Below are 115,343 nucleotides of genomic sequence, written 5' to 3'. Positions count from 1 at the left end.
GGGAGGAATTTCGCCTGTTCGACAAACTTTTGGTCGTCTGTCTGATGACCCTGATTATCCATGCTTCGGAAACGGCATCTTACGCAATACGGTATGCCGGGGTAAGGACCGGCAAGCTGGCCGTTTCCTTGTCGCTGGCCGGCATGGTGCTGCTCGTGTCCAGAACCTCGAATCTGATTCAGGCGCCTATGATGGGCAAAATCATCGATTATGCGAAGATGAACAGCGATTACAATCTGGAATTGCCGCTGCGGTATATCATCGGAGCGTCCTCCGTCGGCACGTTCGTCGCCATCGCCGCTTTTCCTTCGCTTGTATTCGTGTTCGCGCGAATGATCGTCCATTTTGACATTCAAGGCTCCATCGCCAAAGTCATTTCCAGCGTCACCGTCGAAAAGCTGAGAAACGTCAGGAGCCACCTTCGCAGGCCGAGCTTCGGTATGCTCGTTTCGCTTCGAATCATGGGCATCCCGAAAAGGCTGCTGCTGCTGAACTGCATCGTGACGGCCATCTACACGGTGGGGGTGCTGGCTTCTTTATACGCCTCGTATTTGGCACCCGAACTCAGCACGACGGCATCGCAGTCGTCCGGGCTCATCAACGGCATCGCGACGATCATTTTAACGATTTTTATCGACCCGCAGATGGCGCTGCTCACGGACAAAGCGCTCGGATTCCCGCGGGAAAGCGCGCGGCTCGGCCGGGTGTTCGCGCTGCTGATGTTTTCCAGGTTGGCCGGGACGCTGCTCGCGCAAGCGATGCTGGTGCCGGCGACGAAATGGCTCATTTGGGTCATTCAGTACATATGAACGGCATTGCCCGGAGGTGAACGGCTTGGCCGTCAAAATATGCAAAGGCTGCGGGGAATCGAACCCGGAAAACGCTCATCTTTGCGTCGTTTGCAGCAGTTCCCTGAAGGAGGCGCCGACCTTCGGGACCCCCGATGCGGATAAGCAGTTAACCGGCGTTTTAACCGGCTCCAGGCACACATGCTGGTATTGCAGCGAAAAAACCGACGAAGGCGCGCTGAAGTGCAAATTTTGCGGAAGTACCTTAATGCGGCCAAGCCGCCCTGCGGGAAGCGGGTACACGTATTACGGATCATCCGGGTCTTCGCCCGGCGGATGTGCGGTCGTACTGCTGTTTGTCGCGACGCTCCTTGTTCCGATCGTAGGACTCATCGTCGGCGGCATATTCGCCTTCAGCGACGACCCGGGCAAGCAGGATATCGGCAAGGCTTTGCTTGTATTCGGTTTGATCGTATTGCTGCTCGGAATCGTTGTCGGCGCCTTCTTTTTGTAGGCAGAAGCGGCGGCAGTCGTAGTAGCGATATCGGCGGAAAGCGAGGGGAATAGAATGGACGATATGTTTGTGCAAAAAAGAGGGCAAGAGATCGCGGAAAAGGTCGAGCAGGTTTACCGGAAGCACACGGAGCCGCGGTACATAGGTCTCGTTGTACACGGTTCGGCTGTAAAGGGCGGCTTCATCGAAGGCTGCAGCGATATCGATTTTCAGCTGTACGTGGAAGACGATATGTTGGACGGGCGGGGGAATTTGCCGCTGGAGCTTTGTTTTCGCATACATCGGGATTTGGCTCAAATCGATCCTTACCCGTTTCGTTATATCCAGACTGAGGTATTTTCCCGGCAGCATTCCAAGCATGGAGATTTGGCCCCGGGCACATACCGGCTGATCAGCGGCCGGATGCTTTTCCCGGAAGCTTCGGGGCAGCAGCTGTACGAGCGGTCGGTGCAAGCGCTCGCCAAGCTAAGGCCGGAGCCGTTCGACAGCGGGAAGCTGCTCGATCACGGAGAAGGGCGCCTGGAAAGGGCGGTCCGTGGGCTGTGCACCGTCGTTTGGCCAACCTTGTATCAGGTGCTTACGGTGATGCGCAAGGACGGGGCCACGGTATGGGCGCTGCCGAAAACCACCGCTTTGACCTTGCTGCCCGAAGAGGATGAGCTGGGGGACTCCATTCGCTCGTTTTACCGTGCCGTTCGCGAATATTATCCGAGCGAAAGTTCGGTCGAGGCCGGGCTTAACGTGATTCGTCAAGGGACGGAATTTTTGGCGAAGGCGCGGAGCCGGGCCGGCCTCCACTTAGCGGACAATTGACGTATGGAAAGGCGAATAATATTGCGGGGAAGAGGGACTCTATGGCGATCGATCGGCAAAGGGTGCATAAGGAAGACGTCAAAAAGCTGAATAAGACGATTTACTCGATCAAGGATCTCGAAGCCACTGTTTACGACATCCCGGAAATGAATTACATTTTCGCTCACGGCAATGGCGCCCGCAACATCTATCGGATGTATGATTACAAGGAAATATGGACGATGGGGCGTTTTATCAACCGCTCCAAATATTACACGGTTGGGGAGCTCGGCAAAAACTACAGCCGCATGCCGCTGGAAATGGAATGGGGCGAAGCCGCCGAACAAGCCGAACCCGGAACGGAAGTTCCATTCACCGCGATGATGTGGATTCCCGAATATGTGAGCGAATTTATTTTTGATCGGACGTTGTCTGATCTTAGGGGCCGTTTGGGGGAGCTGGGTGCAACGCTCCAACTTGGCAAGGTTTCGCAGGGGACGTGCGCCCAGTTGATGCATTTCGGGCATTACAGCGGCATCGGCGAAACGGTCCGGCAAATGCGGAGCTCCTTGGAGGAGCAAGGCTACGTGCCGAAAGGGCGGCACCGTGAGATCTTTATGAACCACCCTCACTGCAATCCCCCGGAAAAATTGCAAATCCTGATTCGGCAGCCCCTCGAACCTTTGCAGGTTTAGTCGGGCCGGCCCTAAAACGCAGCTCCACCCGTATCGCAGACGGGTGGAGCTTTTTTTGCAACCGGGCGGTTAATCGGCACTGCCGCAGTCAGGCGATGCTGTCGCTATTGCTGCTGCAGTTAACGGGAAAAGATGCAGTTAATTGGAGCAGAAGCGTTTGCACGGGCAGAGTAAATGGATTTCCTCTATCTAATTCCGGCATATTGCGTTAAATCTGTCCGAAACCGCTGTATTAGCTGTAGTTTTTCCATTTATATGAGTAGAACAGGATGCAAGCGGCAAATTAGCTGCGTATTATCCACTTGTCGGATAAGACCGCCATTTGGCAAAAGAGCAGGCAGTATGAGGCCCGCTTCGTCTCAAGTAAAGCATGTCCGTGGCACGCACTCGCTCCCCCGGCATCGCGCCAAAAGTAAAGCGGGCCTGGCATAGGATTTTTGCATGAGCAAAAATCCATGCAAGGGCAACCGCGAGCCCGAGGCACGCACTCGCTCCCTCGGCATCGCGCCAAAAGTAAAGCGTGTCGGGGCGTAGGCTTTTTACCCGAAGGTAAAAAGCGACGCCTCGACAAACGCGAATTAGAAGCGAGCAGTCGCGCACTACAGGCGGGTCCAGGGCGCCCGAGCGCCTGGGGTCCCCCCGTTGGGGGGACTTAGGGGGGCGAACACGATTTAGGGGGGGGATTTTAAATTCACACCATCTTCACAACGAATGTTTTACAATGAGGGTAATTAGGGTATCTGTAAAAAATTAGGATGATGGCGGAGGCGAACATATGGCCAGAATTTTAATGAATCACATCTATAAGCGGTACGGCAAAGATAAGCAGGCGGTCGTGAAAGATTTTCACCTGGAGATCAAGGATAAGGAGTTTCTCGTATTCGTCGGACCGTCCGGGTGCGGCAAGTCGACGACGCTGCGGATGATTGCCGGACTCGAGGACATCTCGGAGGGCGAAATTTACATCGGCGATACGCTGGTGAACGATTTGCCGCCGAAGGACCGCGATATCGCGATGGTTTTCCAAAACTACGCGCTGTACCCGAACATGAGCGTGTACGAAAACATCGCCTTCGGGCTCAGGCTGCGCAAGCTGCCGAAGCACGAGATCGACATCGCCGTCAAGCGGGCGGCACGGGTGCTCGAGATCGAGCAGTACCTCAGCCGCAAGCCGAGGCAGCTTTCGGGCGGCCAGCGGCAGCGCGTGGCTTTGGGACGCGCGATCGTGCGCAATCCGCAGGTATTCCTGATGGACGAACCGCTGTCCAACCTCGATGCGAAGCTGCGCGTGCAAATGCGCACCGAGATCATCAAGCTGCACAAGACGCTCGGGGTGACAATGATTTACGTGACGCACGATCAGATCGAGGCGATGACGATGGGCGACAGAATCGTTGTGATGAAGGACGGCATCATACAGCAGGTCGATACGCCGGAGTTGATTTACACGTATCCGAAAAACACGTTTGTCGCCAGTTTTATCGGGTCCCCGCCGATGAACTTTATCGAAGGGCGCATACACGAAAACGAGACGGGCAAGCTGGAGTTCCATACGCAGCGGTTTTCGCTGGAAATCCCGGAAGGCAAGGCCCACGTGCTCGTGCAAAACAAGCAGGTGAACCGGACGGTTACGCTTGGCATTCGCCCGGAAAACGTCAGCTTGGAGGAGATTGTGTTCCATGCATATCCGAAGGCGGTCATTCCCGGGGTGCATAAAATCAGCGAGCTGATGGGAGCGGACCGGTTTCTGCATCTGGATATCGGGCAGGAGCGGATGCTGGTCGTGCGGGCTAACCCGCGTTACCACTACGATGAAGATGATAAAATCCAAGTGGCTGTCGACATGTCGAAGGCGTTGTTTTTCCACGTTGAAACGGGTGAGAGGTTCTCGGATGTGTAAGCAGCGCACGGAAGTACGGAAAGGAGTTGAAGCTTTTGCAACCGACGAAAAAAGCATCGCGACACCCTATATTCGTCCGCGGCTGTAAACGCTTCCTTTTGATAGCGCTTACCACAACTCTCGCCGCGGCATGCCTGCAAGTGCCGTGGCCGGAGCCGTCCCGCGCTGCAGCGGCGGATGAACCGAAGGCGCAAAGCTCAGGCGCCGCGGCGGGGCAGCAGGCCCCGGCCTCACAGAATGCAGCCGCGCGGCAAGAAACGCCGACGGTCAAAACCGAGCCGCAAGCCGGGGCCCCTGCCCAAGCGAGCAACCAAACGCGTCAGGCGGTCAAGCTCGGCGAGTTTGAGCCGTATTACGCGGAGGTGCTGAAGGATTGGCAGAGCAAAGGCCGGAAGGCCGGCTCGCAAACGATCACCATAGACGCTTCGAAGCCGTCGAACAAGTCGGCGACGGCCAATGCATCTGCGCAATCGTATGAAGGCAAATCGAACGTGCTCGTGTGGGATACGTCGAAGGACAACTGGATCGAATTCACCGTGGACGTACCCGCAGACGGACTTTACGAAATGCACGTATCGTACCGCCCGTTCACCGGCAAAGGGTACCGCAAGCCGATTACCTGGGACGTGCTGCTGGACGGCAAGCATCCGTTCCGCGAGGCGTCCTCGGTTACGCTGTACCGGCAGTGGAAGGATGCCAGGCCGATCAAGAAGGACGTGGACGGCAACGATATCCGGCCGAAGTCCGAGGATATCAGCAGCTGGATGGCAGCGCCGATGCGCGATGCCGCCGGAGCTTATGCAGACCCGCTGCAGTGGCTGTTTACGAAAGGAAAACATACGATCCGGCTGGAAGGGTACGAGCCGGTAGCGCTCGAGTCGATCAAACTCATGCCGAAAGCCGAGCTGAAATCTTACGCCGACGTGGCGAAATCGTATCCGCCATCGGGCAAGCTGACGGCAGAAGCGATTACGCTTCAAGCCGAGGAAATGTCTGCGAAAAACGATTCCGCCATCCAAATGGTATCGGACACCGACCAGCGTTCCGTTCCTTTGGCAAAAGGACGTATTACGTTCAACACGGTCGGAGGCATGAAGTGGTACAACCAAAACCAGGAGATCTCCTGGACGTTCACCGTAACGGAATCGGGCAAATACCGGATCGGCGTGCGGGCGCTGCAAAATGTCATCTCGCAAAAGTCGACGTTCCGCCGCATCGCGATCGACGGCAAGGTGCCGTTTCAGGAAATGCTCGGCTACCGTTTCCCGTATTCGATGGGCTGGCAAGGGGTCATTTTGCAGGACAACGACGGCAAACCGTACGATTTTTATTTGGAAAAAGGCACCCACACGTTATCGATGGCGGTGACGCATTATCCGTTCAAGCCGATCATTATCGGCATCGAAGAGCTGACGGATATTTTGCGCGAGGTCGATCAGGATCTGAAGTCGCTCACCGGCGGTGTCAGCGATAAAAACCGCACGTGGAAAATCGCCCAGGACCTGCCGGACCTGCCGCCGCGTCTTGAAAAAGCGGCAAAGCTGATGACATCGCTTTCCGAGCAGCTTGTGCAGGTGAACGGGCGCAAGGACAACATCAGTCAAAGCTTGCTGACGTCGGCGAGCGACATTCAGTCGCTGCTGAATAAAGTGGACGATATCCCTTACCATGCCGACCAGATCACCTCCATGCAAGAGAAGGTAAGCAAGTTCATCGAGCAGCTCGTACAGCAGCCTTTGCAGCTGGATGAACTGTACATCGTGCCGGCGGATAAAAGCTTCCCGGAAATGGAAGCCGGCTTTTTTACGAGAGTGGTCGGCATGGTCAAAAATTTCTTCTATTCGTTCGATTCGAAGTCCCGTCTGAGCGATATGGACGACAACGAGCTGAACGTATGGGTGCACCGCGGGCGCGACTACGTCAACCTGCTGCAGGAGCTGGCGGACGAAATGTTTACGCCGGAAACCGGCATCCGGGTGAAGGTGAACCTGCTGCCGAACCCGCAGCTGCTCATTTTGTCCAATGCCGCAGGCATTCAGCCGGACATTGCGCTCGGGCTGTCGCAGGACTTGCCGGTCGATTACGCGATCCGGGGCAGCATCTACGATTTGTCGCAGTTCAAAGATTTCGACGCGATTTACAAGCGCTACAGTCCCGGATCGTGGCTCGCATTTTATTATGACAAAGGCTACTACGCGCTGCCGGAAACGCAGTCGTTCCAGGTGCTTTTTTACCGCAAGGACATAATGGCGAAGCTCGGCCTAGCGCTGCCGGACACGTGGGAGGACGTTTACGACATGCTGCCGACGCTGCAGCAAAATTACATGAACTTTTACGTACCGCCGAAGGAATTTATCCCGTATTTTTATCAGAGCAACGCCGAGTTTTTTGAAAAAACGGGCTTGAAAACCGCGCTGGAGACGCCCGAGTCGTTCAAGGCGTTCAAAATGTGGACCGACATGTTCAACATTTACGCCATCGACCGGGAAGTGCCGAGCTTCTACCAGCACTTCCGCAAAGGCGACATACCAATCGGCGTCGCCGATTACAACATGTACGTGCAGCTGTCGGCGGCCGCGCCGGAGCTGAACGGTTCGTGGGGGATCGCCCCGCTGCCGGGCACGAAGCAGCCGGACGGCAGCGTCACCCGCTGGGCGGGCGGCGGCCAGACGACGGCGGTCATTTTCAAAAAATCGAACAAAAAAGACCGGGCGTGGGAGTTTTTGAAATGGTGGACGTCGGCCGACGTTCAGGAACGTTACGGCTCCGACCTCGAGGCGTTCAACGGCGTGTCGTTCCGCTGGAACACCGCCAACATCGAAGCTTTCGCCAAGCTGCCGTGGAAGCGGGAAGACGCCAACGTCATTTTGCAGCAGTGGAAATGGTATAAGGAAATGCCGAATCTGCCGGGCAGCTACTTTATCGGCCGGGAGATGACGAACGCGTGGAACCGCACCGTCGTCGACGGCTTGAATTACCGCACTTCGCTGGAGCAGGCGGTTATGGACATCGAGCGGGAGCTGCGGCGCAAGCAGCAGGAGTTCGGCTTCGTCGATGCGGACGGCAATCCGCTGCGCACGATGGACCTGCCGGTCGTTAGCAAGCCGTGGGAAGGGGTGGACGACTATGTTAAATAACCGGGCGGAGCTGGCCCGGCCGAAAGCCGCGGTCAAAGTAAACGTTACGGAAAAATGGAGACGGCTGCTGAGTGAAATTTGGCAGTACCGGCTGTCCTATTTGTTCATCGCTCCGTTTATGCTTTGTTTTGTCGCGTTTATTTTGATCCCGGTGCTTGCCGCTTTCGGCCTTAGCTTTACGTATTTCAACGCGATCGAGCAGCCCCGGTTCATCGGGTGGCAAAACTTTCAATACCTGATTTCGCAGGATCTGCTGTTTCTGAAATATGCGCTGCCGAACACGTTCAAGTTTGCCGTCATCGTAGGTCCCGGCGGCTACGTCGCCGCTTTCCTGCTAGCCTGGCTTATTACGCAGCTGCCCGCGGTTTTGCGCAAATGGTTTGCGCTCGCGATGTACACCCCGTCGCTTACGGCAGGGATCGCGATGTCGATCGTCTGGCTGCCGCTGCTGACCGGCGATCGGATCGGCTACCTGAACAGCATTTTGCTCAATTTGGGCGCGATCGACGAGCCTTTGCTCTGGGTAACGGACAAAAAGTATTTGATGAACTCGATGATCGTCGTGACGCTGTGGTCGAGCATGGGCGTAGGGTTCCTCGCCATGCTGGCGGGCATCCTGAACGTCAACCAGGAGCTGTACGAGGCCGGACGGATCGACGGGATGAGCAGCCGGCTGCAGGAGATCTGGTACGTGACGATCCCTTCCATGAAGCCGCAAATGCTGTTCGGCGCCGTCATGGCGATCGTCTCCACGTTCAAAGCAGGTGCAATCGGCGTTGAGCTGTCGGGCACGAACCCGACGCCGCAATACGCCGGCCATCTGATCATCAACCATATCGACGATTACGGCTTCATCCGCTTCGAGATGGGGTACGCGGCGGCCGTATCGGTGTTTTTGCTTATTTTGATGTACGTTTCGAACAAATTGTGCTGGGGTTTGTTCGGTACCAAGGAGGGTGAATAATGCGAATTCCGCTCCCTTTTAAAAAGAAGTCGAAGCTGAACGCGATGGACGGCTTTCAGAAGGTTCTTGTCGTCCTGCTCGTCTTGTTCGCGATCTTTATGCTGCTGCCGCTCATTTATATATTCAATCACGCGTTCAAACCGTACAACGAGCTGTTCGTCTATCCGCCGAACATTTTCGTGCGCGAGCCTACGGTACAAAATTTCATGGAGCTGTTTCTCGTAGCGACGTCCTCGACGGTGCCGGTGACGCGGTATTTGTTCAACAGCATCGTCATTTCCGCATCCGCGGTCGTGCTGGTGACGGTCGTCAGCGCGCTGTGCGCGTATCCGATTTCGAAGCATAAATTTCCGGGGCACAAAATCGTATTCGCGACGATCATCCTGACGCTTATGTTTGCACCCGAAGCGGTGCAAATTCCGCGATATCTCGTCGTAAGCCACCTCGGTATCATGAATACGTATTTCGGCCACATTCTGCCGCTGCTCGCGATGCCGGTCGGCGTGTTTCTGATGAAGCAGTTCATCGATCAGGTGCCGGGCGAGCTGCTGGAAGCTGCGCGCATCGACGGCGCTCCCGAATTTATGGTGTTCTTGCGCATCGTCATGCCGGTTTGCTTGCCGGCCGTAGCGACCGTCGCGATTTTGACGTTCCAAAACTCGTGGAGCAATGTGGAAACGTCGACGTTGTTCATGCAGGATGACGAGATGAAAAATTTCCCGTTTTTCCTGCAGACGCTTACGAACAACCTGGCCAACACCGTCGCCCGCCAAGGCGCCGCCGCGGCCGCCGCGGTCGTCATGTTTTTGCCGAATTTGATCATCTTCTTGACGTTCCAAAGCAAAGTGATCGCCACTATGGCTCATTCGGGCATTAAATAATCGCGGGCTGCCGATAGACGGTTCGGTTTCGAGCGGATTTGCCATAAGGCAGGGAGCCAGTCGCTCAAAAGGGTGGACGCTGCGGCGAAGGGAGTACCTCCGATCGTCCTTGAAATCGTAAATATTTTGAATCAATTTTAAGGTTAATTTACGATTTCAAAGGCGAACGCTTCGCTTCTCTGGTACTTCCCTTACTCCTTCGCTATCTTTTTTTCGCTCCTTCGGAGCTCTTTCAAAACCTTATGGCAAATCCATCTTCAAAAACCTCGGCCGACAATCGGCAGTCTCCCCAGGAAAGGAGGAAGAAATATTGTCAGCCTTCAAGCATAAACGGCTGTGGCTCATACAAGCCGCTGCGGTACTGATCGCCGCTCTGCTGCTTCCGGGAATCGGCGCCGCCTACGTGCCGTACGCGACCAACTACAAGGACAGCTACGACCGGCTTGTATGGACGCAATCCGCCTATTATCCGGTTGACGTGCTCGGCAAAGAAATTTATATCCCCGATCCGAAAAATCCGGGTAAAATGGCGTATTCGCCGATGCAGCAGCCGAAAGACCTGTTCATCGACGACAAGGACCAAATTTACGTCGCGGATGCCGGAAACAACCGGATCGTGCAGCTTAACGAGAAAGGCGAGCTCGTCCGCATTATCGAAGTCAAGGAAAGCCCGCTGAAGAAGCCGGAAGGCGTGTTCGTCGATAAAAACGGCATCATCTACGTGGCCGACACGGGCAACAAACGGGTCGTCAAGCTGGATTCGAGCGGCAAGCTGCTCAAGGAGTACGGCCGGCCGAAATCGAAATTTTTGCCGGAATCGTTCAAATACGACCCGATCAAGCTGGTCGTCGACAAACGCGGCTTCCTGTATATCGCCACGCTGGGAGGTTACCAAGGCTTGCTGCAGCTTGACCCTGACGGCAATTTTCAAAGCTTTTTCGGCGCCAATAAAACGGAGTTTTCCGTCATGGACGCGATCAAGCGGCTGCTGTATACAAGAGAAATGTATTTGCGGGAAATCAGCAAGCTGCCGGGCTCCGTAGCAAGCGTTACGATCGACCAGAACGGCTTTATTTATACGGTCACCAAGGACATCGAGAAGGCGCAGGTAAAGAAGCTGAACGTGGCGGGCAAAGATTTGCTGACCCAGAAAGACGAAGACAACGTCGATAACGAAACGCAGAAAGTGTACGGCGAAGTCCGCTTTCCGGGCAGAGAAAAGCTGAAGCCGCAGCTGAGCGACATCGCCGTCGACAAGGACGGCAACATCACGGTCATCGACTCGTCGATGAAATATTTGAACCAATACGACGCAAACGGGAATTTGCTCTTTTTCTGGTCGGGCGATGCAAGCCCGGCGGCTTCCAAGCTGGGCGTTATCAAAAGCCCGTCCGCCGTCGCCAACAATTCGAAAAACGAGCTGTTCATTCTCGACGAGGAAAACGGCTCGATTCAGATGTACCGGCTGTCCGAATTCGGCGCGCTCGTGCATAAAGCGAATATGCTGACCCAGGAAGGGCGCTACGAGGAAAGCGAAAAGCCGTGGCGCGAAGTACTTCGCCTGAACGCTTATTATACGCCGGCGATGCTTGGTCTCGCCAAAGCGGCTTACAAGAAGGGGCAATACGAGGAGGCGAGGCAGCTGTTCCTGGATGCCGGGATGCAGCAGGGATATTCCGATTCGTATTGGCAAATCCGTCTGAAATGGTTTCAGAAAAATTTCGGCACGATGATGAACATTGCCATTGCGGCGGTTATCATCATTTGGCTGGCCAAGAGGATCGCGCGAAAGCTCGGATTCCGCGGGATACGGAAGGATAGAGCCGCTTCCATACCTCTGCTCCGGCAGCTGAAGCATGCGCTTTATATCATCAGGCATCCGCTCGACGGATTCAGCTCGATCCGTTATGAAGGAAAAGGCAGCCTGTGGAGCAGTTTGATTCTGCTGATCGTCGCCGTCATCTCTTACGGCATCATCCAGGCGTTCACCAGCTTTTCGTTCAACAAGAAGGCGGCGCTTGAAATCAACATGGTTTCGGTCTTTATGCAGTTTATCGTGCTGTGGGTGGGCTGGGTCGTTTCCAACTACTTGATCAGCACGATTTACCGGGGCGAAGGACGGTTTCGCGATGTCGCTTACGGCAGCGCTTATGCGATGGTTCCGTTCATCCTGGTCGGCCTGCCGCTCACGGTCATCTCCAACGTCATGACGCTTAGCGAGTCGGCGATCTTCAGCTTCTTTCACCTCGCCATGCTCGTTTGGGTAGGGCTCCTGCTGTTCTGGAAGGTGCAGGCGACGCAAAACTACAGCGTCGGCGAAACCGCGATGAACATCGTCTTGTCGCTCCTCACCATGACCATGCTCGGCGTGCTCATCTTCATCACGTTCGGCCTTAGCAGCGAGATGAAAGATTTCTTCTATTCCGTGTACCAGGAGGTGACCATCCGATGAATGGAAAAACGATACGTTATTTGACGACGATCGGTTTGGTCGCCGCAATCAGCCTCAGTGCCGCCATCTGGCAGTCCGGCGCCGCAATCAATGCGGCGGACCCGCAGGCGGCCCAGCCGGAGAAGCCGGCCGCCGAAAGCGCCGCTCCCGCTGCGCAGAATGCCGCCCCGGCCGCCGGCAATGCGGCCCGGCCGGCGGCAGGCACGCAGGCGGCCCCCGCGGCTGCGGCCCAAGCGGCGGCGACCGCGGGCAGCGCCGCGAACGATCTGCCAAGCAGCGCCGCGTTCAAGCCGGCCGCCGAATCGGCCCAGCTGAAGCTGCTCGCGGACAGCGTTTCCGGGCATTTTATCGTGGAGGATAAACGGAACGGCAACGTATGGCGGTCGTATCCGGATCCGGAATATTGGTCCAAGGAGACGATTACCGGAACGTGGCGCAACAATCTGCGCTCTCCGGCGATGGTGGAACTGATCGACATGGCCAACTTCAAGTCGCAGCCGAAAATCGTCAGCCTGATCGAGGACAAAGGGGCTGTCGAAGGATTTCAGACGACGTCAAACGGCTTCAAGCTGACGTTCAACTTCAAGACGAGCGGGTTCAAAATCCCGGTCGAGGTGACGCTGAACGGCGATGCGGTCGAAATAAAGGTCGTCGACAGCGGCATCCAGGAAGGCAAGCTGAGCCTGCTTAACCTGAAGGTGTATCCGCTGTTCGGCGCCGAGCCGTCGGCCGGCCAGGAAGGGTATATCGTCATTCCGGACGGCTCCGGGGCGCTGATCGATTTTAAGGAAAACCGCACCGGAGACAAATCCGTATACCGGGAAACCATCTACGGCAACGACGCGGCCTTTTTCTCGGAACGGACGAACCGGTTGAACGCGCGGATGCCCGTGTTCGGCATGAAATCCGGCGATAAGGCGTTTTTGGCCGTCATGGAAGGAGGGGAGGAGTATGCCAGGCTGTTCGCCTCCCCGTCAGGCGCTTACGGAACGTACAACTGGGTCACTCCGGAGCTGCAGTACCGCATCAAGTTTTTCCAAAACACGAGCAAAAAAGCGAAAAGCGGATTTTACACCTACAGCAAAAAGCCGTTCTCCGCAAGCCAGCGGGTGACGAAATATTTCCTGCTCGACTCGGGTGCGAGCGATTACGTCGGCATGGCTTCCCGTTACCGCGAATATTTGATGAAGGAGAAAGGACTTAAGCGTCTGCAGACGACCGGCAGCAAGCTGCCGATGTTCGTCGATATCATCGGGGCGGACCTGAAGAAAGGTCTGCTCTGGGACAACTACATCAAGGCGACGACGACCTCCGAAGCGATGGAGATGATCAAGCGCCTTTACGGTCTTGGCATCGAAAAGATGAACATCGGTTATCTCGGCTGGCAGACGAATGGCTACAGCTCGTTTGGCGGACTGTTCCCGGTCGACAAGCGGCTCGGCGGCAACGAGGGGATGAAGCAGTTCATCCAGTTCGCCCATTCGCTGCAGTTCCCGGTTTATTTGGGGGCGAACTACACGCTGAACAACAACGACGGCGACGGCTTCAACGAAAGATATGACGGCCTCCGCAATTTGGCCGGTCAGGTGCTCGATTTCCCCTCGTATTCGAATGGGGACATGGTGACGCTGGTTAGCCCGAAGTTTACCGAAAAAGTCATTGAGAAGGACTTGGCGGAGTACAAATCGCTCGGCGCGGACGGCATTTATTACGAGGACGGCATCGGCCGCTTCCTGAACAGCGACTTCAACGACGATTATTTGTCCACGCGCACCGAAACGATGAATACGTACCGCAATATTTTGAAAAAAACGGCGAAGACGCTCGGCGGCGTCAGGGCGGAGCGGCCTAATTTTTACCAGATCGGCGAGCTGCAGCATATGCACCGGATGGAGGACGACTATTCGTACGATCTGTTTGTCGACCGGCCGATCCCTTTCGCGCAGATCGCACTGCACGGGCTCATCACGTATACGTCTGAATGGGCGAATATGCGAGACCAGTACCGCGGCGAATTTTTACGCAGCATCGAATACGGCTCGCATCCGTCGTTTATTTTCACCAGCGCGGAGTCCCGCGAAATGAAGGGGGCTTACTGGATCTGGTATTACAGCCTGAACTACCGCGATTGGGAGACGACGGCGGTCGAGGAATACCAGCGCTATAACCAGGCGCTCGGCGACGTGCAAAGCAAGTTTATCGTCGGCCACCGCACCCTCGCGCCCAAGGTCAACGAAACGACGTACGAAGGCGGCAAAAAAATTATCGTCAACTATGACACGGTGCCGTATTCGGCAGGCGGCATCACGGTGCCCGCCCAAGATTTCATCGTCATTCCGGGAGGTGCAGGCAAATGAGCCGCAGACGGCTTTTGAGCGCCGTTGCCATACGCAAGCTGGAGGGCTCGATTTTCATCGCGCCGTGGGCTTTCGGATTTCTCGCCTTCGTGCTGTTCCCGCTCGGCTACTCGCTGTATATGAGCTTCAACCGGGTCAAAATTACGGCCAGCGGGGTCGAATACGCCCCCGTCGGCTTCCAATATTACCGCGAAATATTGCTTGCCGACGGCGGTCTGCTGTATAACGATCTGATCCCGTTTTTGCGGCAGGCGATCATGATGATCCCGGTCATCGTCGTGTTTTCGATGCTTGTCGCGATATTGCTGAACCAGCGGTTTTTGGGAAGGGGGCTGTTCCGGGCGATTTTCTTTTTGCCGGTCATTTTTTCCACCGGACAAATCATTCAGGAATTCATTACGCAGGGCGAAGGCGCACTCGCTTTCGTCGAGCAGTTTCAAATCGCCGCTTATGCGGAAAGCTACCTGCCCAAATCTTGGGCGGCTCCGGTCATTAACGTGCTGAACTCGTTTGTGCTTGTGCTTTGGTATTCCGGCGTGCAAATTTTGATTTTCCTCGCCGGCCGGCAAACGATATCGAATTCGGTGTACGAGGCGGCCCGCATCGACGGAGCCGACCCGTGGGAGACATTTTGGAAAATAACGCTGCCCGGTCTCACGCCGTTTATTTTGCTCAATCTGATTTACACGGTGGTCGATTTGTTTACGTTCCCGTCCAACCCGATCATCTCCAAGGTCAATACGACCAACTACGGGCTGTCGAGCGCCTTGGCCTGGATTTATCTCATGATCGTGCTGCTGTTTCTCGGCATCATCTTTTATTTCTTCTCCCGGGCGAACCGGGCGTCGCAAAGAATACGTTAAGAAAGGAGAGGACGTATGCAAAAAGTCATTAAGGAAATCCGCAACATGCGGTGGGAAACGATCGATTGGCAGCGCTGGTTGGTGCTGGCGAGAAACTTTTTCCTTGGCAAAGAAGCCAATAAAGGTTTCATTTTCCGCCTGTTCATGTATTTGATTTTGATCGACACCGCGTTTATTTACGTCAAGCCGATTTTGTACATGATGACGACGATGGTGAAGGACATGACGAACCTGCTGGACCCTTCCGTCATCTGGGTGCCGCGGTCGCTTTATTTCGGACACCTTTCGGAGGCGCTGCGGCTGCTCAAATACGGCACGGCGTTTTCGATCAGCATAACCGTTTCCCTAAGCGTGGCGCTGCTGCAAATCGTATCGTGCGCGATTGCGGGGTACGCGTTTGCCAGGCTCGAATTCCCGTTCAAAAGGACGCTGTTCGTCTGCCTGATCTTTACGTTTCTGATGCCTCCGCAGGTGACGATTTTGCCGATGATCATCATGTTCAAAAACTTCGGCTGGATCAACACGTATTACCCGCTGATCATTCCGGCGATTTTCGGACACGGGCTTAAAGGCGCGCTGTTCGTCATCATCTTCCGGCAGTTTTTCAGCACGCTGCCGAAGGAGCTGGAGGAAGCCGCGAAAATCGACGGCGCCAGCGTATTCCGCGTCTTCTTCCGCGTGATGCTGCCGATTTCGTCGTCGGCGATCATCGTGGTGTTTCTGTTCTCGTTCGTCTGGAACTGGAACGATTTTTACTACCCGTCGATGTTCATGTTCAGTTCCAAGGAAGTGCCGCTGTCGATCAGCCTGTCGCGGCTTGCGGCGTCTTTGTCTGCGGAAGCAGAGCAGTCGGGGCCGAGCATTTTCGCCGAGCCGATCAAAATGGCCGCCTCGTTCCTCATCATCATGCCGCCGCTGATCATCTATTCGTTCACGCAGCGATGGTTCGTCGAAGGAGTCGAGCGGACGGGGCTTGTCGAGTAACGAAACGTTGAAGTAATATGAAGGTAGTCGTGTTGCCTGACAGCGATGTCAGGCATTTTCTCTTGCATGGATCATCGGGTTCCCTTGCTAGGGGCAGGAGGACAGCGAAAACTTATTTCGCTTCCGGGAACGGATTCGGAGGAAGACGATGCGTATTTTACTTGTGGAAGACGAACCCAAGATTCGGGAAGTCATTATCGCTTATTTGAAAAACGAAGGCTGGGACGTCGATTATACGTCGGACGGGCACGAGGCGCTGCGGCTGTTTCAGGAGCGGCCGCACGATCTCGTGCTGCTCGACCTGATGATCGAAGGGCTGCCCGGCGAAGAGGTATGCCGCGAAATCCGGCGTCACTCCGTCGTGCCGATCATCATGATCACTTCCAAATCGCGGGAGAGCGATACGATAGCCGGTCTCGGTCTGGGTGCCGACGATTATATCGTCAAGCCGTTCCGCGTCAAGGAGGTCGTCGCGCGCATACATGCGCTGCTCAGGCGCGTCAGCCATTACAAGCCGGATAAAGCGGAGAGCAGCGTGCTGACGTTCGACCGGGGCCGGCTCGTCGTTAATCTGGAGGCCGGCTCGGCGCTTGTGGATGGCCGAAATGCGAATTTGACGACGACGGAGTTCAAGCTGCTGTCGGTGCTCGCGCAGAAGCCAGGGAAGCTGTTCAGCCGCAGCGATTTGACGTATCAGGTGCTCGGGTACCGCTTTCAAGGGGACAGCCGCTCCATCGATACGCACCTGAAAAACCTGCGCAAAAAAATCGAGTCCGACCCGCGCGAGCCGCGGTACATTTTGACGATGGTCGGCTCCGGCTATAAATTTGCCGCGGAACCGGAGCGAAAGGAACAGGACATGACATGAGCCGGTTTTTCCGCAAAACGAACGTCCTCCTTTTTTTGACGCTTGAAGGCGCTTTCCTGGTGATTTTGTGCGTGATCGCTTTCGTTTACAATTTCAACTGGGAAACGATGTTCGAAAGATACCAGAGGGAGCAGCTCACCGTAAACGCCTATAAAATGATGGATGACATGCGGAATGAGCAGCTGACATCCGGCCCTTTCACCGAGGATCAGACGATGTGGCTCAGCCGCCGCGCGACGCTGTACGGCATATTGATACGATACAGCGAGAAGAAGGGCGGCCCGCCCTGGTTCGATATGTTTGTTCGCGTGCCGGACCAGAAGCAGATGGTCGTTCAGGAATTCGCCGTCGTGGCCAAAGGCGAGACGGCCGGGCTGTTGGAGGCGGGTTACCTGAGGTCGCTCAGCGAGCTTGACCCGAACGTCGTGGCATATCGGCGGACGATGCGCTCGCGTTCGGAGTGGCTGTTCGGCATCGTCGCCGCCGTCTCGGTGTTTTTCAGCTATTTTGCGGCGAAGCTGCTGTCCCGCCATTTGCTTAAGCTGCAGGAGACAGCGGTGAAAATCCGCTTCGGCAACCGCAGCGTGTTCGCGCCGGTGAAGGGGCCGGAGGAGGTGCGGCAGCTGGCGCTCACGCTGAACGATTTGTCCCGCGAGCTGAAACGGCAGGAAGACTGGCGGCACCAGCTGATGGAGGATCTCACTCACGAGCTGCGCACGCCGCTCACATCGATTTTGTCGCAGCTCGAGGCGATGATCGACGGCATTTACGAGATGAATCAGGAGTATTTGGAGCAAATCTACGAGGAATTGATCCGGCTTAGCCGGCTGATGAACGACATGGAGCGGCTGTCCGAGGCGGAAGCGGCCCGCTTTACGATCAATCCGCGGCGCAGCAACATCGTCCGGCTTGTGGAGCGGGTGTTTCGCAATTTTCAATCGATGGCTAAAGGCAAGGGGGTTAAACTTGAATTTTATAACCCGAACGTGCCCTGTTACGCCGAGGTGGACCGCGACAAGTTCGTGCAGGTTGTGGCGAACATCGTATCCAACGCGGTCAAATATACGCATGAAGGCGGGCGTATCGTTCTCGGTGTAAACTACAGCGAGGACGCGACGATCGTCTTCTGCTCCGACACGGGCATCGGCATCGGCCCCGAGGATTTGCCGTACGTGTTCAACCGGCTGTACCGGGCTGACAAATCGCGCTCCCGCTTCAGCGGCGGCGTCGGGCTCGGCCTCAGCATCGCCAAGGCGCTCGTCGAAGCGCACGACGGCAGGATCGAGGTGGAAAGCGAGCTTGGCCAAGGCTCGGTGTTCCGCGTCATCATCCCGAACCGTTACAAGAAGGACGAGCGTGGGGAAGCGAGCTGAAGCGGGCGGCGGCTAAGCGGCAGCTGAGAGCGAGCCGAGAGCGCGAAAAACCGGCTCTCGGGAGGCGCTGTGGGCGTACAAGCGGGGGGGTCCGGGAGCCGAGAGCGTGAAAAGCCGCCTCTCGGCGAGCGCTGACCGGGCGAAGGCGAACCGAGAGCGCGAAAAACCGGCTCTCGGGGGGCGCTGTGGGCGTACAAGCGGCGGTCCGGGAGCCGAGAGCGTGAAAAGTCGCCTCTCAGCGAGGAACACCCGGGCGAAGTCGATCCGAGAGCGCGAAAAACTGCCTCTCAGGAGGCACTGTGGACGTACAAGCAGGGGTCCGCTCGCCGAGAGCGTGAAAAGCCGCCTCTCAGAGCGTGATGACCGGGTGAAAGTGATCCGAGAGCGCGAAAAACCGGCTCTCGGGAGGCGCTGTGGACGAACAAGCGGGGTCCGCTCGCCGAGAGCGTGAAAAGTCGCCTCTCAGAGCGTGATGACCGGGCGAAAGCGATCCGAGAGCGGGAAAATCCGCCTCTCGGGAGGCGCTGTGGGCGTACAAGCGGGGGTCCGGGAGCCGAGAGCGTGAAAAGTCGCCTCTCGGCGCGCGACGACCGGGTGAAAGCGAGCCGAGAGCGCGAAAAACCAGCTCTCGGGAGGCGCTGTGGGCGTACAAGCGACAGAACGAGAGGCAAGTGCAAGCTTAAAGGAACTGACGTTCGCTAATTCCGGGTATATGAGCATATCCCAAAAAAATAGAGGAATTGAAATTCGTTAAATCAAGGAAAAACTGGCTTAAGGATGGGTAAACTTACCAATAGAGCACCGTAGTTCCTCTATTTTTGGCGAATCACAAGAAAAGACCATTTTAGCGCACTTCAGTTCCTTTATGCGTGGGCAAACAAGTGGAGTGAACCTTGTTGCTCTTAACCGGGCAACAAAGGCCTAAAGCATCATGAACCCGGTTGTTTTTCATTTGCCGTACAGTTAATGTATACTGGTGATATCGCATTTCAACTTTTTGCAGGGGAGATTGAACAATGAGTCAATATGGAGACATCGGCGGGCTGGGCCGCCAATATTTGCAGCAGGAATCTTACGGTGCGGCGGCCTTTTGCTTTTACCGCGCGATACTGGAGGATCGTCAGAACGGCAACGCATGGAACGGCCTGGTGCTCTCCTTGAGCTTGATGAGAAAAGAGGAGGATTCCCAGACGGCACTTGCTCGCTTCGGCTTGCAGGAAGGGGTCGAATTCGACCGCGATATGCTTACGTTTGCGATGATGATATGGCAGAACAACCCGCGCGCGCTGTCGGAGTGGCTGCGTGCGGTGCTGGAAAAGAACGGTGTCAGCGCCTCCGACAAAGCGACGTTTACGGAAATGGCGGAGGAGCTCGAGAGTGCATACAATGGGTTGGTCGCCGAGCATGGAGAAGAGGCGCTCAGGCAGCAGGGGATGATCGGCCTTGCCGATTATGCGGGACGTCCTATTAAGCTGGACTGGCTGCTGGAGGAATCGTTCGACGAGATACTGGAGAAAGTAAAGGGCTGGATCGATCAGCCGGAAAGAGTGCTTGCCGCCGTACGAACGCTTTGCATGCTGCCCGACGTGCGCAGCGAGAAGCTGCTGCGCCGCATCTGCCGCAACGAAGAAATGGATGCAAAGGTGCGGACGCATGCGTTGCTTGCGCTCCGTTGGCTCGGGGTACGGGGGAACGTACGCCTCAGCAAATTCGGCGAATCGTTCGTCATCAGCCTGGACGAGCCGAACCCGGAGCTTACCGTGACGGTGCCTGCCTCCTTCCGCCCGGCGCTGGATCGGATGAAGCTGTGGTTTGCCTTGAAGCAGGGACTGGTTACTTCTGAAGAGTATGAAAAATGGGCATCCACCGACGACAAGGAGCTGCCGGAAAACATCACCGAAAAGCTGAATGAAGCGAACGTTCCGGGGATTTATCAGGAAGTCGCTCATATGCTGATCCGCGCGGCTTACGACCAGTATTACCCGCTCGTTCCGACCGTAACCGGCACGCGCCAATGGGCCGCCGCGATGATCTGGCTCATGAAAGACTACGTCGAGGAAATCGGCGAAACGTGGCCGTACGGCAATCCGGAGCAGGACGAAATGGTGCAGCGCCACCGCAACTGGCTGCTCAGCGGCAGCCCGGAATTTTACGACAATATCGCCGCTGCAAGGCAGCTTCGGGAGCAAACCTCCTCGGTGCGCGCGGGCGAATAAGCCCGGCTGTAGATGAGATTATCTTCCCGGCATTGGGCGGGATATGAGGAACGATAGCAAAAGGACGCAACCGCGAATCGGGCGAGTTTGCGTCCTTTTTTTCCTTAAAACCCACCGGACTAACCCAAAATTAACGATTGACGGAAAAAACAGGATATTTTATAATCCATATGTAATCGTTTACGTAAACGATTACATATGGATATCTGCGTAAAAACCATGATTTGTTTGGCGCAGGTCGCCTAGCAATGCAGGCTATCATCTGCGTCACACGGAGGATTTTTCATGCGTAAAGCGACGATCAAGGAAGTGGCCGCCGAAGCCGGAGTTTCCACGGCGACGGTTTCGAGAGTGCTCAACGAAAGCGGTTTCGTGAGCGATGAAATCAAGGAGCGCATCCATCGTGCCGTCGAGAAGCTGAACTACCGGCCTAACGCCGTTGCCCGCAGCCTGAAGCAGGATAAGTCGTATACGATCGGCATCGTCGTTCCGGATATCACGAATCCTTTTTTCAGCAAATTGTCGCGGGGGATTGAAGATGCCGTTGCCGGGCACGGCTATCAGTTGATCTTTTGCTCGACGGACGAGGACGCGGAGAAGGAGCGGAGGCTGGGCCGGATGCTGTCCGAGAAAAGGGTGGACGCTCTCGTGCTGGCTTCCTCGGACGATCGCCCCGACATGGCGGAAAGCCTGGAGAAGGCGGGGACACCCGTTATTTTGGTCGATCGGAGATTCGAGCCGCCGTCGAACCGTCTCGATCTGATCGCCGAAGATAATCGGCTCGGAGCGTATTCGCTCGCCAAAGCGCTTCTGCAAAAAGGCCACCGCCGCATCGGGGTGATCAACGGGTCGCTTACCGCAAGCACGGGCCGCGACCGTTTTGACGGATACGAATCGGCGATGCGCGAACACGGGATACAGCCGGACGATCGTCTTGTATTCGAAGGCCGTTTTACAGAGGAGGGCGGCATTGAAGCTGTCCGTTATTTTATGGATCTCCCGGACAAACCGACGGCGATGTTGTCTTTTAACAACCAAATGACGTTCGGGGTATTGCTGGAATTGACGAGAAGAGGCTGCCGGGTCCCCGGCGATTTTGCCGTGGCGTCCTACGGTTGGGTGGAAGCGGCGCTTTTGCTGAACCGTCCCGGACTGCTGTATGTGGAGCAAGCGCCTTACGACATGGGGAAAAAAGCGGGAGAGCGGCTGCTGCAAAGATTAGGCGGCGGAAAAGACAGCATGCAAGAACCGCTTACGGAAATTTTCGAACCGAAGATTTGCGAGATCTGATCCGTCTGATATGTGAATAAGGATTCGTGGGAGGAATGGATAATGAGCAAAGTGATTTTGAAAAACCGCCTGCAGGGGGAAATGCCGAAAATCGGCATACGACCGGTAATTGACGGGCGAAGAGGCGGCATTCGCGAGTCGCTGGAGGAGCCGACTATGAAAATGGCGCGGGCTTGTGCGGCGTTCCTGAGCGAAAACCTGCGGCATTCGAACGGTTTGCCGGTCGAATGCGTCGTTGCCGACACGACGATCGGTGGCGTAGGGGAAGCGGCAAAAACGGCGGAAAAGTTCAGGAAGGAAGGCGTCGGTGTGACCATTACGGTTACTCCTTCCTGGTGTTATCCGACCGAGACGATGGATGACGATCCATGGATGCCGAAGGCGATATGGGGCTTCAACGGCACCGAGCGGCCCGGCGCCGTCTATTTGGCCGCGGCGCTGGCGGCGCATAACCAGAAGGGGCTGCCTGCGTTCAGCATTTACGGCAAGGATGTGCAGGATATCGGCGACACCGCGATACCGGAGGACGTGAAGGCCAAGCTGCTGCAGTTCGCCAAGGCGGGACTTGCTGTGGCGACGATGCGGGGCAAATCATATTTGGCGCTGGGCTCGGTCTCGATGGGGATCGCCGGCTGCATCGTGGACGAAAGCTTTTTCCGGGACTATCTCGGCATGCGGAACGAATACGTCGATATGACGGAGTTCATCCGCCGCATGGAACGGGGAATTTACGATCCGGAAGAGTATCTGCGCGCCCTCGAATGGACGAAGAAGAACTGCGCCGCCGGTGCAGACGTCAACCCGCCGCATTTACAAAGATCGGCCAAGCAAAAGGAGCAGGACTGGGAAACGGTCGTGAAGATGACTTTGATCGCCCGCGATTTGATGGTGGGCAATCCGAAGCTGGCGGAGATGGGCTATGAGGAGGAAGCGCTCGGACATAACGCGATCGCCGCGGGTTTCCAGGGGCAGCGGGCGTGGACGGACCATTTTCCGAACGGCGATTTTATGGAAGCGATATTGACGAGCTCGTTCGATTGGAAAGGCATCCGCGAACCGTACATGATGTCGACGGAAAACGATAATCTGAACGCGGTATCGATGCTGCTTGGCCATCTGCTGACGGACGGCGCGCAAATTTTCGCCGATGTGCGCACTTACTGGAGCCCCGAAGCGGTGAGGCGGGTGACCGGCAAAGAGCTGACCGGCCCGGCTGCAAACGGCATCATTCATTTGACCAACTCCGGTCCGGCCGCTCTGGACGGCACCGGAATGCAATCCGCCTTCGGGAAGCCGGCCATGAAGCCGTTTTGGGAGATCACGGAGGACGAGGTGCAGCAATGCCTGGAGGCGACGCGCTGGTGTCCGGCGGTCGACTTTTTCCGCGGCGGCGGCTACTCGACCGATTTTACGACGCGCGGCGGCATGCCGATGACGATGGCACGGGTCAATCTGGTCAAAGGTCTCGGTCCGGTGCTGCAAATCGCCGAAGGTTACTCCGTCGAGCTGCCGGACGACATTCACGACGTTTTGGATCAGCGGACCAACCCGACTTGGCCGACGACCTGGTTCGTCCCGAGGCTGACCGGCGATGGCGCCTTTAAGGACGTTTACACCGTCATGAACAACTGGGGCTCCAATCATTGTGCGGTCAGCTTCGGTCACGTCGGCGGTGCGCTGATTACGCTGGCGTCGATGCTGCGCATCCCCGTATGCATGCACAATGTGGAGGACGACCGGCTATTCAGGCCGAGCGCCTGGAGCGCTTTCGGGGCAAGCGATCCGACCGGGGCGGACTATCGTGCCTGCGCGGCATTCGGCCCGTTATACCGTTAACAGTATGTCAGGTGACGGCCGCGAGGCTCCATTGCCCGAAAAGGCAATGGAGCCTTCGTATATTTGAAAAGCAAAGAACCCTCGGCTGTCAATGGAAACGTCCGATTAATACAAATACAGCCAGTGCTAGAAAAGCAATATTAGGGATTGCATCTTTCATCTCGTTTCTTTTCATATGAAGCGCGACGGCCAGAGTCAAAATCACGGAAGCCCCCAGCGCCGCTAACGGCGTAAGCCAAGGCAACACCCCCGTTAACTGAGGCAAGATTAAACCGAAACCCGCCAAAAGATCCATATAACCGACAAACGTTACGAACGCTTTCGGATAATCTCTTACCCACGGCCACATCCCATATGTCTTGTCATATAAGAAGATTTTCATAACGCCTCCCATCAGAAAAAGCAATGTCAATACGATCTGAACTACCCACAAAGCCGCATTCATTCAAGTTCGCCCTCTTTCGTTTTGTTTTCTTCCTTGAAGCAAGTTAGTTACAGACGTATAATAAGCCCTAAAGTTCACTGCATGTAAGTAGGCACTTTAAATAAACATAGTATATTAAAAGAAACCATAAGGGAGATGCCGAATGTCTCTTAACTGCAAGTATGAAAAGGTGCTGGAGATTCTGTTTGGGAAATGGAAAACCGTCATTTTGTTCCATTTGTTTTCAAATCGTACGATGAGATTTAGCGAACTTCAAAGAGCGATTCCGGATATCACCAAAAAAATGCTTACCCAGCAATTAAGGGAATTGGAATATCACGATATCATTCATCGGGAGGTATACCACCAAATCCCGCCGAAAGTCGAATATTCCATCTCAGCTTACGGGCAAAGTTTGCTGCCTGTATTGCTTGCAATGAACGATTGGGGGACGGCGCACATCAAGCATTTGAACGAATTATACGGGGAAGAAAGCTCGGCGGAAGCATTCGTAAGCAATGAAATTGCAGGCAAATAAGGCCTACCATATGGCCGGAATTTACGTTCAATGTGATCGATGATGGAGCAAGGGGAGACGTATTCAATGTTGGAAAAATGGAGGCTTCAAGCGGACGACCGCGCGGTCATCATCAATGCCGACGATTTCGGGGCGTCCGGCGGGGTCAATCGGGCGGTGGAGCGGCTGCTGCGGCAAGGCTCCGTCACGTCCGCCTCGATCATGATGCCGTGCCCTGCCGCCGGCGAAGCGGCGGCTTTTTGCCGGAGTTACGGGGCGGCCGGCGTCGGCGTTCATCTTACGCTGACCAGTTCTCCACAGGTAGGATATAAGCCGGTTACCGGGATAAGCCGCTGCGGACGCTCATCTGCGAGAACGGCTTTTTCCCGGTCGATGCCGCCGATGTCGAACGGTATGCCGATCCCGAGGAGGTGCGGCTCGAGCTGAAGGCGCAAATCGACGCGGCGATTGCCGGGGGGGTAGCACCCCGCGCCGGATGCGGGCGAGTCGGCTCCGCTGCCGCCGCATTTTAGGAAAAGGGGGCTTGAGTAACGGCTGTACGGCGACCCGGACATCAGGCAACTGTGGGAGCGGGAAAACATCAAGCTGATTTCCTGGAAGCAGCTTCGCAATCAGCAACGATCGTAAGCGAAAAGCGGTTCACTCCAGCTCGATAGCCGTACCGGTTCGTGCCAAGCGGACGCATTCCGGCAGCGGATACGCCCGGCGCAGGTCGACGTCGTGGGACATGTGCGTGAAGATGACTGCCTGCGGCCGCACCTCCTCCATGAGCGCCGAAGCTTCGACCATGTCATAAACGGAACGGGTCGAAGCTTCCGCTTTTTCATGGTAAAAGCTCGTTCCGAGCACAAGCAGATTCAGCCCGTGCAAAGGAGCTTTCTCCTCTTCGTTCAGGCGAATCGAGTCTGAGCAGTATGCCCACGAATAACCGTCTTTTTCGAAGCGATAAGCGTAGGAAAAGCCGTTTCTTCCGTGGCATACTTTCCAGGGAACGACGGACCACCCCGCAAACGTCATCCCCTCGTCATCCAACGGATGAAGGACGAGCTGGCGCCCGATCCACGGAAACTGCCGGCATATCGTCTCCAGCACCTCGGCCGGGCCGTACAGATGTCCCGGCTGCATCAGTCTGCGGCAGGCATCCGCCCACTCCGGCAATCCGCCGATATGGTCAAAATGGGCATGAGTCACGAGCACCTGCCCGATCGCCCTTAGCCCGGCGCGTTCCATCTGCCCCGTCCAATCGGGACCGCAATCGATGAGCAGCAGCTCGTCCGCCGCCTGAAGCAGGACCGAGGAGCGGTAGCGCCGGTTCGCCCCGGTGCTCCGGGCTTCTTCGCATACCTCACAGCCGCAATATACCCTCGGCACGCCCATCGCATCTCCGGTTCCCCAAAATACCAATCGATCTGCCATGACGATTTCTCCTTTTAGAGCGTGTTCAAAAAGGTAAGTCGCTTCGGAGTAGGGGAAATTTCCCGGTCGCTCTTTGAACGTAAATTTTTGAATCATATAAATGCGGATTATTTACGATCTCAAAGGCGAACGCTATCGCTCTAAGAGTTTTCCGAAGGAAAACTTACATCGGAAGGATTCGCTCAGCATACCCCTAAACTCCTTCGCTCGCTTTCTGAACAAACTTTTTTTAAAAAAGTGATCCCGCCGTCATATTGACGATGTTCGGAGGCTGTTATACAATGGCCTCAAGTAAAATAATACCAAACAATACGAAACAATACAAAAGAATAATCGGAGCGTTTCCAAAGGGGCGGATAAAAACTGCCGATCTCTAGGCGAACGCGCTCTGCCGGTGAAAAGGGGTTTGCATGACGAAAGGGCTGTTTATCGAAGAACGCCGCAAACGAATTATCGAGCTGCTCCAGCAAGAGGGGCGCGTGCAGGTCAAGGAGCTGGCCGAGCTGTTTTCCGTGACCGAAGATGCGATCCGCAAAGACCTGCGTTTTCTCGAAGGGCGGCAGCAGCTGAAAAAAACGTACGGCGGCGCCGTGCTTCCGTCCAAGCTGGCCGGCTTCGTCCCGTATAAGGAACGCGGCGAGCCGGAGAAAAAGCTGCCGCTTGCGCGAATCGCCGCCACGCTGATCGAACCCGGAGAGACGGTGTTCATCGAATCGTCGAGTTATACGAACCTGATGTTTCGCGAGCTTGCGCCGATCCCCGGGGTGACGGTCGTGACGAACAGCATACACGGGCTGGCGGAGCTGGCCGGCAAAGTCCGGGTCGTCCAGACGGGCGGCGACGTGCATGCGCAGGACGAGTCCAGCTACGGTTTTTTTACGCTGTCGCTCATTCGGACGTTTAATTTTGATAAAATATTTCTCCGCACCTCGGGGATATCGTCGGAGTGGCAGGTGACGACCAGCCTGCGGGAGAGCATGGAGCTCAAAAAAACGGCGATCGCCCAGGCGAAAACGTCCGTTTTGCTCGTGGAGGAGGAAGGATGGCACCGCAAGGACGCGTTTAACGTGTGTGATCTGGAGGATATCGACATCGTCGTAACCGATATGCAGGACGCGGCGATTCATAAAAAGCTGCGGCAAAAAGGCGTCCGCACCGAAATCGCCTTGGCGCCGCAAATGAAGCGGGGAGGATAAACCAATGGATTTACGCTGGCTGACATGGGCTCAAAAAATACAGGCAACCGCACAAAGCGGTCTGGCCTACTCGAAAGATCCTTACGATATCGAACGGTTCGAGGAGCTGCGCGCACTGAGCGTCGAGATCATGTCGGCTTATACGGGCATGCCGGTGCAGCAGGTGGCCGGATTGTTCGCGGGCGACCGCGGTTACGCGACGCCGAAGGTCGATATTCGCGCCGTCGTCATCAAGGAAGGGAACATTTTGCTCGTTAAGGAAAATTCGGACGGCTGCTGGTCGCTGCCCGGCGGCTGGGCCGATATCGGCCTCGCTCCCGGCGAAATCGCCGTCAAGGAAGTGAAGGAGGAATCCGGTTACGACGTGGAGGCGCGGCGTCTGCTCGCCGTGCTGGACCGCAGCCGCCATCCGCACCCTCCGCATGCGCAGTATATTTACAAAATTTTCATCCTATGCGAGCTTATCGGGGGAGAAGCGGCAACGAGCATCGAGACAAGCGGCGTCGGCTTTTTCGATCCCGGGCGTTTGCCCGAGCTGTCGACCGACCGGATCACGCACTCCCAGATCGAGCTGCTGCTTAAGCTTGCGGCCGACCCGTCGCTGCCGGCGGCCTTCGACTGACGCCAAAGGGAGGGGCCCATATGCAGCCTTATCTCGCAAAACTTCAAGGCACGCTGCTCGGCATGAGTCTGCAGAGAAAGCTGCTGATCCTGTTTTTGCCGCTCGCCATCGTCCCTCTGGCCGTACTCGGCGCTTTTTCCTATTACAAATCGTCCCAGGTCGTACAGGACCAGGTATGCCGGACGATTCTCGAAAATTTGTCCCAGGTCAACTACAGCCTGAACTATTTCGTCAAGGACATCGAGCAGCTGACGATGTACATCTACAGCAGCCGGGACGTGCAGGAAGTGCTGTCGAAGGATCCGAACCGGCCGCTTGCCGAGAAAAATCAGGACCGCAGGCGGATCGGCGACATTTTGCAATCGTTTCTCGGCTTCAAAAGCTGGGACATCGAGATTTACCTGCTCGGGGAAAACGGCGACCGGTATTTTTCCGGCGACCTGCTGCCAGGGGCCTACGACGATTACAACCCGAACTGGGGGTTGTTCCGCAAGGCGCGGCTTGCCGGGGGAAACGTCGTGTGGGACACTCATTACAGCATGAAAAAAACGGACGATTTCGGCATCGTGCTGAGCAGCGGACGGCTGCTGAAAAAAATCGGCACGAACCAGCCGCTCGGCTACGTCGTCGTCGACATCATGGAAAGCGGCCTTGCCGATAAATACAACAAGGCGCGCCTGCAGCCGGGCGGGCAAATTTTCCTGCTCGACAAGAGCGGCTACATCATTTCCAGCACCCCTTCGAAGCATAAGGTCGGCACCAAGCTGGAAGCGCCCTATGTGGAGCAGGTGCTGTCGGGAACGAAAGGTTTCTTCCGGCAGAAGGCGGATGGAAACGAAGAGACGCCGGCGATGGTGATTTACGACACGTCGGAGCAGACCGGCTTCAAGCTCGTCAGCGTCGTGCCGACGGCGGTGTTGACGAGCGAAAGCACGAGCATCCGCGATTTGACGCTATGGGTTATGGCGATCGGCGGGGCTGTCGCCTGCTGGCTGGCATTCGTGCTGTCGGTGACGATCACCAGCCCGCTGCGCAAGCTGAAATCGCTGATGTACCAGGTCGAAAGCGGCAATTTGGACGTGTCCTTCCCCTCGAAATACAAGGACGAGGTCGGACAGCTCGGCCGCAGCTTCAACGCGATGCTGCAGAGGATCAAGCAGCTGATCGACGAGGTGTACCGCAAGCAGCTGATGGTGCAGGAAGCGGAAATCAAGGCGATCCAGGCGCAATTTAACCCGCATTTTCTGTACAATGCGCTCGATTCGATCAACTGGATGGCGCGCATCCACAAGCTGGAGGACATCAGCCGGACGGCGATTTCGCTCGGCGAGCTGCTCCGCTTCAGCATCCGCAAGGGCGATCCGCTGCTGCCGGTCCGCGAGGACATGCAGCAGATCCGCAATTTTCTGTTCATTCAAAAAATGCGCTACGGCGACAAATTCGAGGCGATCATCGATATCGATCCGCAGATCGAAGCGCTTTATACGCTGAAGCTGCTGCTGCAGCCGGTCGTGGAAAACGCGATCACCCACGGGCTGGAAATGAAGCAGGGCAAAGGGCAGCTGCACATTTCCGGCGCGCTTGCGGGCGACAAGGTCGTATTCGAAGTCCGGGACGACGGAGTCGGCATGCCCCCCGGCATGCCGGAGCTGATCGAACGCGGAGCCTTCAGCCCGACCAGCCGGCAAAAAACCGGCATCGGCCTGGAAAATTTGCAAAAGCGGCTTCAGCTATATTTTGGCGGGGAAGGGCGGCTGCGCATTCGCAGCAAGCCGCAGCACGGCACCTCCGTCATGATCGAAATACCGGTTTTACGGACAGCGGAGGCGAAGCAGCATGTATAAGATCATGATTGTCGAAGACGAATGGCTCGTGCGGGAAGGGCTAAAGATGACGATCCCGTGGGAGCAAATGGGGTTCGAGCTGGCCGGGGAGGCCTCCGACGGTCTCGCGGCGCTGGACCTGCTCGGCGAGCTGTCCCCCGACGTTGTGCTGACCGACATCCGCATGCCGGCGCTCGACGGAATCGGGCTCGCCGAGAAGGTGGCGGAGCGGCTGCCTTTTACGAAAATCGTATTTCTGACCGGGTTTGACGACTTTGCTTACGCGCAAAAGGCGGTGAAGCTCGGAGCGGCCGATTTCGTGCTGAAGCCGACGAACCCGGACGAGCTGCAGCACGTGTTCGGACGCGTGAGGGCCAAGCTGGACCGGGAGCGGCCATACCGCGCGCAGGCGGAGCGGGACTTGCGGGAGCAAGGCCGGGAAAGCGGCGGCTTCCACAGCATCGAGGCGTACATCCGCGAGCATTACGGCGAGGAGATTACGCTGCAGGAAATGGCGGACCGCCACTACATGAGCGAAAGCCATTTCAGCCGGCTGTTCAAGCAGCAGGTCGGGACGAGCTTCCTCGAATATTTGACGACGGTGCGGGTGGAGAAAGCGAAGGAGCTGCTGATGAACCCGAAGCTGAAAATTTACGAGGTCTCCGTGCGGGTCGGCTACCAGGATTCCCGTTATTTCAGCCAAATTTACCGCAAATATACAGGCGAGACGCCGACGGAATTCCGCAAGCGGCTCGGCATCGAATATCTCCCGCTGTAACGGGCTCTCCCGCTGTCAGGCGGGAGTTTTTTTCGCGCAAAAATTTAAACAATTAAGAAATTTTGCCGCATTGAGAGCGGTTACTCTTACAGGTATAGTAAAACTATCAGCGGCAAACATCGTCAATAACCGACATAAAACGACAACAATACGCCGCAAAGCTTACATCTCGACTACCTATGGGAGGGTCAACGAACATGAAAAAAGCGGTATCCGGCATTTTGGCTTCGCTTCTGCTCGCCGTTTCCATTACAGGATGCGGTTCGCAGCAGGCGGGGGGCGAAAACAAATCGGAAGGGACGGGCGGACAGCAGCCGGCGGCGCCACAGCAGGCGGCCCCGCAAAAAGGCGGCAAGCTGACGCTGTACTCGCCGAATGCGGCGGAAGTGAACAACCCGATCATCAAGGAGTTTCAGGAGCGCACCGGCATCGAAGTGCAGCTGATCTCCGGAGGCACCGGCGAATTGCTGAAGCGCGTTCAGGCTGAGGCGCAAAATCCGCTCGGGGACGTATTTTGGGCCGGCGGGGCGGATTCGCTCGAGGCGTACAAAAAATACTTCGAGCCGTACAAAACGAAAGAGTACGATAACCTGTCACCGCAATATGTGGACAAAAATAACGTATGGACGCCGTTTGCCGCACTGCCGATGATCATCATGTACAACAAGGAGCTCGTCAAGCCGGGTGAAGAGCCGAAAAGCTGGAACGACCTGCTCGACGCCAAGTGGAAAGGAAAAATCGCTTTCGCCGATCCGGCCAAATCCGGCTCCTCGTACACGCAGCTCGTAACGATGCTCGCCGCTAACGGCAAGGACGAAGTGGGCTGGGATTTTGTCAAGAAATTCGTGAAAAATCTTGACGGCAAGGTGCTTTCCGGCTCCGGCCTCGTCTACAAAGGCGTAGCGGACAAGGAATTCGCGCTCGGCGTCACGCTTGAGGAGGCGGCGCAGCGTTATGTGGAGGGCGGCGCGAAGGTCGGGATCATTTACCCGTCCGAAGGCACATCGGCCGTACCCGACGGCGCGGCCGTCATCAAAGGCGCCAAAAATATGGAGCAAGCGAAGCAGTTCATCGATTTCCTCGTCGGCAAAGACGTGCAGACGCTCATCCAGAAGGAATTCAAGCGCCGTTCCGTGCGCAAGGATGCGGAGACGATGCAGGGGCTGCCGCAGACGAAGGACATCAAGCTGGTGGAATACGATTTCGATTTTGCAGCGAGCCGCAAAGACGAGAACATCAAACGTTTCGGTAAAATCGTAACCGGACAAGAGTAAGCTGCAGCCGTTTCGGCGCCTTAATCCGACGTTAAGGCGCCTTTTTTTCGCACAGGATTAGGAGGAGGCACCCCATGCAAAGCATCGTATTTGATCATGTCACCAAATATTTCGGAACGAACAAAGCGGTTAACGACGCGCATTTTACGATCGAAGCCGGCGAATTTTTCACGCTGCTCGGTCCGAGCGGCTGCGGCAAAACGACGCTGCTCCGCACGATCGCCGGCTTTTACCGGCAGGAGGAGGGCAGCATTTTCTTCGGCGGCAAAAAGATGGACGACGTGCCGACGCATCAGCGCAACATCGGAATGGTGTTCCAAAACTACGCGATTTTCCCGCATATGACCGTGTTCGAAAATGTCGCTTACGGCCTCAAGGCGCGCAGCGTCGCGAAGCAGGATATTGAAAAACGCGTGATGGAAGCGCTGGAGATGGTCGAGCTGTCGCACCTCAAGGACCGCGTCCCTTCCGACATGAGCGGCGGGCAGCAGCAGCGGATCGCGCTGGCGCGCGCCGTCGTCATCCGGCCGGGGCTGCTGCTCATGGACGAACCGCTGTCCAACCTCGACGCCAAGCTGCGGGTGAAAATGCGCTCGGACATCCGCCGGCTGCAAAAGGAGCTGAACATTACGACGATTTACGTGACGCACGATCAGGAAGAGGCTCTCGCCGTATCCGACCGGATCGCCGTCATGAGCGAAGGCCGCGTGCAGCAGATCGCTTCGCCCGAGGACATTTACGCGTATCCGGCCAACCGGTTCGTCGCCAACTTTATCGGCACCTCGAACTTTTTAACCGGAAGCTGCGGCGCATACCGGAAGGACACCGGTGAAGCCGAGATCAGGCTGTCCGGAGCGGCCTTCAAGCTGCCGCTGGCGAAAGCGTACGAGGGCGGCGTGCTGTTTGCGATCCGTCCGGAGCGGATTCGCCTTCAGACGGAGCCGTCCGGGGAAGGACTCATCCCGGGCGTTGTGGAAACGGTCACTTTTCTCGGGGAAAAAGTGAGCTATCTCGTCAGACTGGACGACGGCTCGCTGCTCGATGTGCAGGAGCATGCCGTCCAGCCGCATCATTTGCGTCAGGAGAAGCAGCGCGTGTTTGTCAACCTGCAGCCGGGCAAAACGACGATGTTCGACGAAAGCGGCAAGGAGGTGCTTTACCGTGCAGCCTTCTAACGCAAGCGCAGTTTCCGGCGGCCCCGCCGTTCGCGGGAAAGCCGGATGGATGAGTGCGCTGAACGTGAAGCGGTGGGACTTTTGGGCGTGGGTGACGTTCGCGGTGTATCTGTTTTTGCTCGCGTTTATCGTTTATCCGCTCTTCTCGCTGCTGTGGAGCAGTTTTTTCAACGATAAAGGCGATTTCTCCATGGAGAATTACGCCAATTTCCTCAAGCTGAAATATTACTACAGCGCGCTGTGGAACAGCTTCAAGGTGTCGGCGCTGACGACCGTGTTTTCGATTCTGGTCGGCGTGCCGCTCGCTTACGTCATGACCCGCTACAACATCAGGTGCAAAGCTCTCATCCAGATCATGGTGATCATGTCGCTGTTGTCGCCGCCGTTTATCGGAGCTTATTCGTGGATTTTGATGCTCGGCAATAACGGCTTTTTGACCCGCTTCCTGCACGAGATCGGCATCCCGTTCTCGTCCGTATACGGCTGGAAGGGCATCGTGTTCGTATTCACGCTGCAGTTTTACCCGCACATCTTCCTGTACGTGTCCGGTGCGCTGCGCACGATCGACACGTCGCTTGAGGAAGCGGCGGAAAGCCTCGGGCGCAATGCGTTTCAGCGGCTGATGACGGTGACGCTGCCGCTTATTTTCCCGACGTTGTCCGCCGGGGCGCTGATGGTGTTCATGGCGTCGTTCGCCGACTTCGGTACGCCGATGCTGCTCGGCCAAGGCTTCAAGGTGCTGCCGATCCTCGCTTACGAGCAGTTTATCAGCGAGATGGGCGGCAATCCGGCGATGGCGAGCACGCTAAGCGTCGTCCTGATTTTGTGCTCGACGAGCATTCTTTTTATCCAAAGATATTTCGTCTCGCGAAAAAATTACACGATGACCGGCATGCGGACGCCGAAGGTGGAATCGCTGCGTCCTTTGCCGAAGACACTGCTGACGGCGGGAGCGCTGCTTGTCGCCTGCATTTCGATGATTCCGCAGGCAACGGTGATCGTCACCTCGTTCATCAAGACGAAGGGACCGGTATTTCACCCCGGCTTCAGCCTGAACAGCTATAAGGAAATTTTGTTCCGCGTGCCGAAGGCGATCGCCAACACGTACAGCTTTTCGGCCGTATCGATCGTCATCATGGTTGTTATGGGAATGTTAGTCGCTTACGTCCTCGTCCGCCGCAAATCGAAGCTGACGGCCGCGCTCGACAGCCTGCTCATGGTTCCTTACGTCATGCCCGGCACGGTGCTCGGAATCAGCCTGATCATCGCGTTCAACAAACCTCCGGTCGTTTTGACGGGAACCTGGATCATTCTGATCATCGCTTATGTCGTGCGCAAGCTGCCGTACACGATCCGCTCCAGCACGGCGATTTTGCACCAGCTCGACCGCAGCGTCGAGGAAGCGTCGATCAGCCTTGGCGTTCCGCCGATGAAGACGTTTTTCAAAACGACGGGCCGGCTGATGGCTCCGGGCGTTTTGTCCGGCGCGATCCTCAGCTGGATCACGACGATCAACGAGCTCAGCTCGACGATCGTGCTTTATTACGGAGCGACGGCGACGATTTCCGTGACGATTTACAGCGAGGTGTTCACGTCGAACTACGGCACGGGAGCCGCGCTGGCCTCAATCTTGTCGATCTCGACGCTCGTCTCGCTGCTCATCGCCAATAAGCTGAGCAAAAAAGGGCTTCAGCTGTAAGCTGTTAGGGCGGATTCTTTTTTGGACGAACGCTCTGCTGATGCTTGTCATTTTGCCGCCGGCGCCGGTTATCGCTCGCTGTTTATATAGCTGCTGAGTGCTGCCGCCCTTGGACATGCCGTGTTACAATGAAATCAAAGCCGCGGACACATCAAGGAGGGCAGCTATGAATCGGCGCATCTGGTTATACGTTTTGCTGGCGATCGTTGTTTTGGCGGCATCCGCCGCGTGGACGAAGGAGGGCCGTCCCTTGCCCGGCAAATCTGCGGAGGGGGAAAAGGCGGCCACCTTATCGATATGGGTTTATCATAAAGGCTGGGACGTCGTGCTGGCCGAGTTTCAGAAAAAATATCCGCAGGTCAATTTCGACTTGCGCACCTTCCGTTCGGCCGACCAGCTGTACAAAGAGCTGATGGCGTCGGTATCGGCGGGAGCCGCCCCGCAGCTTGCGGAGGTGCAAAGCTTTTACGGTGTGGCGGCGCTGGCGTCATCCGGTGCTGCCGTGCCGCAGCAGGGCGAGGCGGATCCGCGCAGTGGTTCCGCGCCGCTTGCCGCTTTTGCCGAGCCTTTCCGTTACGACGGCAAGCTGTGGGCAGCGCCGGTCGGCGGCAGCATTCCGGTGCTGTATTACCGGGATGATGCGATGCGAAGGGCGGGGCTGGAGCCCGTCGTTTCGCTCGACTGGAGCGATGTGGAAAAAGCCGCATCGCTTCCGGCCAAGGAAGGGGCGGAGCAGGCCAGGGGGCACTGGGGTCTCGCTATCGACACCGAGCTGCCGTGGTATTTGCAGCAAATCGGACCGTCCGAGGAGGAGTCCGTCGCGCTGTGGGAACGATGGGCGAAGACGCTCCGCATCATGCCGCCGCTGAGCCATCCGATGGCCGCGAGCGATTTTATCAACGGCAAGATCGGTTTGTTTGTCAGTTCCTCCGACCGGCTTCCGATGATCGAGCGGTATATCGGCGGAAAATTTCAATTTGATCTGAAGCGGCTCCCCGGAGCGGATTCGGCGGGTACGGTACCGGCGGCAACGGGGATCGCCATGATGCATTCGACGGCTGACAAGGAACAGGCGGCCCGCCGCTTGCTCGCCTTTTTGGACGAAGAGGCGTCGCAGACGATGATTTGGAGAAACATAGGCCTCATTCCCGCACGGGAAAGCGCAGTGCTGCGGGCCGGAGAGGAAGCGGGCGGCTCGCCGCGGGCACAGACGATCCTGGAATCGGTTAGCTCCTTGAAGCCGACCAGGCCGGCGGCGGACGACGAAGAACGGTGGCTGCGGCTCACGGAACGGCTGGAGCGGATCGAGCTTGAGGCAGGAGACGAAGCGACTGCAGAGCTTGCGGGGGATGCAGGCCGGGCGGGCGATTAGATTCGGATAGACGCACTCATGAAATATGGAGGAGAGCCGAAATGAACATAGAAACGATCTCGGTGCAAGGAACCGGGGAATGGAACGAGGACGCGCTCGTCGTTAACGAGCGGCTGAAGCTGTATGGGGTGCTGGACGGAGCCACTTCGCTCCAGCCATACCGCGGCCCGGGCGGGGAAACGGGAGGTTACCTGGCGTCGCGCACGATCAAGGAATACCTCGAATCGCTGAGCGAAGGGGACGTCGCGGAAACGAGCCTGAAGCAGCTCGCCGTGCAGGCGAACATCCGCCTCCGGCAAAAAATGGCCGACGCCGGCATCGATTTGACGGACAAAGCGGCGTTATGGACGAGCGGGCTTGCGCTCATTCGCGTGCGGGAGCATGCGATCGATTTCGCCCAAACCGGAGACTGCATGATCGCGGCCAAATACGAAGACGGCTCGGTCCGGACGATTTCACGCGATCATGTCGAGCATATCGACCTGCAGTCGAAGAAAATATGGCTGGAAGGCATCCGCAGCGGCATTACTTCGCGGGAGCAGCTGTGGAACATGGTGAAGCCCGTCATTTTGCAAAACAAATCGAAGATGAACACGCTCGAGGGTTACTCCGTCATCAGCGGAGAGCCGGAAGCGGCCGAGCTGGTCGAGTACGGCACGATCAACCGCATCCGGCTGGAGGCGCTGCTGCTCGTGACGGATGGACTGTTTTTGCCGAAGGAGACTGATCTTGCGCCGGCCGGAATGGACAGCCTCGTGGAGCAAATCGAAAGCCGGACGTTATCCGGCTACGCCGACTGGCTGATCAATCTGGAGCAGGACGATAAGGAATGCCAGCGGTATCCGCGGTTTAAAATATCCGACGACAAGACCGGCATTTGGCTCAAATTCGCCTAAGCGAAGCATCGTTTCCCCGATGGGGCAGCGATGCTTTTTGCTTTTCCGGGGAGGGGGACGAGGGCCTGGCGGAGTTTCCGGAATAAGTGTGCCTGCTTCTAGAGGCTGATGTGGGCGAACCTGCGGGTAAGCCGGCTCGGTCTGCCGATTCCCGGTTTAGCGGACATCGACCCGCGGACCTTATTTTGAAAAATCCGGCGATTCCGCTCGTCGCGCCGCAAGTAAAGCGTCTCCGGCATAAGTTTTGCGCGAGCAAAACGATGGCAGACGAACGCGAGCCCGCGGCATGCAGCCTCTCCCTGCGTCATCGCGCCGCAAGTAAAGCGTGTCCGGCATAAGATTTATTGCCTAACAGCAATAAATCGATGCCGGACAAACGCGAACTAGAAGCGAGCATGAACTCTGGCTGGCGGGTCCAGGGCGCTTGGGGCCAATGCTGTCAAGTTAAGCGCGACGATAACGGAACTGTAGTGCGCTAAATCGGTACATTTCAGGCATTTTTGGAAATTAGCGGAACTCAGGTGCTCTATTTGCCTGTTCGTCCGATATAAATACCGTTTTCCATCGATTTAGCGCATCTCAGTTCCTCTATTTTTCCGATGCAGCTATTTTTCCGGGAATAGCGAACGTGTATTCCGCTATTTTAATAAGCTGCTTATTTTAGAAGCAAGACCTGTCAAATTCAGATCACGATCCATCGAAAGCGTTAACCTGACAACATTGCGCTTGGGTGCCCGGGGTCCCCCCGGTAGGGGGATTTGATGGGAAAATAGACGATGGCGCCCATTTTCATTCCCCATTGTGACGCTCGGTCATCTTGTTTAGGGGGGCCTGTCATCGGGGATAAATTTGGTTTTTGGAGCGAAAACTAATGTTCATGAACCACTCGAGAAGGAAGGTTGACCAGTTGCATCGGAACGTTATTCGCGGCTTGCGGGTTGCCGCTGCCGCCGTCTTCATGTTGGTCTTCATTGTCGCCGGCCAAGCCTTTGCGGAGAAAGCTGCAGCAGCGCTGCCGGACAGGCCGGACGAGATGGAAGAAGGGGTCCACCTTGTCATCGATAAAAGTGCCAACCGGCTGACCGTTTTTTTAAACAATCATCCCGTCAGATCGTTTCCTGTCGCGACAGGACGCAGCAAGGCGCTCACGCCGTCAGGAGATTTCAGCATATCTACGAAAATCAAAAATCCTTGGTATATCCGCAAAAATATTCCCGGAGGCAGCCCGCGCAATCCGCTCGGTACACGGTGGCTCGGTCTTAGCGTTCCCGGTACAGGCGGATACACCTACGGAATCCACGGGACAAATAACCCGTATTCGATCGGCAGTCACGCCAGCTCGGGCTGCATCCGCATGTATAACCGGGACGTCGAATGGCTGTTCCGCCACATTCCGAAAGGAACTCGAGTTATCGTTAAAGAGTAGACGCCAGCGGACGCCGCAAGGCGTCTATTTTTGTAGCGGCTGTTCTCGAAGACTCGGGATCTGTCCTGCCCGGCGAATGCCGCTGTTCATAAACCGTAATGGTCGTGATAGAGCTTATTCAGCTCAAAATACTCATTTTCAAATTTTAATGGTTAATGTTATCGCATCCGATCGTTTCAGCGTGCCGGGAGAAGGTGCGCTCGGAAAACGACACGGGCCTCGCAGAGCGGCGTCGATTTGGGGGGATCCGACCTATGTTTTCACACTTTTTTTACATTTATATCATAGTTTTATCATTAATCTGCGCTATTTTGGGATAAGGTGGGCCTTTAGACCTTAAGCGCTGCGATCTTTTGCGATAAAAGGCGGGAGAAAGCGGTTACCCTCAGAAAAACCTTGTTGCTAGAGTATATGGAGGTATGAAGATGATACGGTGGATGAGAACGGTTCCGAAAAAGTGGGCATTTACCGCGGTCGCTGTCGTTGCGGCAGCCGCTGTGGCGGGCGCCGGCTACTCGGGATGGCTCGGGCCCAAGGCCAAACAAGGAGCGGCCCCACAGCAGCAACAGCAGCAGAGGGCGGGCGGAGCGCGGCAGTTTCCGGTGGAAACGCAAGTCGTGAAAATGGCGGAAGTATCGGGGGGACAGGTGTTTTCCGGCTCGATCTCTCCACAGTTCACGACGAATTTGTCCGCGAAGGTGACGGGCCGGGTTACGGATGTGATGGTGAAGGTCGGCGACCGCGTGAAAGTCGGGCAGCCGCTTGCCAAAATCGATACTTCGACGCTGGAGCAGACGCTTGCCTCCACGCAGGCCGACTTGGCGGCCAGCGAGGCGTCTTATCAGAAAGCCGTGAGCGATCAGGCGAACAGTGTGGCGACGGCGGAGAAAAACTACGCTTTGCAGCAAGCGAATTATGAAAAAAATATCGCCGACCAGTTGAACAATATAGCCAGCTTGAAGCAGCAGGTGGCGATCTCGCAGGCGAATTACAACAAGGCGGTCAACGATCAGCAAAACGCGATCGCTGCCGCGAAGCAGGCGGTCGCCGTTCAGCAGCAAAACCTGAGCAGCGCCCTGGCTACATACAATACGAACCTGACAAACGCGCTCAATTCGCTGAACGCCCAGCAGGACAGCACGCAGACGACGCAGGTGGGAGCGGGCAACAACCTCGCTTCTCTGCAGCTCGCTCTGCAGCAGGCGATCAAAGCTTACGATACCGCCATTGAAGGTGGCAGACAGTCGGATATCGACAATGCGCTGGCCAAGCTCCAATCGGCTCAGCTGGCGCTTGATCAAGCGCAGCAGACGACGCCGTCGTCCGTCGTTTCCGCGATGTCCGGCCTCATCAACGCGCAAAACGCGCTCGCTACGGCGCAAAACTCCCAGACGGTGCAAAACGCTCAGGAAAACTTGAATCAAAGTCTGGTTGCGCTCACCAACGCGCAAAATACGCTGGCCGTGACGCTGGAACAAAGCAAGCTTTCGCTGGAAAAGGACCAGCAGTCGCTCGCCAATGCGGAAGCGCTGCTGCAAATTAACCAGAATATCAGCAAGGCGACGCTGGCCCAGTCCGAGCAGGCGCTGCAAAACGCGAAATCGACAGACAGCCTCGCGGTAAGCAAAGCGCAGCTTGAGCAAAAACAAGTCAGTCTGAGCAACTTGATGGAGCAGCTGAAGGACGGCACGCTGCTGTCTCCGGTGGACGGCATAGTAACGGCGATCAACACGCCGATCGGGCAAAACGCCGGCAACGGCAGCAATATTATGACTGTAGCGGCGGTGGATCCGATTTTGGCGACCGTTAACGTGTCCGAAGCGAACATCGGGAAAATGAAGGTCGGCATGGAGATGAAAGTGAATGTGCCGACCTTGGGCAAGACGTACGACGGCGTGATCAGTGCGATTCGTCCGACGCTCGACGCCACGACGAAGTCCTACGGCGTAGATATTAAAGTGAACGATCCGAAGGGCGAGCTTCTGCCCGGTATGTTTGCGACGTCCAGCATGAAGAGCGAAGGAAGAACGGCTATCATGGTTCCCGCCGATGCGGTGCTCAGCCAGCCGAGCGGCAACGCGGTGTTCGTCGTTCAGGACGGGCGCGCGAAAAAGGTCAGCGTGAAGGTGGGCACCTTGACCAGCTCACTGTATGAAATCGTGAGCGGCCTCAAGGAAGGCGACGAACTTGTCGTCAAAGGCCAGGAGCTGCTCTCCGACAAGGCCGCCGTTCAGGTCGTCAAACCCGGCCAGGAAGGCCAGCAGGGAAATCGCCCGCAAGGTCAGCAAGGACAAAGCGGCCAAGGCCAGCAGGGCTCAAGACAGCAAGGTCAAAACGGGCAAGTGCAGCAAGGCGAAGGAACTCAAACGGATAATTCGAAAAAGCAGGAGAAGCAGGAAGAGAAAAAACAGGAGAGACAGCAGGAAAAACAGGCGGGAGCTGACAATTCCACCGGCGGCCAAAGGGGTGAAGGCGGACAGCGTTCCGCTGGAGCGGGCAGTACGGAAACCCAGCCTCAGAGAGCGGGTGCCGGCCAGTGAACTTAGCTAATTTTTCGGTAAACCGGCCCGTTACGATCCTGATGATGATGATCGCCCTCATCATGGTGGGCGGCATTGCGGCTCCGCTGCTTCCGGTCGATTTGTACCCGAATATGGACATCCCGACGGCCACCGTATCGGTGAGCTGGCCGGGGGCTTCGCCTGCGCAGGTGGAAAACCAGATCACCAAACGGATTGAAGCGTCAATGGCGACGCTGGCCAATGTGCAGTCCGTGACCTCAAACTCACGAACGGGATCAAGCAACGTCACGGTGACCTTCAATTTCGGCACCGACATCCAGGATGCGACGCTGACGATGCGGGACCGGCTGGACCGCGTGCGGCGGCAGCTGCCGACGGATGCCGACGCGCCGGTCGTATCGAAGGCGGATCCGAACAGCCAGCCGATCATGAACTTGTCGTTATCCGGCAAAAACGTCGACCTGGTCACGCTGCGCGATATCGCGGACAATACCGTCAGCCCCGCGGTGCAGCGCGTGGACGGAGTCGCTTCCGTCGGAGTTACCGGCGGCCGCACCCGGCAAATTCAGGTGCTGCTCGACCCGAACAAGCTGACGCAATACGGCATTTCCTTGAATACAGTGAGCACCGCGCTTGGCAACGACAACCAGTCGACGGATGCGGGTCTTATTTACAAAGGCGACCAGCTGGTACCGCTGCGAATCGACAGCGAGTTCAAATCGGCGGGCGAAATCGAAAAGGTGCAGGTGTCGATCGGCCGCGGGCAAACCGTCAATCTCGGAGAGCTCGGCAAAATCGTCGATACGTACCAGGACGTGACGTTCGAAGCGCGAAAGGACGGCGAGCCGAGCGTCGGTTTGTCGATTTTGAAGCAATCCGACGGCAATACGGTTTCGGTAGCGGACGGTGTCCGCAAGGCGATGGAAGATATTCAAAAGCAGCTGCCCGAGGGCGTTAAAATTGCAGTTGTCAACGATACGTCCAAATACATCAAAAGCTCGGTCAACACGGTCGTCGAGCATACGCTGCTCGGCGGCGGCTTCTCGATCATCATCCTGCTGCTGTTTTTGAACAGCATTCGGGCAACGCTGATCATCGGCGTCGTTATTCCGATTTCGGTTATCAGCACGTTCAGCATGATGTATTTCGGCCACCAGACGATCAACACGATTACGCTGGGCGGCCTTGCGCTCGGGCTCGGTTCCCTCGTCGACTTTGCGGTCGTCGTGCTGGAAAGCATATACCGCAAGAAGGAAGAGGGACTGGGGCCGATGGAGGCGGCCAAGCAAGGAGCGGCGGAAGTAGGCACGGCGGTGCTGGCGTCCGCACTCGCGCAAATCGCGGTGTTCGCACCGACTGTATTTATCAACGGTCTCGTCAAAAACTTCTTTGCGCCGATGGCGCTGACGGTCAGCTTTTCCCATATTGCCGCGCTGTTTGCGGCGATCACGCTCGTGCCGATGCTTGCATCCAAGCTGCTGACCAAACACCATGACGAAACGCTGCCGGAAGGCCGTTCGTACAATCCCGCGGTTTGGTTCGGACGCGGCGTGCAGCGGTTTACTAGAGGGTATGTCGCTGTTTTGAAATGGTCGCTCGGACACCGCTGGGTCATTATTGTTGTCACGGTGGGCCTGCTCGGCGGCAGCATCTTTCTGGCCAAGTTCATCGGCAACGAACTGATGCCGCGCACGGACGAAGGCAACCTGAACGTAAACATCAGCTTGGCGCAGGGCACCAAATTTGAAATTACGAACCAATTGACGACGGAAATCGAAAATAAAATCAAATCGCTGCCCGACGTTGAAACGATCTTTACGACGGTCGGCAGCGCCGGCGGCGGGGCGTTCCAATCCGCATCCACCAACAGCGGCAATATCAACGTGCAGCTGAAGCCGCTCGGCGAACGCAAGCTGAAAACCGAGCAGGTTGTCGAGCAAATTCGCCAAATGACGCAAGGGTATCCGGGAGCGCAGATCAACGTGGGCAGCCGCTCCTCCGTCCGTCTGCCGGGGCTCGGCGGAGGCGGCGGGGCCGATATCGTCGTCAATCTGAACGGACCGGACCTCGCGGTGCTCAGCAAGCTGGCCGATATGGTCGCCGAAGAACTGCGCGGCATGGAAGGCCTACGCAGCGTGCAAAACACGTTCGACCGCAGCATACCTGCTTACGATCTGACGATCGACCGCGATGCCGCGGCGCATTACGGGATTTCGACCCGCGAAATTATGACCGCGCTGCGGACGGCATACCAGGGCAACGTCGCGACGAATTATAAAGCGGGCGATACGCAAATTTCGGTGTTGGTCCGTTACCCGACGGAATTTACAAACCAGGTGGAAAATTTGAATCAGATCGTGCTGCTCTCCTCCAGCGGCGCGCAAGTGCCGCTCAGCGCAGTGGCTCATGTGGCTCCGGGCTCAAGCCCATCGCAAATCCGCCACATTAACCAGCAGCGTCTGACGACCGTGCAGGCTGCGGCCGCTCCTGGATATGCCGTGGGCGACCTGTCCGCCCAGGTCGAGGAGAGGCTGAAAGCGATCCAGCCGCCGGATGGCTACACCATCCAGCTGGGCGGCCAGCAAAACGATTCGAACAGCTCTTTTAAAAGCTTATACATGATGCTCCTGATCTCGATCGTACTCGTATACATGGTTATGGCGAGCCAGTTCGAGTCGCTATACGGCCCGTTCATCATCATGTTCTCGCTGCCGCCGACCTTGATCGGCGCCATCGTCGGGTTGTACGTCACCCATCGCACGATCAACATGAACTCAGTCATGGGGATGATCATGCTGATCGGTATCGTCGTAAACAACGCCATCGTACTTGTCGATTACACGAACCAGCTGCGCGCTCGCGGCATGACGCTCAGGGAAGCTTTGATTCAAGCGGGCCAAGTGCGGCTGAGGCCGATTTTGATGACAACCGCGACAACCGTTCTGGCGATGCTTCCGCTTGTCATCGGCTTCGGGGAAGGCGCCGAAGCGCAGGCGTCGATGGCGACGGTCGTCGCCTTCGGACTGACGATATCCACGATGGTTACGCTGCTGCTCGTTCCGGTCGTTTATACGTTGTTTGACGGATTTATCGATATTATCCGCAGTAAATTCAAGAAAAACCCGCCTCCATCTCTGCCTGCGGACACCGACCAGCCCGCAATTTCGTAGCATGCAGGCTAATTCAGAAGAAATGGAGGAAACAAGCAGATGAAACTACAATCATCGATACGATATACAATCATGGCGGCCGTTTTGCTTGTTCAAATGCTCAGCCCGATGGCGTTATTCGGCGGGGCGGCGTTCGCGGAGGATGCCCCGGCCGCCGCTCCCGCTTCGGATGCTGCCGCGGCCGGCGAAGCGGCGCCGAAGCTGCCCGGCACCGTGCAGGTTACCGGCGGTCTCGGTTTTACAGTTGCACTGAAGTCGGACGGAACCGTCTGGACATGGGGAGATAACCAGCGGGGAAAGCTCGGCAACGGCAATGCGCTTATGCTCGGTCGATACACGCCGTCGAAAGTGCAGGGACTTGATGATGTCGTCGCCGTTGCGGCGGGAATGAACCATACTCTTGCTCTGCGCAAGGACGGTACGGTTTGGGCCTGGGGTTATAACACGAACGGCCAGCTCGGAACCGGCGATACGAAAGACAGCGGCACTCCCGTCCAGGTGGAGGGCTTGTACCATATCAAGGCGATTGCCGCGGGCAATGCGCATTCGGTTGCTTTGGATGAATTCGGCATGGTTTATACCTGGGGTGACAACAGCCGCGGCCAGCTCGGAACCGGGGGAACGGAAGGAAGATTTAAACCCGCGGAAGTCCCGGGTCTTGGGACGATCGTTTCGATCGCGTCGGGGGCGTACCACGTGCTGGTCGTTTCCGATAAAAAGCAAATGATCGGCTGGGGAGACAATACTTTCGGCCAAGTCGACTACAACATTACCGGCACGTCTGTGGTCACCCCGACATGGACGACCTTTCTCGGCTACATCGTGAAGGTCGCCGCCGGAGCCGATTTTTCGATCGCTCTGTCGGATACCGGCTATGCATACACGTGGGGCAACAATCTGAATCTGCAGCTCGGCAACGGCAACAGCAGGATCGACAACAGCTTCGGACAAATCGTCGGCGGCAGCGACATTATCGACATTGCCGCCGGAAGCAATCACGGGATGGCTTTGAAAAAAGACGGCTCGATCGTCGTTTTTGGAGCCAATAACCTGGGCCAGCTTGGAATCAGCCCCGATATGCCGACCGCGGTATCGTATATTTTGCGCGAACCGAGTCAAGTGGCCCGGATCGGTACAGGGTATTTCCATTCGATGGCGATAATGGGAGACGGCTCTCTCGTCGTGTGGGGCAGCAACCAGACGGGTCAGCTGGGCGACGGGACGACGGCTAACCGGAAAACTCCGTTTACGCTGCCGCGGTTCAATTTGATCGCAGCGAATTTGGGGATGGCCGATCCGGACGAAATAGCGAAACCGGAGTCCCCGATTGCCGGCAAGACAAGCAGCATCGCCGGCGGCGAGAGCTTCAGTCTGCTGCTGAAAAACGGCAAGCTGTGGGCCTTTGGCGATAACATCTTCGGTCAGCTCGGCAACGGTACGAATACGCTCCAGAACAGCCCGACTCCCGTAAACTCGGCGAGCGGGGCCGTATCCGTGGCTGCCGGAACGGGCCATGCCGCAGCGCTCAAAGCGGACGGCGGCATTTGGACCTGGGGGCTTAACGCCTTCGGCCAGCTTGGCGACGGTACGAACAATAACCGGAAAACGCCCGGCGACGCCGCTGCGATATCCGGAGCCGTGCAAGTATCCGCAGGCAACTCGTTTACGGTAGCGCTCAAGAACGACGGAACCGTCTGGACGTCCGGTGACAATACGTACGGCCAGCTTGGCGACGGCAATCGTACGCCGCGTTCCGGGTTCGAGCAGCTGCATAACTTGCCGAGGGTCGTGCAGGTCGAGGCCGGATACAACCACGTTCTCGCTCTCGCGGAGGACGGTACCGTATGGGCGTGGGGAGACAACGGCAACGGCCAGCTCGGCGACGATACGTTGCTCGGGCATGGCGTCCCCGTTCAGGTATCCCAGCTCAGCGACGTTATAGCGGTGAAAGCGGGAAAATCCTACTCACTGGCGCTCAAAAAAGACGGTACCGTATGGGCCTGGGGTTTTAACGCCTTCGGCCAGCTCGGTGACGGCACAACGACGAACCGGTCTCTTCCGGTAAAGGTGATCGGCATAGAGGGAGCCAAGGCGATTGCCGCCGGAGGCAGCCACAGCGTGGCGCTGCTTGCCGACGGCACGGTACGGGCCTGGGGATTTAACTTCTTCGGCCAGCTTGGCAGCGGTACGAACGTAAATGCCGCCGCGCCGGTGGAGGTAAGCGGGCTTAGGGACGTATCGGAAATTGCCGCCGGCAATAATCATACGCTGGCGATCGGCGCTAACGGCACGGTATGGGCCTGGGGGGCCAATTTTTCCGGCCAGCTCGGCGACGGATCGTTTACGAACCGCAGCGTTCCGGTGCAAATTACCGGATTTGTTCAAACGTTTGCCGATCTTGGCAGCCATTGGGCCTCCGCCAGCATCATGAAAACGGTGGAAAAAGGCTACGTCGACGGTTACGAAGACAATACGTTCCGTCCGGACAACAAAGTGACGCGCGCCGAATTTGCCAAGCTGACGGCGTCGGCGCTGAAAATCAAGACGGAGCCGGCCGCATCGGGTCAGGCTTGGTATATGCCTTATGCGGAGGCTTTGCTTGCGGCAAACATCTACGGGCAAGAAGACGTGCACGCCGATTGGGATGCGCCGATTACGCGTCTTGAAATTGCGCGGATCGCCGTAAGATCGACGATGAAGGAGCTGCAGAAGCCGGATACGGCGCTGGATGACAAATGGGTCATGCTGACCGCCACGCGCAAAGGGCTGCTGCAAGGGCTGGAAGGCGGGGCGCTCGGCCCCGATCAGCCGACCACCCGCGCGCAATCCGTGACGATGATCGAACGTATCCTGACCGTGAGTGGAGGCGGCACGCTGGAGGTCGACCAGCAGGCTGTAAACGCGGCGGAAGCCGCGATGAAGTGACGGATTATATAAAAAACACGGTTTAGCCGGGTTGCCGGCTAAAACCGTGTTTTTTTGTTTTTATACTTTTTTTAGATTTCCTGTAGAGTCCGTTTAGAAACGAACCTTATCATGAATAGGGAAGGCAGGAAGCGCGAAAAACGCATCGAATTCGAATTTGCAGTACGGGAAAAGGAGCGAAAAGTTATGGGAATGAAAAAAGAAGAAAACAAAAAGAACGAAATAACCGGCACAACGGCAAAGGCGGCGGATGCGGACGCGGAGGCCGGAAGGTCCGTACGAATTCAAACCGTCAGGTTCATCTACGGGCTGCTTGCAGCGGTTTACTTGACGTGCGTCGTGCTCCAAGTATTTTTCGCCGGATTAGGGGTTCTTGTGAGTCCCGGCGAATTGCAGCTGCATAGGGTATTCGCGAATTATTTCGAGTTCGGGTCGATCATCATGTTTTTGCTGTCTTTTTTCGGAAAAATTCGCGGTGGGCTGCGATGGTGGACGCTTGCTTTGTTCGCGCTAACCTCGCTCCAGCATATGACGATTCTCACTTTTACCGGATCGCTTCGAGCGGTTCACGCAATAGATGCGCTGCTTTTGTTCGGGATCTCCATGCATCTGCTGAAGCGCTCCCGGCGGTGGCTGATGCTCCGGCCGTAGCGCAGCTACTTTTTGCGGATAACCGCGCTCCGCATTTGGAGAATCCGTTCCCGCACCGCTCTGCTTCGCGTGCGGGAGGATGAGGCCAAAAAGCGCACATTGACGCTTCCGCTGCCCTGGATGTCTGCTGCGCGTCCGAGGCTCGCCGCATGTCTTTGCAGCAGAAGCTTTACCTGGCCCGGGGTGAGCGAGCGGTTTTTTTGCAGCAGCTGTGCGGCGGCGCCGGCCGTGATCGGAGTCGACATGCTGGACCCTGTCAGCGTAAAATACCATCGTCCCCGGCGGGCGGTAGGCAGCACCCGGTCGAGCAAGGAGCCGGGGGCCCGCAGCGATGTGATGTTGACGCCGGGTGCAAGCAGATCCGGCTTCACGCCGCCGCCTCTTGCCGGTCCGCGGCTTGAAAAGAGGGCGACGGTATCGTCCCGCACATTCGAGGTACCCCGGTCATTGCTGGCGCCGACCGTGATCGCTTCCGGCGAAATGCCGGGCGTTTGAATCGTTCCGCCGCCCGGCCCGCTGTTGCCCGCCGCGGCAACGACGACCAGCCCCCGTCTGACCGCCGCGCGGATGGCCCGGCATAACGGATCCCGCGAAGGGGGAGCCGTGGCCGGACTGCCCAGGGACAAAGACAACACGCGAATACCGTAACGCCTGCGATTGGCGACGCACCAGCCGATCCCGCGAATGACCGTGGAAGTGAGGCCGTTTCCGCGGCTATCCAAAACTTTGATGCCGACGAGCGTCGCATCTTTTGCAGGGCCGCGATATTTGCCGTTGGAGCTGTATCCGTTGCCGGCGGCGTCTCCGGCGCAGTGAGTGCCGTGACCGTTATCGTCGTACGGCTTTGTGCGCCCGTTCACGAAGTCGCGGAATGCGGCGATTCTGTTTTTCGGCTTTGTCAAATCCGGATGCGGGTAAATGCCGGTATCGAGCACGGCAATCGTCACGCCCTTCCCGGTCCAGCCCGATTGCGCCGCGGCTGCGCCTCCGACCGTAGGTGTAGCTACATTTAAGGCGGCGCGCATGACGCGGTCTTTGCCGATGTAGCGAACGGCCCGGCAGCGGCACGCTTTGCGGATATGATGCCTCGGCAAACGCAGTGCGACCGCATGAATAAGCGGCAGCTTAGTGACGCTGTGCATATGTTTTGACCCTAGATGGCTCCGCAGCGCTTGCAGCTTTCGGGCGAAAGAACCGGGACGGAAGTGGACGATCACTTTAATCAACGACCGCGACTTTCTTTTGTTTCGGAATCTTTTTGGTTTTGCCGAAACGCTCTTTTTTCTCCTGATCATGGCCAATGTACCTCGCTTTCCATCGTCCCCATATCATATGGGTGAAGATGAGCATAAGGCTGGATATTTGCCCCGATAAAAATAAAAGTAACGCACATAGGCGGATGACCGGTTCACCCGATGGGCAAACGCATATGGTGGAAGGGAAAGGAGATTATGGAACGAGGGGACAACAGTTTATGAGCATTCCGATGCGAGCCATTATCATTTTGGTGTTGTTTGTGCTGCTGATTATATTGCTGGCCATGCTGGGGTAAAATGAGGAGGAAATCCATCGCTGTCTTCGGACAACGATGGTTTTTTTTATGAAGACATTTCATGACAGTTCAAGAAACATCGGATAAAATAGGTTAAACTTTTAATTCATGCTTTTTTATAAGGTCAGAAAGATTAAGTTTTCAGCGGAGTTGAGGCTTTCTGATCTTTCAAGACAACTTCCGCCATTACGGCTCGGCATCCGACAACCCAAAAACAGCCGCCCGGCAAGGACGGCTGCTTCATCATGGAGGGACTTTGTCTCTCAGAATATGCGCAGAGCTTTCATAAATGAGGAAATGTCATTAAAAACCTTTATATTGAGGTTCTTCGTTTTCGAGCTCGGTTACTCGGGCGCTGAGCTGATCGACAACCTGTTGGGTCGTTTTGGCCGCTTGCTCAAACAATTGTTTAGCCCCTTGGTTTTGCGTTCCTAACGCAAAGGTTTCCAAGCTTGCTTGGGCGCTTTTCAAAGAAGCAAGAGTCGTTTTTACTTGCGATGCTACCGTCATTGGTCGTCCCTCCTTTCTCCGCATCGGATAATTCGAAGCACCTTACATATTGTCCCCTCCAAATTGTTCAATAAACTTACAATAATTTACATATTGCTCTTTGATAGGACAGCCCTTTTTAACGAATAATGTATTTGACAACAAGATGACTGAACAGGAGAAGATTGCGTGTTAAACTGGGGCGAAATTGTTTTAAGATCGTTAGGCGCTGTCGTGATGCTGTTTCTGCTCACCCGCATTTTGGGTAAAAAACAAATTTCCCAGCTGACGTTTTTCGAATATATTACCGGAATTACGCTCGGGGAATTGGCGGGTTTCATTTCGACGGATATGGAAGCCCACTACATGAACGGTGTCATCGCACTGCTCGTATGGTTTACGTTTCCGTTACTTATGGAGCTGCTTACGCTGAAGAGCAAAAAGCTGAGGGATCTGTTCGAAGGCAAAAGCACGGTGGTCATCAAGGAAGGCAAAATTCTTGAGAACAATTTGAAAAAAGAACGTTACACCTCCGACGATCTGCTTGAGCAGCTGCGCACGAAAAACGTGTTCAACGTGGCCGACGTCGAATTTGCACTGCTGGAAGCAAGCGGCGACCTCAGCGTGCTCTTGAAAAAAGACCGCCAGCCGGTCACTCCCGCCGACTTGGGCCTTAAACTGGACCCGGGAAAGGAATCGCAGGCGGTGATTATGGACGGCAAAATATTGGACGAGCCGCTTTCCGTGCTGGGCCTTAGCCGGGAATGGCTGCAGACCGAATTGGAGAAAATAGGCGTAATACGGGAAAACGTGTTTTTGGGCCAGGTTAATTCGTTTGGTGAGCTGACGGTCGATCTGTATGACGATAAAATCAAGCTTCCTCAGCCGCAGCAGCGCAAACTGCTGCTGGCCACTTTGAAGAAGTGCGAAGCGGATCTCGCCTTATTCGGTTTGTCGAGCAAGGACAAGGAGGCCCAAAAGATGTACGAGCAAAGCTCGAAGCAGCTGGAAGAGGTCATCGGCAAGCTTTCGGCGATTTTGAAGCAGTAGCTGACAATATGACGGAGGGATGCATTCATGGCGACAAAAGCGAAGCAGAAGATGACTTGGACCCAGAAGGAATATCAGGAATTTGCCAAGAAAAAAGAACCGGCGCGTCCGGTGCTGCGCAACTGCATCCTTGCTTTTTTGGTCGGCGGCTTCATCTGCTTGATCGGCCAGGCATTGATGCAGATGTTCATTCATTGGTTTCACTTTCCGGCGGAAAAGGCGGGGAATCCGACCGTAGCCGTGCTGATTTTCTTGTCGGTCGTCCTTACGTGCTTCGGCGTCTACGATAAAATAGCGCAGTGGGCCGGGGCCGGATCGGCCGTCCCGGTCACAGGTTTCGCCAACTCCCTGTGTTCGGCCGCGCTTGAACATCGAAGCGAAGGATTGGTGCTTGGAGTCGGCGGAAACATGTTCAAGCTGGCCGGGTCGGTTATCGTATTCGGTACGGTGGCGGCGTTTATCATCGGCGTCATTTATGCTTTGTTCGGATGGGGGGCGCACTGATATGCTGCAAGGGCACCAAAGCTGGGTGTTCGAAAACAAGCCGGCGATTTTGTCGACCGCCGCGATCGTCGGACCGGACGAAGGCGCAGGTCCGCTGGCCCGTGATTTCGACATCGTCCATGGGGATTTGACCTTGGCTCAGGACAGCTGGGAAAAAGCGGAGAAAAAGCTGCTGGAGGAAGCGGCCGAGCATGCGCTCAAGAAAGCGGGGCTGACTCAGGATCAGATTCAGTTTTATATCGGCGGAGACCTAATGAACCAAATTATCAGCAACAGCTTTGCGGCGCGAACGTTTGCCGTTCCGTATATCGGCATATTCGGCGCCTGCTCCACTTCGATGGAGGGGCTCGCGCTCGCCGCGCTGATCGTGAATTCGGGTTCCGCGCAGCGGGTGATGACCGGCACGTGCAGCCATAACTGCACGGCGGAGAAGCAGTTTCGTTACCCGACCGAGTACGGCTCGCAAAAACCGCCTACGGCTCAATACACCGTCACCGGTGCCGGAGCGGCCATTGTTGTGCCGCAAGGAGACGGTCCGGTGATCACCGGCGCAACGATCGGCAAAATCGTCGATATGGGCATCAAGGATCCGTTCAATATGGGGGCGGCTATGGCTCCGGCGGCGGTCGATACGATCACGGCGCACTTTCGGGATTTCGACCGCGAGCCGGGGTATTACGATCTGATCGTGACGGGCGACTTGGCCAAGGTCGGCTCCGATATCGCCCGCGATTTGCTCAAAAAGAACCAGATTCCGATCGAGCAGACGCAGTACAACGATTGCGGATTAATGATCTATGACCGCCAAAAGCAGATGGTTCAGGCAGGAGGCAGCGGCTGCGGCTGTTCCGCGGCCGTCACGTACGGACATATCATGAAGCGGCTGAAGCAGGGCGATCTGAAGCGGGTGCTTGTCGTCGCGACGGGGTCGCTGCATTCGCCGCTTTCTTTCCAGCAGGGCGAGAGCATACCGTGTATCGCGCATGCGGTCGCCATCGAGAGCGGGAGGTGATACGGATGGACTACATGCAGTTTGTTTGGGCTTTTGTCGTCGGCGGCGCCATTTGCGTCATCGGCCAACTGATGATGGACGTCGGAAAAATGACACCGGCGCACACGATGAGCGCTCTTGTCGTCGCTGGCGCCATCGTGGACGGGCTAGGCTTGTACGACCCGTTTATCCGGTTTGCCGGCGCCGGCGCAACCGTGCCGATCACCAGCTTCGGCAACTCGCTTGTGCACGGCGCGCTGGCGGAGCTGAAAACGGACGGATGGATCGGCATCATCACCGGCATATTCGAAGTGACGAGCGCCGGCATTTCCGCGGCGATCATCTTCTCTTTCCTCGCCGCGCTTGTCGCAAGGCCGAGAGGGTAATTTTCGAAGCCAGTCCGATTGATGGGCTGGTTTTTTTGTTTTGTGCGCACCCGATCGCGGGGGCGCATGCGGGCGGTGGGGGAGCGCGGAGGACGGGGGAGAGGCGGAAAAACCGTCTCTCGATCGGATCGGTACGCCCCACCGGGGCCCGATAGCGGGAAAACGCGCTCTCAGGCACGTAAGCGGGCGATGGAGAATGCGTATACGGGCGCCAGGCGGGTACGGGATCGGGCTGAGAGCCGGAAAAACCGACTCTCGATCGGATCGGCGCGCCCCGTCGGTGTCCGATAGCGGGAAAACGCGCTCTCGGGCACGTAAGCGGGTGATGGAGGGCACGGAACCGGGACGAGAGCCGGAAAAACCGTCTCTCGATCGGATCGGTGCACCTTGCCGAGGTCCGATAGCGGGAAAAAGCGCTCTCGGGCATGTATGTGGGCGGCGGGGAGCGCGGAGGGCGGGTGAGAGCCGGAAAAACCGTCTCTGGGCCGGATTGGCGCGCCCCGCCGAGGTCCGATAGCGGGAAAAAGCGCTCTCGGGCTCGTAAGCGGGCGCCAGAGGCGTACGGAGCCGCGCCCGAGAGCCGGAAAAAACCGTCTCTCGACCGGAGCGACGCGCCCCGCCGGTGTCCGATAGCGGGAAAAAGCGCTCTCGGGCACGCATGCGAGCGGCGCGGAGCGAGGAGGACGGGTGAGAGGCGGAAAAACCGTCTCTCGATCGATTCATCACGCCCCGTTAGTGTCTGAGAGCGGGAAAATGCGGCTCTCGGGCACGCGTGCGGGCGTCAGTGGGCACGGGGCCGGGCCGAGAGGCGGAAAAACCGCCTCTCGACCGGATCGGCACGCCCCACCGGTGTCCGATAGCGGGAAAACGCGCTCTCAGGCACGTAAGCGGGCGATGGAGGATGCGCATGCGGGCGCCAGGCGGGTACGGGGCCGTGCCGAGAGGCGGAAAAACCGTCTCTCGACCGGATCGGCGCGCCCCACCGGTGTCCGATAGCGGGGAAAACGTGCTCTCGGGCATGTATGTGGGCGGCGGGGAGCGCGGAGGGTGGATGAGAGGCGGAAAAACCGTCTCTCGACCGGATCGGCGCGCCCCGCCGGGGACCAGGAGCGAAAACCCGCGCTCTTGGCCCGTTTTCGCTGTACTGTCTACTCTTTTTAGTATATAATGGTAAGTAACTTCAAAAACAAAAGGCGGTGAGGAGAGAGATGAATATCGATACATGCGAGCATTGCGAGCGGGAGCGGCACGAGCATGGCCGACTTTTTTGCAAGGAATGCATGGACAGGAAATTTGCGATGTACTGTCCCGTAGGAGGGCGCGAAAACGGGAAAAAGGGGATGTGGCTCGGCTTTTTCGCATCGCTCGCGGTCGCGGTTACTTGCAACATCGTATTTCCTTCGGCACTTATGCCGGTTTTATATATCGTCCCGGTCATTCTGCTCGCCTCCTTGGTGAATCATATCGTTCCGCTGCTTATGTTCGGGGCAGCCACGGCCGGACTTTCGGTTTATTTAACCGAAGGCGGCATCGAGTCGGCCATCCCGGTTGCCGGGATCTCCGCAGCAATCGTCCTGCTCCGGCGGGTGATCCAAATATCCCGCAGAAGCAACAGGCAGAAGCTGGAGAACGAGCAGCTGTTCATGAGCACGATTCTCGCTTTTTCCAAAAGCATCGACGCACGCGATCCGTACACGGCTTTTCATTCGAAAAACGTCGCGAACTACGCCCGCAAAATCGCGCAGGAAATGGGCCTCGGCGAGGCGGAAACCGAGGCGGTTTACCTCGCCGGGATGATTCACGATATCGGCAAAATCGGCACACCGGAGCATATTTTACATAAAGAATCCCGTCTGACCGACGAGGAATATGAAGTAATGAAAACGCACGCCGAAGAAGGCTACCGGATCATCAAGGATATCGAGCGCCTGCAAAATATGGGCGTCACCGAGATGGTCAGGCACCATCACGAGCGGTATGACGGCAAAGGTTACCCGATGGGGCTTAAAGGCGCGGACATCCCGCTTGGAGCGAGAATACTGGCGGCAAGCGACGCCTATGACGCAATGACGACCAACCGTTCGTACCGGCAAAAGCTGTCGGCGGAAACCGCTGCGGATGAGCTCGAGCGTCACAGCGGCACGCAGTTCGATCCCGAGGTGGCGCGCGCCTTCCTGGCCGTACTTCGCCGGGAAGAGCGGATTCCGGCCGCAGCTTCGGCAGTGGTGCTGCAAACGCCGCTCCGGCAGCCGTCCTGATACTCGAAAATCGGTCCCAAGAGCATCTCTTGGGGCCTTTTTGCCAGGAAAACCGGGAAAACATGGCGTAAATGTGTACAATTACAAACATTTTTAGAGAATTTACAGCTATACGGCGTTTTTTCCATCTTGTAATATAGAAAGAAGAACCTTTTTGGGCATCTATGCGTTTACATATATGCAGCCAGGTGACAAGCCGGCGTGGCCGGCGCAAAACATGCACAGGAGGACGGGAGAACATGGAGATTTCGACAAGAGACGACCTACAGGCTTTGAAACTGATTCAAGCTAATCTGGAATCATGCATATTAGGCAAGCAGGATGAAATCATGCTGCTCTTGACCACCCTGCTGGCAGGAGGACATGTGCTGCTTGAAGATGTTCCGGGGACCGGTAAAACCGTAATGATTAAAGCGCTTGCAAAATCCGTCCGCGGCCAGTTCCGCCGCATTCAATGCAATCCCGATCTTCTCCCCACCGACATTACCGGCGTCTCCATTTATCACCCGAAAGACGAAGTGTTCATGTTCCGGCCGGGGCCGGTGATGACGCATATTTTGCTGGCGGACGAAATCAACCGGGCCACGACGAAGACGCAGTCCGCTCTGCTTGAGGCGATGGAGGAGCGGCATATTACGGTGGACGGCGAATGTCACGATTTGCCGAAGCCGTTTCTGCTGCTCGCTACGCAAAACCCGATCGATTTCGAAGGGACTTACGTGCTGCCGGAAGCGCAGCTGGACCGGTTTATGATGAAATTCAGTCTGGGATATCCGGACGAACATATCGAGAAGCAGATGATCACGTCGCAAAGCGTCGTGCACCCGCTCGAAACGATACAGCCGGTAGCGGAGGTCGAGCAAATATTGCGGCTGCAGCAAAAGGTGAAGGAAGTGCATCTGGACGATGCGGTGGCGACTTACCTCGTATCGATCGTGCGCCAGACGCGGCAGCATCCGGCTATTTTCCTTGGCGCGAGCCCGCGTGCGACGCTGTCGCTCGTCTCAGCCTCCAAAGCGTATGCGCTGCTGCAAAACAGAGATTACGTCATTCCCGACGATATCAAGTTTTTGGCGCCTTATGTGCTTGGCCACCGCATTATATTGCATTCCGAGGCCCGCATGGACGGGGCGTCCGTAGGATCCGTACTGCAGTCCATCTTCGAGCAAGTGAGAGTTCCCGTTCGATTGGAGAAGTGATCGCGATGAGGGAATTTGCTTTGCGCAAGCTGGTTCAGCCGCACCGGCTGACGCTCAAAATTTGGGCGGTCGGCGGCAGCTTTATCGGAAGCCTCTGCTTTTTGCTCTTTCAGGGCGGAAAGCTGGCGCTCATGTTGTTTGTGGTCGTATCGATCCTTAGCGTTTATTTGCTGCTGGGCAAATGGAGCGGCATCAAGAAAACGACCGGCACCCGGCAAATCATGAACTTCGATCATGAAGCGACGATCGAGGCGGGTACGTCCGTTTCGGTGCAGATGCAGCTGCATATTCCCGGAGTTTGGCCGATTCCTTACGTGTTTGTCAAGGAGCGTTTGTTCCACCGGAACGGCCAGGAGTTTCCGTTCGAATTTACGCTTATTCCCGACTGGAAGAGGCGCGGCTCCTTCGAATACAAAACGCCGCCGCTGCGCCGCGGGTTTTACACGTTCGGCACGACCGAGTGCGTTACCGAGGATATTTTCGGCCTGTTCGAGCATACCGGTTATTTGCAGGTGCCGCACAGCTTGTCCGTGCTGCCGCAGACGGTGCCGATCCGGGAATGGCACCAATTCCATCAAATGATGAAGGGGACGAACCACCATTCGTCCACGACGCGTGCGGTGCGCGAAACGACGCAAATCAACGGCGTGCGCGAATATATTTACGGCGACCGGATCTCCCGCATTCACTGGAATGCGACGGCGAAAACAGGGACGTGGAAGTCGAAGGAGTTCGAGCGCGAATCGCTTCCGAAAACATATGTCGTATTGGACCGTCACGGCAAATCTTATGCCGGCGAAGATCATTTCGAGCTTGCCGTATCTGTCGCCGCATCGTTATTCCAGTACGGGGCCAGCCGCAGCTTCGCGCTCGGCCTCATTTCGGTCGGCGCGGCAACAGCCTATTACGAGCCGAAGCCGGGTCAGCTGCAGCAGAAGGAAGTGATGCAGCATTTGATCGGCGTGGAAGCGGACGGCACGCACCCGCTGCGCCGGGTGCTCAAGGAGCACGTGCAAAGCCTGGTACCGGGCAGCTTTATCGCCGTCATCAGCCCCGTGGAAGGGGAAGCCGCTTTGCAGCTGATGAGCTGGCTCAAGCAGCTGCAGCTCAATCCGTGCCACATCATGGTGACGGGGAAGCCGGAGCGGAAAGAGCTGTGGCTGAAAACATTGAGAGCGAACGGCTTTATGGGCTATGCCATCGGCTCGCTCGCCGAACTGCCGGTCGTGTTGGGAGGTCGCGGATAAAATGGGCGCTTCCGAAAAATCATGGGCAAGAATGCTGCTGGGCGATTGGCAGCGGCGGCTTTCCATCCTGCTCATCGGAATCTATTTGCTTCAGTTTGTGGAATGGATTGCGAAGGAAAAGCATGTTTGGCTGCCGGAAACGATCACCATTGTGAAGCTGACGCTGCTTCTCACCTTTGTAATCGAAATCATTCCCCGGATTCATTGGGTCATCAGAAGCTTGCTTCAATTGATTGCAATAATAGCGGCGAATCATTACGTGCTGACGGGAATCGGCCATATCCCGAAGGTCGGGCTCCCGACCTATTTGTCCGGCAGGTTCATGGAAAACATCGTCATGCTGATTCCATACCTGTGGTTCGCACTCGGGGCATGGGTCGTATACCTCGCCGCCATTTGGTGGGTCGAAGCGAAATGGCGCATATATGCGATGATCGTCATCAGTATTTTGGCTCTTTGCATCCGGGATTCGTTCTCCTCGATTTTTCTATGGCCGCAGGTCGCGGTTATGTTATTTTGCGGGTTATTTTTGCTCATTATCAGTCATTTCCAGCAGCTTAAAAAGAAAGATCCGTCGGCATACGGCTATTTGACGGAATACCCGGCATCCATTGCGACGCCGGTGGTGCTGCTCGTCAGCCTTACGATCATCGTTGGGGCGCTGATGCCGGAAATCGGTCCGCTGATGACCGATCCGTATACCGCGTGGCGCAATCTGCGCGGCCAGCCGGCGAGCTTTACGACGGGCAAAGGCATCGAGGTTGCGGTATCCCCGGCGGACACGTCGTCGGGCTACTCGCGAAGCGATCAAGCGCTCGGGGGCAGCTTCAATTTCGATTACACGCCCGTCATGACGGTCGATACGACGCACCGCAGCTACTGGCGCGGAGAAACGCGATCCTTTTATAACGGAAAAGGATGGGAAATGAGCGAAGCCGAGCGCCGTGCGGCGCTGACGGGAGTCCGTACCGGCCAGACGCTCGCCCCCGATCCGAAGATGGCCGGCAGCCAGCTTAAAACGGTCGAAGTCAAGCAGACGGTGACGATGATGGACGAACAGACGTATCCGGTTCTGTTCGGTTCGCTTTTTATGCAGAAGGTCGAATCGGTGGATACTTCGGGCGGCGGGATGGAACGTTTCTTGTGGTCGCCGCAGCATGACGAGCTGCGCTTCAACGAACAGTCTAGGCAGCCGTACCCAAAAACGTATACGATCGTGTCGCAAATGCCGATCATCGACGAGGAGGGGCTCCGCAAAGCGCCTGCGGAGCTGCCGAACCGAAACGAATTTGCCGATTATTTGCAGCTTCCGGACCGTCTTCCCGAACGGGTGCGCACGCTGGCGGCGGATTTGACCAAAGATGCGACCAATCCTTTTGACAAGGCGAGAATCATCGAGGAATATTTGAGACTCACGTTCCCTTATACGAACAAGCCGGACGTGAGCAAGGGGCGGAGCCGCGATTTCGTGGACCGGTTCCTTTTTGAAATCAAGGAAGGCTACTGCGATTATTATTCGACTTCGATGGCGATCATGCTGCGGACGCTCGGAATCCCGACCCGCTGGGTAAAAGGCTACGCCTCGGGAGTTTTGCCGACGGACGAAACCGAGCTGCTCGGCCTCGATCCGAGTATGGTCGATCCCGATGCCGGGGGCATTTACACCGTGCGCAACGCCGATGCGCATTCCTGGGTGGAAGCGTATTTCGCCGGCTGGGGCTGGATTCCGTTCGAGCCGACATCGGGCTTCGTGCTGCCGAGGGCCGTTCAGGCTCCGGAACTTCCCGTCGATTTGTCGACGATTCCGACGGTAACGGAGCCGGAGCCGGAAAGCGCGCTGCCTGCATCGGAGCATATTACGTCTTATGGCGGAATTATCGCCGCTTTGCTTATCCTTGTATATGCAGCTTACCGGTTCGAGTGGCTATCCGTGCTGCAGGAGCGGCTCAAGCAAAGACGGGCGCATCTCTTTAAGCAAAAAGTCATCGTCGAATGCGAGAAGCTGCTGCGCATTTTCCGCCGCAAAGGGTACACCCGCCATGAGCACGAAACGGTGCGCGAAGCGGTGCAGCGCTGGTCCAAGCAGAGCAAGTGGATGAAGGCCGATCTCGAGCAAATTTTGAACGCGTTCGAAAAGGCGAAGTACAGCAAGGCGGAAGTGACCGAGCAGGATTGGCAAAACACGGTACAGTCGGTGCAGAAGCTCCGATCGCAGCTGTAGGCGCGCGATCAAAAAAGCGATGCTACGAGCCATTCGGCGTAGAAATCCGTTCACAAAGGCGACCGCTGGCGCTTCTTCAGCAAGATTCCTCCACCCCGCTCGTTTCACCGACTTTTTCATGCAACACTTCGTTCTCTTTTGAGAGCTGCAGCATAGCTTTGCCGCAACGGATTGTTTTAATAAACTCGCGGCAATTATTTGCTTTAAAGTTTGTCGGAAAGTGCTCTTACAAAAAAAGTCCCGCTAAGGGACTTTTTTGTATTTAACGTTTGGGGATCGATGATTTGTTTGAATATACGCGCCTTACAACTTCCGACAAGGGGGGCGGGGGGAGCTCCCCGCCGGCGAGAAAAAGGAGCTTGAGGCTATTCGGTACGTCGCATTTGAAATCGATTTGCGAAGGGACCTGCGTACAAATAACGCATATCGCCCCTATAGCGACGAGCCTGCTACGCTTGAGAAGATGCATCGGTTTTGAGCGGCCGAAGTCCTGTGCAAAGCGGCCTGCATCACGAATTCTACTTGTCCGTCCCGCGCAAAGTTGATCCTTCCGGGATGAAGACGACTTTGCGCCTCCCATGGCAGGAGAAAATGGGACCTTACTCCGATAAACGGCTAAGATCCCCTTATAAAATGCAGTACGACCGGGAAAAGCTGGCGGATCGAGCCTATTTCAAGCTTGCCCATGATATTTGCCAAATGGTTCTTGACCGTTTTTTCACTGATGCGGCACGTATTTGCAATTTCCTTGTTTGACAAGCCGTACATAAGGATAAGGGATATGATCTCGAGTTCCCTGGGAGTAAAGTTAAAACGGGAGGCGAAACCTTGCAAATTCAATACGCAATTCTCAGACTGTATGAAAGTCTCATGTTCTGCAGTAATCGTCTTCATAATTGCCGGTTTTTCCACCCATTTCCCTTCATATATAGATTTCTTCAATACGGATAGTGCGCTCGATACTTAAGTCCAAAAAATGTGCTTGCCGAGAAGCGATCCCATAGAAGGACCCATCCTGACATTGTCCGATTCGTTGTATATATACCAAATATGCTGTAAATTTCAATCATTTTTCGACAAATTTAATTTATTTAAAGATTTTTTTAACTTTCTGTCCATCAGTTATGAGGCGCTTACGGACCCGGCTGTGTCGCGCACTTTTTTAACCGAAACAATTATGGTATAGTGTGTCGTATATAATCAAGGAAAAATTTAGAGGTGACGAAGCGGTTGTTAAGCAAGCTCATACCGAGACATCAAGTCAATACGATTTACGACATCGATTTGCAGCAGCTTCAAAACGAGGGGATTCGCGGCATCATCACCGACCTGGACAATACGCTGGTCGGCGCCAAAGCCCCGTATGCGACGCCGGAGCTGCAGGCATGGCTGCAGAAGCTGCGGAAGTCCGGATTCCAGGTCGTCATTGTGTCCAATAACAATAAGATGCGGGTGACCAAATTTGCCCAGCCCTTGCTCATTCCGTTCATTTACCGGGCGAAAAAGCCGACAACGTCCGCATTCCGAAAGGCGCTGACCTTAATGAACCTGAAGGCGGAGCATACCGCTGTCATTGGGGACCAGATGCTGACGGATGTGCTCGGAGGCAATCGGATGGGATTGTACACCATTCTCGTTCAGCCGATTTCCCCGGCGGACGAAGGGTTTTTCACGAAAATGGTGAACCGCCGCCTGGAGAGGGCTGCATTATCTTTTATGAAAAGGCAGGATTTATCATGACGGAAACGAACACACACCCGTCGCAATGCGCCGGCTGCGGCGTCAAGCTGCAAACGGAGAGGTCGGACAAGGTCGGTTATGTACCGGCCGCGGCTCTTGAGCGGGATCCGGTCATTTGCCAGCGCTGCTTCCGCATTAAAAACTATAACGAGGCGTCTACGCTCACGGTCGATCAAAATGAATTTTTGCGGCTGCTGAATCAGGTCGGCAACACGAAATCGCTTGTCGTGCATATCGTCGACATTTTCGATTTCGAAGGCAGCCTGATCAGCGGCTTACAGAGGTTTATCGGGGGCAATCCGGTAGTGCTGGTCGTGAACAAAATCGATTTGCTGCCGAAGCTCGTGAACCATAATAAGATCGTCAATTGGGTTCAGCGGCAGGCCAAGGAGCAAGGGCTGAAGGTCGTGGAGGTCGTGCTTTGCTCGGCGAAGCAAAACGTCGGCTTCGACCGGGTGCTTGCGGCGCTGGATCAACATCGGAACGGCCGCGACATCTATGTCGTAGGTTCGACCAACGTCGGCAAATCGACGCTGATCAACCGCTTGATCCGCGATTACAGCGATCTGGATAACGAGCTGACGGTTTCGCAATATCCGGGGACGACGCTCGATGCGGTCCGCATCCCGATTGACGACGGCTCCTCGATCATCGATACGCCGGGCATCGTATACGAGCATCGGCTGACGGAGCTCGTGACGAAAAAGGATTTGCAAAAGCTGATGCCGACGAGGGAGATCAAACCGATCGTGTTTCAGCTCAACGAGCGGCAGTCGATATTTTTCGGAGCGCTCGCGCGGTTTGATTTTGTCCAAGGGGAGCGGCAGTCGTTTACGTTTTATGCGTCGAATGCGCTGGATCTGCACCGGACGAAGCTGGAGAAGGCCGATCAGCTTTACGAGGAGCACAAGGGGGAGCTGCTTGCGCCGCCGTCGAAGGAAGACTTGGACAAGCTGCCGAAGTGGACCAAACATGCGATCCGCATTCCCCGCGGCGGGCAGAAGGACGTATATATTTCCGGACTCGGCTGGGTAAAAGCGAACGCCGAAGTCGGCGCGGAAATCGTCGTGCATGCTCCCAAAGGGGTCAAAGTGATCATGCGCGAATCGTTGATTTAATGGGGGAGAACTTAATCATGAGCGAATGGAAACTGGACAGCCACACGATCATGTACGGCGTATTCGGGGATCCGGTCCGGCACTCGAAGTCGCCGATCATGCTGAACCGCGCGTTCCGCGAGGCCGGTCTGAACGCCGCTTACGCCGCTTTTCATATTTTGCCCGGGACGCTGAAGGATGCCGTGAGCGGCATACGCGCGCTCGGGTTTCGCGGCGTCAATGTCACGATTCCGCATAAGGTCGAGCTGATGTCTTACTTGGACGAGATCGACGAAGGAGCACGGGAAATCGGCGCGGTGAACACGGTCGTGAACGACGGAGGCCGGCTGATCGGCTACAACACGGACGGCATCGGATATGTCCGCTCCTTGAAAGAAGAGACGGGCATCGACCTGCGCGGCAAACGCGTGCTCATGCTCGGTGCCGGCGGCGCGGCAAGGGGTGTCGGGTATGCGCTGGCCAAAGACGGCGCGGCGCGCATCTGGATCGCCAACCGTACCCGCGAGAAGGCGGTGGAGCTCGCCGATTATTTGGCTCGTCACACGGAAGCCCGAGGGATCGGCATGGACGAAGTCGCGGGCATCGTAGGCGAAGTCGATTTGATCGTGAACAACACGTCCGTCGGCATGCATCCGAATGTGAACGAGGTGCCGATGGATACGTCTCTGCTCGGGGAACGGCATGTGGTCAGCGATCTCGTGTACAATCCGCTGATCACGAAGTTTTTGAACGATGCGAAAGCAAGAGGCGCCGTGATTCACGGCGGGCTCGGCATGTTTATTTACCAGGGCGCTTACGCCTTCGAATATTGGACCGGTCTGCCGGCGCCGATCGCGGCGATGCGCGATGTGGTCGAGCAATCTTTTAAGGAATAGAGGAAATTTCATGCTGACGGGAAAACAGAAGCGTTATTTGCGTTCGCTCGCCCATCATTTGAATCCGATTTTTCAAGTTGGCAAGGGTGGCGTAAACGAGCATATGATAACTAGTATAGAGCAGGCGTTGGAGACGCGGGAGCTGATCAAGGTGTCCGTACTGCAAAACTGCCTGGACGATAAAAACGAAATCGCGGAAGAGCTCGCCGAAGGAACCGGCGCGGAGCTCGTGCAGGTGATCGGCAGAATCATCGTATTGTACAAGGAATCGAAGGAAAACAAAACGATCGAGCTGCCGGTGTAGCAGCGGAGCATCGGGAACAACGTCTAAAAGAAGGTGCAGCGATGAAAGTGGGAATCATGGGAGGCACCTTTGATCCGATCCATATCGGCCACCTGATTGCGGCGGAATGCGCGCGCGAGGGGAGCGGGCTGGACGAGGTATGGTTTATGCCGAGCCACATCCCGCCGCATAAAGAGAATGCGCCGAAGGCTTCTCCGGAGCAAAGGTTGGAGATGGTCCGCCGGGCCGTAGCCGGGCATCCTTATTTTCGGCCGACCGACGTCGAGCTTGCGATCGGCGGAGTATCGTACAGCGTCGATACGGTCACAAGACTTCAGGAGCTGCATCCGCAGCACCGATTTTTTTACATCATCGGCGCGGATATGGTGCAGTATTTGCCGAAGTGGTACCGGATCGGAGATATCGTCAGCAGCATCGGTTTCATCGGGCTGGAGCGGCCGGGGACCGAGCTGCGGCTGGAGCTGCTGCCGGCGAACATCCGGGAGGCGGTTACTCTTGTGCCGATGTCGGTGGTCGACATTTCTTCGACGCTGATCCGCAGCCGCAAAGCCGAAGGCAGGAGCGTCCGGTATTTTGTCCCGGACCCGGTAAACGATTATATCGAGGAGAAACGTCTATATGAATCGTGATCAATTGATGGAAGCGGTGCAGCGGGAGGTCCCCGGAAAACGGTGGATTCATACGCTGGGCGTCATGGAGACGGCGGTTAAGCTCGCGAAGCGGTATGGAGGCGATCCGATCAAGGCCGATCTGGCCGCCCTGCTGCACGATTACTGCAAAGCGTGGCCGGTCGACAGGCAGGCCGAAATCATTCGCGAGAACGGGCTGCCGCAGGATTTGCTCGATTATGACAAAGAGCTGTGGCACGCCCATGCCGGCGCATGGGTGGTCAGGCAGCGGCACGGCATCGACGACGACGAGGTGCTGGACGCGATCCGCTACCATACGTCGGGCCGCGTGGGCATGACGCTGCTGGACAAAATCGTTTGTCTGGCCGATTATATCGAGCCGAACCGGGATTTTCCCGGGGTGCATAATATTCGGGAAATCGCCGAACATAGTTTAGAGAAGGCGTTAATTGCCGGATTTGACTCGACGATCCGTTTTTTGATAGAGCAAGGAAAAAAAATATATCCTTTAACCGTACTTGCCCGAAACAGCCTCGTTGACGAGGCCAAATCACTTTGAGGAGGAATTTGATGAGCCTGGCACCGGACGAATTGATGAATATGGTAGTGGAATCTGCCGACGACAAAAAAGCGATGAACATCGTCACGTTAAACTTGCAGGGAATCTCTCTGATAGCGGATTATTTTGTCATCTGCCACGGCAATTCCGAAACGCAGGTGCAAGCGATCGCGACGGAAATCCGCAAAAAAGCCGAAGAGCGCGGCGTGCGCGTGCGCGGCATGGAGGGGATGGAGACGGCAAGATGGGTGCTTGTAGACCTGGGAGACGTGGTGGTGCATGTGTTCCATCGCGACGATCGGGAGTACTACAACATCGAGCGTCTTTGGTCCGATGCGAAAGTGGTTGAACGCGTATGAGACAAGGTCCTGATATGTCCGGCGGCGGGCAGACGGACAACCCGGCCGGCATAACCGGCGCAGGCCGGCGGGAGGGCCGGGCGGACCGCAGCCGCGAGGAGAGCGCCCCGGGCCGGTGGCAGGGGCGCGAAGATCGCGGCCGCGAAGCAAGCCGGGAAGGCGCCTCAGGGCGCTGGCAGGGGCGCGACGGCGGCCGCTTCAATGCGCGCGGCGGTCATGACCGCGCCAGGCCGCAAGGCGGACCTCGCCGTGCGGATGCCGGCGGTGAGAAGCGCTACGTGCAGCGCGATGCGCGGCCGGATCGCCGGGGTGCCGAGCCGCAGCCGCGGGAGCAAGCCTATTCCGGCCTGCTGCAGGCCGGAACGGTTGTCACATTGCCGATAGCGCGTGAAAAATCGCCTTACGGCTACTTTTTGACCGACGGGGAGCGCGACGTGCTGCTGCATTACAGCGAAGTTGCAGGGCAAGTTCAGCCGGGCGACGACGTCGAGGTGTTTCTTTATTACGATACCGAAGACCGGCTTGCGGCTACAATGAAAAAACCGCTTGTGCGACTGGGAGAAGTGGCGCTCCTGGAAGTGGTCGACATCCACCCGCGAATGGGCTGCTTCCTCGAAATGGGCCTTGGACGCAATCTGCTGCTGCCTTTCCGCGAGCTGCCGGAACTGAAGGAACTGCGGCCGCAGATCGGCGACAAGGTGTTTATTGTTCTCGCCCATGACAAGCAGGGCCGGCTTGTAGCCAAGCTGGCCGGTGAGGAACAGCTGCAGCCGCTTTGCTTTAACGCTCCGGCAGCGTGGAAAAACCAGTGGCTCGAAGCGACGGTGTACAAGCCGCTGCAAATGGGGACGTTCGTCCTTGTGGACGGGGGCGTCGTCGGCTTCGGCGCGATCGGGATGATCCACGCGTCGGAAAGGACGCATCTGCTTCGTGTAGGCGAGCGGGTCAAGGTGAGAGTGACCCATGTCCGGGAGGACGGCCGCGTCAATTTGTCGATGCGGCAGCCGAAGCATATCGGGCGCGGCGAAGACGCGGACAAGCTGCTCGCTTTTTTGCGGGAGCGTCCGAATCAGGCCATGCCGTATTCCGACGAAACGCCGGCCGACTTGATCCAGCAGCGCTTCCAGATGAGCAAATCTGCGTTTAAACGTGCGATCGGCAAGCTGCTTAAGGAAGGTCTCATCTACCAGGAAGGCAGCTGGACGTATCTGAAGCATAAAGAGCAGTGAGCAGGGAAAGCGGCAAGCGGCGTAAAAGAGGCAGATCCTCCGCTTCCGGCAGTCTATCCTGGCGCTCGGCCCATTGACGGAGGGGCCGGCATGGGAGTGGGCGGCAACAACAAACGAAAATAAGCGGTAATACGGAGCGTTAACGGAATGAGCGCATCATTCCTTTAAAGCTCCGTTTTTTTGCGTTTTCCCGGATTGGCGGAACAAATCCGCTCGCTGATCCGCCGCGGCCCGACACAAGTCAAAGGCTTAATGAACGGGGCCCGGCCGCGCTGCGTCGCAGCGAGCCGAGCAATCGCCAGGGCGGGATGAGACGCAGTATAAAATTTCGCAAATGTAAATATTTATTTGTAAAAATTGCATATTTTAGCTATAATAACATACGAGGGGGGAACCGCACGATGCCAGAGAAGCTGCTTGAGCAAATTTTGCACAAACTGGATCATATTGAGAGCCATATTAACGCTATCAAGCAGGACATTCAAGCGTTGGATACCCGAGTAGAGCGGCTCGAACGCAAGAGAAGCAAAGTTCCCGCGCAAATGGAACGTTTGGATAAATACGTCGCAATAATGGAACAGGAAATTCGCTCGGTTCGCGGCGAACAGCAGCGTCAAGGCGAACTGCTCCAGCTTGTCGCCGACACGGCGGGTGCGGCGGCGAAACAGCTGGCGGATATGCAGGTGAAGCAGGGGCAGCTGGCGAGCTCGTTATTGGCTCTTCATCAGCAGATGCACGAGAGCCGGGAGCGGGATCAGCGGAGCGACGATGTGCTGGATGCGCTGTTCATGCGGTCGTTGGAGCAGGAAGTTCATCTGCGCGAATGGAAAGCATATTTCGGACATATGAAAGCTGCGGGGCCGTAAAGCCGATGCGGCTTTTTTTGTGTTGCCGGGCATCGTATGCTATATTTTTGAAAAAGCGGAACTAAAAAAGGAGCTGCAATGGTTAAATGGCTTACGAACAATTCGCCAATCATTACGATCGGCTGATGGAAGATATGCCGTATCCGGACTGGATCGAGTTTGCCCAGCGGTGCTGGAGCAAATTCGGACGGCCGCAAACGGTGGTCGATCTGGGCTGCGGCACAGGGACGATCTCGCTTCGTCTCGCCCAGCTCGGAATGAGCGTCACCGGCATCGATTTGTCCGAGGAGATGCTGGCCATCGCCTCGCAAAAGCTGGAGCAGATCAGGCAGCAAGGGCAGCCGTTTCCCAGAGGCGGTTCGGTCACTTTGCTGCAGCAGGATATGCGGGAGTGGGAGCTGCCCGAGCCGGTTGATTCGGTCATCTCGTTTTGCGATTGCTTCAACTATTTGCTGGAAGAGGAAGATGTGGAGGACGCGCTGCGGCGGGTTTACGCCGGGCTGAAGCCGGGCGGCGTGTTCATCTTCGATGTGCATACGCCGGGACAACTCGTCGCTTATGCGGAGAGCCAGCCGTTTTTTTTGAACGATGACGACATCGCTTATATTTGGACATGCGACTTTGACGGGGGGCGATGCGAAATCGAGCATGCGCTGACGATTTTCGTGCAGGATACGACGGCGATCAATTGTGCGGCGGACGATTTGTCCACCGACAAGTTTCGGCGCATCGAGGATGTGCATATACAGCGGGCGTATTCGCTTGATTGGTGGAAAGGCGCGCTCCGCCGCACCGGCTTCGGCGAGGTGGAAAGCTACGGCGACTTTACATGGACTCCGCCGAACGAATCGACGCAGCGGGCTTTTTTCGTGGCGGTCAAGCGGTAATTCGACTATAACCTCGAAATGAGCTGAACCACGCATAAAATAATGCCCCACAAAGGCAGGGAAAGAAGAATGCCGTTGACGATTCCGGCCATGAGCGTTCACCTCGGTTCCAAAGTAAGTATTCCCAGTATGGCCGGGTTCGTCCCAGTTTAATCCGCAGGTGATGATGAGCTTGACATTTGCGGCGTTTTTTGCATATAATCTAACCAATTACATACGGATTGGCTGTGAAAAGGAGCAGTAGCTGTGCGGAGCGTTTCCCAGAGAGCCGGCGGCGGTGAAAGCCGGCAAATGCCAGCAGCGAACTCGCCTTGGAGCCTTGAGGTCAACTTCGGAACTGCCTTGCCGCAATGTCCGGACGAGCCGATTCGTCGCCCCGCGTTAAGGGTCAGAGTGAACAAGGGCAAAGCATGCCTCTTGTTAACTAGGGTGGTACCACGGGAATTCAGCCTCTCGTCCCTAGCGAATACGCTAGAGGGCGGGAGGTTTTTTAATTGCTTGGAAATGGTGCAAAGCAAATTGTTGTGGGTAACCGGGGACGTTTTCATTTTTCAAAGATACAGGAAGATATCGAGGAGGAAGTGGCACAAATGGCACAGGAAGTAAAGGAGCAGACGGGCTACAACCCGCTGGTTGTGGAGCCCAAGTGGCAGAAGTTTTGGGAGGAAAACAAAACGTTCAAAACGCTCGATAACGACGCGCTGCCGAAATTTTACGCGCTTGATATGTTTCCATATCCGTCGGGAGCCGGGCTGCACGTAGGGCACCCGGAAGGGTATACGGCAACCGATATCGTATCCCGCTACAAGCGGATGAGAGGATACAACGTGCTGCACCCGATGGGCTGGGACGCGTTCGGGCTGCCGGCAGAGCAGCATGCGCTCGATACGGGCCAGCACCCGCGAGACATAACGGTGAAAAATATCAATAATTTCCGCCGGCAGATCAAGTCGCTCGGTTTTTCGTACGACTGGGACCGCGAGATCAGCACGACCGATCCGGAGTATTACAAGTGGACCCAATGGATTTTTATCCAGCTGTATAAAAAAGGACTCGCTTACGTCGACGAGGTGCCGGTGAACTGGTGTCCGGCGCTCGGTACGGTGCTGGCGAACGAGGAAGTTATCGACGGCAAAAGCGAGCGCGGCGGCCATCCGGTCATCCGCAAGCCGATGCGCCAGTGGATTTTGAAGATTACCGAATACGCCGAGCGTTTGCTGGAGGATTTGGAAGAGCTTGACTGGTCGGAAAGCATCAAGGACATGCAGCGCAACTGGATCGGCAAGTCGAAGGGCGCGGAGGTGCAGTTTGCGATCGACGGCCATGCGGAGCAGGCTTTGACGGTCTTTACGACCCGTCCCGACACGCTGTTCGGAGCGACCTACTGCGTGCTTGCGCCGGAGCATGAGCTTGTGGAGCGCATCACGACGCCGGAGCAGCAGGCAGCGGTCAAGGACTATCAGGAGAAAGCCGCACGCAAGAGCGACCTGGAGCGGACCGACCTGGCGAAGGATAAAACCGGCGTTTTCACCGGCGCTTACGCGATCAATCCGGTGAACGGGGCTAAGGTGCCGATCTGGATCGCCGATTATGTCCTCGGCGGATACGGTACGGGGGCGATTATGGCGGTGCCGGGCCACGATCAGCGCGACTGGGAGTTCGCGAAGCAGTTCGACCTGCCGATCATCGAAGTCGTCAAGGGCGGCGACGTCGAGAAAGAAGCTTACGCCGGGGACGGCGAGCACGTGAACTCCGGGCTCCTGAACGGACTGAACAACGAACAGGCGATCGCCCGCATGATCGAATGGCTGGAGCAAAACGGTAAAGGCAAGGGCAAAGTGACCTACCGTCTGCGCGACTGGCTGTTCAGCCGCCAGCGCTACTGGGGCGAGCCGATCCCGATTTTGCACCTCGAGGACGGTACGATGAAAACCGTTCCGGAAGACCAGCTGCCGCTGCTTTTGCCGGACGTGGAAGAAATCAAGCCGTCGGGCACAGGCGAATCGCCGCTGGCCAACGTCACCGAGTGGGTCAATACGATCGATCCCGAGACGGGGATGAAGGCGCGCCGCGAGACGAACACGATGCCGCAGTGGGCCGGCAGCTGCTGGTATTACCTGCGGTTTATCGATCCGAAGAACAATGCCCAGCTGTGCTCGCCGGAGCTGCAGAAGAAATGGCTGCCGGTCGATTTGTACATCGGCGGCGCCGAACATGCGGTGCTCCACCTGCTGTATGCCCGCTTCTGGCACAAGGTGCTGTACGATCTGGGCGTGGTGGACACGAAGGAGCCATTCTACAAGCTTGTCAACCAAGGCATGATCCTCGGCGAAAACAACGAGAAAATGAGCAAATCGCGCGGCAACGTCATCAACCCGGATGAAATCGTAAACCAATACGGCGCCGATACGCTGCGCATGTATGAAATGTTTATGGGGCCGCTGGAGGCGACGAAGCCGTGGAACGTGAACGGAGTGGAAGGCACCTTCCGTTTCTTGAACCGGATCTGGAGGCTGTTTGTCGGGGAAAACGGAGCTTTGAGTGAAAAAATAAGCGCTGATGAGCAGCTCGGCAGCGAGTCGTTCAAGCGTACTTGGCACCGCACGATCAAGAAGGTGACCGAGGACTACGAAGCGCTGCGCTTCAACACCGCGATCAGCCAACTGATGATTTTCGTCAACGAAGCTTACAAAACCGACCGCTTGCCGAAGCAGGCGATGGAGCATTTCGTACAGATGCTGTCGCCGATCGCGCCGCATATCGCCGAAGAGCTGTGGGAGAAGCTGGGCCATTCGGACACCGTTACCTACGAAGCTTGGCCGACTTACGATGAGGCATGGACCGTCGATAACGAGGTCGAAATCGTCATCCAGGTGAACGGCAAAATCGCCGATCGCGCCACAATTGCCGCGGACAGCGACGAAGCCGCGATGCAGGAACTGGCTCTCGGTCTTGACAAAGTTAAAGAAGCGATTGCCGGACGTTCGGTGCGCAAGGTCATTGCCGTAAAAGGCAAGCTTGTCAACATCGTCGTCGGCTAACCGCCCCTAAGGAAAAGTGCGGCATTACGTTTTGCGTAGTGCCGCACATCAATCTACCTTTTGCCCTAAAAACTTAGCTTCCATTTTTTCCAGTTCTTCCTCATATTTCGCATGCGTGGTGCGGACCAGTTCGTTAAACACGCCGTGCAAATCTTCTTCCAACATGTTTAAACCCGCAGCCGTAATCCCTCCGGGGACGGTAACCCTCTTTTTCAAGCTGGATGGGGTAAACCCGCCGGTCGTAAGCAGTTTGCCGGTTCCCAGTGCCATCTCGCTGGCGAGGGCCGTTGCTTCTTCCTCCGGCATTCCCGTTTCCTCCACTGCGGCTTGAATGAATTTTTCCAGGAAATAGGCCAAAAAAGCCGGACCGCAGCTGGATAAATCCGAGCTGATCCGCGTATGCCGCTCAGAGATGCGAATCGGCGCGCTGATATGCGACAGCAGGTTTTCGAGCAGCTCTTTGTCTTCGGCCGTCATGCGATCGCTGTACATGCACAAGGTGGCTCCGCTTAACACGAAGTTGGTAATGCTCGGAATGATTTTGGCGATTTTGGAAGGCACTTGGGTCTCGAGATGACGAAGCAGTACGGGACTCGTAATGGAGACAAAAATGTGGGAAGCCGTGGCGGCGGAAGCGATCTCGTCCAGCACCGGTTTAAATTCTCCCGGTTTGATGCACAAAAAAACGATGTCGCTTTCCTGCACGATGTTCAAGGGGGAATCGGCGATCCTAAGCCCCGAATAAGCTGCAGCCAGCCGCTCCGCTTTGCTGCGCGTGCGGTTGTTGATCAGCATCTGCTCCGGAATGAGCGCGCCGGATTGAATAAACGCTTCGATGAGAATACTTCCCATACTCCCGGTACCGATGAACCCTACTTTCAAGGCGATCCCTCCTAAGGGCATTGCCGCAGGCAATGCCTGCTTCGTAAGAAACTCTGAGCGCATAAAATTATTCAATACTTTTTAATGTATATGAACCAATTCGGCGAATATACGGATTTTGGACAGGAGGAATGGAAAACATTGGTTAGTATTTCTGCGAAATCGGTTGCCCTCAGCATGGGTTTACTGGCGGCCGCCGCCGCTTTGATCGTCTATCCTCTCTTTACGGCGGACAGCGAACTGACCGGATGGGCTCCGCTGAACCAGGAAATGCAGGCGATGCTGGAAAAACAAGAAAAACCGGGGGAAGAGCCTGCCTCGGCTCCGGTGAAAAAAGACGATTCCAAACCGTCCGCACCAGGGGTGGGCACCAAGACGCCGTCTTCTTCCGAAACCGGGAAAGACGCGGCTAAGGAGGACAAGCCGTCAACGCCTGCAGCCGGAAAAATCGACATCAACCGCGCAAGCAGCGCACAGCTGGAAGAGCTCCCGGGCATCGGAGCGAGCAAAGCGAAAGCGATCATCGCTTACCGCGAGCAGTCCGGGCCGTTTCGGACACCGGAAGACGTGATGAAGGTAAAGGGAATCGGCCCGAAAATGTATGAAAACATCAAGGACAAAATTACGGTGGAGCCCGCATCCCCGGCCCCGTAATCCGACTTATGGCCGCCGCAACGTTGATCTTTCGCTTTTCCAATAAATGTGCGAAAATGGAATCGTGCGCTCTTATCTCATAGATGCATATTCGATTGGCCGGTTATGCCGGCAATACCATCTTTTTCGGGAGGGATTTATTGATATGGCAGACGAACGCAAACTTGCATTAGAAACTCTCGCCGTACATGCCGGGCAGGAGATCGATCCGGCAACGATGTCCAGGGCCGTGCCGCTGTACCAAACGACTTCCTACGGCTTCCGCGATTCCGAGCATGCCGCAAATTTGTTCGCGCTCAAGGAATTCGGCAATATCTACACCCGTCTGATGAACCCGACGACCGACGTATTCGAAAAAAGAGTCGCCGCTCTCGAGGGAGCGCCTGCCGCTTTGGCGACGGCTTCCGGCCAGGCCGCCATTACATACTCGATCCTGAATATCGCCGGAGCCGGCGATGAAATCGTATCGTCCGCCACCCTGTACGGCGGTACGTACAATCTGTTTTCGACGACGCTGCCGAAGCTTGGCATCAAGGTAAAATTCGTCGATGCAAGCGACCCGGAAAACTTCCGCAAAGCGATCACGGACAAAACCAGGGCGGTTTATGCCGAGATGGTCGGCAATCCGAAAGGCGATGTGCTGGATGTGGAGGCCGTCGCGCAAATCGCGCATGACAACGGCATTCCCCTGATTGTTGACAATACGCTCCCGAGCCCGTATTTGTGCCGCCCGCTGGAGCACGGCGCCGACATCGTCATCCATTCCGCGACCAAATTTATCGGCGGACATGGAACGTCGATCGGCGGCGTCATCGTTGACGGAGGCAAATTCGACTGGAAGGCGAGCGGCAAATTCCCCGGCCTGACCGAGCCGGACCCGAGCTATCACGGCGTCGTTTATACCGATGCAGTGGGCCCGATCGCTTATATCATCAAAGCCCGCGTGCAGCTGCTGCGCGATATGGGGGCGGCGATTTCGCCGTTTAACTCGTTTTTGCTGCTGCAAGGTCTCGAAACGCTGCACCTGCGCATGGAGCGGCACAGCTCGAACGCGCAGAAGGTGGCGGAATTCCTTGAGCGGAACGACGCGGTGGAGTGGGTCAGCTATCCCGGCTTAAAGAGCCACTTCGCGTATGAACTGGCGCAAAAATATATGGCCAAAGGGCAAGGCGCAATCCTGACCTTCGGCATCAAAGGCGGCCTCGAAGCCGGCCGCAAAGTGATCGACAGCGTGAAGCTGTTCTCGCATTTGGCTAACGTCGGCGACTCGAAGTCGCTGATCATCCATCCGGCAAGCACAACGCACAGCCAACTGGAGGGCGAGGAGCTCGCTTCCACCGGCGTCACCCCGGGCATGGTCCGCTTGTCGGTCGGCACGGAAAACATCGACGATATTATTTACGATCTGGACCAGGCGATTCGGGCCAGCCAATCTTAAGGAGTTACTTATCCATGACAGCCAGAAAAGACTGGGATACGTATTTTTTGGATATGGCCTACATGGCTTCGACCCGCTCGCAGTGCAGCCGCAGACATGTCGGAGCTGTGCTCGTGCAGGGAAAAAAGCTGCTCGGCACCGCATATAACGGAGCGCCGATGGGCGTGCCGGACTGCTCGGAGGCGGGCTGCATGCTCGTGGAGGAGTTCGAGCTTGTACATGACGGCGGCGAGGAGCAGGTTATCAAAAAGCAGCGCTGCATCCGCACGATTCACGCCGAGCAAAACCTGCTGCTGTTTACCGACCGCAAAGACCGCGAAGGCTCTACGGTGTACGTCACCGATCAGCCGTGCTGGACGTGCGCCAACATGCTGGCCAACAGCGGCATCGTGGAGATCGTGTACCACCGCGCTTATCCGAAGGATAGCGAGAAGGTGGAAGCGCTGATGCAGGCGCGAAACATCACGTTTCGCCGCCTCGAAGGCTACGAGCCCCCGCAAGGTGTGTTGTCCGAGGTGACCAACTAGCCCCGGTCTCCGCCATGCGACTCCGAAACGTGCACCGGATTCGTGCGTGCAGGAACCGACCGTGCATGACGACAAATGTCGTTGAATCGAGCGGTACAAATCTGTTTGCGGAATAGCGTTAAACATGCAGGTTATATCAGTTCCGTATCATCGCTATATCGTAAAGATTGAGGAAGAACCTCTATCATTTGCAGCCAAGCTGCGGATGGTAGAGGTTTTTTGTGTTGTATAATCTCTCATTTTTACACCTTTGATCGGGCGTAGTAGGGAGGGAGGTTTACGAACGTTCGCACCAAATGTAAAGCGTGTTCGCCATCGGTTTTGCGCGAGCAAAACGATGGCGGACAAACGCGAGCCCGAGGCACACAGCAGCTCCCAGCACCCCACTCCCAATGTAAAGCGTGTCGGGTATCCGATTTTTTGCCTGAAAGCAAAAAATCGATTCCCGACAAACGCGAACTAGCAGCGAGCATTCCCTCCACCGGGCGGGTCCAGGGCGCCCGAGCGCCTGGGGTCCCCCTTCAGGGGGATTTAGGGGGCGTCCGCTCGATTTAGGGGGTGTCCGCTCGATTTAGGGGCGGCGCCCCCCGATTCTAAGGAGGTTATCCCATGTCAACCAGGCCGGTCGTGGCCGTATGCATATTTTGGATTGCCGGGTACGTGTTGGCCTGGCGGTGCCCGCTGCCACTGCTGACGCTTTATGCAAGCCTGCTGTGCGGCATTGCGATCATCGTTGTATGGACTATGCGTGTGCCGGGCAAATGGTGGATTTGCGGCCTGCTTCTTATGGGGGCGGGAGCCGGATATTTCGGCGAGGCCGAACATCGCAACGTTTCCCACGTGCCCTTGCAGCTGGCGGAACAAGAGGTTCGGCTGCATGGAACCGTCGCTTCCGTTGTCGAGGTGGACGGGGATAAGGCGTCGTTGATCGTAAAAGGAAATTTGTTCGCCGGATCGGAAGCAGAAGCCGCCGAAACGGCTGGGCGGGGGGATGAGCCCGCAGAGAGGTTCCAGATCAACGTCAGACTGCTCGAGCAAAGCGAGCAGAGCGTCGCTGCCGGCTGGCGGCGGGGAGATCGGATCGAGCTGGCCGGGACGCTGCGGCTGCCGCAGGAGGCGAGAAATTTCGGCGGTTTCGATTACCGCGAATATTTGCATCGCCAGCATATTCATTGGCTTATTCAGGTGAAAGGTGCTTCACAGGCAGCCGTATCGCCGCCCGAGCGTATTGGCCTCGTTCATGTGCTGCGCTGGAACGATCAGTTCCGCGGCTTTCTCGGGGAAGCGGTAGAGCGGGTGTTTCCGGCGGAGCAGGCCGGTTTTATGAAAGGCATGCTGATCGGCATGACGGACGATATGGATCCGGAGCAGTTCAGACAGTTTTCGCGCCTCGGCCTCACGCACATACTGGCGATTTCCGGTTTGAACGTCGCCATTTTCGTTGGGTGCGTGATGTGGATTCTCGGCCGGTTCGGCTTGACGCAGGAAACGCGACTGCTTACCTGCATTGCGCTGCTACCGCTATACATCGCGATGACCGGAGCCTCGCCTTCGATCGTCCGGGCGGGGCTGATGGGCATGATCGCGCTCTACGCGGCGTATCGCCACATTTTGAAGGACGGGCTGCATTCCGTCATGCTGGTCGGGCTGATCATGCTGCTGTGGGAGCCGTATTATTTGTTTGACGTCAGCTTCCAGCTGTCGTTTCTCGTGACGATCGGGCTGATCGTCGGCGTGCCGGCGATGAACCGGCTTATGCCGATCCGCCAAACGATGCTGCGGGACGCCTTATCGATCACGGTGATGTCGCAGCTGATCGCGTTCCCAGTGTCCATCTATTACTTCAATCAATTGTCGCTGCTGTCGCTGCTCGCCAATCTTTGCCTCGTTCCCGTGTTCAGCCTGGCGGTCATGCCGGCCGGCACGGTGGCTATGATCGCCGGTATCGCATGGCCGTGGGCGGGCGGATGGCTCGGCCGCATGCTCGCCGTGCTGAACGACATGATTTTCCGCTGCGTGGAATGGCTCGGTCACTGGGATTGGGCGCAAACGTTATGGCCGACGCCGAGCGTCATGTGGATGGCGCTTTATTACGCATCTCTTGCCTTGCTGATGAAATCGCTGCTCGAGCGCCTAAGCGAATCCGCCCAATATTTGCCGCCCTATTTGGGTGTGCAGAGCCGATCCCGCGGCGGGAAGCTTGTCCCGCTTGTCGCCTCGGCTGTGCTGGCGGCGCTGCTTTGGCATGGCTACGATCCGCAGCGATGGGCCAGGGACGGCGAGGTCGATTTTCTCGATGTCGGGCAAGGAGACAGCATCCTCGTCCGCACGCCGGAAAGCGGAGCCCGGCTGCTGATAGACGGTGGAGGAACGCTTGTTTTTCGCAAACCGGGAGAGGAGTGGAAGGAACGGAAGGACCCTTTCGAGGTGGGCCGCAAGCTCGTCGTTCCGCTTCTCAAGCAGCGCGGCGTTCACCGGCTCGACTATGTCATTTTGACTCACGAGGATGCCGACCATTGCGGCGGGCTGCAGGCCGTGCTGGAGGAAATTCCGGTTTCGGCGCTGCTGTTTAACGGCACGCTCAAGCCTTCCCCCGCGGTGGAAAAGCTGTTTCGTACAGCGCTGGACAAGGGAGTCAAGCTCATAGCCGTCCGCGCGGGACAAAAACTTGAGATCGACGCGAAGACGGCGCTGCATGTTTTGTACCCGTACGGCGGCGAGCAGCCGATTGTGCTGGAAAAAGAACAAAACAACCGTTCAGTTGTTTTCCGGATGGAGATGGACGGAACGAATTGGCTGTTCACCGGGGACATGGAGGCGACGGCGGAGAGCGAGGTGCTGAGCAGCGTTTCGGAAGCTGCTGAGGGGAAGCGCGTCCGTGAAACCGGAAGCAAAAGCGGGGGTGACGGCGGAGAAGTGGGTGCAGGCCGCACAGAGATCGGCGCTGCGGATTTTCCCGGGGGCGTCGATAGCAGCAGCGGTGCTTTTACCGCGATCGACGTGCTGAAAGTGGCGCACCACGGCAGCAAGACCTCAACAACCGCCGACTGGCTGGACGCCTGGAAGCCAAAACATGCGGTTATTTCCGTCGGACAGCGCAATACGTACGGACATCCGCATCCGACGGTGCTCGGCAGGCTGGAGGAAAGGAAAGTGGGCGTGTTACGCACCGATGTGCAAGGCGAAGTGCAGATGAAGGTCCGCGACGGAGACGTGCATGTACGGACTAAATTTCCCCGCTGACGGCAATCGATTTCAACTCCGCCGGACGGGAGTTTGTGGCCGTGACCGAGGCGGTTGCATGGGAAACGTAACGGCGGAGCGGGGCGAACGAAACAAGCCCGCAGGCAAGGAGTCGCTCCTTCTGCGGGCCTATTTGGCACGTTTATCCGGTCAGGCCTCGATTCGCGAGGCGAACGTGGTTTTTAGCAGATCGACAAGAGGTTGATTTTCCTTCGCCAGGGAGAGCAGGTAGCTGTACATCCCCCGAACGATAATTTCGTTGCCGTGCTCTTTGTTTAATTCTTCTTCGATGGTATCGAGCGATTGCAGCATCGCGCTGACGGTCCGTTCATCGCCGATTTGAGTGCGGATGACGGAACGAATGCGCTCGGTGTTCGCTGCCAGGACGCCGGGATCGCCGCCCTTCCCGGTGAGTAAGACTCGCCCTAGGGACGTTTCAAGAAGAGGAGCGGGCCGGCTTCGGCGAATGCCGGATACCAGATCGTCCAGCCGGGCCGCCAAATATTCGGAAAGCTTGGCGCTGTCTATCGGATACTGGAAAAAGATGTTTAAGAAGAAGTATTCCTTCATGTAGCCGGCGAGCATGGCTGCACAGTCCATAGAATGCGCTTCCAGTTCCGGTCCGTACAATGCAACGATACGCTCCTGAAGCCATTGAAGATGTTCGACGGATCCTTGGGCCATCAGCTCGCTGATGGATTTTTCCGTAAAAGCGATCCCTTTGACCATCATGCAGAGAAAATCCTGGTTTTCGAGGATGGACTGGCATTGCAGACGAATGCCGCGAATAAGCACTTCTCTCGGATCCAGGGAGGAATCGGACAACAATTCCCGCAACCCTTGGCCGATGCGGTCGAAATAGTGCTTGAAAATGGACAGAAGAAGCTCTTCTTTGGACTGAAAATATTGATAAAAGGCGCCTTTGGATACGCCGGCCAGGCTCACGATATCCTGTACCGAAGCGGTATGGTAGTCGCGTTCGCCGAACAGCTTCATGGCAGCGAGGATCAGTTGCGTTTTTTTGTCATTCATGCGCAGATTCACGTCCTAATGGGTTCATGCTTGCCGAAGAGCAGCAAGATGTTTAAGGACATTGTATACGGTAGCAAATATTTCGTCAAGAATGTGACCGACCGGTCATTAATTCTTGCTTTTTTATTAATTATTTCAAAAAACTGTTGATATAAGCTGTTAATTGGATTATATTACATATTGACCGACTGGTCATTTTGAAATATAGGGGTATCGTTAACACCGTCAGCAACGATATTACATAAATGAACGGGGAGTTGATATGAGACAAAACCCAGAGAACTTTACAGAATTTCAAGTTTTTGTAACGCAGTATATGTCACTTTTGTTTGAGGAACACGGGTACAGTCCGCTTGTCGGAAAAATTTTTACCCTGCTGCTGTTCGCTCCGGGTCCTTTATGCTTGCAGGAAATCGCGGGCAGGCTCGGGGTATCGAAAGCCGCGGTCAGCGTTCAGGTGCGGGCGATGGAGCGCATGGCCTTGTGCTTCAAGGCGGCGAACAAAAACGATCGCCGGGACTACTACTACATATCGGACGATCTGTGCGTGACCATCCTTCGCGCCAAAATGCTGGAAATGCAAAAGGTGAGAGAATCGCTGGATCAGACGCTTAGTCTGCTGTCCGGGCTTAAGGGACTGCAGTCCGACGAGCAGGAGTCCCTAAGCGTATTTGAACGCAGATACGCCGAGCTTTCCGATTTGTACGGTCTCGTTGCAAAGCGGCTTCAAGGATTGGAGGAAGAATGGAGGCAGCGTCATGGCTGAAGCTCATGTTTCGCATGGGCTGCAGGCGGACGCCGCGAGTTTAGGATTTTCAGATAAGGAGTAGAGAGATGAACTCATTAACCCGCTTTTCTTTGAAAAACGTAGCGGCCATCATTATCATCAGCGCCATACTGTTTATCGCAGGCAGTTTCTCCGCGACGACGCTGAAGCAGGAGAACATGCCGGACATTTCGCTGCCGGTCGTGTTCGTATCGACGGTCTATCCCGCGACGCCCAAGGACGTCATGGAGGATGTGACCAAGAAGCTGGAGAAGCGCATCGTCGGGATCGAGGGGCTGAAAAAGCTCGACTCGACATCCAGCGATACGTTCTCGGCAATCACCGTGCAGCTTGTGAACGGGCGCAGCCCTGACGACGCCAAGGACGATATCGAGGCGGCGATCTCCGATGTGAAGCTTCCCGCGGGAGCAAGCAAACCGAAGGTATCCAAATTCGGCAGCAACGATTTCCCGGTTTATTTCGCCGCCATGCACGGCAAGGGCAATACGAACCATGAAGAGTTAAACCGGATATATAAAGATGTCATCGAGCCGACGCTTAGCGCGATGGACGGCATCGACCATGTCGATTCCGTCGGCGAGCAGGAAGCGACGCTGAAGCTGAAGCTGGACATTCGCGCGCTTAATACTTACGGACTGACTCCGGCGGGAGTTACGCAAAGCATTCAGACCGCAATCGCCACAAGTCCCGCGGGTAAGGCGGAATTAAACGGAACGAGCCAATCCGTGCGGGTCGAGAGCGATCTGAATACGATCTACAACCTGGAAAATATGAAGCTGACGACATCGGCAGGTCAGACGGTGCTGCTGAAGCAAATTTCCAAGGTTGAGGCCATCTACGATTCGGAGTATATCACCCGTTTGAACAACGAGCCGGCCATCGGGGTGACACTGTACAAAGCGAAGGACGCGAATACGGTGGAGTTTTCGAACCAGGTCGAGAAGCTCATTGCCGGATGGGAGAAAGATTATCCGAATATCCAATTTACGACGGTTTACAATTCGGCGACCGATATTAAGAAATCGATTAACGGCATGCTGAAGGAAGGCGCCTTGGGGGCGATTCTCGCTTCCGTCATGATCCTGCTGTTTTTGCGGAACGTGCGCATGACCTTGATCGTGCTCGTGTCGATTCCGCTGTCGATTTTGATCACCTTATGTATCATGGCTTCGCTCGATTTGACGCTGAACATCATGACGCTGGGGGGCCTCACGATCGCCGTCGGGCGGGTCGTGGACGACAGTATCGTCGTTATCGAGAACATTTATACCGAGCTTCAGAAAGCGCAGCAGCGGGACGAGTCGGTGATCAAGCTGGCAACGGCCCGGGTTGCTTCGGCTATCACTTCCTCGACCATTACGACGGCGGGCGTGTTCATACCGATCGCGTTTGTCGGCGGGATACTCGGAGACATTTTCCGTCCGTTCGCAATTACGCTGGTTGTGGCGCTGCTGGCGTCGCTCATCGTGGCGCTCACGGTCATTCCGATGCTGGCGAAACTTTTGGTGCTCGGCAGCCGCAATATCAAGCATCACGACGAAACGGCGAACGGCAAGTTTTCGATGAAATATAAGGCGTTTTTAGCTTTTTGTTTGCGCAACCCGATTAAGGTGATTATCGCTTCTTTCCTCATCTTTGTATTGTCCATCGGGGGTACGGTGCCGTTTCTCGCCTCGTCTTTTATGCCGGAGAGCGCGACCGACAAGCAAATTCAGTTTACGCTGAAGCTGCCTCGCGAAACGTCCTTCGAATCGATGGACCTGAAGGTCAAAGAAATCGAGGCGATGTTCGGTCAAGAGAAAACGCCGTCCGGCGAGCCGGTGTTCGAGTATTACGAATCGATGGTCGGTTACGACCAAAACAACACAAGCGGGGAGCGCACCGATTACCGGGCGATGATCATGACCTCCGTCACGGAGTCGGTGGATGCCAAAAAGGCGGCCGCAGACTATACCGACAAGATCAAGTATATGGTGCCGCAGGGCTCGGAGGTGGAGGGCAAACTGTTGTCCGAGTCCATGTCGGGGGGCAGCGGCGAAGATTTTGCTTACTTGCTTAAGGGAGAAGATCTGAATCAGCTGATCGACGCGGTGGGCTTGGTCCGCAAAAAGATGGAGGAGTTCCCTGAGCTAAGGGAAATCAAGGATAATTTGAGTGAGAAGAAGCTGCAAATCAACGTGAGCGTGGACCAAAACAAAGCCCGGCTGTACGGGTTGTCTTCGGCCCAAATCACACAAACCGTCAATCAGTGGCTTTCGGAAAACGAAATCGGCGAAATCAGGTTCGATAACGTCAGCTACGTTACGAAAATTATGGTCGACAAGGAATACACCAATTCGCTGGAAGAGATCGGGAAAATCCGGATTGACACGCCGGTCGGCCAGACGGTCAGCTTGAACGAAGTGGCCAAAGTGCATCAAGTCGACGCGCCTGCGTCCATCACTCGGGAAATGCAGCAGCAGTACGTGAAAATCACCGCTAAAATCGACAGCAAAGATAAAGGCGGCGTGAGCGCCAAGGTGGGCGCTGCGCTGAAGACCATCGAGCTTCCGAGCGGCGTCCGCACTTCGGTGCAAGGGGTCAACGAGGACATTCAGGAAAGCTTCGGCCAGATGGTCGTTGCGATGGGCGCCGCGATCATGATCGTTTATCTGGTAATGGTTATCGCCTTCGGCAATGCGAGCGCGCCCTTTGTCATCATGTTCTCGCTTCCGCTGGCTGCGATCGGTGGGTTTATCGGGCTTTTCGTCGCCCGGGAATCGATCAACATCACATCCTTGATCGGATTCCTCATGCTGATCGGGATTGTCGTAACGAACGCGATCGTATTGATCGACCGGGTGCAGCAGCTGCGCGAGGAGGGAGCCGGCGTGCAGGAGGCTTTGATCGAGGCGGGAATGACGCGTCTTCGTCCGATCATTATGACGGCGGGCGCGACGATCTTTTCTCAGCTTCCTCTGGCGCTGGGCGCATCCGAAGGAGCGCTTATTTCCAAGGGGCTTGCGGTAGTCGTTATCGGGGGCCTGACCACCTCCACCATTTTGACCCTCATCGTGGTGCCTGTTATCTATGAGGTAATCGAGCGGATGAAAGTGCGCGTCTCCCGTTTGTTCAAAAGAAACAAAGCCGTTATGGCGGACTCCGGAAGCACCTCCGTCGTGCATTGACCGCTACGCTGAAAGAAACGGCTATTAATCCGAGATAAGGAAAAGGAGAAAGGTTAAATGAAGCTGTTATTAATGCAATCCGTGCAAAAAGGCGCCAAGCTGACCGGAGCGGTCGTCATCAGCGCCGCCTTGATTTCGGGCTGTTCCGCACAGCCCGAAACAAAGCCGGCGCAAGCGGCTCAGGCCGCCGGTGAAACGCAGCAGGTCAAAGCGGTGAAGGTATCGAAGATAGAAAAGAGAAGCATAGGCCAGCCTTTGGAGCAGGTGGCCGACGTCGTTTCGTCGCTGCAGGTGGACGTGCTCACCAAAGCGGGCGGCGACGTGCAGGAGATATTGAAAAAACGCGGAGATGCGGTTCAGAAGGGCGAAATCATCTTCCGAATGGATCCGACAGATGTGCTGATTTCCAAAGATAAAGCCCAGGTTACGATCGCCGGTACCCAGCAGCAGCTTGTCAAGGCGCGGGAGGAACTCGAGGACAGCAAGAAGGAGCTGAAGAACGGCATCGCGAAGCAGGAAGCGGCGCTGAAGGACGCCGAGAAAAATTACAACAAGATGCGCAACGATTACGATCAGGGACTCGTTACCAAAAACCAGCTGGAGACTGCCGAAACGTCGCTCAACAATCAGCGTCTCGATTTGGAGACAAACCGCAGCAAGCTGAAGACGCTGGAGAGCACGAACTCGCTGGCGGCGCTGGAGCAAGCTTTGCAGACGGCGAATGTCAGCCTGCGCGAAATTGAACGCACGCTGGAGAATATGGAAGTCAAAGCAAGCGTGAGCGGCGTGCTTACCGATTTGCCGATCGAAAACGGCATGACGCTGCAGGCAGGCTTCAAGGCGGCGCAAATCCAGCAGCTCGACCCGATCAAAATCAAAGCGGAGCTGACCGAGGATGCGGCGGCGATGATCCGCGGCAAGCAGGAGCTGACCTTCTACATCCCCGGAACGATCGAGAAGACCAAAGCAAAGGTGAACTATTTGGCCGATGTGATGAGCGCCGCGACAAAATCCTACTCGCTGGAGCTGGAAGTCGCGAACCCTGACCGGAAGCTGAAGCCCGGCATGAAAGCCCAGGTGCTGCTGGCGGAGGAGCAGGATCAGGTGGTCGTGACGGTGCCTACGCTGAGCGTGGTCCGCGAAGGCGGAGAAACGTTTGTCTTCGTCCTTGTCGGTGATCAGGTAGAGAGGCGCAAGGTCGAGTTGGGCCGCTTGAACGATACATATCAAGAGGTTCTCTCCGGCGTGAAGGAAAGCGAAATGCTCGTCACCTCCGGGCAGCATCAGCTGAAGGATAAGGATAAAGTTCAAGTGCAGGAGGCCGCTCCGGCTCAGCCGGCCGGTGCGGTGCCTGGCGGTAATGCGCCTGCCGGCGCCGCGCCCGCCGATAAAAAATGAAAGTGAGGAGAATTCATCCATGCATACCAAAGTATCGAAAACGCTGGCCACTCTCGTTATTTCCGCATCATTGCTAAACACCGGCGCATCGGCAGCCTGGGCGGATGAACCGTCCGCACCTTCGGCCGCTGCCGCACCGGCAACCGTTCAAGAGGCTGCGTGGTACCATTTGACGGAGGTGCTTGACGTCCAACTGAAAAGCGTGCTTAATGAGCCGCTGCTTAACGGTACCCGGATCGGCGTCGTCGTAAAGATGAAAAATAACGGAAGCAAATTGACCCGCGTGCCGGAATACGATCTGCGCGTTACGACCTCGACCGGCATCGTGTACACCCTGAAGCCGAGTGCGGCGAATGCGAAAGCAATTGAACCGATGGCCGACAGCGAGCTCAGCTATATGGCGGTGATCGACCGGACGGATGCGATTACGCTTACGCAGGTAAATTGGACGGACGTCGATTATTACGTGTACCCGAAAAAGGAGACGCCGATCGTCGACATTCCGATCACACAAGCGGCCTGGAGGGGAAGCGACACCGGCATTACCGACCCGAAAGCGCTGCTCAAATGGTCGGATGTGTTCACGATTCCTTCCGAGCCGTCGCCGATTCAATATACGCCTGTCGATATCCATAAAGAATCGACGGAGAAAGGCACGGTCTATTTGGTTCAGCTGCTCGCCTACAACCCGAACGATCAGCGCGAGATCGTGCCGGAATTTACGCTTGACGGCAAATCCGAGAGCAAGGTGTTTGCAGGAAGCCGGGTGGAGCAGGGGACGGTCGCTCTGGAAGCGAAGGAGCAGAAATACATTCATTTTGCCATCCCGACCGATCAGGATACGGTACTCTCCAGTCTTAACGTGCTGACGACAGAGAAGTTTTCCAGCGACCCGTCGCAGACCACTCCGGTGACTTATCAGGTGGGAAGGCTTAATATTTTGCTGCCGAACGAGGCGGAGGCTACGACCGCCGAGGCGTATCAGATGGGAACCCCGATGAAATTCGATGCGAACAGCGAACTGATTCATCCGCAATTGCAGGTTTCCTTGGTCGAGTTCCATATGAGCGAAGACGACGTGCAGGGCAATCAAACGGCGATAGCCAAATTCGTGCTTCACAACCAAAGCGAGCGGCCGCTGGCGGTTCCGCTCTTCCAAACCGGGCTGGTCGGTACGGGCGGATACGATTATCCGGGCAAGCGGCAGGAAAAGGCGCCGTCACAAGTGCTTCCGAACTCTTCGATCGTCGTGAGTTATGCATTCTCGCTTCCGGCATCGGAAACGGGTCAAAACCTGAAGCTGAAAATCGAAGATGCGGTTACGGCTGCGCCGTATAAATCGACGGTTGCGGCTTATGCCGTGCAGCTGCAGCCGGAACCGGAGGATACGAGCGATTCGTTCAGTGTCTATCCGTTTGATGTGAAAGTGGAAAATTGGGACTTATCGTATTTATTCAACACATCGAACCAGACCTATACGTATAAAGGAAAGTTCTTCCTGGACATTCAGCGCACACAACAGACGGAGCTTGACGCTACGTTCCCGAATCTGCAATTCGAGCTGTACGATAACGCCGGGCGTCTGGTGGCGACAGGTGTCAAACCGCTGATCGGACAAGGACGGCTTGTCTCCGGAGAAAACAATCTTCCTTTTAACGGAACGTCCGAGCAGTTCGATTCTCCGCTTACGCTGAAAATATTTGAGGTATTCCCGACTGCAAACGGCGACGCCAAGCGGCTCGTTGCCAAATTCGTGAAGTAAGGGGCTGCCCGAACTTTAGACAACCGGTCTCTCTCAGGGGACCGGTTGTTTGCTGTTGTGCCGGTATCCGATCCTGCCCGGGCGACCGTTCCATGGTTGGCGGTGCGGCGCTAATGCGTTACTATAGAAACTGTGGTTAACAAGTTCTATCGAAAAGGAGATATTCCGATGGCATGGCTTCATGTGCATTATCATTCCGAAACGCTGCGCATGCCTGTACCGATGGAGGTGCTCCTGCCGCAGCACGTATCCAAAGGAGCGGGTAAAACAATCGATCCGGGGCCGTACCCGGCACTGTATTTGCTGCATGGAGCGGGAGACGATCACACCGCTTGGCTTAGGCGGACAAGCATAGAGAGATACGCCGAAGATTTGCCGCTTGCCGTAGTGATGCCGGCTGGACATTTGGGCTGGTATACGGACATGGCGTATGGCCGGGATTATTTCACGTTCATTGCCGAGGAGCTTCCTGCGGTATGCGAGCGCATGTTTCCGCTGTCGGGCGCCAGGGAGCGCCGTTTTATCGCCGGGGCGGATATGGGCGGATACGGAGCGATGAAGGCAGGGCTCCTCGCTTCGGATACATTTGGCGCGGTCGCGTCGATCTCGGGAGCAATGGATGCGGTCAGTCTGTTTGAACGCCTGGACCCGCAGCTGGCCGCAGATATTTTCGGGAGCAAGGAAACTTTGCCTGGGAGCGTAAACGACCTTTTTGCCGCAGCGGAACAAGCGGCCCGCACGGACGGACCTCGCAGCGCGCTGTACATATCGTGCGGAACCGGGGATGTTTTATATGAGGAAAATGTCCGCTTTAAGGAGCATGCGCTGAAGCTCGGACTGCCTTTGACCTTTGACGAGGGGCCGGGGGACCGCGGCGGCTGGGCATATCGGGATGCGTGTTTGGAGCGTCTGCTCAAATGGCTGCCGCTTCGCGAATCCGGTGCGGTATAAAGGGGGGGACCAAAACATGGCTTGGATCGAAACTCATTTTCACTCGGAAATTCTGGGCATGGACATGGAAACAAATGTCATATTGCCGCAGGAGAAACGTCCTTACTCGGGAGACGGCAAGCTGAAGACGCTTTGGCTTCTGCACGGCGGCTCCGGCGATGCGACGGCATGGCTCAGGATGAGCGCGATCGAACGATATGCGCTCGAATACGGCATTGCGGTCGTCATCCCCGGCGGGCTTAACTCGTGTTTTACGGACATGCTGCACGGCGGACGGTTTTTTACATACGTTTCCGAGGAGCTGCCGCGTATTTTACGCCATATGTTCCCGCGGTTGTCCGCTGCGCGCGAAGACAACTACATCTCCGGTTTTTCCAACGGCGGCTACGGCTGCTTGAGGGTGGGACTGGCGAGGCCGGATCTGTATGCGGCAATCGGGGCTTTTTCGGCGGGGGACAAGTCCGATATTCCTTTCGTAAACGACGGCTCCAAACGTGCCTATGACCGTATTGTCTTATTCGGGGAAGGCAGCCTGAAAAACACCCACAACGATCTGAAGCATTTGGGACGCGAAGCTTTAAGGAAAGGAATGCCGCTTCCAAGAGTGTACCATGCGTGCGGCAGCCTGGATCCGTGGCTCGATTTGAACGAGATCATGCGCGACTTTTTCGCCGGCCTCGAGGGCAATCCGTACGATTACGTGTACCACGAGGCGGAAGGGCACGGGCATACGTGGGAGTTTTGGGATATGGAGGTCGTCCGGTTTCTGGAATATCTCGGGCTGCAAAAGGACGGGGCCAAGTATATCGGCATATAAGTGGGCTGTCGATCAAAGTGGTATAAAAATATGGGCGGAGAGGAATATTACGTGCGGTAACTTGATACCGGAAAGCTTCCGAACGTAAAGGAGAGACTGCCTGCCCATGAAACGTCCTTTTATGCCGGCCGTAATGGCCGCCCTCGTGTTATCCGTCCTCGCGCTTGCGCCGTCCGCGGCGGACGCTTACCCCGACAAGCCGTATCATTACGGCTTCAAAAAAAGCAAAAACGGCGCGCGCCCGTCGATCGATCAAGAGGGCTTCAAGGAGATCGTCAAGAAACATGAGGCGATTTTTTTAGGGGATACGACGCAGAAGGAGCTGTATCTGACGTTCGACAACGGCTATGAGAACGGGTACACGCCCGGCATTTTAAATACGCTTAAGGAGAAGCAGGTGCCGGCGATTTTTTTCGTAACGGGGCAATACATTAAAGACAAACCCGAGCTGCTGAAGCGGATGGTGGAGGAAGGACATTTGATCGGCAACCATTCGTGGAGCCATCCGGATATGAGCCAAGTTTCCAACGAAAGGCTGAAGGAAGAGCTCGATAAAGTCAAATACGCCGTTGCCGATATAACCGGGCAAAAAGAGATGCGTTACTTGCGCCCGCCGCGCGGCATTTTCAGCGATCGAGTGCTGCAGGGCAGCAAGAAGCTGGGTTATACGAGCGTCTTCTGGTCGGTGGCGTACCGGGACTGGGAAACGAATAAGCAGAGAGGCGCCGGCTACGCGTATGACAGCGTAATGAAACAGCTTCATCCGGGAGCGGTGATTTTGCTGCATTCGGTATCGAAGGATAACGCCGAGGCGCTCGGGCGGATCATCGACGACGCGCGTGCGCAAGGGTATACGTTCAAGAGCCTCGATGAGATGAAAGTGAAGGAATACTAGGCATGAAGCCTCCGGCGGGACGTTGGCGTCTCACTCGCGGAGGTTTTTTGTTTTATGGATAATCGGGGGCTTCTCCAAAAGTACCAGGAATAGGCTGTAAAGGTTCACTTTTAGGGGATTTGTTCCAATGGTTAACTTTCGGCGAGTCCCAGCTGTTTTTTAACCGGTGCGGCATTTTCGGAACGATGATCGATATACGGAGCGTCTGCCGCCTGAAATCCGGCCCATTCCTTAACAAACAAACCCGAGCAGCCGATATGGATCCAATTTTCCATAAACGACTCGAACGATCTCCCTAATCTCCAGCCGGAATATTCCCGTTCATGCGGCAAATACACGACTTCGCCGATATTATATTTCATATCGATGCCCAAGCAGTCGCCCATTCCGTTGAGCGCAAAAACGAACGAATGAGCCCAAAGCGGATCCGGCTCATATTCATCTAAATACTCGTTATCCTTCCGGCAGCGGTCAAAATGAATCAGCTGGCCCAGGTCCCACAAGCCGTGGTCGAAAAATCCGCCTCCCGATATAAAGCCGCAGGATGTTTCGATTCCTCTGCTTTCATCCAGAGCCCAATAAAAGTAAACTTTACGCGAATATTGAAGAAGCACTCTTCTGAACGATTCGGGCAGTCCCTGTTTAAGCCGTTTTTCCACTTGCACGATTTCTTCCTCGGAGGCAGGGGGATCGATGGAAAGTTTGGTCCGCCCTCCTTTTTCGGCAACAGCTTTATGGGTCAATCTTAATTTTTGAGTCCATTCGCCGTACTTGTAACTGTTTTCCCGGCCGCTCTGTGGTTGGAAATAGCCATTTTTCCGCGGATGGTATACATCGCCTTCAAAACGAACCCAATGAGGAAGTTCGCGGGGATCGGCAGGCATTTCTTTTTCCAGGTGCTTGAAAGATTCAAGAAACGCATGACCTTTGTCCGTGACCTCGTACGATATTCCGGCCCGGTCGTTCAGCTGTTTCAGGTAACCGTTTTTTACCGCCATTTTAAAAAACTCCATGAGCTCGTATTGCTTCATTTTGTATAATTCGTGAGTTACATTCCGATTCTCGGATATTCTTCCCAGAACGCTGAATAAAAACCTCATCCGGAGCGCACCGCCTATACTATCGATCTACTTCTAACTCTACCATATCGCCTATAAGTATGCTAAATTTTTCAAACGGCGTTATTCGCGGGGGTTTCCGATTTTTCCCGTAGGCAGCCTTGCCGGTTTATGGTAAGTTTAATTTAAAAGACGCTGCAAAGGGAGAGGACGTACATGCCGATAGCCAACATCCGCGAGCTGGCGGGCCGCATTCAGAGCAATATCAGCGAAGTCATTGTCGGGAAAGAAGATGTCATCGAGAAGCTGCTGATCGCCATCATCGCGTCGGGGCATATTTTGCTGGAAGATGTGCCGGGCACGGGAAAAACGCTGCTGGCGAAGGCGATGTCCAAATCGCTCGATTGCCGATTTAAGCGCATACAATTTACTCCCGATCTGCTTCCTTCCGATTTGAGCGGAATTCATTTTTACAATCAAAAGCTGGGCGAATTCGAATTTCGCGCCGGGCCGCTGTTTACGAACATCCTGCTCGCCGACGAAATCAACCGGGCCACGCCGCGCACGCAGTCGAGCCTGCTCGAATGCATGGAGGAGCGGCAGATCAGCATCGACGGGGAAACCCGCGCGCTGGCGCGGCCGTTTATGGTCATAGCGACGCAAAATCCGGTCGAGAACCAGGGAACGTTTCCTCTGCCGGAAGCGCAGCTTGACCGTTTTTTGTTCAAAATCAGGATGGGCTACCCGTCGCATGAAGAAGGGTTGCAAATATTGAAACGGTTCAGGGAGGAAAGCCCTCTGGAGAAGATCGGAGCCGTTGCCGACGCCTCGGATATCATAGCCGCGCAAAACAGCTACGCCGCGGTCGGGGCCGAGGACGACGTGCTCGCCTACCTGCTGCAAATCGTGGAAAAAACGCGCAGCCACAGCGACGTGGCGATGGGCGCCAGCCCGCGCGGCAGCCAGGCGCTGCTGAAGGCGGCGCAGGTGCACGCCGCTTTGCGCGGCCGCGACTATGTGACGCCCGACGATGTGAAAAGCATGGCGAAGCCGGTGCTCGCCCACCGGCTCGTCATGAAAGGCTCCTACCGGACGAAGGGAGACGCCGCCGAAGCCGCGATCGACCATATCCTGCGGGACGTGACGGTCCCGAGCGAGCCGAATTTGCTGTCGCGATAGGAGCGGCCGGCCATGAGCATTCATTGGATACTTTTTGTGGCGGTCGTTCTCGTTTTCCTGCAGGGTTATTTCTTCCGCAAATACGGACAGAAAAAGCTGACCTACGAGCGATTTTTCAGCACCCGTTCGTGTTATGCCGGGGAGGAAGTCGAGATGGTGGAGCGCATTGCCAACCGCAAGCTGCTGCCGGTGCCGTGGCTTCGGCTGGAGTTGCTTATCCACGCCGGTCTGCAGTTTCAAAGCCAGGCCAACCTGAACATCGACAGCGGCACGCTGTTTCAAAATCATCGCAGCCTGTTCAGCCTGATGCCTTACACGCAAATGACGCGGCGGCACAAGATCGTCTGCCTGAGAAGAGGCTGCTACCGGCTCAGCTCGGCCACGCTGACGTGCGGCGATGTGCTCGGGATTTACACGACGTCCGAGCAGATTGCCGTCGACGCCGAGCTGCTCGTTTTTCCGAAGCCGGCGCCGCTGGAGGAAATCGGATTGCCGTCCCACAGCTGGCAAGGAGATTTTACCGTGCGCCGCTGGATCGTCGACGATCCGTTTATGATCGCCGGCGTCAGGGAATACCGGTTCGGCGATCCGATGAAAGGGATCAACTGGAAGGCGACGGCGCGCAGCGGCAAGCTGCAGGTGCACCAGCACGATTTTACCGCGGATCATCGGGTGATGATTTATGTGAACGTCGAAGACCACGAGAAAATGTGGAGCCAGGTGAACGACGAGGAGCTGATCGAGCGGGGGATCTCTTATGCGGCCGCAATCGCTCACGAGACGATTGCGCAGGGGATCGAAACCGGCTTCGGGACAAACGCCTATTCGATCGACGCTCCCAAGGAGCCGGTTCGGGTGGAGCCGGAAAACGGCTCCGGGCAGCTCACCTATTTGCTGGAAACGATGGCCCGCCTTGTGATCGCGCGCAGCATCCCGTTCGACGCTTTTTTGGAAGAGGAAGCGGAGCGGTTTGTCACGAATGCGGACATCGTCGTCGTCTCCGCTTATGTCAGCGAAAAAATGGAAAGAGCAATCGCGAGACTGCGGTCGAACGGCAATTCGGTCAGCATCTTGTACACCCGCGAGAGCTCCGTGGAGCAGGAGGGGGCATAACGTATGAAGCGACATCTCGCAGGATTCGTTCAAGCGATTCTCCAGGGAAGCGTGGAGCTGCTGCTGTTTTTTCCGCTGCTGCTGGCCGCCATCGTTTATGTATTTCCTGACGCGGGGGGCTGGAAATGGCTTGCCACGCTGCCTTTTTGCTACACGGCCGGTTATGCGGCCGGGGTTTATTTGCCGCTGACCCGGTTTTACCGAACGCTCGCGGTCGCTCTGGCGGTCGGCGCGCTCGATGCGTACGCGGTCCATGCCGATTCGCTTCCCGTATACGGGGCGGCAGTCGCCGCAGGCGCGCTGGCGTACCGCGGCACGAGATTTGCCGTTGTCCCGTGGCGCGCTTATTTCCCCGCCAGCTTTTATTTGATCGGCATGCTGACATATTTTCTGGCGTCGTTCATTCTTCGCTTTGCGGAAACGTTCCAGCCGTATATGCCGCTGCTGACGTGGACCGGGTTGCTGGCCTTGACGGTCACATTGTTCGCGACAAACCAGGCGACGGTCAAGCAGGAGGCGTTATCGGTGCAGAAAACGCCGTCCGTCGCCGGCTCCATTTTGTGGCAAAACCGCATTCTTGTTTCGATGCTTTTGATCGCGATGCTGATCGTTGCGTTGTTCGATCAGCTGAGACAGGGTGTTGTCTGGCTGGCGAGGCTTGCAGCTGCGGCGATCGTCGCTCTGCTGACCTTGATCCCGGCATCGCCCGGCGACAAGCGGGACGAACCGGCGGCACCGCCGCCTGCCGGCATGTTGGAGCCGGGACAGCCGGCTGCCTGGCTTAAATGGCTGGAAACCGCGGCGATGATTTTTACCGCGGTGGCGCTTGCCGCCGGGTTTCTGCTGCTGCTGTATTTCGCCGCCCGCAGGCTGCCGTCGCTCGTCAAACGGTTTTACGGATGGCTGATGAAGGTGCTTCATATGGGGGAGAGGCTTGAAGCGGGATCAGGTTACGTGGACGACGTCGAGAGCTTGATGAACTGGAAGGAACTCCAGGACGGACTTAAGAAAAGGTTTGCCCACTGGAGGACGGCATGGACGGATAAGCCCGTCAAATGGGAGGAGCTTACAGATAACCGCGAGCGAGTCCGCTACTTGTACCGCGCGCTGCTCGTGCGCAGCTTGTCGCTCGGCTATACGTTCAAGCCTTATTTGACGCCGAAGGAAACGGAGAGGGACATCGCCCGCTCGGGAAAAATGCCGCAGTCTCAGCTGGAGCCGATTGTCGCGCTGTACGAGCAGGTCCGCTACGGCGGCAAAGAAGCGGGGGATCGCGAGATCGCGGAAGCGAAGGCGCGGCTGGACAGGAACGGTTGAACGGTTCGTGGATGCCGACCCTTGACTAATGATCGGATTATAATTGACTGATACTTTGGGCGATCACCTTGACCGGACGGCTGCATAAGCTGTATAATGCAAACCGATCAAGGAATATTTGCCAATTATCGAGGGGCACTCGTCTCTTTACCGGGCGGGTGCTGTTTTTGTTTCCGAACGATGGTCGATCGATGGGATGATTTTGGGATTGAAAAAAAGGTGTTCCCCATGGCGCATATGCCGCTATAGGGGAACACCGTGATGATCGTCGCAAGCCGATATTAGAGCTGCTGTATCCGCTACGGCTTCAGCGCTTTATCGATCGGGAACGGCTCGCCGCGCCATGCTTTAACCTGCGTCCAGGCGGCTTCGCCCTGCCAGAACGGATCGTTTGCCGGCAGACCGAGCGGCAAAAACACGGCGGCGCACAAGTACAGGCTGCCGGTCGAGATGTACGGCTCGCCGACGCCCGGCTGATGGCCGCAGAAGCCGACGGTGAGCCAGCCGTTCTCGTCGAACGTGCCCGGCGCCTCGATCATGCGCCGCATGACGGCCGTCAGCGCGCAGCGCACCTGCGCCGGCTCGAGCGACTCCTCGAGCCGGTGCTGCAGCGCCATCTGCGCGAGATGCTGGAACGCGCCGAAACGGTAGGCGAGCGAGCGGCCGAGCGGCGGAAACGTGCCGTCCGGTCCGATGAGCCGCTCTTGCTGCACCGCGTAACGGCTCGCCCGGCGCAGCACGCTTTCGCGCAGCCCGTCCCAGGCGGGATCGAGATCACGGACCGCTTCGATGATATCGACCAGCATCGGCTGGATGACGAAGCTGTTGTAATAGTCGGCGTGGTATTCCGGTCCGTCGCCGTAAACGCCGTCGCCTTTGTACCAGAGCTCGTGCTGGCGGATCGCATAATCGACGCGCATCGGGTCCCAATCGGCGCCGGCAAGCCGCAGCGCAGTTTCGGTCATTGCAGCGAACAGCAGCCAGTTGTTATAGCCGGGCTTACGGGTGCGCGTCGCTTTCAAAGCGGCGATGACGTTCGACTTGACTCTATCGTCCAGCTTCTCCCACAGCTCGGTCGGCGCCCGCAAAATCGCATGCGACAAAAAAGCCGCATCAACGATCGGCTGGCCGCCGTGCGAGAAATTCATATAGTCGGGCGAATCCGGATCGGTGCCCGCGTCGATCGCTTGCCGCGCGAGCTCCGCGTAACGCTGGCGCAGGCGACCTTCCTCGGCATCCCTGCTTCCGTTTTCAAGCCACGGAGCGATCCCGCAGAGCAGGCGTCCAAGCGCCTCCAGATAAGTGAATTGTTCCCTTTCGGTACCGTTCGATTCAACGGGCATTTTCAGCTTAAGCTCCCGATTGGCCAAGTGAAACAGGACAGGTTGTGCGATTCGGCTCAACGTATCGAGCCAGTACGTGCGGTCGCGCTCTCCGGGATTCATAGGGCATGTCCTCCAGTAAGATGATGATTTTCCCCATTTTACCCGAAAAAATAAGCGGTTTCATTGGCAGAACATACAATTTTATTTGTCGGGACGGCTCAATAATTGCGAAACCAGCCATAAACTGTAACGGTTTCGAAGTCTATGATATGTATACCTTCATGCCGAAATTTGATATATTTTTGATGTATTGATTCTATTTCGGGAGAGGGCCAGCAAATTTTTCTTACCGTGCAACATCTATTACCGTAATTGCGTTAATAAGGTTGCAAGAGAGGGGGATCCCAGTGGTAGCACCGGAATTAATCAAGGCTGCCCAAGCGGGCGATCGCGACGCTCTAATTACCCTGTTGCGTGAAATTGAAACTCACGTTTACCGGACGGCCTATTATATTCTCGGTAATGAGCAGGATGCCATGGATGCTGCTCAGGAGGCGTTGATCCGCATATATACGAAAATCAATTCCTACGAAGAGAAAGCCCAGTTCAAAACGTGGGTGCAACGGATCGTAACGAACTTGTGTATCGATAAATTTCGCCGTTCTAAGCCTACCGTTTCGATAGAACAACACGAGATGACGTTTGTTTCGGAAAAAAGCGTAGAAGATGAGGTTATCTCGGCGTATATTGCCCAAGATATTAAAGAGGCGATCGGGAAGCTGCCGGAGCATCACCGTTCGGTCGTTGTGCTCAGGTACTTGCAGGATTTTTCCTACAACGAAATTGCCGAATCTCTCGATTTGCCGCTCAATACGGTCAAATCCTACTTGTTCAGAGCGAGACAGCAGCTCCAAACGTTGCTACATGAATATCAGAAAGGTAGTGTGCGAGGATGAAATGTCAAGAGGTGATGGAGCTAATGCAGAGATACCTGGACAAGGATCTCGAAGATAAAGAGCATTTAACGCTTGCGCAGCACGTGCGGCAATGTTCTGAATGCACAGAGCTGTTTTCCCGCTTGAAACGTCTCTCCTCCGATTTGGAAAACTTGCCGAAGGTGACGCCGGCCTTCAGCCTGGTGGACGCCATTCTTCCCCGTCTGGAGGAGCTGGACCGGGAACGTTTCGAGGCGCAAATGGCCATGTCCGAAGAGGTTGACGGGCAAACGGATCGGGAGCCGGAAGCGAAAGTGAGCTGGCTTTCACGGCTTCGCGAGCGCGTTTCGTTCAAGTGGGTAGGCGGTGTCGTTGCCGCCGGCCTTGCTATAGGATTTTTTATATTCCACGAGCAGTCTCCGATGTATAATGCCGATCAGCTGCTAAGCGGCGCGGAGAAGCGAGCCGACAGCAAAGCGGCGACGAGCGCCGGTTCGACGAGCGCCGGAGCGGCGAGCCGTCAGACGGCGGAATCCTCCGCCATGCAAAATCAAGCGGCCCCGGCGCCTGCGGCAAAGGAGACGGAGGAGTCCAAGGGGAAGACGAACGAAAGGCAGGACACGGCTCTCAAAGCGACACCCAAAGCCTCCACTGAGCCGAAAGCGCCGTCTTCCGACACGAAGCAGCCGCTCGGACAGTATAATAACGGACAAAATATGCTGACGACTCCAAGCGCCAAGGCGCCGATGGAGCAAGAACTCGCGCCGCCGGCCACGCTCAGCTCGCCATCAAGCGGAAACAGCGCCAAATCTTCCGCACCACCGGCCGAAACGGACAAGACGGCAGCGCCGCTCGCGGCAAGCAATGTTACGCCAACTTCGCCGTCCAATCCGCCGGCTGCAAAACAAGGAGCCGCGCCTGCATCTTCCGTACCGACGCCGGCTCCGTCTCCGGCACCTTCAGAGAAGCGAGCGGAAACACCGGCCGACGGCAGCAAGGAAGGGGCATCCGCCGCTTCGGACGAACATGCCCCCATGAGATCTTTTGTGATGAAGGACCAAAACGGATTCGCTTCCGAGACATCGTCCGATGCCGGTGTAAAAACAAGTCCGGACGGAAACTATACGGCCAAGCTGGAAGATCGCCGCGTCGTCATTCGCGGGAAAGACGGCAAAGTCGTGTTTTCTTCAGCCAAGCAGTGGAAAGAGACGGATCAGGTCGTTTTGACAGGCTGGTCGAAGGATGACGTGCTCACCTATCAGGTCACTTCCGGGGAAACGGTCAAGACGTATGAGATCAACGCAAAAACGCAAGCGGAAGCGGAAAAAACGTCCTCGAAGTAGCACCTTTTTGCCGCGTACCGCGTATATTGTTAGCAAATGAAGCTCCTCTTACACAGGTCGCACGACCGCTTGGCGGGAAGTTTCTAGAGCTTTCCCCAAGCGTTTATCATAGATGCGATTTGGGGCAAAGGGATTATGTCAAACCGATATTCGGTTTTGACGTAATCCCTTTGTTGTTATAGAATTTATTAGCCAGACACGAATGGATTATTCCGAGGTGACCCGAATGGATTATAAAACGGCAGTGAAGGAACTGGGCAAACGCAAAATAAATCCGATATACGTATGTTACGGGTCGGAAGGCTATTTTTCGGACGATTTGATCCGCCGGCTGACGGATGCGCTTATCGAACCGGACCAACGCCCTTTTGCCGTAACCAAATACGATTTGGCGGAAACGCCTCTCGATACGGTGCTGGAGGATGCGGAAACGCTGCCGTTTATGGTGCCGCAGAAGCTGGTTATCGCGAGCAATGCGCTTTTTTTAACCGGGGCCAAGGAAAGCGGGAAAGTGGAGCATCGCACCGAACGGCTTCTCGAATACATAAAGTCCCCGGTCGATTACTCGGTGCTTATTTTTACGGTTACCGCGGACAAACTCGACGAGCGAAAAAAGCTGGTGAAATCGCTCAAGGATAGCGGGTACTTGGTCGCCTGCGGCACGCCGTCGGCCGAGGAACTGTCGCAATGGGTCGCCGCTAGGGCGGAGAAGCTCGGATTCCGTTTTGACCGGGGGGCGCTGGAACGGTTTGTTTTATATGTCGGGACAAGCCTGCAGACGCTCGCTCAGGAGCTCGAAAAATGCGCACTGTTTATCGGTCAGGGAGGCGTGCTGACGGAGGATCACGTGGAGCAGCTGGTGACGCGCACAACCGAGCAAAATGTGTTCATCCTGATCGAAGATATCGTTCAGCTCAAGCTGGATCGGGCTTTCACGATGCTGCACGAGCTGATCAAAATGAAGGAGGAGCCGATCAAAATTTTGATGCTGATCGCCCGGCAATTCCGGATTATGTACCAGGTGAAAGATTTGACGCAGCAGGGTTACTCGCAGCAGCAAATCGCCTCGCAGATCGGCGTCCACCCGTATGCCGTGAAAATCGCCGCCGGACAGGCCGCGAAATACGATGTCCGGCAGCTTGCCCGCATTTTGGGAGATTTGGCCGATCTCGATTACCGGATGAAAAGCGGCCGGGTCGACAAGGTGATGGGGCTAGAATTGTTTATGATGACCTTGGCCGGATAGCGCTCCGCCTGGAATGAAAAAAACCATGATGCTCCGAACGGGGCTTCATGGTTTTTTTGTGAGTAAGTATATGCTTATGAAACTTAAGCTTTCGCAGCAAGCTCATTCAGCTTTTTCGCTAAACGGGACTTTTTGCGGGCGGCAGCATTTTTATGGATTAATCCTTTCGTTACTGCTTTGTCCAGCTTTTTGCTTGCAGCGATGAGAGCTTCCTTGGCGGAATCCACACTGCTTGTAGCGGCAGCTGTTTCGAACGCTTTAACAGCAGTACGAAGAGCGGATTTTTGGGAAGCATTGCGAAGACGGCGCTTTTCGCTGACTTTCACTCTTTTGATAGCGGATTTAATGTTTGGCACTTACGTTCACCTCCTACAAGTTTTGCCGCGGATCCCCGGGCAAAACGGACTGCATCCAAACGTCAAGATTTGCATCGTGACGACAACTTTAGATATTCTACCACGAGCGATATTAAATTGCAATAGGATGAATCTTGAATCTACCCGCCTGTGCATAAGCGGCCGGGTTTCATCAAACAATAATCTGGCAATCAACCGGTCAGAAAGGAGTGCGTTACTTGGAAATCCGCGAGCTCGATCAACTGGATTTTTCGTCGGCCCATGCCGATCTAGCGCTGGAAGCAAGGGACATCGCCGCCAGAGCGTCCGGCAATCAGACCATACCGGGAGTACATACGTCGGTGCAGGAAGACGACGGCATAACCATCACGTTAATCGATATTACTTCAGAAGAAGGTTCGCGCGCGATGGGCAAGCTGCCGGGCCATTACGTCACGATAGAGGTGCCTGCTTTAAGGCAAAAGGATACCGATTTGCAGGACAGGGTCGCCACCAAATTCGCTCAGGAGTTCGAAAAATTTTTGGCCAAGCTGGGGGTTCCCCAAAACGCCAAAGTGCTTATCATCGGACTGGGCAACTGGAACGTGACGCCCGACGCCCTCGGCCCGCTTGTCGTCGAAAATGTGATGGTCACCCGCCATTATTTCGAGCTGATGCCGGATCAGGTCAGCAAAGGCTACCGTCCGGTCAGTGCAGTGGCGCCGGGAGTGCTCGGCACGACGGGGATCGAAAGCAGCGAAATCGTGCAGGGGATCGTGGAGAAGTCGAAGCCGGACCTTGTCATCGCGATCGATGCGCTCGCCTCCCGCTCATTGGAGCGCGTCAACACGACGATTCAGATTGCCGACACGGGCATTCATCCGGGATCCGGTATCGGCAACAAACGCAAGGGGCTGACTCTGGAAGCGCTCGGCGTTCCGGTCATCGCCATCGGCGTGCCGACCGTGGTATACGCCAGCACCATCGTCAACAGCGTCATCGATATGATGCACAGGCACTTCGAACGGCAAACGTCCAACACCGGGCAAATTCTCGGCATGCTCGATCAGCTTCAGGACCATGAGCGGATCGAGCTGGTCAAGGAGGTTTTGAACCCGGTCGGGCACGATCTGCTCGTTACCCCGAAAGAAATCGACCAGTTCATCGAAGATATCGCCAACATTATCGCGAGCGGGCTGAATGCGGCCCTGCACGAAGCGATCGACACGAACAACGTAGCGGCATTCACGCATTGAGTTAAAACCTTTGTTCCCAGGGCTCGTACCGGGGCAAAGGTTTTTTGGTTGCACCGGTAGTTCTCTATTCATCTCTTTGCGCTTGCGCAAACGGACTGAGGCGACGCTATTCGCCCGTTTTTCTTCCCGTTGAAATTTTAACGGATGAGTAACCGGGAACTGTTCACAAATATAGAGGAACTCACATTCGCTATTCTCAGGAAAAGGAGCACATCTGACAAATAGAGGAACTGAGATGCTCTAAATATACGAAAAATCGCTTAATTGCTGGAAAAATAGGCAAATAACGCATCTGAGCTCCTCTATTCTTGGCGAATCGGTCGAAATGGCCATTATAGCGCACTGTAGTTCCTTTATGACCCGGACAGACGCAGCGAGCAGTCGCGCATATCGGGCGGGTCCAGGGCGCCCGAGCGCCTTGAGGGCTTTGCGGAGCAAAGCCTGCTTCGGAAGCCTGGGGTCCCCCCGGTGGGGGGATTTAGGGGGCTTTGCCACGCAATTTTTTTGTTCTATCAATCTCCCTATCTTCATAGATTGCTAGTAGATAGCTTTATCGATTGCGAAGTTAGCTTTGCCGCGAAGCTCAGCAACCTTACGAGACAAACTTTCCCTGCGGAAAGTTTTTAGGAGGGCAAAACTATGAAATGGGACGCACTGACCTTGAACTTGAGCAAAATGCGAAGCACGAGAAGCGAGCCGGGGATTATGACGAGAGTGTTCGTTTTGCTGATGGTATGTACGATGCTTTTGATGCTGCTGATGGGCGTGCTCGGGTATGTCCAAACCAATTACGGCAGCAAGGCGCCTTCATCTTCGATGAAAGGGATGGCTTCCTCGGTGTCCAGCCAATTTTTCATGGATATGATCGGAATGGAGCTGCCGAGCACGAAGACGGACCGGCAATCGTTCACCTTTTCCCAGCAAAACGTGGCGATGTTCCTGTTTAATTTGGTGACCGACGTCAATCCGAAAGAACCGAAAACGATGATCGCCCGGGAGGTGCCGGGGATGTCGCAGGACGAGACGGTTCTGCTCAAAAAAGGCGTCGGCACCGGCACCGACTCTCCCGCCGATTACGGCCCGAAGCTGGAGGTCATCGACAGAGGGCAGGCGCCTGGCGAAACCGGCATCAAGGATGTGGAAAGCTTGCCGATTCAAGGTCCGCCGCTGCCCGTCGCCGCCGCGGAGCCGCCTCGAACGGCAGGGCGCAACGTTGCGTTCATCTATCAATCGCACAACCAGGAGTCGTTTTTGCCGGAGCTGAGCGGCGTTACCGATCCCGACCGGGCTTACGATGCCAAGGTCAACATCTCGCTCGTCGGCAAAAGGCTGGCGGAAAAGCTGGAGCAAAACGGCATCGGCGCTGTGCATTCGGATACGAACTACCCGAGTGCGGTCAAAGACTTCAATTACTATTATTCTTACAAATATTCGTTAAAGACGCTGCAGGAGGCGGTAGCCTCGCACCCGGACCTGAAGTTTTACTTCGACATTCACCGCGATTCGCAAAAAAGGGACAAGACGACCGTGACGATTGACGGCAAAGACTATGCGCAGGTGTATTTCATCATCGGAGGCAAAAATCCGAAGTGGAAGGAAAACGAGCAGTTCGCCGCCAAAATTCACGACGCGCTGGAAGCGAAGCATCCGGGTATATCCAAAGGCATTCATGCCAAGGCTTCCGAAGGGAACGGGGTGTACAACCAAAATTTTTCACCGAACAGCGTGCTGATCGAAGTGGGCGGACCATACAATTCGCTGGAGGAATGTTACCGCACGGTTGATCTGCTGGCAACCGCCATCTCCGAGGTTATTTTGAACGTGCAAAAGGTAGATGCCCCGGCGGGCGGCAAAGAAGTTCAGAAGCAAGGGTAAGGTTGCCCCGCGTGACGCGGGTTAAGAGAAATTGCTTGCGAGACAAGCTTCCCGGCGGAAGCTTTCAGGAGGGAAGCCAAATGGCCAAATATTATGTCAGATTATTCATCGTCGCGCTGATCGCCGCCTTCTGCATCTTCTTCGGCGTCGACCTTGCGAGCAAAGGCGTAGAACGCGTGCAGGGACCGACGGGTCCGGCGCCCGTAAAGCAAACCGCGGCACCGCCGGCGAAGACTGAATCGAAGCCTGCAGGCGTCACCGCCCATGCGGGCGCGGCGAAACCGGCGGCAGGTTCGTCCGCGGCAGGCCAGGACGCCAAAACAAAGCAGGAGGAGCCGGTGCGGAGCGAAGTTACGGAAGATACCGGAATTAACCGGGTCAGCAACAAGGCGGGCGAACTTCTGCAAATTATCTCCTACCACGGAATCAAATTTATCGTTTCCATACTCGACGCCATTATTGGATGACGGCCCCAATTGCTGCGTTCTCTTACAACTGCTATAATGAAAAGTATTGTATATTAGCAGGTAAGTGAGGACGCGAAACGATGGACATCCAATCGAGACAAAAGAAAATAAGGAACTTTTGCATTATCGCACATATCGACCACGGCAAATCGACGTTGGCCGACCGGATCCTCGAGTTCACCGGGGCGCTGTCGTCCCGTGAAATGCAGGACCAGGTGCTGGACCAAATGGATTTGGAACGCGAGCGCGGCATCACGATCAAGCTGCAGGCGGTGCGTCTGAATTACCGCGCGGACGATGGTGAGGAGTATATTTTGAATTTGATCGATACGCCGGGGCATGTCGACTTTACGTACGAGGTCTCGCGGAGCCTCGCCGCTTGCGAAGGTGCGCTGCTGGTCGTCGACGCGGCTCAGGGCATCGAAGCGCAAACGCTCGCGAACGTATACTTGGCTCTGGACAACAATCTGGAAATTTTGCCGGTTATCAACAAAATCGATCTTCCGTCGGCGGAGCCGGAACGGGTGAAGCAGGAGATCGAAGATGTGATCGGGCTGGATGCCAGCGAAGCGGTGCTTGCTTCGGCGAAGGCGGGTATCGGCATCAAGGAAATTTTGGAGCAGATTACGCAGAAGGTGCCGGCTCCGAGCGGAGATCCGAATAAACCGCTGAAGGCGCTTATTTTCGACTCCCACTACGATCCGTACAAAGGCGTCATCGTCTACGTGCGGGTGATCGACGGCTCGATCAAGGCCGGCTCGAAAATCAAGATGATGGCGACGGACAAAACGTTCGAGGTCATCGAAGTCGGCGCGTTCAAGCCGCGCATGAGCATTGTCGACGAGCTGAACGTCGGCGACGTCGGTTTTATCGTGGCCGGCATCAAAAACGTGGGCGATACGCGCGTCGGCGATACGGTGACCGATGCGAAAAATCCGACGCCGGAGCCCTTGCCGGGTTACCGGAAAATCAATCCGATGGTATTCTGCGGGTTGTACCCGATCGAAACGTCGGATTACAACGACCTGCGCGAAGCGCTGGAGAAGCTGCAGCTGAACGACGCTTCGCTCAGCTTCGAGCCGGAGACGTCGACGGCGCTCGGCTTCGGCTTCCGCTGCGGCTTTCTAGGTCTTTTGCACATGGACGTTATTCAAGAGCGCATTGAGCGCGAATTCAACATTCCGCTCATTACAACCGCACCCAGCGTGGTGTTCCGGGTGACGAAAACAAACGGGGAAGTGCTGAACATCGAGAACCCGTCTTTGTTCCCCGAGCCGGGCAAAATCGACTTCGTCGAGGAGCCTTACGTGAAAGCTTCCATCATCGTGCCGAACGATTATGTCGGAACGATCATGGAGCTGTGCCAAGGAAAACGCGGCGAGTTTATCAACATGGAGTATCTCGATACGACGCGGGTCACGCTCACGTACGACATACCGCTCTCCGAAATCGTCTACGATTTCTTCGATCAGCTGAAATCGAGCACGAAAGGATATGCATCGTTCGATTACGAGCTATCCGGCTACAAGCAGTCCAATCTGGTGAAAATGGACATCTTGCTGAACAACGAGCAGGTGGACGCTTTGTCGTTTATCGTTCACCGCGACCGGGCGTACAACCGCGGACGGATCATTTGCGAGAAGCTCAGAGAGCTGATTCCGAGACAAATGTTCGAGGTGCCGATCCAGGCGGCGATCGGGCAAAAGGTCATCGCCCGCGAAACGGTCAAGGCGATGCGCAAAAACGTGCTGGCCAAATGTTACGGCGGCGACATCAGCCGGAAGCGGAAGCTGCTGGAGAAGCAGAAGGAAGGCAAGAAGCGGATGAAGCAGGTCGGCAGCGTCGAGGTGCCGCAGGAAGCATTTATGGCGGTGCTGAAGATCGACGAGAATTAAGCCGATCATACCGGGTATATTCGGAAAGACAAGATAGGCGGCAAGAAGTAACCCACCGGGAGTTCCTGAAGTGGGTTACTTTCTTTGTATGAGCCAAGCGGCCTCGTATGAGCCTTGCACAATATCGGGACATGGTGGATCAGCCCGAACAAATATTTTCCTTTATGCTGCCGCTGTGCAGCTGTGATACAATATTTCCAAAACTATTGAAATATGGAGCCTGCCATGAACGTAACGGTACGACAAGAAACGCCGAGCGCGGTGTATATTCATATTCCGTTCTGCACGAACAAATGCCATTATTGCGACTTCAACTCCTATGTGCTGAAAGGCCAGCCGGTGGCGGACTATTTGGACGCGCTGGAGCGGGAGATGGAGCAGACGGTGCGGCTTGTCCCGCCGCGGACGGTCGAAACGATCTTTGTCGGCGGCGGGACGCCGACGGTGCTGCTGCCGGACCAGATGGAGCGATTTTTGCGGATTGTCCGCACCTATTTTCCGACGGATCACGAGCAGCTGGAGTTTACGATGGAAGCGAACCCGGGCACGACGGATGAGGAAAAGCTGCAGGCGATGAAGGAAGGCGGCGTCAACCGGATCAGCTTCGGGGTGCAGTCGTTCGACAACGGCTTGCTGGCGGAAATCGGGCGGATTCACAATACGGACGACGTCTACCGCAGTCTGGAAAATGCGCGGAAAGTCGGCTTCGCCAACTTGTCCATCGATTTGATGTTCGGACTGCCGAAGCAGACGCTTAAAATCATGGAAGAAACGCTGAACGAAGCTTTGGCGCTCGATTTGAAGCATTACTCCATCTACAGCCTGAAGGTCGAAGAAAACACCTTGTTTCATACGCTGTACCAGAAAAACCAGCTTCCGCTTCCCGACGAAGACGAGGAGCTGCAAATGTTCCTTTATATAATGAAGAGACTGGGCGAAGCGGGCTACGAGCAGTATGAAATCAGCAATTTTGCGAGGCCCGGGTTCGAAAGCCGCCATAACAGCATGTACTGGCGCAACCGCAGCTATTACGGCATCGGCGCCGGGGCGCACGGCTACGTAAACGGACAGCGACACGTCAATATTAAGGGGGTTCAGCCGTATATCGATGCGACCCGCGGTGCACTTCCCCGTTTGGAGCAGTTCGAAGTGACCGGGCAGGAAGCGATGGAGGACTTTATGATGGTCGGGCTGCGCATGCTGAAAGGCGTAAGCAACCGGGATTTCTCGGAGCAGTTCGGAGGTTTGTCGATAGAGGATATTTTTGCGCCGACGCTGAATAAACTGCTGGCTAACGGACTGATCGAACGAGCCGCGGACGGATATCGCTTATCCCCGCAAGGGCTGCTGCTCGGCAACGAAGTGTTTGCGGAATTTTTGAGCTGACAAAGCCCGCCTAAATTGAAGCGATCCTCTGCCCATAAAAAAAATGATTGAATGTTTTATTCGCTTTGTTGTATATTTATTCATATATAATTTAGAGCGAAACGGGTGGGGATGACTACATGACAGTAACAGTGACATGCAGAAAAGCGACGGAGCGGGACGTCGATCATTTATACGAAATTATTCAAGGCTATGCGGAAAAAGGCATCATGCTGCCGCGTTCCAAGGAAATGCTCACCGATCAGATCGACACGTTCGTCATAGCCGTACAGGAAAACGACGATCGGTTCATCGGCTGCGGTTCACTCACCCGGCTCGGCCAGGATTTGGTCGAGATCCGCTCTCTCGGCGTAAGCGAGGGGTATAAAGGGCAGGGCATCGGCAAAATGATCGTAAATCATCTGGTGGAAGAAGCCCGCCGGCAAAAGATCGCCAAAGTGATGGCGCTGACGTACGAGGTCGCTTTTTTCGAGCGCAACGGGTTTACGGTCGTTCCGAAGGAAATTTTTCCGGAGAAGGTATGGAAGGACTGCATTCACTGCAAAAAGCAGCACTGCTGCGACGAAATCGCCGTGCTCAAACGGCTGGATTGACTTGACAACAGACCTTAGGGTCTGTTATTTTTATAACATGAGTTAGCACTCAGGATCAAAGAGTGCTAACGACGGACAGCTAAAGGTTTAGCGGGCAAGAGGAGGGGCGGATATGTTAACCGAACGACAAAGACAAATCCTAAGCGCTATCGTAGATGACTACATTCGTTCCGCGGAGCCGGTCGGCTCGCGCAGCATTTCCAAACGGGGCAATGTCGGCTTCAGCCCCGCCACCATTCGCAACGAAATGTCCGATTTGGAAGAAATGGGCTTTCTTGAGCAGCCGCATACGTCTGCAGGCCGCATCCCTTCGCACAAGGGGTACCGGTATTATGTCGACCACCTGGTCAAATACGGCAGCGTCAGCAACGATGAGGTCGACGGGCTCAAGCTTTATTTTGCCGAGAAAATTCAGGAGATGGAGCAGGTCATCCAGCAGGTTGCGATGATTTTGTCCAATCTTACCAACTATACATCGATTGTACTTGGGCCGGAGGTTTTCAACACGACGCTCAAGCGTCTGCAAATCGTGCCGCTTAACGAGCAAACTGCGGTGGCGATCATCGTCACCAACACCGGCCAGGTCGAGAACAAGACCGTCACGATCCCCGAAGGCGTGCAAATGTCCGAGGTGGAGAAGATGGTCAACCTGCTTAACAGCCGCTTGATCAACGTGCCGCTCTACCAGTTCAAGACGAAGCTTTTTAACGAAATCAGCCAGGAAATGAGCCGGTACGTCTCCGGCTATGAGGAGCTGCTCGGAATGCTGAACGGCGTTCTTGACGCCGGCGAGGAAGACCGCGTTTTCTTAAGCGGCACCACGAATATGCTCACTCAGCCTGAGTTTAAAGATGTGGAAAAAGTGAAGACTATTCTTGATATGCTTTCCGAGACGCATACGCTCGTCAGGCTGTTTGCCGAAACGCCCTCCGGCATTCAGGTGCGCATCGGCCAGGAAAATCAGATCGAAGCGATCAACGATTGCAGCCTGATCACCGCGACGTATTCGGTTGACGGACAGACGCTCGGAACGATCGGCATTTTGGGTCCGACGCGGATGGAGTACGGGAAGGTCATTCATCTGCTGGACCGAATCTCCAAAGAGCTCAATCACGTGATGGGGCGCTGGTATAGATGAGTCAATCGAAGCAGGGAGTTCACGAAAATGAAGAAAAATACGCGACGCTGCTGAACAACGCCGGGGCGGTACGGGCGATCTGCTCCGCGGTGGAAGGCACCCTCGGTCCGAAGGGGCTCGATACGATGCTCGTCGGCGGTCACGGGGAAGTGATCATCACCAATGACGGCGTGACCATTTTGGAAAAAATGGACGTGACGCATCCGGCGGCGCGCCTCCTCATTCAAGTGGCGCGCGCGCAGCAGAGGCAGGTCGGCGACGGCACGACGACCGCCACGGTGCTCGCCGGGGCGCTGATCGCCGAAGGCGTTACGCAGGTGACGCGCGGGGTGCCTGTGGCGAAGGTGGTGCGCGGCATCCAGGACGGCGTCATGCGGGCGCTGGCGTCGATGCGGGATCGAGCTCGCGAGATCACGGGGCATGACGATCCGGTGCTGCACCGGATCGCCTATATTGCCGGCCGCGAGCAGAGCGATATCGCGCGCCTGATCATCGATGCGGTGCGGCAGCTCGGAGCCGACAAACTGAAGGAAGAAGGCTTCCGCTTCGCCGATCTGGTCACTTCGCACGGCAAAACCGGCAGCGAGGTATGGCCGGGGCTGCTTATTCCGAAGGTGCCGATGAACTCCCAGCTCGATTTTGAACCGTTTTCCGGACCGGTGCTCGTCGTACAGGACGCGCTCGAGCCGGAGACGATCGACGAGGAAGCGCTGATGACGGACGCAGGCTTCCAGAGGTATTTGCAGCTCAAGGAGCAGTTCCGGGCCAGCCTGGAAAAGCTGACCGATCTGCGGATCGGTCTGATTGTAGCGGATCGCGGCGTCGATCCGGAGGCGGAGCAGTTTTGCACCGATCACGGCATCATGGTGCTGCAGCGCGTGACGCGCGACGATCTGAAGCGGATCGCCGAATATACCGGCGCGAAGCCGATCCGCCGCGGCGCTTTGAAGAAGCCGGTGGCCGAAATCGCGATTTATCTCGGCCACGCCGGACACATCGCGTACGACGAGCGGCTCGAGTGCGTGCGAATCAAGCAAGGCCGCGGCAAGCCGACCGCGTCGATCGTCGTCGGCGCGAGCACGAGCGAGGTCGTCGGCGAGCGCTCCCGCATCGCGCGGGATGCCGCCTCGGCGGTGCAGGCCGCGCTGAAGGGCGGCTATCTGCCAGGCGGCGGCGCCGTCGAGATCGCGGTTGCGCATGAGCTCGACCGATACCGCGAGACGGTGCAGGGCATGGAGGGCTTCGGCGTGACGGCCGTCGCCCAGGCTTTGCGCAAGCCGCTCGCGCAAATTGTCGTCAACGCGGGGTACAACCCGCTGGAGAAGGTCGAAGAAGTGAAGGCGGCGCAGATCGCCGCGAAAAGCGACTCGATCGGCATCGATTGCGATACCGGGTACACGGTCGATTTTATGGAAAGCGGCATCGTCGATCCGGCACCCGTCAAGCTGCACGCTTTGGAAGCCGCTTCCGAGGTGGCGACGGCCGTGCTGAGAATCCATACCGTCATTAAGATGAAGCAGCCTGCGGAGGAGTAAGATAGATCGTCGAAGTCCGATGGATGGAAAGCGGAGTGGACGGAATCGTGCTGGAGAAGCGTTAGCGGTCGCCTTTGTGATCGGAAGCACGATCCGGGACACGAAGCGGCATGCGTTCACGGACTTCAGGCGAAGTCTACATGGGGAGGTGACATTTTTGAACACGGAAGAAAAAACTAACGGTCATCGCGCAGAAGAGCAAGAGGCGGAGCAGCAGACGGAGGCTACATACGGAGCCGAAGCGGAGGCGCAGGATGAAACTGCCGGCGAACCGCAGGAAGCGAGCGAGCAGCCCTCTGCGGAAAACAGCGAGCTGGAAGCGGCACGCAAGCTGGCGGAGGAAAATTACCAACGCTTCTTGCGGGCGCAGGCGGATTTCGACAATTTCCGCCGCCGTACGCGCGAGGAGAAGGAGCAATTCGCCAAGTACGCTTCGCTTAAGCTGATCGAGCAGCTGCTGCCGGTGGTGGACAACTTTGAACGCGCGATGTCCACGAGCAAGGAAACGAAAGATTTCGACGCCCTGGTCAAGGGTTTAGATATGACGTTCCGTCAGCTGGAGCAGGTTTTGGCCCAAGAAGGATTGCAGCCGATGAATGCGGTCGGCCAGCCGTTTAACCCGGAATTCCATCAGGCGATCATGCAGGTGGAATCGGAAGAACATGAAGAAGGCATCGTCGTGGAGGAAGTCCAGAAGGGCTACATGTTGAAAGATAAGGTTGTCAGACCGGCGATGGTCAAGGTCAGCATGTAACGCATCGCATCATTCGGTAATACACATAAAAAGGATTGGAACAAGGAGGAAACTGACATGAGTAAAGTTATCGGTATCGACTTAGGTACGACGAACTCCTGTGTGGCCGTAATGGAAGGCGGCGAGGCCGTCGTTATTCCTAACGCGGAAGGAAACCGGACGACTCCTTCCGTCGTCGGTTTCAAAAAGGACGGCGAACGCGTCGTCGGCGAAACCGCGAAGCGTCAGGCGATCACGAATCCGGATCGCACCGTCATTTCGATCAAACGTCACATGGGGACCAATCATAAAGAAGTGATCGACGGCAAAGAGTACTCGCCGCAAGAAATTTCCGCGATGATTTTGCAAAAGCTGAAAGCCGATGCGGAGGCATACCTCGGCCAGCCGGTTACGCAAGCGGTCATTACCGTACCGGCATATTTCAACGACAGCCAGCGTCAAGCGACGAAGGATGCCGGTAAAATCGCCGGTCTCGAAGTGCTGCGTATCGTCAACGAACCGACGGCTGCCGCTTTGGCTTACGGCTTGGAAAAAGCCGAAGATCAAACGATTCTCGTTTACGACCTCGGCGGCGGTACGTTCGACGTATCGATCCTCGAGCTGGGCGACGGCTTCTTCGAAGTTAAAGCGACGAGCGGCGACAACCGTCTCGGCGGCGACGACTTCGACCAAGTCATCATCGATTACCTCGTAGCCGAGTTCAAAAAAGAGCAGGGCATCGACCTGAGCAAGGACAAAGCGGCGGTGCAGCGTTTGAAGGATGCCGCGGAAAAAGCGAAAAAAGAGCTTTCCGGCGTACTGACGACGACGATCTCCCTGCCGTTTATTACGGTCGTGGAGGGCGTGCCGCAGCACTTGGAAGTGAACCTGACCCGTGCGAAGTTCGAGGAGCTTTCCGCGCACCTTGTGGAAAGAACGATGGGGCCGACCCGTCAAGCGCTCAGCGACGCGGGACTGACCGCAAACGAAATCGATAAAATCGTGCTCGTCGGCGGTTCCACGCGGATTCCTGCCGTTGTCGAAGCCGTTAAAAAGCTGACCGGCAAAGAGCCGCATAAAGGTGTCAACCCGGACGAAGTCGTCGCTTTGGGCGCAGCCGTTCAAGCAGGCGTACTGACAGGCGATGTGAAAGACGTCGTACTTCTCGACGTGACTCCGCTTTCTCTTGGCATCGAAACGGCAGGCGGCGTATTTACGAAGATGATCGACCGGAACACGACGATCCCGACGACCAAGTCGCAGGTGTTTTCGACCTTCGCGGACAACCAGCCGAGCGTGGAAATCCACGTGCTGCAGGGCGAGCGCGCGATGGCTGCGGACAACAAGACGCTCGGACGTTTTATTCTCGGCGATATTCCTCCGGCGCCGCGCGGCGTTCCGCAAATCGAAGTGACGTTCGATATCGACGCCAACGGTATCGTGAACGTATCCGCTCTGGACAAAGGAACCGGCAAAAGCCATAAAATTACGATCACCTCGTCCAGCGGCCTGAGCGACGAAGAAATCGACCGCATGATGAAGGATGCCGAGGCGCATGCCGAGGAAGACCGCAAGCGCAAAGAGCTTGTCGAAGTGCGCAACAACGCGGACCAGCTTGTGTATTCGGTCGACAAAACGATCAAAGATCTTGGCGACAAGGTCGATCAAGGCGAAATCGACAAAGCCAATGCGGCTAAAGATAAAGTGAAAAAAGCGCTTGAAGGAAACGACCTCGACGAAATTAAAGCGGCGACGGAAGAGCTGACGCAAGTCGTGCAGCAGCTGTCCGTGAAGCTGTATGAGCAAGCCCAGCAGCAGCAAGCCGGGCAAGCCGCCGGAGGCGCGGAAGGCGCAGCGAAGAAAGAGAACGTCGTGGACGCCGATTACGAAGTGGTCGACGACAAGAAAAATTAAGGAAAACGCCGGTCAAAGCCAGGCTCCGCTTGGCTTTGACTTCCGTTTGTTTCCGGCGTGGGAAATGGGAGTGGAACGATGAGTAAACGCGATTATTACGAGGTGCTTGGGGTCTGCAAGGACGCTTCTCCGGAAGAGCTGAAAAAAGCTTACCGCAAGCTAGCCCGCGAGTATCACCCCGACGTGAACAAAGCCCCCGACGCGGAACAAAAGTTCAAGGAAGCGAAGGAAGCTTACGACGTCCTGAGCGACGACCAGAAGCGGGCGCAATACGACCGCTTCGGCCATGTCGACCCGAATCAGGGCATGGGCGGCGGCTTTGGCGGCGGTGCCGATTTCGGCGGCTTCGGCGACCTGTTCGACATGTTCTTCGGCGGCGGCGGACAGCGCCGCAATCCGAATGCGCCTCAGCGCGGCAGCGACCTGCAGTACACGATGACGGTCGAGTTCAAGGAGGCCGTTTTCGGCAAGGAAACGGATATTCATATTCCGCGCACTGAGACTTGCGATACGTGTCAAGGCTCCGGAGCGAAGCCGGGAACGAAGCCGGAGACGTGTTCGACGTGCCGCGGCAGCGGGCAGCAGGAGGTCGTGCAAAACACGGCTTTCGGCCGCATCGTGAACCGCCGCGTTTGTCCGACCTGCAACGGCCAGGGGCAGATCGTCAGAGACAAGTGCAACACGTGCCATGGCGCAGGGAAAGTGAAAAAGCAGCGCACGATTCATATCAAGGTTCCCGCCGGCGTCGACGACGGCGCGCAGCTGCGCGTATCGGGCGAAGGGGAGGCCGGATCGCGGGGCGGCCCGCCGGGGGATTTGTATGTGGTCATCCGCGTGAAGCCGCATGAATTTTTCGAACGCGAAGGCGACGACATTTACTGCGAGGTGCCGCTCACGTTCACGCAAGCGGCGCTCGGGGATGAGATTGAAATTCCGACGCTGACCGAGAAGGTCAAGCTGAAAATTCCGGCGGGCACCCAGACCGATACGTATTTCCGCCTGAAAGGCAAGGGCGTGCCGCGTCTGCGCGGCTACGGTCAAGGCGATCAGCACGTGAAGGTGGTCATCGTCACGCCGACGAATTTGAACGAGAAGCAAAAAGACCTGCTTCGCGAATTCGCCCAGCTGTCCGGCGAGCATACGCACGAGCAGGAGCAGACCATTTTTGAACGGATGAAAAAAGCGTTTTTAGGCGATTAATAAATGCCAGTAGACCAACAACTTGCAAAGTTGTTGGTCTATTTTTTTGCGATCATTTGATTTATGGCAAAATAGCTCACATTCATAAATTTACCCCGTATCTGTCCCTCCTTCATCAATACAAGCTCCTCTTCTGAGACCGAGCTAATGTAATTGTCCTTTAACCTTCCTAGGGGTTACTTCTTGATCTTAGATTTATTAAATGTTTGTAAACTACAAAATAGGACAATATTTGCTAATTAGACTGATATAAAATTGCTATATATGTAATTACATGTAAATATATACCGTTGAAAGGATGATCATACGAACGGATAATTTGTTCCTTTACGTGTTTCCCCATTCTTGTCTGCTTATCATAGTTTTATTTTAGAATGCACTCACGTTTACTGTTTAAAGATAGAGTAGTTGTTATAAAACGCAATCGTTTTCTTTTTGCTATTTAATAAAGTAAAGAGGAGCCTAAATACATGATTATATTAAAAAGGATAATAATAGCTTTTCTAATTCTGGCAACTATGCTTCCTTCATATTCAATTGTTGTATCCGCACATAATTTAAAATCATTCGATAATAGTTCACAATGGATAGTAAAACTCAAGGGAAACGTTGATAAAGGCGCATGGATGGGGAAAATGGGTTTAAATACCAAGGGTATGAAACTACTAAGAAACTACATTGTTCTTAACTTAAAAGAGGATGACTATGAAAAGTTACTAAAAGACCCTGACGTTGAGTTAGTTGAGCGAGATTCGAGTGCTTCGATCCTAAGTGTCGATGATAATTCTGAGAACAATAGTAGTCAAGAGATAGTTCCTTGGGGAGCCGAAGTGACGAATGCGGTTTATGCACATAACCAAGGTTTTCTTGGTCAAGGTATTAAAATTGCAGTACTTGATACAGGAATATCAACGAGTCACCCAGATCTGAAAGTAAGTGGGGGAATTTCTTTTATAGAGGATGTCAATTACGAAGATGATAATGGTCATGGGACTCATGTTGCGGGAATCATCAATTCCCAAAAAAATGGAATCGGGGTTGTTGGTATTTCTCCGAATGCAGAACTGTATGCACTAAAGGTTCTCGACAAAGCTGGAGTTGGTTACTATAGTTCGATTATTCAGGCAATAGATTGGTGTGTTGAAAACAAAATCAACATAATTACTATGAGCTTTGGCGGTGTAGAGGATAGCAAAATACTTCATCAGGTCATCAAAGAAGCTAAAGACCAGGGCATTCTTTTCATTGCTGCAGCTGGAAACAAAGGGGCGGGGGTAGAAACACTATTATTTCCTGCACGTTATTCCGAAGTCTTATCGGTTGGATCGATTGGCCGTTCAAATGAAAGATCGATGTATTCAAGTACTGGTCAAGAACTGGATATGGTAGCTCCAGGTGAACAAATTCTAAGTACTGTTTTGAATGGCCAGTACGGTATGCAGAGTGGTACTTCAATGTCCGCGGCATATGTAACGGGGGCAGCAGCCGTTTTGTGGTCAAGAGACAGGAGTTTGGATTCGGAAGAAATAACTAATGTGTTATATCAAAGTACTGAACCACTGGGTCAACCGAATGAGTACGGACATGGAACTATTAATCTTGCTAATGTATTTAGACCCATAGACAATTTAAAACTGGAACAAAATAAACAAGATGTAACAATGCTAGAAAACGTAGATGAGTCAGTTGAAACCAATCCAATTGAGAGCTCAATCACAGGTTATTTTTCGGAACTTGATGTTTTATTAAATTCTGCCGCTAGTGAAGGGAACATCGAACTCACCAAAAAGATACTGGATAAAAGTATCGAGCTAAGCAATGAATACAAATCAATGTTGACGTCCGTATCTTCAAAGGAAAACAAGATGAAAAGCAACGAAATAAGTAATAAGATCATAACAAAACAGAGATTAAATCGGGAATTTCTGGATGTATTTAAAAATAAATTGCAAAATGCCATTGATACATACAAAGTTCAACTAAAAAAACCTGTTCATGACAAGCAAAATAATAGTGTAACTCAACATGTGTATGGAGTAACTCAATCAGTGTACGGTGTAGCTCAATCTGTGTATGGACAAAGCTTGATGTCAACAATCACTGCAGTAACACCTGAGCCAATTTCATTTGGTAACGTAAAAAATGTTACTGTTGCCGCGGGTGAATATCGTGTATTCAGTTTCCAGGCAGATGAGTCGAAGCAATACCGACTTCATGGTTGGTATTCAAAATATGAAGATTTATGGAGTTGCGATCTAAAAATATACAGGGATGCAACATTGACGGACTTGATGGCATCAACTTCAGGGAGAAATATGTCATATCCAGATCTTCTTGCTGACTTAACTACAGGGACAACTTATTATATTAAGTTAATTAACAAGACAACAACTTCCATTTCTATAAGTTTTTCAATAGAGAACCCCCCTGAATCGCAAGCAATTTTATTTAACCAACCCATAGATGTTCATAATGCCCCCTACGAGTATAAGGTATTTACGTTCAGAGTCTTACTAAATGGAACTTATCGAATCCGAACAACTTATTTCAATAATAATGAGAATGAGGGAGCGAATGATACGTTTTTAACTCTGTGCATAGACCAGAATTTAAAGACCTGTATAGA

Annotated in this window: 92 protein-coding genes and 1 other annotated feature (1 of these 93 cut by a window edge); of the genes, 82 read left to right on the top strand and 10 right to left on the bottom strand. The window is 55.7% G+C overall.

Translation table 11 applies throughout. The annotated features are described in order from the left end of the window. The first annotated feature begins 44 nt into the window (after nucleotides 1-44). The 17 genes from MYS68_RS16260 to MYS68_RS16180 all read left to right on the top strand — a co-directional run bounded on the left by MYS68_RS16260 (nucleotide 45) and on the right by MYS68_RS16180 (nucleotide 23,910). Nucleotides 45-809: a lipid II flippase Amj family protein gene (locus MYS68_RS16260; protein WP_248926841.1), complete on the top strand. Its 765-nt coding sequence runs from the start codon at nucleotides 45-47 to the stop codon at nucleotides 807-809. A 25-nt stretch (nucleotides 810-834) separates the two neighbouring features. Beyond that, nucleotides 835-1,302 carry a zinc ribbon domain-containing protein gene (locus MYS68_RS16255; RefSeq protein WP_248926840.1) on the top strand — a complete coding sequence of 156 codons (468 nt, stop codon included), beginning with the start codon at nucleotides 835-837 and terminating at the stop codon, nucleotides 1,300-1,302. Between the two features lie 54 nt (nucleotides 1,303-1,356). After that, nucleotides 1,357-2,115, top strand: coding sequence for a hypothetical protein (locus MYS68_RS16250; protein WP_248926839.1), 759 nt, complete (start codon nucleotides 1,357-1,359; stop codon nucleotides 2,113-2,115). A gap of 41 nt (nucleotides 2,116-2,156) precedes the next feature. Further along, on the top strand, nucleotides 2,157-2,789 hold the full coding sequence (locus MYS68_RS16245) for a GyrI-like domain-containing protein (protein ID WP_248926838.1): 633 nt from the start codon (nucleotides 2,157-2,159) through the stop codon (nucleotides 2,787-2,789). A gap of 775 nt (nucleotides 2,790-3,564) precedes the next feature. Then, nucleotides 3,565-4,689 carry an ABC transporter ATP-binding protein gene (locus MYS68_RS16240; protein WP_248926837.1) on the top strand — a complete coding sequence of 375 codons (1,125 nt, stop codon included), beginning with the start codon at nucleotides 3,565-3,567 and terminating at the stop codon, nucleotides 4,687-4,689. 35 nt (nucleotides 4,690-4,724) lie between these two features. Next, nucleotides 4,725-7,826, top strand: a complete 3,102-nt coding sequence (locus tag MYS68_RS16235; protein ID WP_248926836.1) for an extracellular solute-binding protein — start codon at nucleotides 4,725-4,727, stop codon at nucleotides 7,824-7,826. Further along, nucleotides 7,816-8,790, top strand: a complete 975-nt coding sequence (locus MYS68_RS16230) for a carbohydrate ABC transporter permease (protein WP_248926835.1) — start codon at nucleotides 7,816-7,818, stop codon at nucleotides 8,788-8,790. Before MYS68_RS16235 ends, MYS68_RS16230 begins: the two co-directional genes overlap by 11 nt. Further along, nucleotides 8,790-9,671: a carbohydrate ABC transporter permease gene (locus tag MYS68_RS16225; protein WP_248926834.1), complete on the top strand. Its 882-nt coding sequence runs from the start codon at nucleotides 8,790-8,792 to the stop codon at nucleotides 9,669-9,671. Before MYS68_RS16230 ends, MYS68_RS16225 begins: the two co-directional genes overlap by 1 nt. A 310-nt stretch (nucleotides 9,672-9,981) precedes the next feature. Further along, nucleotides 9,982-12,123, top strand: coding sequence for a YIP1 family protein (locus MYS68_RS16220; protein ID WP_248926833.1), 2,142 nt, complete (start codon nucleotides 9,982-9,984; stop codon nucleotides 12,121-12,123). Beyond that, nucleotides 12,120-14,480: a DUF5696 domain-containing protein gene (locus MYS68_RS16215; protein ID WP_248926832.1), complete on the top strand. Its 2,361-nt coding sequence runs from the start codon at nucleotides 12,120-12,122 to the stop codon at nucleotides 14,478-14,480. The genes MYS68_RS16220 and MYS68_RS16215 overlap by 4 nt, the downstream gene beginning before the upstream one ends. Beyond that, complete coding sequence (locus MYS68_RS16210; RefSeq protein WP_248926831.1) at nucleotides 14,477-15,343, top strand: carbohydrate ABC transporter permease; 867 nt, start codon at nucleotides 14,477-14,479, stop codon at nucleotides 15,341-15,343. The genes MYS68_RS16215 and MYS68_RS16210 overlap by 4 nt, the downstream gene beginning before the upstream one ends. 45 nt (nucleotides 15,344-15,388) lie before the next feature. Next, nucleotides 15,389-16,327, top strand: coding sequence for a carbohydrate ABC transporter permease (locus tag MYS68_RS16205; protein WP_248930927.1), 939 nt, complete (start codon nucleotides 15,389-15,391; stop codon nucleotides 16,325-16,327). A gap of 148 nt (nucleotides 16,328-16,475) precedes the next feature. Beyond that, nucleotides 16,476-17,195: a response regulator transcription factor gene (locus MYS68_RS16200; protein ID WP_248926830.1), complete on the top strand. Its 720-nt coding sequence runs from the start codon at nucleotides 16,476-16,478 to the stop codon at nucleotides 17,193-17,195. Next, complete coding sequence (locus MYS68_RS16195; protein ID WP_248926829.1) at nucleotides 17,192-18,568, top strand: sensor histidine kinase; 1,377 nt, start codon at nucleotides 17,192-17,194, stop codon at nucleotides 18,566-18,568. The genes MYS68_RS16200 and MYS68_RS16195 overlap by 4 nt, the downstream gene beginning before the upstream one ends. Before the next feature lie 1,016 nt (nucleotides 18,569-19,584). Further along, nucleotides 19,585-20,784, top strand: coding sequence for a HEAT repeat domain-containing protein (locus tag MYS68_RS16190; RefSeq protein WP_248926828.1), 1,200 nt, complete (start codon nucleotides 19,585-19,587; stop codon nucleotides 20,782-20,784). Nucleotides 20,785-21,069: 285 nt separating this feature from the next. Next, nucleotides 21,070-22,074: a LacI family DNA-binding transcriptional regulator gene (locus MYS68_RS16185; RefSeq protein ID WP_248926827.1), complete on the top strand. Its 1,005-nt coding sequence runs from the start codon at nucleotides 21,070-21,072 to the stop codon at nucleotides 22,072-22,074. Nucleotides 22,075-22,116: 42 nt separating this feature from the next. After that, nucleotides 22,117-23,910: an L-fucose isomerase gene (locus MYS68_RS16180; protein WP_248926826.1), complete on the top strand. Its 1,794-nt coding sequence runs from the start codon at nucleotides 22,117-22,119 to the stop codon at nucleotides 23,908-23,910. An 88-nt stretch (nucleotides 23,911-23,998) separates the two neighbouring features. On the opposite strand, the gene MYS68_RS16175 is transcribed toward MYS68_RS16180, so the two are convergent. Continuing rightward, nucleotides 23,999-24,355 carry a DoxX family protein gene (locus MYS68_RS16175; RefSeq protein ID WP_248926825.1) on the bottom strand — a complete coding sequence of 119 codons (357 nt, stop codon included), beginning with the start codon at nucleotides 24,353-24,355 and terminating at the stop codon, nucleotides 23,999-24,001. A 142-nt stretch (nucleotides 24,356-24,497) separates the two neighbouring features. Here MYS68_RS16175 and MYS68_RS16170 point away from each other — a divergent pair, with 142 nt between their 5' ends. After that, nucleotides 24,498-24,872, top strand: coding sequence for a winged helix-turn-helix transcriptional regulator (locus MYS68_RS16170; protein WP_248926824.1), 375 nt, complete (start codon nucleotides 24,498-24,500; stop codon nucleotides 24,870-24,872). Nucleotides 24,873-24,938: 66 nt separating this feature from the next. Then, nucleotides 24,939-25,298, top strand: coding sequence for a ChbG/HpnK family deacetylase (locus tag MYS68_RS16165; protein ID WP_248926823.1), 360 nt, complete (start codon nucleotides 24,939-24,941; stop codon nucleotides 25,296-25,298). A gap of 213 nt (nucleotides 25,299-25,511) precedes the next feature. Here MYS68_RS16165 and MYS68_RS16160 read toward each other — a convergent pair whose 3' ends face one another. Then, nucleotides 25,512-26,288 carry an MBL fold metallo-hydrolase gene (locus tag MYS68_RS16160; protein ID WP_248926822.1) on the bottom strand — a complete coding sequence of 259 codons (777 nt, stop codon included), beginning with the start codon at nucleotides 26,286-26,288 and terminating at the stop codon, nucleotides 25,512-25,514. 410 nt (nucleotides 26,289-26,698) lie between these two features. Here MYS68_RS16160 and MYS68_RS16155 point away from each other — a divergent pair, with 410 nt between their 5' ends. The 14 genes from MYS68_RS16155 (at nucleotide 26,699) to MYS68_RS16090 (ending at nucleotide 47,817) form a co-directional block, all read left to right on the top strand. Further along, nucleotides 26,699-27,484, top strand: a complete 786-nt coding sequence (locus MYS68_RS16155) for a DeoR/GlpR family DNA-binding transcription regulator (RefSeq protein ID WP_248926821.1) — start codon at nucleotides 26,699-26,701, stop codon at nucleotides 27,482-27,484. Between the two features lie 4 nt (nucleotides 27,485-27,488). Continuing rightward, on the top strand, nucleotides 27,489-28,106 hold the full coding sequence (locus MYS68_RS16150) for an NUDIX hydrolase (protein WP_248926820.1): 618 nt from the start codon (nucleotides 27,489-27,491) through the stop codon (nucleotides 28,104-28,106). 20 nt (nucleotides 28,107-28,126) lie between these two features. Next, nucleotides 28,127-29,950 (top strand): cache domain-containing sensor histidine kinase, encoded by a 1,824-nt coding sequence (locus tag MYS68_RS16145; RefSeq protein ID WP_248926819.1) that lies wholly within the window; start codon nucleotides 28,127-28,129, stop codon nucleotides 29,948-29,950. Next, complete coding sequence (locus MYS68_RS16140) at nucleotides 29,943-30,707, top strand: helix-turn-helix domain-containing protein (protein WP_248926818.1); 765 nt, start codon at nucleotides 29,943-29,945, stop codon at nucleotides 30,705-30,707. The genes MYS68_RS16145 and MYS68_RS16140 overlap by 8 nt, the downstream gene beginning before the upstream one ends. Nucleotides 30,708-30,904: 197 nt before the next feature. Next, a complete protein-coding gene (locus MYS68_RS16135; protein ID WP_248926817.1) occupies nucleotides 30,905-31,981 on the top strand; it encodes an ABC transporter substrate-binding protein in 1,077 nt (358 codons plus the stop codon). A 74-nt stretch (nucleotides 31,982-32,055) separates the two neighbouring features. Next, nucleotides 32,056-33,156 carry an ABC transporter ATP-binding protein gene (locus tag MYS68_RS16130; RefSeq protein WP_248926816.1) on the top strand — a complete coding sequence of 367 codons (1,101 nt, stop codon included), beginning with the start codon at nucleotides 32,056-32,058 and terminating at the stop codon, nucleotides 33,154-33,156. Then, nucleotides 33,143-34,855: an ABC transporter permease gene (locus MYS68_RS16125; protein WP_248926815.1), complete on the top strand. Its 1,713-nt coding sequence runs from the start codon at nucleotides 33,143-33,145 to the stop codon at nucleotides 34,853-34,855. Before MYS68_RS16130 ends, MYS68_RS16125 begins: the two co-directional genes overlap by 14 nt. A 166-nt stretch (nucleotides 34,856-35,021) precedes the next feature. Continuing rightward, nucleotides 35,022-36,227 (top strand): extracellular solute-binding protein, encoded by a 1,206-nt coding sequence (locus tag MYS68_RS16120; protein WP_248926814.1) that lies wholly within the window; start codon nucleotides 35,022-35,024, stop codon nucleotides 36,225-36,227. Nucleotides 36,228-36,268: 41 nt separating this feature from the next. Beyond that, a complete protein-coding gene (locus MYS68_RS16115; RefSeq protein WP_248926813.1) occupies nucleotides 36,269-37,123 on the top strand; it encodes a protein phosphatase 2C domain-containing protein in 855 nt (284 codons plus the stop codon). A gap of 907 nt (nucleotides 37,124-38,030) precedes the next feature. Further along, nucleotides 38,031-38,549, top strand: coding sequence for a L,D-transpeptidase (locus MYS68_RS16110; protein ID WP_248926812.1), 519 nt, complete (start codon nucleotides 38,031-38,033; stop codon nucleotides 38,547-38,549). 425 nt (nucleotides 38,550-38,974) lie between these two features. Further along, on the top strand, nucleotides 38,975-41,089 hold the full coding sequence (locus MYS68_RS16105) for an efflux RND transporter periplasmic adaptor subunit (protein ID WP_248926811.1): 2,115 nt from the start codon (nucleotides 38,975-38,977) through the stop codon (nucleotides 41,087-41,089). Then, on the top strand, nucleotides 41,086-44,241 hold the full coding sequence (locus tag MYS68_RS16100) for an efflux RND transporter permease subunit (RefSeq protein WP_248926810.1): 3,156 nt from the start codon (nucleotides 41,086-41,088) through the stop codon (nucleotides 44,239-44,241). The genes MYS68_RS16105 and MYS68_RS16100 overlap by 4 nt, the downstream gene beginning before the upstream one ends. Nucleotides 44,242-44,280: 39 nt before the next feature. Next, the gene (locus MYS68_RS16095) at nucleotides 44,281-47,166 is read left to right on the top strand and encodes an RCC1 domain-containing protein (protein ID WP_248926809.1); all 2,886 of its coding nucleotides are present in this window, start codon (nucleotides 44,281-44,283) and stop codon (nucleotides 47,164-47,166) included. Between the two features lie 186 nt (nucleotides 47,167-47,352). Further along, on the top strand, nucleotides 47,353-47,817 hold the full coding sequence (locus MYS68_RS16090; RefSeq protein ID WP_248926808.1) for a DUF6220 domain-containing protein: 465 nt from the start codon (nucleotides 47,353-47,355) through the stop codon (nucleotides 47,815-47,817). A 5-nt stretch (nucleotides 47,818-47,822) separates the two neighbouring features. Here the strand turns inward: MYS68_RS16090 and MYS68_RS16085 are convergent, their stop codons facing one another. After that, entirely contained in the window at nucleotides 47,823-48,959 is a 1,137-nt protein-coding gene (locus tag MYS68_RS16085) for a S8 family peptidase (RefSeq protein WP_248926807.1), read from the bottom strand. A 257-nt stretch (nucleotides 48,960-49,216) separates the two neighbouring features. On the opposite strand from MYS68_RS16085, the gene MYS68_RS16080 reads away from it, so the two are divergent. After that, complete coding sequence (locus MYS68_RS16080) at nucleotides 49,217-49,369, top strand: hypothetical protein (RefSeq protein WP_248926806.1); 153 nt, start codon at nucleotides 49,217-49,219, stop codon at nucleotides 49,367-49,369. Between the two features lie 303 nt (nucleotides 49,370-49,672). On the opposite strand, the gene MYS68_RS16075 is transcribed toward MYS68_RS16080, so the two are convergent. Next, nucleotides 49,673-49,879, bottom strand: a complete 207-nt coding sequence (locus MYS68_RS16075; protein WP_248926805.1) for a DUF1657 domain-containing protein — start codon at nucleotides 49,877-49,879, stop codon at nucleotides 49,673-49,675. Nucleotides 49,880-50,047: 168 nt separating this feature from the next. On the opposite strand from MYS68_RS16075, the gene MYS68_RS16070 reads away from it, so the two are divergent. From MYS68_RS16070 to MYS68_RS16035, 8 genes are all read left to right on the top strand, one after another. Beyond that, nucleotides 50,048-50,908 carry a DUF421 domain-containing protein gene (locus MYS68_RS16070; RefSeq protein ID WP_338043578.1) on the top strand — a complete coding sequence of 287 codons (861 nt, stop codon included), beginning with the start codon at nucleotides 50,048-50,050 and terminating at the stop codon, nucleotides 50,906-50,908. Between the two features lie 27 nt (nucleotides 50,909-50,935). Beyond that, nucleotides 50,936-51,412: a stage V sporulation protein AC gene (gene spoVAC, locus MYS68_RS16065; RefSeq protein ID WP_248926804.1), complete on the top strand. Its 477-nt coding sequence runs from the start codon at nucleotides 50,936-50,938 to the stop codon at nucleotides 51,410-51,412. 1 nt (nucleotide 51,413) lies between these two features. After that, nucleotides 51,414-52,424: a stage V sporulation protein AD gene (gene spoVAD / locus MYS68_RS16060; protein WP_248926803.1), complete on the top strand. Its 1,011-nt coding sequence runs from the start codon at nucleotides 51,414-51,416 to the stop codon at nucleotides 52,422-52,424. Between the two features lie 14 nt (nucleotides 52,425-52,438). Then, complete coding sequence (gene spoVAE / locus MYS68_RS16055) at nucleotides 52,439-52,789, top strand: stage V sporulation protein AE (RefSeq protein ID WP_248930925.1); 351 nt, start codon at nucleotides 52,439-52,441, stop codon at nucleotides 52,787-52,789. Between the two features lie 1,208 nt (nucleotides 52,790-53,997). Then, nucleotides 53,998-55,047: an HD-GYP domain-containing protein gene (locus tag MYS68_RS16050; protein WP_248926802.1), complete on the top strand. Its 1,050-nt coding sequence runs from the start codon at nucleotides 53,998-54,000 to the stop codon at nucleotides 55,045-55,047. 239 nt (nucleotides 55,048-55,286) lie between these two features. Further along, on the top strand, nucleotides 55,287-56,246 hold the full coding sequence (locus tag MYS68_RS16045; protein ID WP_248926801.1) for an AAA family ATPase: 960 nt from the start codon (nucleotides 55,287-55,289) through the stop codon (nucleotides 56,244-56,246). Nucleotides 56,247-56,251: 5 nt separating this feature from the next. Further along, nucleotides 56,252-57,493 carry a DUF58 domain-containing protein gene (locus MYS68_RS16040; RefSeq protein WP_248926800.1) on the top strand — a complete coding sequence of 414 codons (1,242 nt, stop codon included), beginning with the start codon at nucleotides 56,252-56,254 and terminating at the stop codon, nucleotides 57,491-57,493. Between the two features lies 1 nt (nucleotide 57,494). Beyond that, entirely contained in the window at nucleotides 57,495-59,714 is a 2,220-nt protein-coding gene (locus tag MYS68_RS16035) for a transglutaminase TgpA family protein (protein ID WP_248926799.1), read from the top strand. 615 nt (nucleotides 59,715-60,329) lie between these two features. Here MYS68_RS16035 and MYS68_RS16030 read toward each other — a convergent pair. Then, nucleotides 60,330-60,626: a helix-turn-helix domain-containing protein gene (locus tag MYS68_RS16030; RefSeq protein ID WP_248926798.1), complete on the bottom strand. Its 297-nt coding sequence runs from the start codon at nucleotides 60,624-60,626 to the stop codon at nucleotides 60,330-60,332. A gap of 318 nt (nucleotides 60,627-60,944) precedes the next feature. On the opposite strand from MYS68_RS16030, the gene MYS68_RS16025 reads away from it, so the two are divergent. From MYS68_RS16025 to leuS, 11 genes are all read left to right on the top strand, one after another. After that, nucleotides 60,945-61,454 (top strand): YqeG family HAD IIIA-type phosphatase, encoded by a 510-nt coding sequence (locus tag MYS68_RS16025; RefSeq protein WP_248930924.1) that lies wholly within the window; start codon nucleotides 60,945-60,947, stop codon nucleotides 61,452-61,454. Beyond that, entirely contained in the window at nucleotides 61,451-62,572 is a 1,122-nt protein-coding gene (yqeH, locus tag MYS68_RS16020) for a ribosome biogenesis GTPase YqeH (RefSeq protein ID WP_248926797.1), read from the top strand. Before MYS68_RS16025 ends, yqeH begins: the two co-directional genes overlap by 4 nt. 17 nt (nucleotides 62,573-62,589) lie before the next feature. After that, on the top strand, nucleotides 62,590-63,447 hold the full coding sequence (gene aroE / locus MYS68_RS16015; protein ID WP_248926796.1) for a shikimate dehydrogenase: 858 nt from the start codon (nucleotides 62,590-62,592) through the stop codon (nucleotides 63,445-63,447). Between the two features lie 10 nt (nucleotides 63,448-63,457). Further along, complete coding sequence (yhbY, locus tag MYS68_RS16010; RefSeq protein ID WP_248926795.1) at nucleotides 63,458-63,751, top strand: ribosome assembly RNA-binding protein YhbY; 294 nt, start codon at nucleotides 63,458-63,460, stop codon at nucleotides 63,749-63,751. A 41-nt stretch (nucleotides 63,752-63,792) separates the two neighbouring features. Continuing rightward, a complete protein-coding gene (locus tag MYS68_RS16005) occupies nucleotides 63,793-64,380 on the top strand; it encodes a nicotinate-nucleotide adenylyltransferase (RefSeq protein WP_248926794.1) in 588 nt (195 codons plus the stop codon). Next, the gene (gene yqeK, locus MYS68_RS16000; RefSeq protein WP_248926793.1) at nucleotides 64,370-64,939 is read left to right on the top strand and encodes a bis(5'-nucleosyl)-tetraphosphatase (symmetrical) YqeK; all 570 of its coding nucleotides are present in this window, start codon (nucleotides 64,370-64,372) and stop codon (nucleotides 64,937-64,939) included. Before MYS68_RS16005 ends, yqeK begins: the two co-directional genes overlap by 11 nt. A gap of 11 nt (nucleotides 64,940-64,950) precedes the next feature. After that, the gene (rsfS, locus tag MYS68_RS15995) at nucleotides 64,951-65,298 is read left to right on the top strand and encodes a ribosome silencing factor (protein WP_248926792.1); all 348 of its coding nucleotides are present in this window, start codon (nucleotides 64,951-64,953) and stop codon (nucleotides 65,296-65,298) included. A 347-nt stretch (nucleotides 65,299-65,645) separates the two neighbouring features. After that, the gene (locus tag MYS68_RS15990) at nucleotides 65,646-66,527 is read left to right on the top strand and encodes a CvfB family protein (RefSeq protein WP_248930923.1); all 882 of its coding nucleotides are present in this window, start codon (nucleotides 65,646-65,648) and stop codon (nucleotides 66,525-66,527) included. 401 nt (nucleotides 66,528-66,928) lie between these two features. Then, entirely contained in the window at nucleotides 66,929-67,393 is a 465-nt protein-coding gene (locus MYS68_RS15985) for a hypothetical protein (protein ID WP_248926791.1), read from the top strand. A gap of 86 nt (nucleotides 67,394-67,479) precedes the next feature. Continuing rightward, nucleotides 67,480-68,280, top strand: a complete 801-nt coding sequence (locus MYS68_RS15980) for a class I SAM-dependent DNA methyltransferase (protein ID WP_248926790.1) — start codon at nucleotides 67,480-67,482, stop codon at nucleotides 68,278-68,280. Between the two features lie 218 nt (nucleotides 68,281-68,498). Next, nucleotides 68,499-68,744 (top strand) — a binding site (T-box leader). Between the two features lie 126 nt (nucleotides 68,745-68,870). Further along, nucleotides 68,871-71,321, top strand: a complete 2,451-nt coding sequence (gene leuS, locus MYS68_RS15975; RefSeq protein ID WP_248926789.1) for a leucine--tRNA ligase — start codon at nucleotides 68,871-68,873, stop codon at nucleotides 71,319-71,321. A 48-nt stretch (nucleotides 71,322-71,369) separates the two neighbouring features. On the opposite strand, the gene comER is transcribed toward leuS, so the two are convergent. Beyond that, nucleotides 71,370-72,203 carry a late competence protein ComER gene (comER, locus tag MYS68_RS15970; protein ID WP_248926788.1) on the bottom strand — a complete coding sequence of 278 codons (834 nt, stop codon included), beginning with the start codon at nucleotides 72,201-72,203 and terminating at the stop codon, nucleotides 71,370-71,372. Nucleotides 72,204-72,344: 141 nt separating this feature from the next. On the opposite strand from comER, the gene MYS68_RS15965 reads away from it, so the two are divergent. The 4 genes from MYS68_RS15965 (at nucleotide 72,345) to MYS68_RS15950 (ending at nucleotide 78,065) form a co-directional block, all read left to right on the top strand. Further along, nucleotides 72,345-72,857 (top strand): ComEA family DNA-binding protein, encoded by a 513-nt coding sequence (locus MYS68_RS15965; protein ID WP_248926787.1) that lies wholly within the window; start codon nucleotides 72,345-72,347, stop codon nucleotides 72,855-72,857. 145 nt (nucleotides 72,858-73,002) lie between these two features. Further along, a complete protein-coding gene (locus tag MYS68_RS15960) occupies nucleotides 73,003-74,295 on the top strand; it encodes a homocysteine synthase (RefSeq protein WP_248926786.1) in 1,293 nt (430 codons plus the stop codon). A 14-nt stretch (nucleotides 74,296-74,309) separates the two neighbouring features. Then, nucleotides 74,310-74,822 (top strand): deoxycytidylate deaminase, encoded by a 513-nt coding sequence (locus MYS68_RS15955; protein WP_248926785.1) that lies wholly within the window; start codon nucleotides 74,310-74,312, stop codon nucleotides 74,820-74,822. Nucleotides 74,823-75,431: 609 nt separating this feature from the next. Continuing rightward, entirely contained in the window at nucleotides 75,432-78,065 is a 2,634-nt protein-coding gene (locus tag MYS68_RS15950; protein WP_248926784.1) for a DNA internalization-related competence protein ComEC/Rec2, read from the top strand. Nucleotides 78,066-78,215: 150 nt separating this feature from the next. On the opposite strand, the gene MYS68_RS15945 is transcribed toward MYS68_RS15950, so the two are convergent. After that, nucleotides 78,216-79,097: a TetR/AcrR family transcriptional regulator gene (locus tag MYS68_RS15945; RefSeq protein WP_248926783.1), complete on the bottom strand. Its 882-nt coding sequence runs from the start codon at nucleotides 79,095-79,097 to the stop codon at nucleotides 78,216-78,218. Between the two features lie 262 nt (nucleotides 79,098-79,359). Between MYS68_RS15945 and MYS68_RS15940 the strand changes: the two genes are divergently transcribed. From MYS68_RS15940 to pdaA, 7 genes are all read left to right on the top strand, one after another. Beyond that, a complete protein-coding gene (locus MYS68_RS15940; RefSeq protein ID WP_248926782.1) occupies nucleotides 79,360-79,863 on the top strand; it encodes a GbsR/MarR family transcriptional regulator in 504 nt (167 codons plus the stop codon). Nucleotides 79,864-79,931: 68 nt separating this feature from the next. Further along, entirely contained in the window at nucleotides 79,932-83,051 is a 3,120-nt protein-coding gene (locus MYS68_RS15935; protein ID WP_248926781.1) for an efflux RND transporter permease subunit, read from the top strand. A gap of 57 nt (nucleotides 83,052-83,108) precedes the next feature. Beyond that, nucleotides 83,109-84,449, top strand: coding sequence for an efflux RND transporter periplasmic adaptor subunit (locus tag MYS68_RS15930; RefSeq protein WP_248926780.1), 1,341 nt, complete (start codon nucleotides 83,109-83,111; stop codon nucleotides 84,447-84,449). 19 nt (nucleotides 84,450-84,468) lie between these two features. Beyond that, on the top strand, nucleotides 84,469-86,211 hold the full coding sequence (locus MYS68_RS15925) for a hypothetical protein (RefSeq protein ID WP_248926779.1): 1,743 nt from the start codon (nucleotides 84,469-84,471) through the stop codon (nucleotides 86,209-86,211). A 168-nt stretch (nucleotides 86,212-86,379) separates the two neighbouring features. Beyond that, on the top strand, nucleotides 86,380-87,162 hold the full coding sequence (locus MYS68_RS15920; protein WP_248926778.1) for an alpha/beta hydrolase: 783 nt from the start codon (nucleotides 86,380-86,382) through the stop codon (nucleotides 87,160-87,162). Nucleotides 87,163-87,178: 16 nt separating this feature from the next. Next, a complete protein-coding gene (locus MYS68_RS15915; RefSeq protein WP_248926777.1) occupies nucleotides 87,179-87,979 on the top strand; it encodes an alpha/beta hydrolase in 801 nt (266 codons plus the stop codon). A 133-nt stretch (nucleotides 87,980-88,112) separates the two neighbouring features. Then, nucleotides 88,113-88,874, top strand: a complete 762-nt coding sequence (pdaA, locus tag MYS68_RS15910) for a delta-lactam-biosynthetic de-N-acetylase (protein ID WP_420852228.1) — start codon at nucleotides 88,113-88,115, stop codon at nucleotides 88,872-88,874. 131 nt (nucleotides 88,875-89,005) lie between these two features. Here the strand turns inward: pdaA and MYS68_RS15905 are convergent, their stop codons facing one another. Next, complete coding sequence (locus MYS68_RS15905) at nucleotides 89,006-89,872, bottom strand: SMI1/KNR4 family protein (RefSeq protein ID WP_248926775.1); 867 nt, start codon at nucleotides 89,870-89,872, stop codon at nucleotides 89,006-89,008. 276 nt (nucleotides 89,873-90,148) lie between these two features. On the opposite strand from MYS68_RS15905, the gene MYS68_RS15900 reads away from it, so the two are divergent. Genes MYS68_RS15900 through MYS68_RS15890 form a run of 3 tightly spaced genes read left to right on the top strand, consistent with a single transcriptional unit; the run spans nucleotide 90,149 to nucleotide 93,541 of the window. Then, nucleotides 90,149-91,111 carry an AAA family ATPase gene (locus tag MYS68_RS15900; RefSeq protein ID WP_248926774.1) on the top strand — a complete coding sequence of 321 codons (963 nt, stop codon included), beginning with the start codon at nucleotides 90,149-90,151 and terminating at the stop codon, nucleotides 91,109-91,111. 12 nt (nucleotides 91,112-91,123) lie between these two features. After that, the gene (locus MYS68_RS15895; protein ID WP_248926773.1) at nucleotides 91,124-92,224 is read left to right on the top strand and encodes a DUF58 domain-containing protein; all 1,101 of its coding nucleotides are present in this window, start codon (nucleotides 91,124-91,126) and stop codon (nucleotides 92,222-92,224) included. Nucleotides 92,225-92,227: 3 nt separating this feature from the next. Then, nucleotides 92,228-93,541 carry a DUF4129 domain-containing protein gene (locus MYS68_RS15890; RefSeq protein WP_248926772.1) on the top strand — a complete coding sequence of 438 codons (1,314 nt, stop codon included), beginning with the start codon at nucleotides 92,228-92,230 and terminating at the stop codon, nucleotides 93,539-93,541. A 299-nt stretch (nucleotides 93,542-93,840) separates the two neighbouring features. Here the strand turns inward: MYS68_RS15890 and MYS68_RS15885 are convergent, their stop codons facing one another. Then, complete coding sequence (locus tag MYS68_RS15885) at nucleotides 93,841-94,986, bottom strand: DUF2264 domain-containing protein (protein ID WP_248926771.1); 1,146 nt, start codon at nucleotides 94,984-94,986, stop codon at nucleotides 93,841-93,843. Between the two features lie 287 nt (nucleotides 94,987-95,273). On the opposite strand from MYS68_RS15885, the gene MYS68_RS15880 reads away from it, so the two are divergent. The 3 genes from MYS68_RS15880 to holA all read left to right on the top strand — a co-directional run bounded on the left by MYS68_RS15880 (nucleotide 95,274) and on the right by holA (nucleotide 98,390). Continuing rightward, nucleotides 95,274-95,822 (top strand): RNA polymerase sigma factor, encoded by a 549-nt coding sequence (locus MYS68_RS15880; protein WP_248926770.1) that lies wholly within the window; start codon nucleotides 95,274-95,276, stop codon nucleotides 95,820-95,822. Then, nucleotides 95,819-97,144, top strand: coding sequence for a zf-HC2 domain-containing protein (locus tag MYS68_RS15875; protein WP_338043577.1), 1,326 nt, complete (start codon nucleotides 95,819-95,821; stop codon nucleotides 97,142-97,144). Before MYS68_RS15880 ends, MYS68_RS15875 begins: the two co-directional genes overlap by 4 nt. 226 nt (nucleotides 97,145-97,370) lie before the next feature. After that, nucleotides 97,371-98,390 carry a DNA polymerase III subunit delta gene (holA, locus tag MYS68_RS15870; RefSeq protein ID WP_248926768.1) on the top strand — a complete coding sequence of 340 codons (1,020 nt, stop codon included), beginning with the start codon at nucleotides 97,371-97,373 and terminating at the stop codon, nucleotides 98,388-98,390. Nucleotides 98,391-98,473: 83 nt separating this feature from the next. Here the strand turns inward: holA and rpsT are convergent, their stop codons facing one another. Then, on the bottom strand, nucleotides 98,474-98,746 hold the full coding sequence (rpsT, locus tag MYS68_RS15865) for a 30S ribosomal protein S20 (RefSeq protein ID WP_248926767.1): 273 nt from the start codon (nucleotides 98,744-98,746) through the stop codon (nucleotides 98,474-98,476). 224 nt (nucleotides 98,747-98,970) lie between these two features. Here rpsT and gpr point away from each other — a divergent pair, with 224 nt between their 5' ends. The 12 genes from gpr to MYS68_RS15805 form a co-directional block, all read left to right on the top strand. Next, the gene (gene gpr / locus MYS68_RS15860) at nucleotides 98,971-99,981 is read left to right on the top strand and encodes a GPR endopeptidase (protein ID WP_420852227.1); all 1,011 of its coding nucleotides are present in this window, start codon (nucleotides 98,971-98,973) and stop codon (nucleotides 99,979-99,981) included. A gap of 639 nt (nucleotides 99,982-100,620) precedes the next feature. After that, nucleotides 100,621-101,856, top strand: a complete 1,236-nt coding sequence (spoIIP, locus tag MYS68_RS15855) for a stage II sporulation protein P (protein WP_248926765.1) — start codon at nucleotides 100,621-100,623, stop codon at nucleotides 101,854-101,856. A gap of 80 nt (nucleotides 101,857-101,936) precedes the next feature. After that, nucleotides 101,937-102,323: a DUF3679 domain-containing protein gene (locus MYS68_RS15850; RefSeq protein ID WP_248926764.1), complete on the top strand. Its 387-nt coding sequence runs from the start codon at nucleotides 101,937-101,939 to the stop codon at nucleotides 102,321-102,323. Nucleotides 102,324-102,403: 80 nt separating this feature from the next. Then, nucleotides 102,404-104,218 (top strand): translation elongation factor 4, encoded by a 1,815-nt coding sequence (gene lepA, locus MYS68_RS15845; RefSeq protein WP_248926763.1) that lies wholly within the window; start codon nucleotides 102,404-102,406, stop codon nucleotides 104,216-104,218. 225 nt (nucleotides 104,219-104,443) lie between these two features. Next, nucleotides 104,444-105,604 carry a radical SAM family heme chaperone HemW gene (gene hemW, locus MYS68_RS15840; protein ID WP_248926762.1) on the top strand — a complete coding sequence of 387 codons (1,161 nt, stop codon included), beginning with the start codon at nucleotides 104,444-104,446 and terminating at the stop codon, nucleotides 105,602-105,604. A gap of 119 nt (nucleotides 105,605-105,723) precedes the next feature. Beyond that, nucleotides 105,724-106,197, top strand: coding sequence for an N-acetyltransferase (locus MYS68_RS15835; RefSeq protein WP_248926761.1), 474 nt, complete (start codon nucleotides 105,724-105,726; stop codon nucleotides 106,195-106,197). Between the two features lie 112 nt (nucleotides 106,198-106,309). Continuing rightward, on the top strand, nucleotides 106,310-107,335 hold the full coding sequence (gene hrcA / locus MYS68_RS15830; RefSeq protein ID WP_248926760.1) for a heat-inducible transcriptional repressor HrcA: 1,026 nt from the start codon (nucleotides 106,310-106,312) through the stop codon (nucleotides 107,333-107,335). Beyond that, entirely contained in the window at nucleotides 107,332-108,870 is a 1,539-nt protein-coding gene (locus MYS68_RS15825; protein ID WP_248926759.1) for a TCP-1/cpn60 chaperonin family protein, read from the top strand. The genes hrcA and MYS68_RS15825 overlap by 4 nt, the downstream gene beginning before the upstream one ends. Before the next feature lie 157 nt (nucleotides 108,871-109,027). After that, nucleotides 109,028-109,624 carry a nucleotide exchange factor GrpE gene (gene grpE, locus MYS68_RS15820; protein WP_248926758.1) on the top strand — a complete coding sequence of 199 codons (597 nt, stop codon included), beginning with the start codon at nucleotides 109,028-109,030 and terminating at the stop codon, nucleotides 109,622-109,624. 57 nt (nucleotides 109,625-109,681) lie between these two features. Further along, nucleotides 109,682-111,517, top strand: coding sequence for a molecular chaperone DnaK (gene dnaK, locus MYS68_RS15815; RefSeq protein WP_248926757.1), 1,836 nt, complete (start codon nucleotides 109,682-109,684; stop codon nucleotides 111,515-111,517). Between the two features lie 78 nt (nucleotides 111,518-111,595). Next, entirely contained in the window at nucleotides 111,596-112,717 is a 1,122-nt protein-coding gene (gene dnaJ / locus MYS68_RS15810) for a molecular chaperone DnaJ (protein ID WP_248926756.1), read from the top strand. A gap of 470 nt (nucleotides 112,718-113,187) precedes the next feature. Continuing rightward, nucleotides 113,188-115,343: the 5' portion of a S8 family serine peptidase gene (locus MYS68_RS15805; RefSeq protein ID WP_248926755.1), read on the top strand. The gene runs 1,699 nt beyond the window's last position; the window shows 2,156 of its 3,855 coding nt (coding positions 1-2,156); it begins with the start codon at nucleotides 113,188-113,190; the stop codon falls past the right edge of the window.

It is taken from the genome of Paenibacillus hamazuiensis, from assembly GCF_023276405.1.
In the GTDB taxonomy this organism is placed as follows: Bacteria; Bacillota; Bacilli; order Paenibacillales; family NBRC-103111; genus Paenibacillus_AF; species Paenibacillus_AF hamazuiensis.
This window is presented reverse-complemented; position numbering and strand designations above follow the sequence as displayed.

What these genes read in the sequence shown, in the direction of transcription:
- MYS68_RS16260 (WP_248926841.1), top strand. Translation starts at nt 45, where the DNA reads ATGACCCTGATTATCCATGCTTCGGAAACGGCATCTTACGCAATACGG.
- MYS68_RS16250 (WP_248926839.1), top strand. Translation starts at nt 1,357, where the DNA reads ATGGACGATATGTTTGTGCAAAAAAGAGGGCAAGAGATCGCGGAAAAG.
- MYS68_RS16245 (WP_248926838.1), top strand. Translation starts at nt 2,157, where the DNA reads ATGGCGATCGATCGGCAAAGGGTGCATAAGGAAGACGTCAAAAAGCTG.
- MYS68_RS16240 (WP_248926837.1), top strand. Translation starts at nt 3,565, where the DNA reads ATGGCCAGAATTTTAATGAATCACATCTATAAGCGGTACGGCAAAGAT.
- MYS68_RS16230 (WP_248926835.1), top strand. Translation starts at nt 7,816, where the DNA reads ATGTTAAATAACCGGGCGGAGCTGGCCCGGCCGAAAGCCGCGGTCAAA.
- MYS68_RS16225 (WP_248926834.1), top strand. Translation starts at nt 8,790, where the DNA reads ATGCGAATTCCGCTCCCTTTTAAAAAGAAGTCGAAGCTGAACGCGATG.
- MYS68_RS16215 (WP_248926832.1), top strand. Translation starts at nt 12,120, where the DNA reads ATGAATGGAAAAACGATACGTTATTTGACGACGATCGGTTTGGTCGCC.
- MYS68_RS16210 (WP_248926831.1), top strand. Translation starts at nt 14,477, where the DNA reads ATGAGCCGCAGACGGCTTTTGAGCGCCGTTGCCATACGCAAGCTGGAG.
- MYS68_RS16205 (WP_248930927.1), top strand. Translation starts at nt 15,389, where the DNA reads ATGCGGTGGGAAACGATCGATTGGCAGCGCTGGTTGGTGCTGGCGAGA.
- MYS68_RS16200 (WP_248926830.1), top strand. Translation starts at nt 16,476, where the DNA reads ATGCGTATTTTACTTGTGGAAGACGAACCCAAGATTCGGGAAGTCATT.
- MYS68_RS16195 (WP_248926829.1), top strand. Translation starts at nt 17,192, where the DNA reads ATGAGCCGGTTTTTCCGCAAAACGAACGTCCTCCTTTTTTTGACGCTT.
- MYS68_RS16190 (WP_248926828.1), top strand. Translation starts at nt 19,585, where the DNA reads ATGAGTCAATATGGAGACATCGGCGGGCTGGGCCGCCAATATTTGCAG.
- MYS68_RS16185 (WP_248926827.1), top strand. Translation starts at nt 21,070, where the DNA reads ATGCGTAAAGCGACGATCAAGGAAGTGGCCGCCGAAGCCGGAGTTTCC.
- MYS68_RS16180 (WP_248926826.1), top strand. Translation starts at nt 22,117, where the DNA reads ATGAGCAAAGTGATTTTGAAAAACCGCCTGCAGGGGGAAATGCCGAAA.
- MYS68_RS16175 (WP_248926825.1), bottom strand. Translation starts at nt 24,355, where the DNA reads ATGAATGCGGCTTTGTGGGTAGTTCAGATCGTATTGACATTGCTTTTT.
- MYS68_RS16170 (WP_248926824.1), top strand. Translation starts at nt 24,498, where the DNA reads ATGTCTCTTAACTGCAAGTATGAAAAGGTGCTGGAGATTCTGTTTGGG.
- MYS68_RS16165 (WP_248926823.1), top strand. Translation starts at nt 24,939, where the DNA reads ATGTTGGAAAAATGGAGGCTTCAAGCGGACGACCGCGCGGTCATCATC.
- MYS68_RS16160 (WP_248926822.1), bottom strand. Translation starts at nt 26,288, where the DNA reads ATGGCAGATCGATTGGTATTTTGGGGAACCGGAGATGCGATGGGCGTG.
- MYS68_RS16155 (WP_248926821.1), top strand. Translation starts at nt 26,699, where the DNA reads ATGACGAAAGGGCTGTTTATCGAAGAACGCCGCAAACGAATTATCGAG.
- MYS68_RS16150 (WP_248926820.1), top strand. Translation starts at nt 27,489, where the DNA reads ATGGATTTACGCTGGCTGACATGGGCTCAAAAAATACAGGCAACCGCA.
- MYS68_RS16145 (WP_248926819.1), top strand. Translation starts at nt 28,127, where the DNA reads ATGCAGCCTTATCTCGCAAAACTTCAAGGCACGCTGCTCGGCATGAGT.
- MYS68_RS16140 (WP_248926818.1), top strand. Translation starts at nt 29,943, where the DNA reads ATGTATAAGATCATGATTGTCGAAGACGAATGGCTCGTGCGGGAAGGG.
- MYS68_RS16135 (WP_248926817.1), top strand. Translation starts at nt 30,905, where the DNA reads ATGAAAAAAGCGGTATCCGGCATTTTGGCTTCGCTTCTGCTCGCCGTT.
- MYS68_RS16130 (WP_248926816.1), top strand. Translation starts at nt 32,056, where the DNA reads ATGCAAAGCATCGTATTTGATCATGTCACCAAATATTTCGGAACGAAC.
- MYS68_RS16120 (WP_248926814.1), top strand. Translation starts at nt 35,022, where the DNA reads ATGAATCGGCGCATCTGGTTATACGTTTTGCTGGCGATCGTTGTTTTG.
- MYS68_RS16115 (WP_248926813.1), top strand. Translation starts at nt 36,269, where the DNA reads ATGAACATAGAAACGATCTCGGTGCAAGGAACCGGGGAATGGAACGAG.
- MYS68_RS16105 (WP_248926811.1), top strand. Translation starts at nt 38,975, where the DNA reads ATGATACGGTGGATGAGAACGGTTCCGAAAAAGTGGGCATTTACCGCG.
- MYS68_RS16095 (WP_248926809.1), top strand. Translation starts at nt 44,281, where the DNA reads ATGAAACTACAATCATCGATACGATATACAATCATGGCGGCCGTTTTG.
- MYS68_RS16090 (WP_248926808.1), top strand. Translation starts at nt 47,353, where the DNA reads ATGGGAATGAAAAAAGAAGAAAACAAAAAGAACGAAATAACCGGCACA.
- MYS68_RS16085 (WP_248926807.1), bottom strand. Translation starts at nt 48,959, where the DNA reads ATGCACAGCGTCACTAAGCTGCCGCTTATTCATGCGGTCGCACTGCGT.
- MYS68_RS16080 (WP_248926806.1), top strand. Translation starts at nt 49,217, where the DNA reads ATGACCGGTTCACCCGATGGGCAAACGCATATGGTGGAAGGGAAAGGA.
- MYS68_RS16075 (WP_248926805.1), bottom strand. Translation starts at nt 49,879, where the DNA reads ATGACGGTAGCATCGCAAGTAAAAACGACTCTTGCTTCTTTGAAAAGC.
- spoVAC (WP_248926804.1), top strand. Translation starts at nt 50,936, where the DNA reads ATGGCGACAAAAGCGAAGCAGAAGATGACTTGGACCCAGAAGGAATAT.
- spoVAD (WP_248926803.1), top strand. Translation starts at nt 51,414, where the DNA reads ATGCTGCAAGGGCACCAAAGCTGGGTGTTCGAAAACAAGCCGGCGATT.
- spoVAE (WP_248930925.1), top strand. Translation starts at nt 52,439, where the DNA reads ATGCAGTTTGTTTGGGCTTTTGTCGTCGGCGGCGCCATTTGCGTCATC.
- MYS68_RS16050 (WP_248926802.1), top strand. Translation starts at nt 53,998, where the DNA reads ATGAATATCGATACATGCGAGCATTGCGAGCGGGAGCGGCACGAGCAT.
- MYS68_RS16045 (WP_248926801.1), top strand. Translation starts at nt 55,287, where the DNA reads ATGGAGATTTCGACAAGAGACGACCTACAGGCTTTGAAACTGATTCAA.
- MYS68_RS16040 (WP_248926800.1), top strand. Translation starts at nt 56,252, where the DNA reads ATGAGGGAATTTGCTTTGCGCAAGCTGGTTCAGCCGCACCGGCTGACG.
- MYS68_RS16035 (WP_248926799.1), top strand. Translation starts at nt 57,495, where the DNA reads ATGGGCGCTTCCGAAAAATCATGGGCAAGAATGCTGCTGGGCGATTGG.
- yqeH (WP_248926797.1), top strand. Translation starts at nt 61,451, where the DNA reads ATGACGGAAACGAACACACACCCGTCGCAATGCGCCGGCTGCGGCGTC.
- aroE (WP_248926796.1), top strand. Translation starts at nt 62,590, where the DNA reads ATGAGCGAATGGAAACTGGACAGCCACACGATCATGTACGGCGTATTC.
- yhbY (WP_248926795.1), top strand. Translation starts at nt 63,458, where the DNA reads ATGCTGACGGGAAAACAGAAGCGTTATTTGCGTTCGCTCGCCCATCAT.
- MYS68_RS16005 (WP_248926794.1), top strand. Translation starts at nt 63,793, where the DNA reads ATGAAAGTGGGAATCATGGGAGGCACCTTTGATCCGATCCATATCGGC.
- yqeK (WP_248926793.1), top strand. Translation starts at nt 64,370, where the DNA reads ATGAATCGTGATCAATTGATGGAAGCGGTGCAGCGGGAGGTCCCCGGA.
- rsfS (WP_248926792.1), top strand. Translation starts at nt 64,951, where the DNA reads ATGAGCCTGGCACCGGACGAATTGATGAATATGGTAGTGGAATCTGCC.
- MYS68_RS15985 (WP_248926791.1), top strand. Translation starts at nt 66,929, where the DNA reads ATGCCAGAGAAGCTGCTTGAGCAAATTTTGCACAAACTGGATCATATT.
- MYS68_RS15980 (WP_248926790.1), top strand. Translation starts at nt 67,480, where the DNA reads ATGGCTTACGAACAATTCGCCAATCATTACGATCGGCTGATGGAAGAT.
- leuS (WP_248926789.1), top strand. Translation starts at nt 68,871, where the DNA reads ATGGCACAGGAAGTAAAGGAGCAGACGGGCTACAACCCGCTGGTTGTG.
- MYS68_RS15960 (WP_248926786.1), top strand. Translation starts at nt 73,003, where the DNA reads ATGGCAGACGAACGCAAACTTGCATTAGAAACTCTCGCCGTACATGCC.
- MYS68_RS15955 (WP_248926785.1), top strand. Translation starts at nt 74,310, where the DNA reads ATGACAGCCAGAAAAGACTGGGATACGTATTTTTTGGATATGGCCTAC.
- MYS68_RS15950 (WP_248926784.1), top strand. Translation starts at nt 75,432, where the DNA reads ATGTCAACCAGGCCGGTCGTGGCCGTATGCATATTTTGGATTGCCGGG.
- MYS68_RS15945 (WP_248926783.1), bottom strand. Translation starts at nt 79,097, where the DNA reads ATGAATGACAAAAAAACGCAACTGATCCTCGCTGCCATGAAGCTGTTC.
- MYS68_RS15940 (WP_248926782.1), top strand. Translation starts at nt 79,360, where the DNA reads ATGAGACAAAACCCAGAGAACTTTACAGAATTTCAAGTTTTTGTAACG.
- MYS68_RS15935 (WP_248926781.1), top strand. Translation starts at nt 79,932, where the DNA reads ATGAACTCATTAACCCGCTTTTCTTTGAAAAACGTAGCGGCCATCATT.
- MYS68_RS15930 (WP_248926780.1), top strand. Translation starts at nt 83,109, where the DNA reads ATGAAGCTGTTATTAATGCAATCCGTGCAAAAAGGCGCCAAGCTGACC.
- MYS68_RS15925 (WP_248926779.1), top strand. Translation starts at nt 84,469, where the DNA reads ATGCATACCAAAGTATCGAAAACGCTGGCCACTCTCGTTATTTCCGCA.
- MYS68_RS15920 (WP_248926778.1), top strand. Translation starts at nt 86,380, where the DNA reads ATGGCATGGCTTCATGTGCATTATCATTCCGAAACGCTGCGCATGCCT.
- MYS68_RS15915 (WP_248926777.1), top strand. Translation starts at nt 87,179, where the DNA reads ATGGCTTGGATCGAAACTCATTTTCACTCGGAAATTCTGGGCATGGAC.
- pdaA (WP_420852228.1), top strand. Translation starts at nt 88,113, where the DNA reads ATGGCCGCCCTCGTGTTATCCGTCCTCGCGCTTGCGCCGTCCGCGGCG.
- MYS68_RS15905 (WP_248926775.1), bottom strand. Translation starts at nt 89,872, where the DNA reads ATGGCGGTAAAAAACGGTTACCTGAAACAGCTGAACGACCGGGCCGGA.
- MYS68_RS15900 (WP_248926774.1), top strand. Translation starts at nt 90,149, where the DNA reads ATGCCGATAGCCAACATCCGCGAGCTGGCGGGCCGCATTCAGAGCAAT.
- MYS68_RS15895 (WP_248926773.1), top strand. Translation starts at nt 91,124, where the DNA reads ATGAGCATTCATTGGATACTTTTTGTGGCGGTCGTTCTCGTTTTCCTG.
- MYS68_RS15890 (WP_248926772.1), top strand. Translation starts at nt 92,228, where the DNA reads ATGAAGCGACATCTCGCAGGATTCGTTCAAGCGATTCTCCAGGGAAGC.
- MYS68_RS15885 (WP_248926771.1), bottom strand. Translation starts at nt 94,986, where the DNA reads ATGAATCCCGGAGAGCGCGACCGCACGTACTGGCTCGATACGTTGAGC.
- MYS68_RS15875 (WP_338043577.1), top strand. Translation starts at nt 95,819, where the DNA reads ATGAAATGTCAAGAGGTGATGGAGCTAATGCAGAGATACCTGGACAAG.
- holA (WP_248926768.1), top strand. Translation starts at nt 97,371, where the DNA reads ATGGATTATAAAACGGCAGTGAAGGAACTGGGCAAACGCAAAATAAAT.
- spoIIP (WP_248926765.1), top strand. Translation starts at nt 100,621, where the DNA reads ATGAAATGGGACGCACTGACCTTGAACTTGAGCAAAATGCGAAGCACG.
- MYS68_RS15850 (WP_248926764.1), top strand. Translation starts at nt 101,937, where the DNA reads ATGGCCAAATATTATGTCAGATTATTCATCGTCGCGCTGATCGCCGCC.
- lepA (WP_248926763.1), top strand. Translation starts at nt 102,404, where the DNA reads ATGGACATCCAATCGAGACAAAAGAAAATAAGGAACTTTTGCATTATC.
- hemW (WP_248926762.1), top strand. Translation starts at nt 104,444, where the DNA reads ATGAACGTAACGGTACGACAAGAAACGCCGAGCGCGGTGTATATTCAT.
- MYS68_RS15835 (WP_248926761.1), top strand. Translation starts at nt 105,724, where the DNA reads ATGACAGTAACAGTGACATGCAGAAAAGCGACGGAGCGGGACGTCGAT.
- hrcA (WP_248926760.1), top strand. Translation starts at nt 106,310, where the DNA reads ATGTTAACCGAACGACAAAGACAAATCCTAAGCGCTATCGTAGATGAC.
- MYS68_RS15825 (WP_248926759.1), top strand. Translation starts at nt 107,332, where the DNA reads ATGAGTCAATCGAAGCAGGGAGTTCACGAAAATGAAGAAAAATACGCG.
- dnaK (WP_248926757.1), top strand. Translation starts at nt 109,682, where the DNA reads ATGAGTAAAGTTATCGGTATCGACTTAGGTACGACGAACTCCTGTGTG.
- dnaJ (WP_248926756.1), top strand. Translation starts at nt 111,596, where the DNA reads ATGAGTAAACGCGATTATTACGAGGTGCTTGGGGTCTGCAAGGACGCT.